Genomic DNA, 110,607 nt, shown 5'->3' on the forward strand with positions numbered 1-110,607 from the left:
CTTGCCAAACTCGAATTCGGCACAAAGGCGATCGCGTTGCAGACGAATGATGACGGCTGGGTCCGGATTCGGCATGTGGGCAGCGGGATTGAGGGCTTCATGGCCAAGACGTTCCTGCGCATCAACCCACCCGGATAATGCCCGATTGAGGTCTTTACCCATATGCCATAACTTGCCCAAAATTCTCTTGGGGCAGTCTTGTGGCACAAAAATCCATCCTGATAACCGGATGTTCGTCCGGCATAGGCTATGACGCGGCCCATACATTGGCCAAACGGGGGTGGCGCGTCTTTGCCACCTGCCGGTCACAGAACGATTGCGACCGCTTGATCGCCGAAGGCCTGGAAAGCTTTCCCCTTGATTATGCTAATGAATCCAGCATTCAGGTTGCCCTTTCCAACGTCCTCTCCCGCACAGGTGGCACGCTCGATGCCCTGTATAACAACGGCGCGTTCGGAATTCCGGGCGCCGTCGAGGATCTGCCGCGCGCCGCCCTGCGCTCTATCTTCGAGACAAACCTGTTCGGGTATCACGATCTGACATGCCGGGTGATCCCTGTCATGCGTGCGCAGGGCCATGGGCGGATCATCAACTGCTCGTCCGTTCTGGGCCTTGCTGCGCTGAAATGGCGCGGGGCCTACAATTCAACCAAATTTGCGATGGAAGGGCTGACCGACACCCTGCGGATCGAAATGCGCGACACCGATATAAAAATCATCCTGATCGAGCCCGGCCCGGTCACCAGCAAGATCCGCGTCAATTCGATTCCGCATTTCGAAAAATGGATCGACTGGCAAGGCTCTGCCCGCGCCACGCAATACGACGCGCTGAAAACGCGGCTTTACGCGTCCAGCGGCCCGGACACGTTCGAATTGCCCGCCTCTGCGGTCAGCGCGAAACTGGTGCACGCGCTGGAAAGCGCCAAACCCCGTCCGCGCTATTATGTCACGACCCCCACCTATGTTATGGGGTTCTTACGCCGTATTCTGTCGACCCGCGCGCTGGACTGGATAATCGCGAAAGCATGACCTTGGGGTTCGCCTTTTCCCTTGCCACCGCTAAGTCGCCCCGAAACAACAAAGGACAGACTTATGTTAAAAGATCCGCTTTTTATTCTCGTCGCCGTTTCGGTGCTGGTTGTGGTGGGCATACTGATGTTCGGTATCGGCACCTTCGCCAAGGGAGGAGAGTTCAACAAGAAGCACGCGAACAAGATCATGCGCTACCGAATCGCCGCTCAGGCTGTCGCCGTGATTGTGATTCTTTTGTTCGTTTTCGTCCGCCGCATGGGGAATTGAGATGGTTGTTCTGAACAAGATCTACACAAAAACCGGCGACGACGGGGAAACCGCGCTGGGTAACGGTGCCCGTGTCGCAAAGCATTCTATCCGCGTTAACGCCTATGGCACGGTGGACGAGGCAAATGCCACCGTCGGCCTTGCCCGCCAGCATTCCACCGGTGAAATGGACGCCCTGCTGGCAATGATTCAAAACGACCTGTTCGATCTTGGCGCGGATCTGTGCCGCCCCGACATGGAAAAAGACGTGACATCCGACTATCCGCCTTTGCGCATGGCCGACGCACAAGTCACGCGCCTGGAACGTGAAATCGACGTGATGAACGCCGTTCTGGAGCCCCTGCGGTCCTTCATTTTGCCCGGCGGGTCCGCCCTTGCCGCTCATCTTCACCTGTGCCGAACGGTATCACGGCGCGCGGAACGCCTCACGGTAGAGCTTGCCACACTGGAATCGATCAACCCCGCTGCGGTCAAATACCTGAACCGTCTGTCTGACTGGTTCTTTGTCGCGGGGCGCATCGCCAACAATGACGGCAAGGACGACGTGTTGTGGGTGCCCGGTAAAAACCGCTAATCACCGAAAAATAAAGAAACGCGGCGTCCATGAACCGCATCTTGTCGATTTTGCCCTGTTTTCCCGCGCGGCCATTGGGTAATAAAATTGCGAGAGCTTGGACGGGGCTGCATGTCCGCCCCATGATTTAAGGGAGTTACACGCCGATGAAGGTGCTCGTACCAGTCAAACGCGTGATCGACTATAACGTGAAAGTTCGTGTCAAAGCGGATGGCAGCGGCGTCGATCTTGCGAATGTCAAAATGTCGATGAACCCGTTTGACGAAATTGCCGTCGAACAGGCAATCCGGCTGAAAGAGGCCGGTCAGGTCGATGAAATCATCGCGGTTTCCATTGGCGTGAAGCAATCGCAAGAAACCCTGCGCACGGCATTGGCCATGGGTGCCGACCGCGCGATCCTGATCATCGCCTCGGAAGATGTGCACAATGACATCGAACCGCTGGCCGTGGCCAAATTGTTGAAGGCTGTCGTCGATGAAGAGCAGCCAGGCCTGATCCTGTGCGGCAAGCAAGCGATCGACAATGACATGAACGCAACCGGCCAGATGTTGGCTGCGCTTCTGGGGTGGTCGCAGGCAACATTCGCGTCCAAGCTGGACATCGCAGGTGACACCGCCACCGTCACACGCGAAGTGGACGGCGGCCTTCAGACGATTTCGGTCAAAATGCCGGCAGTCGTCACAGTCGATCTTCGCCTGAACGAGCCGCGCTATGCCTCTTTGCCGAACATCATGAAGGCCAAGAAAAAGCAGTTAGACGAGAAAACCGCAGCCGACTATGGCGTCGACGTCACGCCGCGCCTTGTCGTCCAAAAAACCGTAGAACCAAGCACACGCAAGGCCGGTATAAAGGTTGGTTCGGTGGACGAACTGGTTTCGAAACTTAAAGAAGTGGGGGCAATCTGATGGCTGTTCTTCTCCTTGCAGAAGTCGCGAACGGGCAGCTTGCCACGGACGCGGTTGCAAAAACCCTGACCGCGCTGGCGCCACTGGGCGAAATCCATGTGCTCGTTGCCGGGCAGGGCGGCGATGCCGCAGCCGCCGAAGCCGCCACGTTGTCGGGCGTCGGCAAAGTGCTCTTTGCGGGCGACCACGGGTTTTGCCATACCTTGGCCGAGCCGGTCGCCGATCTGATCGTGTCACTGGCCGGGAACTATGCCCAAATCGCGGCCCCTTCGACGTCGGATGCCAAGAATGTTCTGCCCCGGGTCGCTGCACTCCTTGACGTGATGATGATTTCTGACGTCACCGCAGTCATCGACGCCGAGACGTTCGAGCGCCCGATCTATGCCGGAAATGCGATCCAGACAGTGAAATCGTCCGACAGCGTCAAGGTCATGACGATCCGCACCGCCGGGTTCGACGCGGCTGCGGCTGGCAATGCCGCACCGGTCGAAACCATCGGAAACAGCGCAAGCAGTGGCCTGTCCGAATGGGTCGAAGACAAGGTTGCCGCCTCTGATCGCCCCGAGCTGACCTCTGCCGGTGTCGTTGTCTCCGGTGGTCGCGGTGTCGGGTCCGAGGCGGATTTTGCCTTGATCGAAACGCTGGCCGACAAACTGGGTGCGGCGGTCGGCGCGTCCCGCGCGGCCGTCGACAGCGGCTATGCACCGAACGACTGGCAGGTCGGGCAAACCGGCAAGGTCGTCGCGCCGGACCTTTACATCGCTGTCGGGATTTCCGGCGCGATCCAGCATTTGGCCGGAATGAAAGATTCGAAGGTCATCGTCGCGATCAACAAAGACGAAGAAGCGCCGATCTTTCAGGTTGCCGACTTCGGATTGGTCGCTGATCTGTTCACTGCAGTGCCGGAGTTGATCGAAAAGCTGTAAGCCAGTCAACTGCACGGCAAAAGGCCCGCCCTGAACCGGCGGGCCTTTTGTATTTCAAGTCATTTCCGCCAGGACATCGGCCAAGGCCCACGCCACTTCTTCATGTGCGCCGACACCGAGCATTTCTTTCGCAATGGGCCCCTCCATCGAAGAATAGACCATACCACTGCTTCCCATCATCAGCGCCGCGTCCGAAGGAACGACCTCTACCACTCTGGTGACCAAAGGGCGGATTCTCTCGATCATTTGCCGGTCAACGAAAAGCGGATCGCAGCCCAGTTGCCGAACCTTATCGTAATCATCCGGCGTATGACCGGCCATCCACAATAGCACCGTTTTGCCCTCGATCTTACCCAGAAGCGCGGACATGCGCGCATACCACGCGTCTTTCAGCTCTTCCCGCAGAATTTCGAACTTTTCCGGAGATTGATGATAAAGCGTGCCCAGCAGATGTCGCGTAAAATTGAAATCGGTAAAATCCACATCGCGAAAGATTGATTTCATCAAACTGGACGCGCGCAGGAACCTGTCGTTCCGGCGCGGATGCACGGCATAGAACCGGTTCGACATATTCTGCACACCCATAACCTGAACAATGGTCACATGCGCACCCGAGCATGCGCCAAGAACAGTCGGGTCCTGAATGAACACATCCGCGCCCGCATTCATGCATCCAAAATTCACCGTCGTAATCCCGCTCAGTTCCTCTACCCGTTGCGGATAGGGGGATCTTATGAACTTGCCATAGGTTTCCGTCCCGCCAAGAGCCGCAATATACCGCCCCTCCAACCCCCGACGAGGTCCGCGAAACGTCAGTCTCGACTTGCCATACCGGCACGGATAGTAATCAAGCGCGTTTGCGCCAAGGTTTTCATAGGCCATTTTTCCCACCACGTTTTCGACTCACCCTTGGTCAATCTGCCGTGCTTGGGTTTCCAATCTGCTAAAGGGAAAAGTTTAGTCAATCTTTGTTCGGGCTTCGCCCTTGCGCCGTGCGGGGGACCGCCGATAAGGTTGCGGCGAACAGGCAAGGGGCATCGGTATGGAAATCAAATCAGTCGGGATCGTCGGCGCGGGCCAAATGGGCAACGGAATCGCCCATGTATTCGCATTGGCCGGTTTTGACGTGTTGATGACCGACATTTCGCAGGACAGTCTGGATAGTGCCGTGGCGCTTATTCAGCGCAACCTTGATCGTCAGGTACAGCGCGAAAAAATCAGCGCCGAAGATGTTGCCAAGACAATGGCGCGCATCAAGACGACGTTGAAACTGGCGGATCTGGGGCAAAGCGATCTGGTGATCGAAGCCGCGACAGAGCGTGAAACCGTCAAGACCGCCATCTTCGAGGACCTTCTACCGCACCTGAAACCTTCGACGATATTGACATCGAACACGTCGTCTATCTCGATCACGCGTCTGGCGTCGCGCACGGACCGGCCCGAGAAATTCATGGGGTTTCACTTTATGAACCCCGTCCCGATCATGCAGTTGGTGGAACTGATCCGCGGTATCGCAACCAACGAAGAGACATTCAACGCCTGTCTGGCCGTCGTTGAAAAGCTGGGCAAGACCTCTGCCTCGGCCGAGGATTTTCCCGGGTTCATCGTGAACCGCATCCTGATGCCCATGATCAACGAGGCGATCTATACCCTTTACGAAGGCGTAGGATCGGTGAAATCCATCGACACATCCCTGAAACTTGGTGCCAACCACCCGATGGGGCCGCTTGAATTGGCCGATTTCATTGGTCTGGACACATGTCTTTCGATCATGAACGTGCTGCACGACGGGCTGGCCGACACCAAATACCGGCCCTGCCCCCTGCTGACGAAATATGTTGAGGCGGGCTGGCTGGGACGGAAAACGGACCGGGGTTTCTATGATTACCGTGGACCCGAGCCTGTCCCGACGCGCTAGGGTTTCATCGCCAAAGTCAGGTCACGCAGCCACGCCATAAAACCACGCGGATTGCTGGACCATTCGGTTGTTTCGCTTGGAAAGATAGGCGGACCGATCACCGGGAACTGCGGCTTGTTAAGCGAATAAACCACCTCGTGCAGCAACAAACCCTGCCGAACAGTAGGCGAAACCTGCGCAGCAATCTGGTACATCCTTGAGTTCTGGCCCGGAAAGAAGATTGGGACCACAGCCGCGCCACTGCGTTGGATCATCTTGGCGGTAAACGGGTTCCATTCGGCCTCGACAGCCTCGCCAAACAGGGTTTTCGCGCTGGCGACGGACCCCGACGGGAACAGCACAACCAGCCCCCCTGCCTTCAGGTGCTCCATCGCGGTTTTCCGCATCGCAAGGTTCTGCTCCAGCGCATTGTCTTCGTGCGGGAACGCCACGGGCAGCATGAACTGCTTTATTTCATCCACGCCCGTCAAAAGATTGCGCGTCAGGATTTTATAGTCTTCCCGGACACAGCCAATCAGATTGGCCAGCACAATGCCATCCACCAGACCGTGCGGATGGTTCGCGACAACCACTACCGGGCCCGTTGCGGGAATAAGGCTGGTTTGCGATGCGGGAGTCATCACCTTGATCCCCATCACATCCAACGCCTGTGTCCAGAACGCCTGGCCGCTGCTGACCCCGGCTTGCTCAAATTTCCGGATCAGGCGGAGCAGGGTGATTTTACCCGTCATCCACTCCAGTGCGCGAATGGCGATAATCTTTTTCGGGTCGGTAAACGTGGTGGAATACGACAGCCTGCGCTTGTCATAGGGTACATAGGCCGGATCGGTCATGCTCGTATCCTGAAACCTGTCATCCACAATGATATTCCGAATTTTGTGCCGGCTGCGCGACTAAAAAGCTTCGCCAAAGCGGTCTGCGACCAAAGCTTCAAGCGCATCTGCCAGTTTCTCGGCATCTGCGCCGCTGGTCTCGACATCGATAGAGGTTCCCTTGGATGCTGCCAACATCAAAAGCCCCATGATGCTGTCGCCCGAGGCAGTTAACCCGTCCTTGAACACATTCGCGCGCGCGTCATGCGCTTCGACAACCTCGACCAGTTTGGCCGACGCCCGGGCATGAAGCCCCTTTTCATTCACGATCCGAAAGCTTCGCTTTATCTGGTTCATACGCTTGTTTACTCGTTTCTCAGTCGAAGCTGTCGATGTATTTTCGCCCTGCATCCAGGGCAGATCTTACCGCGTCAGGGACAGGTTTCGTGCGGCTTTTTGCAAGCTTGATCAGCATCGGCAGATTCGCGCCATACAGGATTTTCCGGTTGTCAGGACTACAGGCGCGCAGGGACAAATTCGACGGTGATCCGCCGAACATATCCGTTACCACAACAACGCCATCCCCCTCATCCACAAGATCGGCCGCATCGCAGATTTCGGCCTGCTTCACATCCCGGTCATGATTATCTTCTATGGCGATCGCAATAATACCTGATTGCTTGCCGACAACATGTTCGACAGCAGCCAAATACTCTTTGGCTAGTCCCCCATGCGCGACGATCACGATACCGATCACGCGGTTCACCCTGACTTTTTCTGGGGCGGCACAACTGCGGCCCTACGTTCCAATTCCCGATGGCGAATAGACACCGGCCATTCAGCCTTCGCAAGCGCAATAGCGATTTTTTCCGCAACGGCAACAGACCTGTGTTGCCCACCGGTGCAGCCGAAGCCAATCGACAGATGCGACTTTCCTTCCTCCATATAGGCAGGAAGAAGAAGCAATACCAGATCCAGTATCTTGTCGAAGAAGGGCGCAAACCGTTCGTCGCCTTCAACATATTCAGCCACATCAACGCTTCGGCCATCGGCCTGACGCAGGTTTTCCTGCCAATAGGGATTTTTCAGAAACCGGCAGTCAAACACCATATCGATTCCGCGTGGAACACCGCGCTTGTAAGAAAAGGAATGCACCGACAGCGCAAGTTTATGTGTGCCCTCTGGCGCGAACCAACGCTCTACCTCGGCCCGCAGGTCATGTGGCGACAAGTCGGATGTGTCGATAAGAACATCTGCGCGGGTCCGTATCGGAACAAGCAGATCGAATTCCCTTGCAATACCTTGGTCCGGGCTTTCGCCGGGGGCCATCGGATGGCGGCGGCGCGTTTCCGAAAAACGGCGCAGCAGGACATCGGCAGTCGCATCCAGATACAGCAACTGCGCTGTCACACCCGGCGACGCGGTAAACCGGTCGATCGCTTCGATCAGGCCCGCAACACTGAAATCGCGATTGCGAACGTCCAGCCCCAAGGCCAAAGGCCGACCGATCGGCGGGCCATCAAGAAGACGTGGCAAAAGCGTGAGTGGCAGATTGTCGATCGCCTCGAAACCGATATCCTCAAGCACGTTGATCGCTGTCGACCGCCCCGCACCGGAAGGCCCCGTCACAAGCACGACGCGCCGCTCGTCATCCGGTGAAAAGGCTGGCCAATCATACCCGGTCATACACAACGCCCCCCGCGCAGAAATTGCAAAACCGCCGCGGAAAATGCTGCGTTCTCGGCCTTGTATAATAGGGGTATACGGTGGGTCAGGATCGTGATCTCTCTCTCGGGTGGCAATCGGGCCTCTTCAGTCTGGTCCATATCAACAACCAACACAACAGGACATGCCGGGGCGGGTTTGACCGCAAGAATGCCGATGCCCCGCGCTTCGATCTTTCCGCGCAAGGCGGTCGGCGCAGTGGCGAAGACGACACCCTCCCGGTCCGTCACGATGGTGCGGTCGTCAGACACCAAATCCGCGCCATAGGCCAGCAACTGCAAAGCCAGAGAGGATTTTCCGCTTCCTGCTGCGCCGAGAATCAAAAGCCCCTGCCCCGCGAAGCAAACAGTTGTCGCATGTAGCGTCCGGGGGCCGTTGTCAGTGCCATCTTCGGGCGATGCGGCGTGGTCTGATCTATGTGTCATCCGGCCCGCAGCACAAAGTCGTCACACGGGCAAGCCGACGACAAACCGCGCGCCCAGCGGTTCCGACGAAATGTCGGCGTCGGTCGGGCGAATATTTTCGGCCCAGATCACACCGCCATGCGCCTCGACGATCTGCTTGGAAATTGCAAGCCCAAGACCGGAGTTGTTGCCGAATTGCCCTGCTGGCCGCTCGGAATAGAACCGGTTGAAAATCTTGTTCAACGCCTGATCGGGAATCCCCGGCCCAGTGTCCTCGACCACCACCAGCACCCGGTTTTCACGCTTGCGGGCCCATACCCGTATCGCGTCACCATCTTCGCAAAATGAAATCGCATTTGTGATCAGGTTTACGAAAACCTGCGCCAAACGCGCCTCAAGGCCCTGAATGACAATCGGTTCTGTCGGCAGGTCGGATATGAAATCCACGCCCTTTCGCGCCGCTTCCTCGGTCAGATACTGGTTGAGGTTGGACAGCATTTTCAACAGGTTGAAGCTTTCCTCATCCTCTTTAACCAATTCGCTATCCAGCCGGGATGCGTTGGAAATGTCAGACACAAGCCGGTCCAGCCTGCGAACGTCGTGATCGATCACTTCCAGCAACTTCATCCGCTGCTCGTCTTTTTTGGCAATCCGCAATGTTCCGACCGCAGACCGAAGCGACGCCAGCGGGTTCTTGATTTCATGCGCGACATCGGCGGCAAACTGTTCGTTGGAATCTATGCGCTCGTATAGCGCTGTGACCATTCCACGCAGGGCGCCAGACAGGCGGCCGATCTCGTCAGGGCGCGCCGTCAGGTCGGGAATGCGGATCCGCGCCGGGCTCATCTTGCGGGCATTCTTGTCACGGCCAAGCTCTGCTGCCGCCGCCAGATCCGATAGAGGATTCGCTATTGTGCTGGCCAGAACAAGGCTTAGGCCGATCGACACCAAAATCGCGATTACGAACATCTGCAAAACCTGTTCCCGCTCGCTGCGCACCAGATCGTCGATTTCGCCAGCGGCGGTCGTTACTGCAAGAATGCCGACAGGCGTCGCGTTCTGCAGGATCGGAGTGGCGACCCAGAAACTCGTATTCCCTGCGGAATCCTTGACCGTCCGAATCTGCGTTTCCCCACCCAGTGCGCCCGGCACCAGCCCGCGCGCCTGATCCTCGGCGATCACGTTCGGCGTTGAAGGCTCTTTCTTGGCCATGATGCTGGAAATGCCTTCCCAGACCGCGTTCAGAAAGTCTGTAATAACAGTGCTGCGCGCGTCACCCTCTAGTCCGGTCTGACTGTGCGCGGCACGGGGCGCCCCGATTGTCGTGCCAATCAACGCCTGTGACGGGTCAAAAACCAACACCTCGACGCCCTGGGGCAAACGCAACCCGGACAAGGCAACCGCGACATCCAGACCGTCAGATGTTGCCAGATTGACCGGTGCGCCGGATGGCAACTGCGCCTCGAACACGTTTGCGATAAGCTCTGCCTCGGCCACAAGTGCTCTCTCGCGCTGGACGACAAGGCTGTCACGAAAAGGGTTCATATACAGAACCCCCGCCACAAGAACGATCAGGGCCAGCAGATTGAACGTGATGATCTTGCGGGCAAGGGGCGACCGGTTCAACGAGATAAACCCACGCCGCTGGCGGCGCGCGCGCATTTCGGTCCCCCCCTCAATAGAGGGCGCAACCCAGTCCTCGCCCAGAACGACGTTTGCATTCCTGCCGGACCGGACATTCCGCCCCCCTATGTTCGAGGCCAGAGACATTATTCTTCGTTATACCTGTAACCGATGCCATACAGGGTTTCGATCGCCGAGAACTCGTCATCGACCGACCGCATCTTTTTGCGAAGTCGCTTGATGTGGCTGTCGATCGTGCGGTCATCGACGTAAACCTGATCGTCATAGGCCACATCCATCAACTGATCGCGGCTTTTGACGAAACCGGGGCGCGTGGCCAATGCCTGAAGCAACAGGAACTCTGTGACGGTCAACGATACATCGCGACCTTTCCACACAACGGCGTGGCGCAGCGGGTCCATGCTCAGCTCGCCACGGACCATGACCTTGCTGTCTTCGACATCGCCCGCATCATCGGCGGCAATCACTTCCTGACGACGTAGCAGCGCACGAATACGCTCAACCAGAAGACGTTGGGAAAACGGCTTTTTCACATAGTCGTCGGCCCCCATTCGCAGGCCCAGAACCTCGTCGATCTCATCATCTTTCGATGTCAGGAAAATAATCGGCATGCTGGTTTTCTGGCGCAACCGCTGCAACAGGTCCATGCCGTCCATACGCGGCATCTTTATGTCAAGCACGGCCATATCCGGCAGGCGCTTATTGAAAGCGTCCAGCGCCGACTGTCCGTCATTGAATGTCTCCACCTCGAAACCTTCGGCCTCGAGCGTCATAGCAACCGATGTCAGGATGTTCCTGTCATCGTCCACGAGTGCGATCCTAGACATGGATATAATCCTCAAACTGCTCTGTTTTCTATTTTTTTCTCATATTCCTGTTTCCCAACCATGGAATCAATACCTAAGTGCGAATCGCCATGCTCACGCTCGATATCTGCGCCTAAAAAAGGTAACTAATGGCTAATTTGCCTCACTTGCGCGTTTTGGTTGCGCTAACGTGCATTTGATTGCGCTAACTGTGCCAAACCGTCCTATGATTTTTATAATTGCTCATGGTAGGGAAACCTATCGGCCCGCCCTGGACCGATCCGGCGCGGGCAATTCTGCGTTCCGGCGATTAAACGATCAATCAGCTGCAAATGCAGCGCCAGGAGCCAAGCAATGACTATCGGACGCGTAAACCCAGAAAACCGACTTGAAAATCAGGGAATTACGGGGCTTGGCAGCGTCTATTACAACCTGATCGAACCCGCCCTTATACGAGAGGCCCTGGTGCGCGGCGAAGGCACCCTTGGCAAAGGCGGCGCTCTTTTGGTGACAACAGGAAAGTTCACCGGACGCTCTCCCAAAGACAAACACGTTGTGAAGACCCCTTCGGTCGAAGACAGCATCTGGTGGGAAAACAATGCCGCCATGTCTCCAGAAGGGTTCGACGCGCTTTATGCCGACATGCTGGAGCACATGAAGGGGCGCGATTATTTTGTGCAGGATCTGATCGGCGGCGCCGATCCCGCCCTTGCGATCGACGTTCGCATGGTGACCGAGCTGGCCTGGCACGGCCTGTTCATTCGCCACATGCTGCGGCGTCCGTCGCGCGAGGCGCTTGACCGGTTCATGCCTGATTTTACCGTCATCAATTGCCCGACGTTCAAGGCCGATCCAGCCAAACACAACTGCCGGTCCGAAACCGTCATCGCCATGAACTTCGACAAGAAACTTATCCTGATCGGCGGCACCGAATACGCAGGCGAGAACAAGAAGTGCATCTTCACCTTGCTCAACTACCTGCTGCCCGAAAAGGGCGTGATGCCGATGCACTGCTCTGCCAACCACGCCACCGGCAACCCCGTCGACACCGCAGTGTTCTTTGGCCTGTCGGGAACCGGGAAAACAACGCTGTCCGCAGATCCATCGCGCACGCTGATCGGCGATGACGAACACGGCTGGTCCGACCGCGGCACCTTCAACTTCGAGGGAGGCTGCTACGCCAAGACGATCAATCTTTCGGCAGAAGCAGAGCCCGAAATCTACGCCACGACATCCAAATTCGGCACCGTGATCGAAAATATGGTTTTCGACCCCGAGACCTTCGATCTGGATTTCGACGATGACAGCCTGACCGCGAATATGCGCTGCGCCTATCCACTCGAGTATATCTCGAACGCGTCCGAGACCGCATTGGGCGGCCACCCGAAAAACATCGTCATGCTTACCTGTGATGCGTTCGGCGTGCTGCCTCCGATCAGCCGCCTGTCGCCAGCGCAAGCGATGTATCACTTCCTGTCCGGCTTCACTTCCAAGGTTGCCGGAACAGAGCGCGGCGTGACAGAGCCAGAGCCGACCTTCTCGACCTGCTTCGGCGCCCCCTTCATGCCCCGTCGCCCCGAGGTCTATGGCAACCTGCTGCGCGAGAAGATCGCAAAGCATGGCGCGACCTGCTGGCTGGTGAACACCGGCTGGACCGGTGGTGCCTATGGCACGGGCAGCCGGATGCCGATCCGTGCAACCCGCGCCTTGCTCAGCGCGGCCCTTGACGGGTCGCTTGGGGATGTCGAATTCCGCAAAGATCCGAACTTCGGCTTTGACGTGCCTATCGCGGTCGAGGGCGTTGCCGATGTCCTGCTTGACCCTCGCCGCACCTGGGCCGACGCCACGGCCTATGATTCGCAGGCAAAGAAACTGGTGAACATGTTTGCGACAAACTTCGCGCAATATGTTCCCTTCATCGATGACGACGTAAAAGCAGCCGCGATCGGCTAAGTCCGGCGGCAAAGGACCAAATACAAAGCGCCCCCGTCAAAAGGGGCGCTTTTTTCGGCCATTACCCCATCAGCCCTTTGCGCATCAGGTTCAGCCCCGCCACAACCAGCACAGCCAGCGTCGCCTTGCGGAATTTCACCTGATCCAACTGTCCCTGCACCCGAAACCCGATCGCGACGCCAATCAGCGATGGCACCACCATGGCAAGGCTCAGCGGGGTGCTTTGCGCATTCAGAACGCCCGACTGAAGATGCGCCAACAACAGCACCACGGCACCCGCGCCATAGATGACGCCCTGCACACGCATCTGTTCCTGTTTTGGCGTGTTCAATGCCGTCAGATAAGCCACGGTTGGCGGCCCCCAAACCCCTGACATACCGCCAATAAATCCGGCAAACGCCGCGATCAACGTCTCTGCCCGCACCTTATGTTCCGACCTGAAGTGAAGCTGCCACCCCGCCAGTTGCAGCACCGCAAACAGCGTCACCGGCCCGCCCAGAATCAAATAAAGCGACCACTGCGGAAGCGAGGACACAAGCTGCGCGCTCATCATGATAAAGATCAGGACGATGCCTGTATAACGCCAGTACTTCAGCGTCGACAAAACAGCGGCCCGCGCCCCGTCGCGCAGGGCCTGCCAGACATTTGCCAGCACCGTCGGGATGATCAGCGCCGCAAGCGCGGTCTCTGTCGGCAAGAAGGAACTGAGCCCCGAAATCATGATCATCGGCATCGCAAAACCAACTGCGCCTTTCACAAACCCGGCAAGAACGGTCACAAAAATAGCCAGAACCAGCGCGTCCGGTGAAACAATGTCGAATAGAGCCTGCAAAACTTGCCTCCTTGGCGATCCGGCCCTAGCTATACTGTAACGATCGGAAAGGTGCAGGCTCAATCGCACGAGTTCTTTTTGTTCAAAATTTGCTCTTTTTACGTATTTTAATTGCGCTGCAACTGCGAAGGTCTTATTTGTCGCTGCAACTGCAAAAAGGAGTCGCCCGATGCCCCATGATGGACAGGATATGCCGTTGACTGACAGCAACCCCTCGGTTCTGCCCAACCTTCTTTTCCTGACAAAAGCGGCAGTTTTCCCTGCCGAAACCCTGTTCGAGCAAGGGCGAGAGGCATTGCGCGACATGGTCACCGAGGACGGCCGCATCTCGGGGGCGCTGCTGGAACAACACCAGTTTGCTGCACATGCATTGTCCTGGTTGGCCACCTACACGGAATCCCTGCGTCAGATGCAGCTTTGGGCAGAGCGTCTGTCTGCGGATGGCAAATTCGGCGAGATGGAGCACCTGATCCTGCAAATCGCGTTTGGCGAGTATCTGGCCCAGATCCATGGCGGCATTCCAATGTCGCAGGGCGAGGTTGCCCGCCTGACCGATCTTGGCCTGACCGCCCCCACCCTGAACGCGGAAACCGCCCTGCTGATTGCCCGCGGCAACACGCCCCCGGTTCGCACCCGCCTTGTTGAACTGATGCAGGACGGCACCGCCAATGCGACTTTTGGCGCGACGGGTCTAGAGGACGAACTGGAAATGATCCGCGACCAGTTCCGCCGCTATGCCACTGAACGCGTGCTGCCAGACGCCCACGGCTGGCATCTGCGCGACGAGCTGATCCCGATGGACATTATCGACGAACTTGCGGAAATGGGCGTCTTCGGCCTGACCATCCCAGAGGAATACGGCGGTCTTGGCATGTCCAAGGCGACGATGGTCGTGGTGTCAGAGGAACTGTCGCGCGGCTATATCGGCGTCGGATCACTGGGCACGCGCAGCGAAATCGCCGCCGAGTTGATCCTGTGCGGCGGCACCGAAGCGCAAAAGCAGCACTGGCTGCCCAAACTTGCCAGTGCAGAAATCCTGCCGACGGCTGTGTTCACCGAACCCAACACCGGGTCCGACCTTGGCGCCCTGCGCACCCGCGCCGTCAAGGATGGCGAAACCTACACCGTCACCGGCAACAAAACCTGGATCACCCACGCGGCCCGCACCCATGTCATGACATTGATGGCCCGCACCGACCCGAACACCACAGACTACAAAGGTCTGTCGATGTTCCTGGCCGAAAAGACCCCCGGCACAGACGAGGCCCCGTTTCCGACCGAAGGCATGACCGGCGGAGAGATCGAAGTGCTGGGTTATCGCGGCATGAAGGAATACGAACTTGCCTTTGATGGCTTCAAGGTCAAGGCAGAGAACCTGCTGGGCGGGGTCGAGGGGCAGGGCTTTAAACAGCTGATGCAAACCTTCGAATCCGCGCGCATCCAGACCGCAGCCCGCGCAATCGGTGTGGCGCAATCGGCGCTGGATGTGTCGATGAAATACGCCATCGACCGCAAGCAGTTCGGCAAATCCCTGATCAACTTCCCCCGCGTCTCGGGAAAGCTGGCGATGATGGCGGTGGAAATCATGATCGCACGTCAGTTGACCTATTTCTCGGCGGCGGAAAAGGACAATGACCGCCGCTGCGACCTGGAGGCCGGAATGGCCAAACTGTTGGGCGCGCGCGTGGCCTGGGCTGCGGCGGACAACGGGTTGCAAATTCATGGTGGCAACGGTTTTGCGCTCGAATACACGATCAGCCGCATTTTGTGCGACGCGCGCATCCTGAACATATTCGAAGGGGCCGCAGAAATTCAGGCTCAGGTCATCGCAAGGCGTCTGCTCGACTGACGGTTATTCCGCCGGAACATTTGAAAACTCGCGCCCGTGCGACGGGCGCGAGACACCCAGCCGCGGATGCAATCGCCCGGCAATCGCCCAAGCCGCAAACAGGCCGACGCCGCAGGCCGCAAACACTCCCGCAACCGGCACCACAAGCAGCACCAGCCACGCCACGCCGGGCGTCAAAATCCCCGATACGTCGCGAAAACTGGAATAGACCGCCGACATCTCTGTCCGTTCCGACGGTTTGACCGCCATCAAAAACGGCAAGCCGCCACAGACATCCAGCAAGACCAGAAACACCGACCCGGACATCATCAACGCCACCGTCAGCCACGGCAAAGGGGCGGCCACGGATGCCGCGATGAAACATCCGCTGCACAGAACAAAGGCGCCCCGCACCGCCACCCGCAACGACGAGCGCTGTACATAACGCAACATGACGGGCGACAGATACAGCAGCGCGTTAGAGCAAGACAGGGCAACACCGGCCACCTTGTCGCCCAGACCGGACTCGATGCAAAAGATCGGCAGATACACAACATAGACCCACCAGCCACAGGACCGCACCACCGCGAACACCCATCCGACAATCAGCCGCGGTTGCCGAAAAAACCGCCCGAGGTAGGCCAGCGGGCGCGTCGTCTGCCCGCTGGCGCGGCTGATCTGTTTGCCATTCCCCAGCCGCAAGATCCAGAACGTCAGCAACAGCATCGCAGCAAAGCAAGCCGCGACAATGAACGGCGCTGGTGCCCACCAGTTCATCAGCCAAACGCCGCACACTGGCCCAAGCGCCCACGATGTGGCGCTGTAAACCATTGTCATGCTCTGACAGCGCCCCAGATCCGCGCGACTGATATAATCAAGCACATACGCATTCAGGCAGATAAAAATCGTCACGGTCCCGAGCGCGTTGAACATCAACGCGAAGGCAATCATCTTGGCCGGGCCGAAGATGGCAATGGACAATCCCAGAAGATACATCCCCGTGCCCACCGTATACATCCAGCGACGCGGAATAAACCGGGTCAGCGGCGGCACCATCAGGCCGCAAATCAACGAGACGATACCGACGGCAAAATAGATCAAAGAGACCGCCGCCGCATCGTCGAACGCGCGGTAAACGGTCAGCGGCATGACCGAAATCATGATGCCGCGCACACCCGCCTCCAGCCCCGCCAACAAGGCAAAGGACGACACCCGCGGAACGGGCGCGTGCTGTAGATGGATCGGGGTGTAACGGGTTGCCATGTCGGAACGCTTTCCTTGGGTGCCTCATGTATCGGCCCGGTGTTCTGGCCGGGTCTAAATCAAAGGCGACAAAATAGCGTCGCGGATGCGGATATGGTCTTGGGGCCGGTTCAGAACGGGCGCGACAGCGCCTCAATCAACCGCTGACGGGCGGCAGGCAAAGGTTTGTTCCCCAGTTCCGCCGCCAACCAGCGCTCCATGAAAAACCCAGTTGTCCTCAATCCCTCGCGAACTTCAGACGCCGCAGCAGGGCCCTGCCCCAATAGGCACAAGGGCAACGGCAGCAGCTTTGCAGCCCAGTCACCCGCAGCCCCGGCACTGACCGCGCGCCCCGATTTCGGCGAAACATAGGCCAGATCGTCACGCGACCCGGTCACCGCACAGCGCGTCAGATCAAGGCCGAATCCCATATCTTCGAGCAATGCCAGTTCCCACCGCAAATAGGCCAGGGGCCAGTCTTCGGTGTGGCCCAACATATCCAGCAAGGCCATGGACCTGAGATAAAGCGCCGGGTGTGCCTCGCGCTCTGGCAGCACAAAGGCCAATAACGCGCAGATCGCGTTCAGACCCGAAAGGGTCAGCCTGTCCTGCATGACATAGGCCGCACGGCTACGAAGCGGTTCAACGGTGAAGGTGCCGATGTGGTCATCCAGACGTGCGCGCCAGGTCAAATCCAACTGCGCACCCGGCTGAAGGACAGGCGCAAGCTTGCGGCTGGTGCCACCCCGCACGATGCCCGCATGCCGCCCATGGCACTCGGTAAAGACTTCGATGATCGCCGAAGTCTCGCCATGCCGTCGAACGGCCAACAATGCACCCTGATCGCGCCATTCCATGAATAAAGCCTAAAACGCTTTCCAAAACGGGCGCAAGGTCAAAGCATCGGGGCGGGGCCTGCTATCTTTTCCGCAGGAGTATTCCGGCATGGGTTGATAAAATCTTTGGGTAAAGATTTTGGCCTTCGGCGAGGATATTTAGAGAACCAAGAACCCAGATCAGTCAGAAAGACCACCTTCGCCAAGCAGGTGGCGCCCCATCCGGTCTTCGACCTCGATGATCCAGAGATCTGGATCGAACCCGCGCTGACGTAAAAGCGAGGCATCGACATCCGCCTCGGGTCCTTCAGTCAGTACGACCCACTGGCGCGCGCCTGTCATAAGATCAAAGGACCGTTGATAGGCCTTTGCCCGCCCGTCCAGCGTGTTCAGCTTTACCAGGACAGCACCGGCCGTGGCGTCGCCCTTTGCCACCACAAATGCCGGAATATCCAGCTGTCGCAGGCGGGTCAGATAGGCGTGAACCCAGAAATCGGCGGTCAGCCGCGTCATATGTTCCCGTCTTTGAAGTTCAGCCCGATCTCTGTATACCGCTCGGATTCTTCCAGCCAGTTCGGACGCACCTTGACCTGAAGGAACAAATGAACCCGGTGGCCGGTGAACTCTTCCAGTTCCATCCGGGCGGCGGTGCTGATCGCCTTGATGGTCTCGCCCTTGTTGCCCAGAACGATACCCTTGTGACCGTCGCGCATCACATAGATCACCTGATCGATGCGCGCGGACCCGTCTTCCTTGTTCTCCCAGTTTTCGGTTTCCACCGTCAACTCGTAGGGCAGTTCCTGATGCAGGCGCAGGGTCAGCTTTTCACGGGTCATTTCTGCGGCGATCATCCGCATCGGCAGATCGGAAATCTCGTCCTCGGGGTAAAGATACGGACCCTCTGGCATCCGCGCCGCCAGCCATTTCTTCAGGGTATCCACGCCGTGGCCGCGCTCTGCCGAGATCAGGAAGGTATCTTCGAAATCATAGGCCTCGTTCAGCTTTTGCGTCAGGGCCAACAGATGCTCTGCCTTCACGCGATCGATCTTGTTGATCGCCAGCGCCACGGTTTGCCCGCCATTCACACGCTCTTTCATGCCCTCCAGAATCTTCTCGACCCCTTCGGTCACACCGCGATGCGCCTCGACCATCAGAACAACAATATCGGCATCCGCAGCGCCACCCCATGCGGCGGCCACCATCGAGCGGTCCAACCGGCGGCGCGGACGAAAGATGCCCGGCGTGTCGACGAACACGATCTGCGCCCGGTCCTCCATTGCGACGCCACGAATGCGGGCGCGCGTGGTTTGCACCTTATGCGTGACGATCGACACTTTTGCGCCGACCATGCGGTTCAACAAAGTCGATTTCCCTGCATTCGGCTCGCCGATCAGGGCAACAAAGCCCGCGCGTGTGCCCGTTTTTGTGTCAGTCATTCTGCCCCTCCAGTCGGGTCAGCAGCGCCTTTGCGGCGGCCTGTTCGGCCTGCCGTTTGGACGCGGCTACGGCTTGCTCGGATGATCCGTCCACAAGCTGTACTTCGATTGTGAACACCGGCGCATGATCCGGGCCGGTGCGTTTCAGTTCTTTATAGACAGGCGTTGTCTGCCCGCGTCCCTGCGCCCATTCCTGAAGCGCGGTTTTCGCATCACGGGCGTCAGTTTCCACCTCGGAAATCCGCGTACCCCAAAGACGTCGCACAACGGCCCGCGCGACGGAAAACCCGCCATCAAGATAGACCGCCGCAATCACCGCTTCCATCGCATCCGCAAGCAGGGCCTCTTTCCGGCGCCCCCCCGACATCATCTCGGACCGGCCCAGCTTCAGCACCGTTCCCAGCTCTATTTCGCGGGCAACATCGGCGCAGGCCTCCTTTCGGACCAGGGCGTTGAACCGTGGCGCAAGCAGCCCCTCGGGGGCGTTTTTATCCGCCTCCAGCAGGGCCTCGGACATCACCAGACCCAAAACACGGTCGCCCAGAAATTCCAGCCGCTGATTGTCAGGCCGCGTGGCCGACGAGATAGAGGCATGCGTCACCGCGCACAACAGCAGCTCCGGGTCCTTGAACCCGTGACCAATGCGGCGCTCGAACGCCTTCAGATCCGCAGACAGCTTCACTCGACCGCCTTGAAAAAACGATCGGACCGCCAGGTCCAGAAGAACAACATCGACGTGCCGGCAGAGGAAAACATGATACGGTCCGCGCGACCGACAAGGTTCTCGAACGGCACCATACCCACGCCGCTTGCGGTTTGTGGATAGCGGCTGTCGGTCGAGTTGTCGCGGTTGTCGCCCATAAAGAAATAATGTCCGGCAGGCACGGTATAGACCTGCGTGTTATCACTGCCCTGGGTGCGGATATTCAGGATATTATGGCTGGTTCCGTTTGGCAAAGTTTCGGTATAGCGCGACTTGGTGCAGATGCCGCCAAGGCCGACGCTGCCGTTTTCGCACTGCGGCGTGCTGCCTTCGGGGCCTTGCTTGCCGAACACCTCGTCGAATGTCCCGGCGGGCTCTACCTTGACGGCCTGACCGTTGATCTGAAGCACGCCGTCGATCACCTGCACCTTGTCACCCGGAAGGCCGATCAGACGCTTGATGAAGTCAGAGCCGTTCACCGGATGGCGGAACACCACAACATCGCCGCGCTCCGGCTCGCTTCCCAAAATCCGGCCCGAAAACGGACAGATCGAGAACGGACAGGAATACCGTGAATAGCCGTAAGCCATCTTGTTCACAAACAGGAAGTCACCGATCAGCAAGGTGTCCTTCATCGACCCCGATGGAATCCAGAACGGCTGAAAGAACAATGTGCGGAACACACCTGCAATCAACAGGGCGTAAACCACCGTTTTGATGGTTTCCATGATACCGTCTTGGTTTTCGGCTTTGCTGGCCATGCGCATTGTCCTTGAAATATGTCATGCGCTACATGGGCGGGTGCGGCGGGGGAGTCAAGTTTAGGTCGCACTCAACTGCGATCCTGTGCCGATCACTTCGGAGTGGGGCGCGCCTCGATCACCACGAATGCCTGCGCCCAGGGGTGATCGTCCGTCAGGGTGACGTGGATGATTGCCTCGTGCCCGTCCGGGGTCATCTGCGCCAACCTCTCGGCGGCCCAGCCCGTCACCTTCATCGTTGGCTGGCCCGTCGTCAAATTGCCGACCGCCATATCCTTCCACGAAATACCCATTCGCAACCCGGTGCCAAGCGCCTTAGAGCATGCCTCTTTCGCCGCCCACCGCTTGGCGTAGGTGCCCGCAACGTCCTTGCGGCTGGCGGCTTTTCGTTGCTCGGTGTCGGTAAAGACGCGGTTGCGAAACCGGTCCCCGAACCGCTCAAGGGTCGCGGCGATCCGCTCGATGTTGGCAAGGTCTGTGCCGATGCCAAGGATCATCTCAGGCCCGCGCCTCGTCCATCAGCCGGCGCATCTCGGCTATCGCTGGCTGTAGCCCGCGAAAAATCGCCTCGCCGATCAGGAAATGCCCGATATTCAGCTCCATCACCTCTGGAAGGGCGGCGATGGGCGCCACTGTGTCATAGGTCAGCCCGTGGCCCGCATGCACTTCGAGGCCAAGCGACTGCGCAAACGCCGACATCTCGCGCAGGCGCGCGAGTTCCGCGTCGCGGGCGTCGAAATGCCCCTCTGCATGGGCATCGCAATAGGCGCCGGTGTGCAATTCGATCACTTCGGCACCGATCCGGTGCGCCGCCTCGATCTGGCGCGGGTCGGCGGCAATAAAGATCGACACGCGGCATCCCGCCTCGCGCAAGGGCGCGATAAACCCGGCAAGCCGGTTTTCCTCGCGGGCGACCTCCAGACCACCCTCTGTTGTGCGCTCTTCGCGCTTTTCGGGAACAAGGCACACGGCATGCGGTTTGTGACGCAGCGCGATCTTCTGCATCTCTGCGGTCGCGGCCATCTCGAAGTTCAGTGGAACGGTCAGCACGTCCATCAGCCCGTCGATATCGGCATCGCTGATATGGCGCCGGTCTTCGCGCAGATGGGCGGTAATGCCATCGGCGCCAGCGCTTTCTGCCAGCTTTGCGGCACGCAGCGGATCAGGATATGCACCGCCGCGCGCATTGCGCACCGTCGCCACATGGTCGATGTTCACTCCCAAACGCAGTTTGCCCGATGGCGTCATTCCGTCGCTCCTGAAATATTCCGGCACAGGCGCTATGCGTCGCCCGCGCTATCCGCTTTTTTACTCGCCTTTTTGCGCAACTCGGCCAGCTTGGCCTTGATGCGCCCCTTGCGCCGCTTCTGATAGACCCGAATGATAGGCACGCTCAGGTAATAGGCAATAAGCGCCGTGATTATTCCCGGTATGACCCCGCCGACCAGATAGGGCAGAAATACCTCGTGATAGAACCGCGAAAGGTTTTCCCAATCAGCGACACGATCGGTGAAAATCGCCAGAAAGTTGTTTTTCAGGTCTTCGCCAGCGTCCAGAAACTTGCCACCAAGCGACCTATGAGACCCCTCGTCGAATGTGCTGCCCAGCAGAAAATGCCCGACCTTCAGCGACACGATACCGATCGGAACATAGGTCAGCGGGTTGCCAAAAAACGTCGCCAGAAGTGCGGCCAGAATATTGCCGCGCATGACCTTCGCCAAAAAAATGGCAATAAAGAAATGCAGCCCGTAGAACGGTGTGAAGGTGGTAAAAACACCGGCAAATATTCCGCGGGCTATGGTTTCCGGGGTATCGGGCAAACGGCGGATACGGTGCATCACATAACTGAATGCACGCTTCCACCCCCCCCGCGGATAAAGCGCATCCGACAGGCTGCCAAGCAAAGATCTTTTTGTACGCCTCTTGAACACCCGCCCGCCGTTTTCCCTTCTGCCCCTAACTGGGCCTGCGCGTCAGATCCCGATGCCGCGCAATCGCGGCGACATCACTATCCGCCTCCAGCGCGGTCATCACCATATGCAAATGTTCAACATCACGCAGGTCAACTTCAACCAGCAGACGGTAAAAATCCGGTTTCCTGTCCCTGAACGTCAGGTCCGAGATATTGGCCTTTTGCTCGCCTATCAATGTGCAAATACGCCCCAACACGCCCGCGTCATTCCGGATCGTCAGTTCCAGCGTGACGCTGTGAACGGCCAGATGGCGACCGCTATGCCAATGCAGATCAACCCAGCGTCCGGTCTGTTCCTCGAATTCCTCAAGGGCGGGGCAGTCGATCGCATGGATGACAACGCCCTTCCCGCGATAGGTGATCCCAACGATACGTTCGCCCGGAACGGGTTGGCAGCAGGACGCCCGCTGCGGCGTCTGGTCCGGCGACAGGCCGACAACCGCGCGGTTTGCGTCAATCTCGTCGCCCGTGGACATGGTCAACTCGGGGTAAAGCACCTTCACAACCTCGCGCGCCGTCAGTTCGGCACTACCAAGCCGCGCCAAAAGGTCACCGGCCCCACCCAACCCCAAACGCGTCGCAGCCGTCGACAGCGCCTTGTCCGTCGCCTTCTTGCTGATGTGTTCGAAGGCCACACGGGCCAATTCGCGACCCAGCTTGATAAACCGCTCGCGGTCCTCTTCGCGCAGCGATTTTCGAATCGCCGACTTTGCTTTGCCCGTCACCGCAATATCGATCCAGGTCGCTTGCGGGCGCTGGCCCTCTGCCGTCATGATCTCAACTGACTGGCCATTCTTCACCCGCGTCCACAAAGGCACGCGCATCCCGTCCACCTTGGCGCCGACGCAACTGTCGCCAATCCGTGTGTGAATTGCATAGGCAAAGTCCAGCGGCGTGGCCCCCCGGGGCAATGCGACCACTTCGCCCTTGGGGGTAAAGCAGAACACCTGATCCGAATACATCTCCAGCTTGACCGCTTCCATGAACTCGTCATGGTCTTCGGACTGCTCGAACCGCTCTGTCAGGCCCGCGATCCATTTTGCAGGGTCGACGGCAAAGGGGTTCTGGACCCGGACGCCATCGCGGTAGGACCAATGCGCGGCAACGCCCGCCTCTGCCACTTCGTGCATTTGGCGGGTGCGGATCTGCACCTCGACGCGCTTGCCGTCGCGGCCCGAAACCGTGGTATGGATAGACCGATAGCCGTTGGATTTGGGCTGGCTGATATAGTCCTTGAACCGCCCCGGAACCGCGCGCCACCGCTGATGGATCGCCCCAAGTATGCGGTAGCAATCCTGCTCCGACTCGCACACGATCCTGAAACCATAGATGTCTGACAGACGGGAAAAGCCCATCTGCTTTTCCTCCATCTTGCGCCAGATCGAATAGGGTTTCTTCGCGCGGCCAAACACCTCGGCCTCGATCCCTTGCTTGTCCAGTTCGGTGCGCACGTCGTTGGTGATCTTGTTGATCACGTCGCCGGTTTCCCGCTGCAACGTAATGAACCGGCGGATGATCGACCCGCGCGCCTCGGAATTCAGCACGCGAAAGGAAAGGTCCTCTAGTTCTTCGCGCATCCACTGCATACCCATGCGACCCGCGAGGGGGGCAAAGATATCCATCGTCTCGCGCGCCTTCTGCACCTGTTTTTCATGCCGCATCGACTTGATCGTGCGCATGTTGTGCAATCGGTCTGCCAGCTTCACCAGAATAACCCGCATGTCCTTGGACATCGCCATGAACAGCTTGCGGAAATTTTCGGCCTGCTTTGTCTCGGACGACGACAGCTGAAGATTGGTCAGCTTGGTCACGCCATCGACCAGCTCTGCGATCTCGGTGCCGAACAGGCGCTCGACCTCGGTATAGGTCGATTTCGTGTCCTCGATGGTGTCATGCAGCAACGCCGTAATGATCGTGGCGTCGTCCAGATGCTGTTCGGTCAGGATTGCGGCAACCGCCACGGGGTGGGTGAAATACTCTTCGCCCGAATGCCGGAATTGCCCGACATGCATCCGGCGGCCATATTCAAAGGCCGTCCGGATCAGGTCTGCATTGCTGCGCGGATTATACGTATGGACCAGCTCGATCAGGTCTTCGACGTCGATCATTCGGCCCTTGTCCCGCTCGGGTCATTGCTGACCGTGTTATTTCTGCTCCTGGGCTTCCATAAGCGCCCGGAGAAGTTTTTCTTCTGACATATCGTCGTCGGCGGGCCGATCGGATTCCGCACCCATAAGCAGGGCCATGGAATCATCTTCCGGCAGGTCAACCTCGATCTGGGTCTGGTGGCTTTCGATCATCCGCTCTCGCAGATCATCGGCAAGCTGGGTTTCGTCTGCAATCTCGCGCAGCGAGACAACAGGGTTCTTGTCGTTGTCGCGGTCGACCGTCACGGCCGAGCCTGCCGTAATCTCGCGGGCACGATGTGCCGCAAGCATTACCAGCTCAAAGCGGTTCGGGACTTTATCAACGCAATCTTCAACCGTCACGCGGGCCATAGGGCTCTCCAATCCGGATAGGGAGGTGTGGAAGCGCCTATTTAGGGCCTCGAGTCCTTATTGACAAGGCCAGAATCCCACAGCCTTGCGCAGATCAAAGCGGAACAACTTCGGCAATGTCCTCTGCCGGAAGTGCCGCAGCCAGTTGCGCAACCGTGCGGTTCAACACAGGATGAACCCAATCCGGCGCGACATCAAGGAACGGCACAAGCACAAAGGCACGCTCGTGCAGGCGCGGATGCGGTAGAATCAATTGATCCGGCGCGTCGGTTTTCTGAATCTCAAGCGCCAGATTTTGCCACATCTGGTAGGTTGCGAGGTCAGGCAACACAGCATCGTCATAGGCAAGCAGATCCAGATCCAGTGTCCGCATCCCCCAGCGCTGCACACGTTCACGCCCGAATGCCGCCTCGACCCGGTGCAGATGCGCCAAAACCTCCTGCGGGCTCATGCTTGTGCGGAAACCCGCCACCGCATTTACATAATCTGGTCCGGCACCTTTCGGAAAACACGGATTTCGATAGTATTTGCTTGTTGATACAAGAAAAAACGAATCAGTTTGCATTTGCTCCAGTGCGGCGGCTATCGTCTTTTCGGGTCCACCGACGTCAGAAGTTGTGTTACCACCCATCGCGACCCATACTTTTGGAAAGGTGACTTGGCCTTTTGAACAGGTTAACTTTTCCTTGCCGTCCTGCAACATAGCGGTACGCTCACACTCCTCTACCCGGTCTCGTCATTTTTTTCATGCCGCCCACTCCGGATCATGTTTGACAAGACTGACTTTTTGAAAGGATTTTTAATGTTTTACAAGGACGAACGGCTTGCGCTGTTCATTGATGGCTCCAACCTTTACGCTTCCGCAAAGGCGCTTGGGTTTGACATCGACTATAAACGCCTGCGGTCGGAATTCATGCGTCGTGGCAAGTTGCTGCGGGCGTTCTACTATACCGCTTTGCTGGAAAACGACGAATACTCTCCGATCCGCCCTTTGGTTGACTGGCTGCACTACAACGGTTTTTCCATGGTAACCAAGCCCGCCAAAGAATACACCGACAGCCAGGGCCGCCGTAAGGTCAAAGGCAATATGGACATCGAGCTGACAGTGGACGCCATGGAACTGGCGCCGCATGTCGATCACGTTGTTCTGTTTTCGGGCGATGGGGATTTCCGCCCGCTGGTCGAAAGCCTGCAACGTCAGGGTGTTCGCGTTTCGGTCGTGTCGACCATTCGCAGCCAACCCCCGATGATTGCGGACGAACTGCGTCGCCAATGCGACAACTTCATCGAACTGGACGAACTGAAAGACGTCATCGGCCGCCCTCCGCGTGAACCACGCGAGGATGACACGTCAAGCAACGCTGATTGATCTGACGACCAAGGGCTCCGGTTTCGGGGCCCTTTTGGTAACGGGCATGCCGCCGCCAGTGAAAATCTCCGCCCACTGCACTATGTCATGGACCATACGCCGCGACCCGCGTTAAACCCTTGGCACAAACCACAGTGGATGCCCCGTGACAAAACCTGCCCTTACCCTCTACCTCGCCGCGCCCCGCGGTTTTTGCGCCGGCGTCGACCGCGCGATCAAGATCGTCGAAATGGCGATCGTGAAATGGGGGGCACCCGTCTATGTCCGCCACGAGATCGTGCACAACAAGTTCGTCGTCGACGGCCTGCGCGAAAAAGGCGCGGTCTTTGTCGAGGAGCTGGACGACTGCCCGCTGGACCGGCCGGTGATCTTTTCCGCCCACGGCGTACCAAAGGCGGTTCCGGCAGAGGCCGCGCGGCGCGAGATGATTTACGTCGATGCCACCTGCCCCCTTGTCAGCAAGGTCCACATAGAGGCAGAGCGGCACCACCAGAACGGCCTGCAAATGGTGATGATCGGCCATCAGGGCCACCCTGAAACCGTCGGCACCATGGGCCAGTTGCCCAAGGGAGAGGTTTTGTTGGTGGAAACCGCCGCCGATGTCGCCCGTCTGGCCCCCCGCGACCCCGATCGCCTTGCCTTCATCACCCAGACAACCCTGTCCGTCGATGATACCGCCGAGGTGGTCGCGGCCTTGCAGGACCGGTTCCCCAATATCGTCGGCCCGCACAAGGAAGACATCTGTTACGCCACCACAAACCGGCAAGAAGCGGTCAAGGCGATGGCCGCCAAGACCCCCGCCATGCTGGTGATCGGCGCGCCGAATTCGTCCAACTCGAAACGTCTGGTAGAGGTCGGCACCCGCGCGGGCTGCACCTATTCGCAACTGGTGCAACGCGCCCATGACATCGACTGGCGTGCGCTTGACGGCATAACGTCAATCGGCATCACGGCAGGGGCCTCTGCCCCCGATGTGCTGATCACCGAGGTGGTAGACGCCTTCCGCGCCCGTTATGACGTAACCGTTGAACACGTGGAAACCGCCGTCGAGAACGTCGAGTTCAAGGTGCCGCGCGTCCTGCGCGACCCTGCATGACGCGCATCCCTTTATCGTTGCATGGTGACCCTTGATGCCTGACCTTTACGCCTACACAGACGGTGCCTGCTCTGGCAATCCCGGCCCCGGCGGCTGGGGTGCGCTGCTGATCGCCAAAGACGGTGACAAGGTCGTCAAAACCCGCGAGCTTTCTGGCGGCGAGCCCGACACCACCAACAACCGGATGGAACTGCTGGCCGCGATCAACGCGCTGGAGGCGCTGGAACGCCCCAGCACCCTGACCGTCATCACCGACAGCGCCTATGTCAAAGGTGGCATCACCCAGTGGCTGTTCGGTTGGAAGAAAAACGGCTGGAAAACCGCCTCGCGGGCCCCTGTCAAAAACGAGGATCTCTGGCGCAGACTGGACGAGGCGCAGAAACGCCATCAGGTGACGTGGACATGGGTCAAGGGGCACGCGGGGCACCCCGAAAACGAAAAGGCGGATGAGCTGGCCCGCGCTGGCATGGCCCCCTTCAAGCCAAAGCCGTCGCGGGCCAACGGCGCATGACGCCGGTCTACGTCCTTGACCTTGTGTCGGTTTTTGTCTTTGCCCTGTCTGGTGCATTGGTCGCCAGCCGGTCGCAGCTTGATCTTGTCGGCTTTATCTTTGTCGCCTGCCTGACCGCCGTGGGCGGCGGCACCGTGCGCGACGTGATCCTGAACCGCGACACCGTGTTCTGGGTCGCCCAGCCAGAAGTGATCCTAACCGCCTCGGTCGCCGCAGTTCTGGTGTTTTTCACCGCGCATCTGCTTGAATCCCGTTATCGCACGCTTTTATGGCTGGATGCCTTCGCGCTGGCCGTTGCGGTTCCCGCCGGCGTCGGCGTCGCGCTTGGCATGGGGCAACCCTGGGCGATTGTCGTGATCATGGGGATGGCGACGGGATGCTTCGGCGGGCTGTTGCGGGACGTTGTCTGCAACGAGGTGCCCCTGGTCCTGAAACAGGGCGAGCTGTATCTGACCGCCGCCTTCGCCGGTGCGCTGGCGGCCCTTGCCGCGCTTTATATCATGCATGACACTGTGACCGCCCTGCTGGTCTGCGCTGGCGTGACCTTTGCCCTGCGCGCCGGAAGCCTGATGTTCGGGTGGAGCCTGCCGGTTTACAAGGGCCGCCCGCCCCGCGCCTAACGCTTTTTCACATAGGTCCGATACAGCCAGATCAACAACATTGCCCCCAGAACCGCACCGACAAAACCACCCAGCCAACCTGTCAGAACCATCAGAACACGCAGGATCAGCCCGCCGATCAAGGCACCGAAAATGCCGATAGCCATTGTGGTGATGACATCCGTTTCCAGCTTCATCAGGCGCGTGGCGATGAAACCGGCGGCCGTTCCTATGATGATCAGCAATAGAACCGGCATGGCATCCTCCTGGCGTTTCACCCTTCAACATAAGCGCCAAGGCGCAAACTACTAGGTCAGTCGCGTGCCTTTCGGCAGGTCGAACCCGCGCAGGAATTCGGACTGTTCCATCGGGCGTTTGCCTTCGCGCTGCGCCAGCGTCACCTCGACCGCGCCCTGACCGCAGGCAATCACCAGCCCGCCCAAAACTTCGCCCGCCGCACCTTCGCCGTCGCACGGGCGGCTTGCCAGCAGCTTTAGCCGCTCTCCGCCCGCCATGCACCATGCCCCCGGAAAGGGCGAGAGACCGCGAATAAGCCGGTCAACCTCGACCGCCGGTCGGGTCCAGTCGACGCGCGCCTCGGCCTTGTCGATCTTATGGGCATAGGTCACGCCGTCTTGCGACTGTGGCTCTGGCGTCAACTCGTCCAGCCGCGCCAACGCCTGAACGATCAGATCCGCGCCCAGCGCCGACAGCCTGTCGTGCAACTGCGCGGTCGTTTCTTCCCGACCGATGTCGACAGCCTGGCGCAGCAGAACCGGCCCTGTGTCCAACCCTGCCTCCATCTGCATGATGCAGACGCCGGTTTGCAAATCCCCCGCCATAATCGCCCGGTGAATGGGCGCGGCACCACGCCAGCGGGGCAAAAGGCTGGCATGGATATTCAGGCATCCGCGCTTCGGCGCGTCCAGAACCGCCTGCGGCAGGATCAGACCATAAGCCACCACAACGGCGATATCCGCGCCCAACGCAGCAAATTCCGCCTGCGCTGCGGGTGTTTTCAGACTGACAGGATAACGCACCGGCAATCCCAGCGCTTCGGCGCGGGCCTGCACCGGACCGGGCCGATCCTTTTTGCCACGGCCCGCAGGACGGGGGGGCTGGCAATACACCGCACAAACCTCGTGACCGGCATCGACCAGCGCATCCAGAACCGGCACCGAAAACTCCGGCGTGCCCATGAAAACAACCCGCATCAGCGCAGCTTCCTTGCTTTGCGCAGGAACATGTCGCGCCGCGTTTTGGACAGGTTGTCGAAATACATCCGGCCGTTCAAATGGTCGATCTGGTGCTGGACGCTGGTCGCCCAAAGTCCGACAAAATCCCGGTCCTCGACCTCGCCCGTCTCGTTCAGAAACCGCACCGTCACCGCCCGAGGACGAGAGATGACAGCAGAGAAACCGGGCAAATTCGGGCTTGCCTCGTCATGCTCTCTCATCACAGCGCTGGCATGCAGAACCTCGGGGTTTGCCATTTTAACCGCCTGCCCGCGTTTATCGGAGCAATCCACAACCGCCAGACGCTGCATCACCCCGATCTGCACCGCCGCCAGCCCGACGCCCGGCATCGCATCCATCGTCTCGATCATATCGGCCCAGATCGCACGGATATCGTCGGTCACCGCATCCACAGGGGCGGCCACGGTTTTCAGCCGCTTGTCGGGGTATGACACAAAGGGACGGATCATTCCGGCACCGGATAATCTATGCACAGACGCCCGTCCAGATGGTCAAGCTCGTGCTGCACGCAGGCGGCAGGAAAGCCGTCGAACCACTGTTTTTGCATTGTCCCATCCAGATCATACCAGCGCAACGTCACTTCTGCCGGACGCTCTACCATGACCTTGCGACCGGGGATCGACAGACAGCCTTCCTCGAAGGTTTTCAACGCACCGGACCGGCCGACAATCTCGGGGTTCACAAATACCATCGGGTTCGGCGCGCCGTCTTTCCAATCGGTGTCCATCACGAAAACCCGGCGGCGCACACCGATCTGCGGCGCGGCAAGACCGCGCCCCGGCGCATCATACATCGTATCCAGCATGTCGCCCGCCAAACTGCGCAGATCGGCGCTGAACACCAGAACGGGCGCGCAGACCTCGCGCAGAACAGGGTCCGGCAGGGAAAGGATCGGCCAGATCAAGTGCGCGCCATTTCGCGCTTCAGCTTTACCATTTTACGGGTAATCATCTGGCGGCGCAGCGGCTTGAGGTAATCAATGAACAGCTTGCCGTTCAGGTGGTCGATTTCATGCTGCACACATGTCGCCCAAAGTTCTTCAAAGGTCTCTTCCTGCGCCCCGCCATCGAGGTCCATCCAGCGCACGGTGACAACGGCGGGCCGCTCTACCTCGCCGTATTGTTCGGGGATCGACAGGCACCCTTCATCATAGATGCTTGTCTCGTCCGAACTCCACACCACTTCGGGGTTCAGCAACACCATCGGGCGCGGGGCCTCGCCCTCTTTCTTGACGCAATCCATGACGATCACGCGGTTCATCACGCCGATTTGAGGCGCCGCCAACCCGATACCGGGCGCGTCATACATGGTGTCCAGCATATCGGCGGCCTGCAGACGCACCTCGTCTGTGACCTGTATAACAGTGTCAGCGCGCTTTTTCAGCCGCGGGTCGGGATGGATCAGGATCGGTCTAACGCTCATGCCATCCGATTTAGGCGATGATTCACTTTGGTGCAATCACCCTTGCACCCAAAATCTGGTCGGCTAGCTTGGGCACAAATCACGGAGATTGAACTTATGACGCTGGATACCGCTGTGACACCGTCGATATTCGACACCATCATCGACCGCAAAGGCACCCATAGTTCCAAATGGGACACCATGGAAAAGAACTATGGCGTCTCGCCGGTGGACGGCATTGCCATGTGGGTCGCAGATATGGATTTCCGCCCGCCGCAATGCGTGCAGGATGCGGTGCAGGCTATGGTCGATCACGGGGTCTATGGATACTTCGGTGACTATGGCGACTATAACGCCGCAATCCAGTGGTGGATGAAGAACCGCCATGGCTGGCACATCGACCCCGCCTGGATCTTTACAACCCATGGCCTGGTCAATGGGACGTCCATGTGTGTCGAAACCTTCACCGCACCGGGTGACGGGGTCGTGCTGTTCACCCCCGTCTACCATGCCTTTGCCCGCGTGATTAAGGCCGCAGGGCGCGAGGTGGTGGAATGCCCACTGGCGCAGAACGACGGGCGCTATGAAATGGATTTCGACGCCTATGATGCGCGGATGACGGGGCGCGAAAAACTGGTGATCCTGTGTTCGCCACACAACCCCGGCGGGCGCGTCTGGTCAAAGGCCGAACTGCAAGGCGTCGCCGATTTCTGCAAACGGCACGACCTTGTTCTGGTGTCGGACGAAATCCATCATGACCTTGTGATGCCGGGCCACAAACACACGACGATGGCGCTGGTTGATCCTTCGATCACGGACCGCCTTGTGGTGATGACCGCCACCACAAAGACCTTTAATATCGCGGGCGGCCACACCGGCAATGTCATCATCCAAGACCCCGATCTGCGCGCACCCTTTGCGGTCAAAATGGCCGCCTTCGGGATTTCCGCCAACTCCTTCGGTCTGATCATGGCCACCGCGGCCTATTCCCCCGAAGGCGCGGAATGGGTAGACGAACTGGTGATGTATCTTGACGGCAACCGCCGGATCTTTGACGAGGGCATCAATGTCATCCCCGGCCTTGCGTCGATGGACCTGGAATCGACCTATCTGGCATGGGTCGATTTCGAAGGCACAGGCATGTCGCCGGACGAGTATCTTCGCCGGGTAGAGCAGGACGCAAAGATCGCAGTGAACCATGGGCCCACGTTCGGCAAAGGCGGCGAGACCTACTTGCGGTTCAATATCGCCTGCGCCCGTTCCGTTGTTGTCGATGCGGTAGAGCGGATGCAAAAGGCCTTTGGCGACCTTCAGTAGGTCATGCTGAAATATCTGGCCCGCCTGTTCAGCCTACTGTCGCTTCTGGCGATTACGGCAATGGCGGGCCTTGTCCTTTACAACCGTCACGCCCCGCCTGTTACCCCGTTGGTCCGTCTGACAGACCCGATCGACCGGATCGTCGTCGAGAAATCCGCCCGCCGGATGACGCTTTATCGCGGGCAGGATGCGGTGCGCATCTATGATGTCGCCCTTGGGTTCACGCCTGAAGGCGACAAGACCCGTCAGGGCGACGGCAAAACGCCAGAAGGCCGGTTCGCCGTCAACCGCCGCAACGGGGCAAGCCGCTATCACCTGTCGCTGGGCATCAACTATCCCGAAGCGGCCGATATTGCCCGCGCCCGTGCGGGTGGCTTCGATCCCGGCGGCGACATCTTCTTTCACGGCCAGCCGAACGGTTTTCCCGCGTCGATGACCCTGCGGCGCGATTGGACGGCGGGATGCATCGCCTTGTCCAACGCCGAAATAGAAGAGCTTTGGCGCGTCACCCCGATCGGCACGCCGGTCGAGATCAGGCCCTAGCCTGACCCCCTATTCTGCCGAAACCCGCGCCACCCGCCCGCCCGACAGCGGCACGATCCAGACCTCGTCCATCGGATACGCGCTTTCATTCTTGGCGCGCAGCCTACGGATCACCTCTATCTGGAATTCGATCCACCCCATGCGGTGAACGGTTCCCGCGATCTGCTCGATCTTTGCGTTCAGGTCGCGCAGTTTCCAGAACGGCACCGCCGGAAATGTATGATGCGCCGTATGGTATGGCATCTGCCAGCACAGCCAGCGCATCACCGCATTTGTGCGGGTAGATCGGGTATTCTCCAGAATATCCGCCTCGTGGCTCAACCCCAGATGCTCGATGGTGTTCTGCAACTGATGGACAGGTTTCGTCAGAACCATCGGGATGATCCAGAAGGTCAGCGCGGCCCATGACCCGGTGAGGACCGACACCAAGACAATCGCGCCGTATCCCGCCAGATGCCAACGGCTTTCGCGGATGATCCTGGTCTCTTCGCCCGGCTTGATGAACGGTTCCAGAATGATGCCGCGCGCGCGCCGAACCACGCCAAACACCCGGTTGCGCCAATAGGTGACGCCGAACAGCCACAGCAGATAGCTGGCCAGCGTATAAGGCTCTCGCACCAGTTCGCCGTCCCGTTCCCAATCCTGCGTGTATTGATGATGCGCGAAATGCATGACCTGATCGCAGTCGCGCGGAAAGATCATGATGAACCCGATGATCCGCCCGAAAACCTCGTTCGGCTTTCGGGTTCTGAACACGGTCGCGTGGCTGAGTTCATGCTGCGCCGCGTAAAGAAAGTTTACCAGAACCCCCAGCACAAATCCCGTCAGCAGCACCATCCAGGTGCCCGTCACATACCAATGTGCACCTGCGGCAATGGCAATCGCCCCCAGGTGACTGCCCATCTGCAATCCGCCGCGAAGATCGGGCCGCGCGGTCAGAACCCGCAATTCGTCCGGCGTCAAAAGTCTGCGTCTGGAAAAATGTGCTTCCATGTCCAGCCCCTTGTTCAGGTTCATCAAAAGGCTAACCCGACCGGGCAATCCCGCAAAACGGAACCCGTCATGCCCTTCGCCAAAACCCCGGCCCTTAGTGCCCGATCAGTGCGACCGGCGCATTCTCATCACGGAAAAAATCAACCGGCGCGGAATCGACTGCGGCGGTTCTGCGCTTGAACTCATAGCTCATCTCGCCTGCCTCCTCGGACGAGGCGACAATCAGGCACTGGTACACATGGCGCGCGGAATCGTAGATATCCACCAGACCGCGCAAATGTGGCGCATCACTTGAATCCAGCGCGAACCCCGTCGCCCACATGCGGCGCACCGGATAAATCTCGTCTCCGACATGGACACGCAGCCGCGCCTTACGGTTCAGGTCAATCTTGCGGGCCTGTTCCAGCCCCTCTCGCACCTCTTTAGGTAGAAAATCTGTCATGCTCGCAGCCTCCCCACTGCACCAACAGGATGGACTACCATTCATTTCCGTCAAGTTAAGGTTTTGAAACAGAACGAAATATACCCTTGAAACCCTTATTTTTCTACCACTTTGGGCCGCAGCACATGGGGTTTTGCAGGATCATACAGCGCGCTATCCTTGAAATCATGGCCCTCGGCAAGCGCCGGACCAACAAGAATCAGCGCCGTGCGCGTGATCTTTTCCGCCCGGACCTTTGCGTGGATGTCTGCCAAAGTCCCCCGCAGAAACATCTGGTCGGGCCAGCCAACGCGGTAGGCCACAACCACAGGGCAGTCTGCCCCGTAATGCGGTGTCAGCACACGCTCGATCTCGCGCAGGTTGCGGATACCAAGGTGAATGGCAAGCGTCGCGCGGGTGCGGGCAAAGTTTTCCAGCGTTTCATGTTCCGGCATAGACGTCGATTTCATCGAGACCCGCGTCAGCACGATCGACTGGGCGATCTCTGGAATGGTCAGCTCCTGCCCCAGCGCCGCCGCGGCAGCCGCATAGGCGGGCACGCCCGGAATGATCTGATAGTCGATCCCGTCTGCCTTCAGGCGCCGGATCTGCTCTGCGATCGCGCCATACAAAGATGGATCACCCGAATGAACCCGCGCCACGTTCTGTCCCAGCTTATGCGCCGCCAGAATTTCGGCATGGGTGTCGTCCAGCGTCATGGACGCCGTATCCATCACGCGGGCGCCCTGTGGCGCGTTTGCGACCACCTCGGCTGGCACCAACGATCCGGCGTATAAACACACAGGGCATTCGCCGATCACGCGCTGCGCCTTGACGGTCACCAGTTCGGGGTCGCCGGGGCCTGCGCCGATAAAGAAAACCGTCATGCCAGATCTCCATCAATCTTTCGCGCATATCCGCGCGGCGTATACATGCGCGGGCCTTCGCCCAACTGCGCCAGTCTGGAGTTCGAGGAACCAACAAGAACCACCGTCAGCATGTCCACCTCGTCCACCTCCAGCTCTGATAACTTGCGATAGCGGATGTGCTCCTCTGGTCGCCCAAGACTGGAGGCCAGCATCACAGGTGTATCCGCCGGGCGATGCTGCAACAGGATCTCGCGTGCTTCCGCCAGAAGCGTGCGGCGACGCAGGGACACGGGGTTATAAAAGGCGATGACAAAATCACCCTGCGCGGCGGCGTTCAGGCGCTTGATGATATCCTCGCGCGGGGTCAACAGATCGCTAAGCGAGATGGCGCAGAAATCATGCCCCAAAGGTGCGCCAGCCCGCGCCGCCGCCCCTTGCAAGGCCGACACACCGGGCGAGCAGACCACGTCGACACGTCGCGCCGCGTCTGACACCCCCAGTTGTTCGGCGCTGCGGTCCAGCAATTCGAACACCAGCGCGCCCATGGCGTAAATCCCTGCGTCGCCGGAACAGATCAACGCAACATTCCTGCCCTTGCCCGCCTGTTCCAACGCATAGCGGCAGCGATCTTCCTCGCCGCCCAGCGGAAAATCGGAACGCGCCTTGCCAGAGGCCAACGGCCCGAGCAGATCAATGTAAAGACCGTACCCAACCAGTTCCTCGGCCTCGGCGATCAACCGGCTTGCCTCTGGTGTGCGCCACGCGGCCTGACCGGGGCCAATGCCAATCACGGACAGCCGCCCGCGCGACCGGCCCGCATGATCGGTGATCGGGTCCGGGGCCCGCGCAATGGCGCAGGTCGTGTTGGCGGTTTTGGCCTTGGGCACGACCAGCGTTGCGGCCTTGCCCGCCGCCGCCAGCGCCGCCCCTTCGGACACACCATGGCACCCGACCTCTGCAAAAACCACATCCGACGGATTGGCAAGGCGTCCGGCCTCGGTCTCCAGCTCTGCCGCCGTGAACAGCCGCAAGGGCACGCCAAGTCGGCGCGCGACCTCGTTCATCGCAGGCTCGTCGCCTTTCAGGTCAATCGAATTGACCGACGCAATCGCGCCCCCGCCAATGCCCGCCTGTGCCAAAGTGGTTTGCACCAGCGACCACAGTTCCTCTGGATCGGCGTTCCGCGCACACCCAACCCCAAGCGCAAAACGCTGCGGGTGATAGACAAGGCAGGTTTCGGACCCGGCCAAAGGCGCTTCGGTCACGTTCAACTCCACCGCACCGGCATCGTCAGACGCCAGATCAAAGATCGCCTCACCACGCACCTTGGCCCTGGCCCCGCCCAACAGCGCGGCCATCACAGCCTTGGCGTCCAGCGGATTGGCCAGCCGGTATCCCACAGGCGGCTCGTCCAGTGCGACGCCCATCGCCACATCGCCCGCCGTCGTCACAGCGGCCTTGCCGCCCAGGGTTTCGGCAATCTGCCGGGCCAGACGGTTCGCGCCGCGATGCCCCCCCAGCAGCGGCACAATAACGGACCCGTCGTCGCTGACGGCAACAACCGGCGGCTCTGCCCGCTTGTCCGACAGGATCGGGGCGACGGCACGGATCAGGATGCCCGCCGCGCAGACGCCGATCACCGGTGTGCCGCTTGCAAACAGCGTGCGCGTATACTCCAGCGCGTCGGGGAAGAACGCGTCGGCCTGATCCACGCGCCCGTCACGGCCATGCACCTCGGCACCCAGCAATTTCGCCACGCGGTGGGCCACGGCCTCGCCCGAGCGGGACAGGCATAATACAACGGGTTTTACAGCCACGGATCGGCCCCTTTTGTCACAAGTATCATTGAAAAATACGGGGCCTTTGCGGGCGCATCCGCCAGTGGCAGGCGCACCTCGTTCGGCAAGGTCGCCCGTTCGATATAGGCGGCGTGTTGCGTCAGGTTCAGGTCGTCCAGAACGCTGCGGATTTTCGCAAGATGGCGCCCGACTTTCATGATCACGATGCTGTCGGCGCCTTTGATGCGGTCGCGCAGCGCGTCTTCGGCCAGGGGGCCGGGGATCACCGTCAGCACCTCGTTGCGCGCCGCCAACGGCATGCCCTGCGCCGCCGCACAGGCGGTCATGGATGTCACGCCGGGCACGACCTCGACCTTGAACCGGTCAGACAGCCGCGCAAACAGATACATAAAAGAGCCGTAAAAAAACGGGTCTCCCTCACACAGGCACACAACATCGCGCCCCGCGTCCAGTTCCAATGCGATCTTGGCCGCGCCGATATCATAGGCCGCCTGCGCAGGCGCGCGGGCCACGGTCATCGGCACCTCCATGACAATCTCGTGGGCATCCGCAGGGATAAACGCCGCCGCGATAGACCGCGCAAAACTGTCGCCGCCGGCAAGGGACGGATAGGCGATCACCTTGGCCCGCGTGATCAGCCGGTGTGCTTTCAGCGTCAACAGATCCGGGTCGCCCGGACCCAGACCGACGCCATACAATGTGCCCTTCATCGCTTTACAAGGCTCCATTGCGTGACCGGCATCAGGGGGCGCCATCCGGTCAGCGGCCCGACAGGTTCGGCACGGTTGACCTGAAGCTTCACAAGCTGCCCGCCGTGGGTTTTGTACAGCTCCAACAGCACCGCCTCGCTTTCCAGCGTCACCGCATTGGCCACCAACCGGCCAAGCGGGCGCAATGCGGACCATGCGGCGGCAAACGTCTCGTGGCTTAGCCCGCCGCCGATAAAGATTGCATCGGGCGCGGGCAAGCCTTGCAGTGCTGCGGGCACAGTGCCGTCAATCAATTCCAGCTTGGGCGCGCCCAACGCCATCGCATTGGCGGCGGCCATCAGGCGGCGGTCGGCGCGGGGTTCGATCCCGATCGCGCGGGCATATCGCGCCGCGCGCATCCATTCGACCGCGACAGAGCCGCAGCCGCATCCGATATCCCACAACAATGCCCCCCGCATCGGCATCAGCTTGGCAAGCGTCGCCGCGCGGACCTCTTGCTTGGTCATTGTGCCGTCATGCTGGAACAAATCGTCGGACAATCCCGGCACGCGCGGCAGCAGCGCCGCATCGGGTGCCGCCACGCATTCCACGGCCAAGGTATTGAAGGCCGGCACAACGTGATCCCATGTCGCAGCTACGCCGTCGAACCGCGCCTCGTCCTTGCCACCCATCGCCGCCAGAACCGTCATCCGGCTTTGCCCGAACCCGCGCTGCGTCAAAAACTGGGCTATTTGCGCTGGTGTTTCCGCACCCGTCGTCAAAATAAGCAAGTTTTGATCGGGTTGGATAAAGGCGATCATCTGCTCGACCGGACGACCATGCACAGTCAGCGTCTCGACATCGGGCAGCGACCATCCCATGCGGGCAGCAGCCAGTTGAAACGCCGAAAGCTGTGGATGAAACACGATATCGTCGGCGGGCATCGCCCGACCGATCCGCGCACCGACCGAAAACCAAAGCGGGTCACCGGTGGCCAGCACAACAACCCGCTTGCCCTTAAGTCCCTTCAGCGTCTCGACCAGCGCATCAAAGGGGGACGGCCAGGCGATACGCTCTGCCGTCAGATTGTCCGACAGCCTGTGGTGCCTGTCACCGCCGACGATTACCTCTGCCGCCTCGACAACGGCGCGGGTTGCGGGCGTCAGCCCGTCCATCCCGTCTTCGCCGATGCCAACGATATGAAGCCATGCGGTCATTGGGTGATCTCCGGTAGGCCAGCGGCAAGCGCGTTCACCGCAGCAGAGGCAATCGCCGACCCGCCCCGACGCCCGCGAAGGGCAACAAAATTACAGCCGCGCGGGTTGGCGACCAACTCTGCCTTGCTTTCGGCGGCCCCGACGAACCCCACAGGAAAGCCAAGGATGATCGCGGGCCGGGGCGCACCCGCGTCGATCAGTTCCAGCAAATGAAACAGCGCGGTGGGGGCGTTGCCGATGGCCACAACGGCCCCCTCCAGCTTCTCCGCCCATAGTTCGACCGCGGCCGCCGACCGGGTGTTGCCGATGGCCTTGGCACGGTCCGGCACGCTTGCGTCGTTCAGCGTCACGATCACCTCGTTGCCCGCTGGTAAATAGCGGCGGATGATCCCTGCGCCGACCATTTCGCAATCGCACAGAACCGGCGCGCCGGACAGCAAGGCCGCATGCCCCGCCGCATAGGCATCGGGCGAATAGGCCAGACGGTCGGCCACCTCGACCATGCCGCAGGCATGGATCAAACGGATCGCGACAGACTGCATCCCCGCATCGAAACGGTCCAGATTTGCCTCTGCCCGCACCGTTGCGAAACTGGCCGCGTAGATTGCCGCCGGATCACGCTCATAGGGGCGCATCAGGATTTCTTGCTGCGTGCGCTTTCCGGTCCATGCGGATGCTTGGCGTGCGGATAGACGGCGTGAACATGGTCATGGGAATGCCCGTGGTCATGGTCGTGGCTGTGGCTGTGGTCGTGGCTGTGGTCGTGGTGATCATGTGAATGCCCATTGTGATGTTCGTGACCGTGATCGTGCTCATGGTGATGATGCTCTGCCACCTCCAGCCGACACTCCCCCGTGCAGAAGGTGTCGCACAGCACACAATCCGCCACGTTGGAGCCCGGCGCATTGGCTCCCTGCCCTTCGACATGGTGATGATGGCTTTCCTGAACCGCGCCGACCTCTGCCTCGAACCCCAACACTTGCGTCCGGTATTTGCACATCGCGCAGTTGGGTGGCGGAATCTCTCCGACCTGTTCGGTGATCCGTTCGGCAAAGGTTGCAAGCACCTGATCGTGGTCGTTCAGATACCCGGCCTTCACGAATTGCAACTCGGGATGCTGTGCGGCCACCTTGTCGGTAAATCCATAGATCCGGTCGATCAGGATGCCGGTGAACAGGAAGTAGGGGAACACGACAATGCGTTTGTATCCCAGCCTGCTCACATGCTCCAGGCACGGTTCGACCAGGGGAAAGGTCACGCCGGAATATCCGACCTCGCACCAGCCAAACCCCATGCCTTCCTGAATCATCCGCGCAATCTTGGACACATTGCCATTGGCATCGGGATCGGATGCGCCGCGCCCGATGACCACAAGGCAGATCTCTTCGTTCGGGATATGGCCCATTTCGGCATTGGCGCGGTCCAGCGCCTCTTGCACGCGGGCGCCGGCGGCTGCGATCATCTTTGGGTCAACGCCCAGCTCGCGGCCATAGCTGACCTCGATCCCATGCTTGGCGGCATAGGTATTCAGCACGGTGGGAATGTCGTTCTTGGCGTGCATCGCGGCGAACAGCATACCGGGCACGGCAAGGATCTTGTCACAACCCTGCGCACGCAGCTTGTCCAGACCATCGCGGATCACGGGGTTGGCAAATTCCAGATACCCGTATTCGCAGGGCCAATCGGGCGGCAGAAAGGCGGGCAGCTTTTCCGCAAGAACCGAAAATTCGTCCACAGCCGCCTGGCTGCGGGACCCATGTCCGCAAATCATCACACCAATTTTGGTCACTTATGCCTCCTGCGGCTTGTCATCTGCGGCGGACGTATCGCCCTCGGCCTCGGCCTCGGCCTCTTCGCGTCTGCGCTTGCCTTTCAGGGTCTGCCAAAGGGCAATTCCGGCGGCGGCACCAATCGCGACACCGGCGATCCAATGGTTATGGCCGGCCACCTCGGCGATATGACCGGTGTGCGCATGGGCGGAGCCCGCCAGCATCAGCGCGATCATGGAAATCAGGGTTTTCATCGTCTACGTCCTTTCATCCGTCCCGAAGGCGCAAGAGGGAAAGGCACGCATCCTTTGACGACGCTGCACGTGATCCCCGTTTTGGGTCGATCGTGTGCAACCACCTCTTCGGCCCTTCGGGGCTTCGTCTGCTGTCGGTATAGGCACCCCGCCCAAAGCGTGCAAACGGATTCGCGGCGGACCAGCGGTTGATTGCGACCCCTGCTTGATCCCGCCCGACTGTGCATAAATGTCAAGCACCCTGCGCGCCCATCGGGGTTTTATGCAAGGTTGCACAGGCTTAGGTCTTCACTAACCGAAAAAGGAGGCACGTATGGGCCAGTTGATAAACGGCGTCTGGGATGACGCATGGTACGACACGAAATCATCGGGTGGTAAATTCGTCCGATCGACCGCTGCGTTTCGGAACTGGGTTACCAAAGACGGAAGCGCGGGCCCAAGCGGCGAAGGCGGATTTGCGGCGCAAAGCGGACGCTATCACCTTTATGTGTCCTATGCCTGCCCCTGGGCCCATCGCACCCTGATCTTTCGCGCCCTGAAGGGGTTGACCGATCACATCACCGTATCCGTCGTGCACCCCGACATGCTTGGCGATGGCTGGACCTTCGATGACAGCTATGCGGGCGCAACCGGCGACACACTTTACGGTCTGCCCTTCGCCCGCGACATCTACATCAAGGCAAAGCCGGACGTATCCGGTCGGGTAACCGTTCCGATCCTCTGGGACAAACAGCGCGAGACGATCGTTTCCAACGAATCTGCCGAAATCATCCGCATGTTCAATTCGGCCTTCGACGAGTTGACCGGCAACACCGACGATTATTGGCCCGAAGATCTGCGCGACGCAATCGAGCCGGTCAACAGCCGCATCTACAGCACGGTCAACAACGGCGTCTACAAGGCGGGATTCGCCACAACGCAAGGGGCCTATGACGAAGCGGTCATCGCCCTTTTCGACAGTCTGGACTGGCTGGAACAGCGTCTTTCAACGCGCCGCTACCTATTGGGCGACAGGATAACAGAGGCGGACTGGCGGTTGTTCACAACCCTTGCAAGGTTCGATTCCGTCTATCATCTGCATTTCAAATGCAACCGCCGCCGGATCATAGACTACCCGAACCTTTGGGCCTACACGCGCGAACTATTTCAATGGCAAGGCGTCGCAGAGACAGTCAACCTTGACCATATCGTGCGCCACTATCACTACAGCCACGATACGATCAATCCGAACAGGATTATCCCGATCAACCCGATTCTGGATTGGGATGCACCGCACAATCGCGGTTAACCATGGGTACCATAATGCTCGACCATCGCCGCCAGATCCTCTGGCGGCGTTCGCGTCGGCAGATAGGCGCAGGCGTTGCTGATGTGCTGAAAGATCGACCCGTCGGAAAAGAATGTCGTGTTGGTCACAAAGATCACCTTGGCCAGCGGACAGCGATAGGCGGCAAAATCGGCCACCGCAAAGGCGCTGCCGCCCTCGATCACCAGATCAAGAATGATGATGTCGACCTCGGCGCTGGCCAAAGCGTCAATCGCTTCGTCCTCTTGCGTGACAAGGGTAACCTGCGACCCGCCTCTTTCCAAATGGCGTTTCCACAGCCACCCCAATGCAGGGTCGCTTTCCGCAATTAAAACTCGCATTTGACTCTCCGCATGTCAGAACTTTCAGACCGACACACCGTTCCCGCCGTTTTTGTCGTCGTTTTTTGTCGCCGTATTTTCAGTAACACTACCTAACAAGGTGTTAACAAATCCCTAACCCGTCTTCATATTTTCCGGCTCTGTTGCCTTTCTCGCCAGAATCCGCTTGATACGGTCCGAAAGCACGAGGGCACCCATGACCACCTGGATCACAATCTGCGACACCTGCAAGCGCGAGGGCTGGGAAACGACCGGCATGCAGCAGACCGACGGCGAGGCGCTGGCCGCCCTGATCGAGGCGCGCGCAGGCGATACCGTCAAAACCCGCCGCGTGTCTTGCCTGATGGGGTGCACACGCGGCTGCAACGTGGCAGTGCAGGCGCAGGGCAAGCTGAACTATACCCTTGGCGATTTCACCCCCGACGCAGACACCGCTCAGGCCATTGTCGACTATGCCGCCCTGCATGCGCAAAGCGAAACAGGTCAGGTGCCCTACCGCACATGGCCGCAAGGGGTGAAGGGGCATTTTGTCACCCGCCACCCGCCGCTGCCGACCGACGAATGATATCCCTATCGCGCGATCATGGCGGCGGGCTTGATGCCGCCGTTACCCGGTTCGGCGGCAGCCGCGACCGTTGGACAGATCTGTCCACCGGCATCAACCCGGTGCCCTATCCGGTGCCGGACCTGCCCGCCGACTCATGGACCGCCCTGCCCGATAAAGGCGCTATGGCCGCGCTGGAACAGGCCGCGCGCGCCTTCTGGACCATTCCCGACGGGGCCGCCGTTCTTGCCATGGCCGGTGCCTCCGGCCCGATCGCGCTGATCCCGCGCCTTGCCCCGGCAGGCACCGTCGACATTCCGGGGCCAACCTATAACGAACACGCCGCCGCATTCGTCGCGGCCGGGTGGCAGGTGGGTTCCGCGCGCGCCTCTGCCCGCGTCGCGGTCCATCCGAACAACCCCGATGGCCGCCTCTGGACAGCCGCGATGCTGCCCGATGACGCCCTGACTATCATCGACGAAAGTTTTTGCGACGTGGCGCCGCAGGCCAGCCTGATCCACCTTTCGACCCGCCCGAATACCCTCGTGCTGAAAAGCTTCGGCAAGTTCTGGGGGCTGGCGGGCCTGCGCCTTGGCTTCGTGATTGGCGACCCGATCCTGATCCGGCATCTACACGATATGGTCGGGCCCTGGCCCGTGTCGGGCCCTGCCCTGACAATCGGCACCGCCGCACTGCGCGACACAGATTGGGCCAGTGCGGCGCGCGACAGGCTGAAAACCGACAGCCGCCGCCTTGATGACCTGATGCAGTCCAAAGGGGCCACGCCCTTGGGTGGAACCACCCTGTTCCGCCTCTACGACACACCCGACGCCAAAGCAGTGCAGACGCAACTTGCCACATCGCACCTCTGGTCGCGCATTTTTCCCTATTCGAGCACATGGGTGCGTCTTGGCCTGCCCGCCCCCGACCAATGGTCGAAACTGGAAAATGCCCTGTGACGCTTCTGCAAATCCTGCTTCTGGCACTGATCCTTGATGCCCTTCTGGGAGAGCCTGACTGGCTTTGGTCACGCCTGCCGCACCCCGCCGTCCTGATGGGCCGACTGATCGGCTGGACCGACCGCACCCTGAACACTGGGTCGCACAAAAAGCTGAAGGGGGCGCTGACGATGGCCACCCTTGTCATCGGCGCATGGTCGCTCGGAACGCTCATTACCATGTTGCCCGGCGCAGGGCTGATTGAGGCGGTTCTTGCCGCAATCCTTTTCGCCCAGAAAAGCCTGTGCCAGCATGTCGCGGCCGTGGCCGACGCCCTGCGCCTGTCCCTTCCCTCGGGGCGCACTGCGGTTGCGCGGATCGTCGGGCGGGATGTGGCCGTGATGGACGAGACCGGCGTCGCCCGCGCCGCCATCGAAAGCGCCGCCGAGAATTTCTCGGACGGCCTTGTCGCGCCGGTCTTCTGGTTCCTGCTGCTGGGTCTTCCGGGGCTTCTGGTCTACAAAATCACCAACACAGCCGACAGCATGATCGGCTACCTCACCCCCCGCCACCGTGACTTTGGCTGGGCCGCCGCCCGATTTGACGACCTTCTCAACTGGGTGCCCGCCCGCCTGACAGCGGGGTTGTTCGCACTGGTCCATGGCCGGTTCGACGCAGCCCCCCTGATCCGCCGGGATGCGCCGCTTCACCGCTCTCCCAATGCGGGCTGGCCCGAGGCCGCAATGGCCATCATCCTGAACCTGGCCCTCGCCGGTCCGCGCAGCTACGAGGGCAGGCTGCAAACCTTCGCCTTCGTCCACCCCGAAGGCCGCCACACTGCAGGGCCCGACGATATCGACGCCGCGGTCCGCACGCTCTGGCGCAGTTGGGCCGCCATCGTTGCGGCACTCGTCATCACAATGCTGTTCTGACCCTTTGCCGGTGGGCCGCAGGCTGTTACGCTCGCGGTAGTTTTTACAAAGGGGTTTCCATGCGCATCGGTTTTGCCACTGCTGTTTTTCTTGCCACAACCACCATCGCAGACGCCAAATGCGGCGGAGATTTCGCGGGCTTTCTGGGCGGCATCAAACAAGAGGCCGTCGCAAAAGGCTATCCTGCCGCGACTGTAGACAGGTTTCTTTCAGCCGCGCGGCAAGACCCCAAGGTACTGAAAGCCGACCGGTCGCAGGGCGTGTTCAAGAAAACCTTCAACGATTTCGCCAAATCCGTGATCAGCCAGAACCGGATGTCCAACGGCCAGAAGAATGCGCAGAAATACGCATCGACCTTTAAACGCGCCCAAGCCGAATACGGCGTCCCGCGCGGGGTTTTGTTGGCCTTCTGGGCGCTGGAAACGGATTACGGCGCGGTTCAGGGCGATTTCAATACTCTCAACTCGCTCCTAACCCTCAGCCATGATTGCCGCCGCCCCGACCTGTTCCGCCCGCAGGTCTTTGCGGCACTCGAACTCTACCAGCGCGGCGATTTCGACCCCGCGACGTCTAAGGGGGCCTGGGCCGGAGAGATCGGCATGGTCCAGATGCTTCCCGAGGATATCATTCGCAACGGGCAGGATGGTGACGGTGACGGCCACATCAACCTGAAAACCTCCGCGCCGGATTCCCTGATGACAGGCGCCAAAATGCTGCATGGCCTCGGCTGGCGTGCGGGCGAACCCTGGCTGCAAGAAGTCGCGGTGCCCTCAAATCTGGATTGGGCCGAAACGGGCCTCGATTCGACCAAATCCGTGGCGGAATGGACGAAGCTCGGCGTAAAACCGCGCGGCGGCGCGTTGGGAAATCCCGGCCTCAAGGCTTCGATCCTGTTGCCGATGGGGCGCAAGGGGCCTGCCTTCCTCGCCTACCCCAATTTCAAAGTCTATTTCGAATGGAACCAAAGCTTCGTCTATGTGACCACCGCCGCCTATTTCGCCACGCGCCTTGAAGGGGCACCCGCCTTTACCCTTGGACAGCCAGATCCGGCCCTGTCCGACGGAAATATGAAGTCGCTTCAGCAAAAGCTGGCCAAGCGTGGTCACGACGTCGGAAAAATCGACGGCATTCTGGGCGAAAAAACCCGCGAGGCCGTCCAGAAAGAACAAACGCGCCTTGGCCTTCCGGCAGATGCCTGGCCAACGACAGCCTTGTTGAACGCGCTCTAGGTTTCTTACGTCTAAAATATCCCCGCCGGAGGCGAAAAACTTTTAACAAAAGTATTGCCTTCGGCGAGAGTATTTTGACCGAGAAGATGCGGATCACGCGACCAGTGCCGCAGCCTTTTTCAGGTCGACAGAAACCAGTTGGCTGACCCCTTGCTCTGCCATCGTCACCCCGAACAACCGGTCCATCCGCGCCATCGTCACCGCATGGTGGGTGATGATCAGGAACCGTGTGTTGGTCTGGCGCGTCATCTCGTCCAGCAGGTCGCAGAACCGCGTAACATTGGCGTCGTCCAGGGGCGCATCCACCTCGTCCAGCACGCAGATCGGCGCGGGGTTGGCAAGGAACACGCCAAAGATAAGCGCCAATGCAGTCAGCGTTTGTTCGCCACCCGACAGCAGCGACAGGGTGCTTAGTTTTTTGCCCGGTGGCTGGCACATGATTTCCAGACCAGCCTCCAGCGGATCATCGGATTCCACCAGAACCAGCTTGGCGTCCCCGCCGCCGAAAAGATGGGTGAACAGAAGGGTAAAGTTCGCGTTGACCTGCTCAAAGGCCGTCAGCAAACGCTCGCGGCCTTCGCGGTTCAGACTGGCAATGCCCGACCGCAGCGCTTTGATCGCCTCTTCCAGATCGGTTTTTTCCGTGACCAGAGTGTCATGCTCTTGCTGCACGTCCCTGGCGTCTTCCTCGGCCCGCAGGTTCACGGCCCCCAAGGCGTCGCGCTGCCGCTTCAGCCGGTTTACATCGGCATCTATGATCTCGGCTTCCGGCATGTTGTCAGGGTCGCAGTCAAGCGTCTCCAACAGCTTTTCCGGCGTCGTCTCCTGGGCCTCGGCGATCCGCTCCTCGGCATAGGTCACGGTTTCCCTTGCGGCATCGGCGCGCGCTTCTGCCCGCGCACGCGCCTCGCGGGCCTCGCTGGCGGCGCGTTCTGCATCCCGTTCCGTCTGTTCCGCATCCCGCAGGGCGGTTTCCGCCTCGACCAGCTTGTCTGCCGATGCACGGCGGCGCGTCTCTGCCACGTCGATCGCATCGGCCAGCTCTTCGCGCTTCGCCGCAATCTCCTCGGGTGCGGCGCTTGCGTCTTTCAGCTCTTCCTCGGATGCGATCTTGCGCTCCTGCAACTCTGCGATCCGCTTTTCTGCGGTCTCCAGTCGGTGCCGCCAGCCGCTGATTTCCTTGGTCACTTCCTGGCTGCGCTTCAGGCGGGCCTCGCCCTCGCGGCGGATTTCATCGTGGGCGGACCGCTTGGCAAGCATCGTCATGCGTGACGCCTCGACCGTCATCTTGACGTCCTCGACCAGCGCCCGCGCGGTCGCAAGGTCGTCCAGTCCGGCCAGCCCTGCTTCGGCCTCCCTCAGGGTTCGGCGGGCGATCATCGCCTCTTCCTCATAGCGTTTCACCGCCAGCCCCAGCGATTCAAGCTTGCCACCCGCGATGCTTTTGTCGGCTTCGGCGCGCGACAGAGCGCGGCTGGCATCGGCCTGCATCCGGTCGGCCTCGCGGCGGGCAGTACGGGCATCCTGATCGGCGCGGCTCAGGTCCGCCAGTCGCGCCGTCAGATGCTCGTGCGCCTGTCGCGCACCGTCGGCCTTGGCGGCAGCCTCTTCCAGATCCCGCTTCAGCTCGACCAGACGGTTCAACTGCTGCAACCGCAGCGCGGCGGCGCTTGGCGCATCTTCGCCACCGGCGCGGAAGCCGTCCCAGCGCCACAAATCACCCTCGAGACTGGCCAGCCGCTGCCCCGGTTCAAGGCTGGCCTGCAAGCGCGCGCCATCGGCACGGTCCACCAGCCCCACCTGTCCCATGCGCCGCGCCAGAACCTCTGGCACGCTCACGAAATTCGTCAGGGCAAGAACGCCCTCGGGCAGCCCCTGTGTCGTCGCGTATCCAGGCAACAGCGCCCAACCGGATGCGCCATCACTGGCAATCGACGGCGCCTTCAGGTCGTCCGACAACGCGGCACCCAACGCCTTTTCATATCCCGGCTGGACCCGCACATCGTCCAGAACCTGCCCGCCTTCGGCCGTATCGCGCTGCACCAGCCTGGCCAGCGCATTGACCTCGGCCCGCAGGGCGTTCGCCTCGCCTTCCGCCTCGGACCGCCGGGCGCGCACATCCGCCTCGCGGGCCTGGCCTTCGGCACGGGCCACTTCCGCCTCGTGCAGGGCGATCTCGGACGCCTCTGCCGCGTCGATCGCCGCGGCCTGCGCATCTTCCGCGATGATGAAATCCTCAGACGCTTTTTCAAGCGCGGCGGCGGCCTCCGCGGCGCTGGCACGGGCGCGTTCGGCATCGGCCTCGTTCCGCTCCATCGTCTTGCGACTGTCATCCAGCAGGCGTTGCGCGGATTGGTGACGCGCGGACAGACGCGCCACATCCTCGGTCATCTCTGCCATGGTGTCTTCGCGGTCCTGCAACACGCTTGCCGCCTCGCGGGACGCATCCGACGCCGCCTCCAGCTTGTCGGCATGACCTTCGCTGGCCTTGGCAAGCTGGCCCTGTTCCCACTCCAACCGGCTGATGGTTTCGCCCGCATCGCGGTTCAGGCCCGCCTCGCGCTCCATGTCGTGGACCAGTTGGCTGATCCGCGATTCAAGCGTCTGGATCATCTGAAGCGCGCGTGCTTCCTGATCCTTCAGCGTATCGCGCTGCACCTGCAACCGCTGCAGAACCGCCGCTGCAATCGCCTCTTCCTCGCGCAGGGGCGGCAGGGCGCCATCGCGCAGAATGCGGTCTTTGCCTGCGGCGCGCGCGGCAAGTTCCGCCTGACCGGCCAGCTTTGTCTTGTCCAGCAGATCGGTCGAGGTCAGCAACCGCGCCTCGTCCGCCTCGCGCCAGCGACGATACAGCAACATCCCTTCGGCGCGGCGCAACTCTGTCCCGATCTCGCGGTATCGCGCCGCTTGCCGCGCCTGTCGCGCCAGTTGCGCCAATTGGTTCGCCAACGCCTCGATCACATCATCGACGCGGGACAGATTGGTTTCCGCGCCTTTCAGCTTCAGCTCTGCCTCGTGTCGCCGCTGATACAGGCCGGAAATGCCCGCCGCCTCTTCCAGAATGCGCCGCCGCGCCTTTGGTTTTGCGTTGATCAGTTCCGAAATCTGCCCCTGCCGCACCAGCGCGGGCGAATGTGCCCCCGTAGAGGCATCTGCGAACAGCATCTGCACATCGCGGGCCCGCAGGTCTTTCGCGTTCGCCTTGTAGGCGGACCCCGCGTCGCGGGTGATCCGGCGGACAATCTCAAGTTGGTCGGCATCATTGAATCCCGACGGCGCAAGCCGGTCGGAATTGTCGATGGTGATGACCACCTCGGCGAAATTCCGCGCCGGCCGCGTTGCCGCACCGGCAAAGATCACGTCCTCCATGCCGCCGCCGCGCATGGCAGAGGCACGATTCTCGCCCATGACCCAGCGCAGGGCCTCCAGCAGATTGGACTTGCCACAGCCGTTCGGCCCGACAACGCCGGTCAGCCCGTCGGCGATCAACAGATCGGTCGGGTCGACAAAGCTTTTGAAGCCATTCAGGCGAAGTCTCGAAAACCGCAAAGAGCGTAACCGTCCATGATTCCCAGTGGTCACAAATCTTTTGCGCAGGATGCGCCCCTGTCAACCGCCAACCCCCGCATATGCCCCGAACCCGCCACTTATCCACAAAATATTGGGCCTGACTGCAATGCGCCGGAACACTCCGCCGCAAACGCCGCCTTTGCGGTCGGAATCGGCCTTGACCCGTGCCCCCGTATCGCGGCACAAGTTAGGGGTATGGTTCCCCGCACGGGCGCAAAGCGTCTGGGGATCAATTGGGAATGTGGAGCCGGAGACCCAAACAGGGGCCGAAAGCCACAGCCGCCCCCGCGACTGTAAGCGGCGAGCGCGCGTCAACCAGCCACTGGGCATCTGCCCGGGAAGGCGACGCAGCGTGACGACCCGCGAGCCAGGAGACCAGCCATACATCATTTTGACCGATCCGTCGGGTGTGACGGACTATGGAGTAGATTAAGATGACAACGATGAACACAGCCGCCGTTCGTGGCACATCTGACATCCTGCCGATTGCCGGAGCAATCGTCGCGGGCCTGTTCCTGCTGTTCTTCGCAGGTTTCGCGCATGCCAATTCCGTGCACAACGCAGCCCACGACCAGCGCCACTCGATGGCCTTTCCCTGCCACTAACCCATGACCCGTCATGTGTTTACCAGCGCGTTGTTCGCTGGATTGGCCGCAGGCGTGCTTGCGGCCATGCTTCAATTCGTCTTCGTGATTCCGTTCATTCTTGAAGGTGAGCTTTATGAAACCGGGGCGCGCATCCACTTTGCCGTGGACGGCAGCACCCAAAGCGCGGCAGGAGCCCCCGCACTTGGCTTTGACCTGAACCGACACGGGCTGACGGTTGCTATGAACCTGATCGCCTATTCGGGGTTCGGCCTGCTGATGGTTGCAGGCTTTGCCCTTGCCGAACGGTTCGGCCACAAAGTGACCACACGTCAGGGACTTCTTTGGGGGCTGGCGGGCTTCATCGCCGTGCAACTTGCGCCCGCCGCAGGGTTGCCGCCGGAACTTCCCGGAACCATCGGCGCCGAGATCTTGCCCCGCCAGATGTGGTGGACCTCGACCGTCGCGGCAACGATCGGCGGGCTGGCAGTTCTGGCCTATGGGCGCGGGCCACTGTTGATCGCTTGCGGGGTGGCACTCCTGCTTGTGCCGCATCTGATCGGTGCGCCGCATCTCGACACCTACTTCGGCGTCGCCCCGCCCGAACTCGCGGCGCATTTCGTCGCCCGCAGCCTTGGTGTCGGCGCCGCCAGCTGGGCCCTGCTGGGTGTTATCGCCGCTTATTTCTGGTCACGCCCCGTCGTCGCCTGATCCGTCCGAAAAGGAACCCCCCCAATGTCGCAGAAAATACCCGCCACGGTCGTCACCGGCTTTCTTGGTGCTGGCAAAACGACACTTATCCGCCACATGCTGCAAAACGCCCAAGGCAAACGCATCGCGCTGATCATCAACGAATTCGGTGATCTTGGCGTCGATGGTGATATCCTGAAGGGGTGTGGCGTCGAAACCTGCACCGACGACGACATCATGGAACTGTCGAATGGCTGCATTTGCTGCACCGTCGCCGACGATTTCATCCCGACGATGCAAAAGCTGCTGGACCGGCCCAACCGCCCCGATCACATCGTGATCGAGACAAGCGGTCTGGCCCTGCCGCAACCCCTTGTCCGCGCCTTCAACTGGCCGGAAATCTCGACCCGTGTCACGGTCGATGGCGTGATTACCGTTGTCGACGGCAAGGCGGTCACCGAAGGCCGGTTCGCCCATAACGTCGCCGCCGTCGATGCCCAACGCGCGCTTGACGAAAACCTCGACCATGAAACGCCCCTGTCGGAACTCTTTGACGACCAGATCGCCTGCGCCGACATGATCGTCGTCAACAAATCCGACCTGCTGACCACAGCCGAGGTCGAAACCCTGATCGCGCAGCTCAAATCCGACAGCCGCAGCGGCGTTCAGGTGGTCAAGGCCGCGCATGGCGCTTTGCCGATCGACGTTCTGCTGGGTCAGGGCATCGGGGCCGAAACCGATCTGGACGCCCGCCACGAGGTGCATCATCACCATCACCATGACGACCACGAGGATGACGATCACGACGACCATCACCACCACGATCACGGCCATGACGAATTCGAATCCTTCGTCGTCACCCGCACCGAAATCGCCGATCCTGCCGCCTTTGCCCGACAGGTTGCCGATGTGATCCGCGCCCATGACATCCTGCGCCTCAAGGGCTTCGCCGCTGTCGCGGGCAAACCCATGCGCCTGACGCTTCAGGCCGTCGGCCCAAGGGTCGATACCTATTTCGACCGCCCCATTGCCGCAGACGAAGCCCGCGAAACCCGCCTTGTGGTGATCGGTGAAACCGGCCTTGACCGCGCCGCAATCACAGCGGCCCTCTGCGCGTGACGCTCGCGGTCCACATCGGCGATCCAAGGTCGGCAGGGGGCACAGCCCTGCTGACCGCCAGCCGCGCCTACATGGAGGCGCGCTATCCCCCCGAGCACATGTTCGCCCTGTCGATCGACGCGCTCTGCGCCCCCTCGATCACCTTTTTCATCGCGACGCTTGATGACAGGGCGGCGGGCTGCGTCGCATTAAAGGCGCAAGACGGCTACGGCGAGGTCAAATCAATGTTCGTATCCGATGCCGCACGCGGCGCAGGCGTCGGCGCCGCCCTGATGGACGCACTGATGGCGCAGGCAAAGGCATTGGCCCTGCCCGTTCTGAAACTGGAAACCGGAGACGATCTTGACCCGGCACACCGGCTGTATCAGCGGCACGGCTTCGCGTTCTGCGGACCGTTCGGCGACTATGTCGAAGGTCCGCATTCGCTGTTCATGGAAAAGCGCCTGTGATCAGGCGGCTTTCCTCACGCCTTGCCAGCCTCTTCGGCCTTGCGCTTGGCGGTTGCCGCCATACGGGCCAGCAGCTCTGCCTTCGATGCCGCTTTGCCAGAGGTGACATTGGTGCCGCCGGGCATGTTCTTTTCTTCCCAATGCGGCGCGTTCTTGCTGCCCCGTTGGGTCTTGATCTTGGAATAGTCCATGGCGCATCTCCTGTTTTGATCAGCGTTCCCCGCTCCCGTGCCGCAATGCGGGCCATCTTGCAAGTGAAAGTCGCGATCTGATGCACCTTCTTGCCGCAACACCGGGGTCGATCGACGACGGAAACGCGCCGTTCGATCTGGGGCAAACCCCCGCCGACGTGGTTTTCATCTCGGCCGCCGACACCGAACTGGCGGCCCTGTCAGAGGCGCGGTCGGAAATGTCCGGCGCCCCCGGCCTGCGCCTCGCCAACCTGACCCACCTGACACATCCGATGTCGGTGGACCTGCATCTGGAACACTGCGCCACCAAATCGCGCCTTGTCATCGCGCGGGTTCTGGGTGGCGCGGGCTACTGGAAATACGGGCTGGAGCAATACGCCGCCCATCTTCATGCCGCCGGCGTCCCCTTTGCCGCCCTGCCCGGCGACGACAAACCCGATGACGACCTGCGCCGCCTCTCTACCGTCGCAGATGCCGATTATGACGCGCTGTGGGCCTATATGGTCGAAGGCGGCCCCCGGAACGCCGCCGGTTTCCTTGGCTATACCCGTGCCATGCTGGATGGCACGCAAAAGCCCGCCGCCGCCAGCCCGCTGCTGCGCGCAGGGGTCTACTGGCCGGGCGCGGGCCTGTCCGGTCTGTCCACCGCACAGGCGGAATGGACTGCGGGCCAGCCCGTCGTGCCGCTGATCTTTTACCGCGCTCTGGTGCAGGGCGCGGGCCTGAACCCGATCAACCGCCTGACCAAATCGCTGTTGCGCGCGGGCCTGAACCCGCTGCCGGTCTTCGTCGCCTCGCTCAAAGACCCGGTGTCGGTCGCAACGCTCGACCACCTGTTTCGCGCCGCCGCCCCTGCGGTCATCCTGAACTGCACCAGCTTTGCCGTCGGCAGTCCGCATGCGGGCGACGACAGCCCCGCCAACCCGCTGACCATGCCCTCCGCCAACGCCGCGCCCGTGTTCCAGGTCATCCTTGCGGGCTCATCGGAATCCGCGTGGAACGAAGGCCTCTCCGGCCTCTCGGCCCGCGACATCGCAATGAACGTCGCCCTGCCAGAGGTCGATGGCCGCATCCTCTCTCGCGCCGTCAGCTTCAAAGACGAGGCTTATTTCGACGAGGCCACCGAATGCCCCATCGCCGCCTACCGCGCGCGGGGCGACCGGATCGATTTCGTCACGCAGTTGACCGCCAACTGGGCCAGCCTGCGCCAGACCCAAGCGGCGGACCGTAAGGTCGCGCTGATCCTCGCGAACTACCCGAACAAGGATGGCCGCCTTGCCAATGGCGTCGGCCTCGACACCCCCGCCGCCACGGTGCATGTGCTGCACCTGCTGGCGCAAAACGGCTACACCGTCGCCAACCCGCCCGCCGACAGCGATGCGCTGATGGCGCAGGTCATGGCGGGACCCACCAACTGGCTGACCGACCGCGCAATGCGCGAGGGCGGCGAACGCCTTGCCCTTGCCGACTATCTGGCCAGCTACAGCGCCCTGCCCTACGCCACCCGCCAACGGATCGAAGACCGCTGGGGCAGGCCCGAAACCGATCCCTTCTTTGTTCCTGAAATATCCGCGCCGCAGGCAGGCCCCGACGGGGCCTTCGCTCTGTCCATCCTGTCCTTCGGCAATGTGGTCGTCGGCCTGCAACCTGCCCGCGGCTATAACATCGACCCGACCGAAACCTACCATTCGCCGGACCTCGTTCCACCCCACAACTACCTCGCCTTCTACTTCTGGCTGCGCCACCGGTTCCACGCCAACGCCATCGTCCACATGGGCAAGCACGGCAACCTGGAATGGCTGCCGGGAAAAGCGCTGGCGCTGTCCGAAACCTGCCTGCCAGAGGCGGTCTTTGGCCCCACACCCCATATCTACCCCTTCATCGTCAACGATCCCGGCGAAGGCACGCAGGCCAAGCGCCGGGCGCAGGCCGTCATCATCGACCACCTGACGCCACCGCTGACCCGCGCCGAAACCTACGGCCCCCTGCGCGACCTCGAGGCGCTGGTGGATGAATATTACGAGGCCGCAGGCATCGACCCCCGCCGCATCACACATCTGCGCCGCGAAATCCTGTCCCTGACCGCCGCCACCGGCCTTGGCTCCGATGCTGGTCTGACCGGCGACGAGGACAGCGATCTGGCCAGGCTCGACGCCTATCTCTGCGAGTTGAAAGAGGCGCAAATCCGCGACGGCCTGCATATCTTCGGCCAGTCCCCGACCGACCGGCTGGAACGCGATCTGGTGCAGGCCCTTGTCCGCGTCCCGCGTGGCGATGGCAAAGGCGCCGATGCCTCGCTGATGCGTGCGATCTCTGCCGATCTTGCGCTTGGTTTCGACCCGCTGGATGCCGCGATGGCCACCCCATGGACCGGCCCGCGCCCCGACGCGCTGGCGCAGATCACCGGTGACACATGGCGCAGCACCGGCGACACCGTGGAACGGCTGGAACTGCTCGGCTCTGCCCTGATCGACGGCGCGCCCGCCGTTGGCCCCGCCTCTGCCGCCGTGCTTGACCATATCATAACCCATGTCCGCCCGACCGTTGCCGCCTGTGGCCCCGCCGAGGGCGCGGGCCTGCTGACGGCCCTGAACGGACAGTTCGTCGCCCCCGCCCCATCGGGTGCGCCCACGCGCGGGCGCATGGATGTGCTGCCAACGGGCCGCAACTTTTTCAGCGTCGACAGCCGCGCGGTGCCGACCCCCACCGCTTGGGCGCTGGGGTGGAAATCCGCGAACCTGTTAATCGAGACACATCTGCAAACCCACGGCGACTGGCCGCGCACCATGCTGCTGACCGCCTGGGGCACCGCCAACATGCGCACCGGCGGCGACGACATCGCGCAATGTCTGGCGCTGATGGGGGTCAAGCCGCAATGGGACAGCGCGAACCGCCGCGTCACCGGCTTCGAGGTGCTGCCGCAGGGCGTGCTGGGCCGCCCCCGCGTCGATGTCACCCTGCGTGTCTCGGGGTTCTTCCGCGACGCCTTTCCCCAGTTGATCACCCTTGTCGACAGTGCCGCCCGCGCGGTCATGGCGCTGGACGAGCCGGCAGACCTGAACCCCGCCGCCGCCCGCGCAAAGTCCGAAGGCTCTACCGCCCGCGTCTTCGGCTCCAAGCCCGGAGCCTATGGCGCTGGCCTTCAGGCTATGATCGACGAAAAACTATGGGGCGAAAAGGCCGACCTTGGCCGCGCCTATATCGAATGGGGCAGCTACGCCTACGGCGCGCAGGACGAGGGCCGACAGGACAAACAGGCATTCCAGACCCGCCTGTCCCAAACCGAAGCCATCGTGCAAAATCAGGACAACCGCGAACACGACCTTCTGGACAGCGACGATTACTACCAGTTCGAAGGCGGTGCCGCCGCAGCTGTCAGCACGCTTCAGGGGCGCGACCGCCCGATCTATCACAACGACCACTCGCGCCCCGAACGTCCCGTCATCCGCACTCTGGAAGACGAGATCGGCCGCGTCGTGCGCAGCCGCGTCGTGAACCCCAAATGGATCGACGGCGTCAAGCGCCACGGCTACAAGGGCGCCTTCGAGATCGCCGCAACGGTCGACTATCTCTTTGCCTTTGCAGCCACCACGGGCGCAGTCAAAACCCACCACTTCGATCTGGTCTATGACGCCTTTCTGGATGACGATGAAACCCGCGACTTCATCGAAACCCACAACGCCCCCGCCCTGCGCGAAATCGCACAGCGCCTGTCAGAGGCGATAGAACGCGGCATGTGGTCTCCGCGGTCAAACTCTGCCCGCGCCCGCCTAGAGAGGCTGATCTGACGCGGGCTCATGGACACGGGCCCGCGCGGTCTGGCAGTCCAGCTTGGCGTGCATCAGCGCCTGATCCCCGCGCATCGAATTTTCGATCACGCGGCACCCGCTTGCCTGTTCCATCGCGATCCTGAACCTTGGGAACAGTCTGCCGATGGTGGGCGCATATTCCACATTCGTGCGGATCGCCTCTACCCCGTCGCCCTTGACCCGGACGCTGAAAACGCTTTTTTCGACAACCACTTGCCGCCCCTCTATTCCCATAAAGGCGGGGCTCGGGCTATCACAGCCCGTCAGAAGACCAAGCAAGGCCAGAAACAACGGTCGCATCAAAATACTCCCTCATACCCCCCTCGATCCTCGCAAACGCCGGTTAACAAAACCTTTCATTCGCCCACGCCGCGCCGTTCTTTTCGTTGGTGCAACGCGATCCCGCCCCTATAGTCAAAGACACCCGATGAAAGGCACCGCATCCGTGATCCTGCACCTGACCACCATCCTGATTTTCCAGCTGATCGGCGAAACACTGGCCCGCAGCTTTGGCCTGATTATTCCCGGACCAGTCCTTGGCATGGCCCTGTTGCTGGCGTTTTTCATCGCCGTGCCCCGCGCGGCTGCGTCGATCCAGCCAACGGCGCAGGGTCTCTTGTCGCATCTCTCGCTGCTGTTCGTTCCCGCCGGCGTCGGCATCGTCGGCCACCTGGACAGGCTCGGCACCGATGGCCCCGCGATCCTGCTGGCGCTTGCGGTCAGCACCGCGCTGGCAATCGCCGTGGGCGCACTGGTGTTCTCGGGCCTCAGCAAACTGATGGGGGCCTCCGAATGAGCGACCTGACCCGCATCTGGACCTACCTTGCCCAAGAGCCCCTGCTCTGGCTGACGGCGACCCTTATCGCCTACAGCCTTGGCGATGCCGCGTTCCGGGCCTCTGGCAAACGGCCCTATGTCAATCCCGTGCTGATCGCCGTGACCCTTCTTGCGTTGGTGCTTTGGACCACCGCCACGCCCTATCAAACCTATTTCGAAGGGGCGCAGTTCGTCCACTTCATGCTTGGCCCCGCAACCGTCGCCCTTGCCGCGCCCCTTTACGGCAACCTGTCCAAGATCCGCCGCTCTGCTGTCCCGATGCTTTGCGCGCTTCTCGCGGGCTCGACCACCGCCATCCTCAGCGCCCTTGGCGTCGCCTATGCTCTGGGCATCCGTGGCGAGGTTCTGCTCTCGATCGCGCCAAAATCCGTCACCGCCCCCGTCGCGCTGGGTATTTCCGACTCGATCGGCGGCTCGCCAACCCTGACCGCCGTTCTTGTCATCCTGACCGGCGTCATGGGGGCCGTCATGGCCACCCCTCTGCTGAACCTGCTGGGTATCACCGACTGGCGCGCGCGGGGCTTTGCCGTTGGCGTCGCCTCCCATGGCATCGGCACCGCGCGGGCGTTTCAGGTGAACGAGACGGCAGGCGCCTTCGCCGGTATCGGCATGGGGCTGAATGCCTTGCTGACCGCCATACTCGCCCCCTTGATCGTCCGCCTGTTTCTGTGACACCCTGCCGGACCCCACCAGCATCACGATGCGCAAACCCGTAAAGAGGCCCGAATGACCGAAGAGACCCCGCAAGACCTTGAACGCCACGCGATGAAAATGGCCAAGAAAAAGGCCGCCCGCGATAAAATCATGGCGACCAAGACCGACAAGAAGGGCCTGATCATCGTCCATACCGGCAAGGGCAAGGGGAAATCCTCTGCCGCCTTCGGGATGATTTTCCGCTGCATCGCGCATGATATGCAATGCGCCGTCGTCCAGTTCATCAAAGGCGGGATGAGCACGGGCGAGCGTGACCTGATCCTTGCCAAATTCACCGACACCTGCGCCTTTCACACCATGGGCGAAGGGTTCACCTGGGAAACTCAGGACAAATCCCGCGACACCGAAATGGCGCAGGCCGCCTGGGAAAAAGCCAAGGAACTGATCCGCGACCCCGCCAACACAATGGTCCTGCTGGACGAAATCAACATCGCGATCCGCTACGACTATGTCGACATAAAGGACGTGGTGGAATTTCTTGCGACCGAAAAACCCGACCTGACCCATGTCGTGCTGACGGGGCGCAATGCACATGACGACCTGATCGAAATCGCCGATCTGGTCACTGAAATGGAACTGGTCAAGCACCCGTTCCGCGCGGGGATCAAAGCCCAGATCGGCGTCGAGTTCTAAATTCGGCCCGACAGAATCCGAGTATTTGAACCGAGAAGAATGACACCGTTCTTCTTGGTTCAAATATCCGCCGCCCGCAGGGCAATACGCAGGGAAACCCCCAGAGTTTCGGCGCGGGCCCTTGGGCGCGACCTGACCAATTATAGTGGTGCGCATGGCGGTGCCACGGCCACCCGCCCGAAGCTCATCATCCCCGTGCCTTTTCGCCCATCGCGCGGGTTTCTGACACGGTCATGCCGGTCGACAGAACCTCGGGGTCCAGCTTCACCTCGATAACAGCAGGCACACCTGCGGCCATGGCCCGCTCGAACGCGCCCTCAAACTGCGCGCTGGTCAGCACGGTTTCGCCGTGACCGCCATAGGCCCGCGCCAATGCGGCAAAATCGGGGTTGACCAGATCGGTGCCCGACACCCGCCCCGGATAGGTCTTTTCCTGATGCATGCGGATCGTCCCGTAGCGGCCGTTGTTCACCACGATCACCACCACATTCGCCCCGTGCTGAACCGCTGTCGAAAACTCGTTGCAGGTCATCTGGAAACAGCCGTCACCGGCAAAGCAGATGACCGGTTGGTCGGGGTGTTCCAGCTTGGCCGAGATCGCGGCGGGAAATCCGTATCCCATGCTGCCAGATGTCGGCGCCACCTGTTCGCCATACCCCTTGAAGGTGAAATAACGATGCACAAAGGCGGCGTAATTGCCCGCGCCATTGGTGATGATCGCGCCGTCATCCAGGCGGTTCGACAGCCAGCGCACGATTTCCTCCATCTTCACATCACCCGGCGTTTCCTTGGGCAGTCCCCAGGCTTCGTAATCCGCGCGGGCGGCTTCGGTCCAGCCGGACCATGCGGCATCCCCGCGCGACGGATCATCCGCCAGATGCGCCAGCAATTCGGGGGCCTTCACTGCGATCCCCAGATCCGGTCGGAACACCCGCCCCAATTCGTCGGGGTCAGGATGCACATGCACGATGCGCGCGCCGGGTCGCGCCGGATCAAGCAACTCGTAGCCTCCGGTCGCGATATCGCCCAGACGCGATCCCAGCACCAGCAGAAGGTCGGCGTCCTGCAACCGCTGTGCCAGCTTCGGGTTCATCCCGACCCCAAGGTCACCCGCGTAATTCGGATGCCGGTTGTCCATGAAATCCTGTCGCCGGAATGTAGCGGCGACCGGCAGGTTATGCGCCTGCGCGAACCGTTCCAGATCACGCGCCGCATCCGTCGACCAGCCAGAGCCGCCAACCACCACCAGTGGCCGCCTTGCGGTCTCCAGCATCGACCGAACCGCCCCCAGTTGCGCCTCGCTGACCGCCCCGACCGATGCCGCGACCGCAGGCAGGTCCGGCACGTCGCACATCGCGCTCAGCATATCCTCTGGCAGGGCCAGAACCACCGGGCCGGGCCGCCCCGACATCGCCACATGGAACGCACGGCTGATGTATTCCGGCAGGCGGTCGGTCTGGTCCACCTCAGCCGCCCATTTGGCCATCGTTCCGAACACGGCACGGTAATCCATTTCCTGAAACGCCTCGCGATCACGATGACCGCGCGCGATCTGCCCCACGAAAACAACCATCGGGGTCGAATCCTGCTTTGCCACATGGATACCGGCCGCCGCGTTAGTGGCCCCCGGCCCCCGCGTCACGAACAAGACGCCCGGCTTTCCGGTCAGCTTGCCGTAAGCCTCGGCCATCATGGCGGCACCGCCTTCCTGACGGCACACGACATTCTGGATACCGCTTTCATACAGCCCGTCCAGAGCCGCCAAAAAGCTTTCTCCGGGCACGGAAAAGACGCGTTTCACGCCCTGAATGGCCAATTGATCCGCCAGAATTTTACCGCCGTGCCGCATCATCGCTTTATCCTATCGTGGTCTGTTATGCCTTGGCGTACCCTGCGGCAACGACCGCCCGCGGGCAAGTCAGCATTGCGATTTTCTGTCAGCGCGCTAGGTGATGCAAGGTCGTTCTGAAAGGTGCTTGTCTATGCAATATCCCGCTCTCCTCGGTCTCTCCGGATCGCTGCGCAAAGCCTCCACAAACCGCAAGCTGGTCCGCGAGGCCGCCCGCCTGTTTGGCGCGTGCGGTTTTACCGAGGCAGACCTGCGCTTGCCCCTTTACGACGGTGACCTTGAAACCGAACAGGGCATCCCGCCAGAGGTGCAGCGCCTTGCCGACCAGATCAAATCGGCGGATGCTGTCGTGATCTCGGGGCCGGAATACAACAAGTCGATCTCGGGCGTTCTGAAAAACGCGCTGGATTGGGTCAGCCGGACCGAAGGCAGCCCATGGGCGGCCAAACCCGTGGCAATCATGTCCGCCACGGCGGGCCGCGCCGGGGGCGAGCGCACACAATTCGCGCTGCGGCTTTGCATGATGCCCTTCAACACCCGCCTGATCCAGCAACCAGAAGTCCTGGTGGCGGCAAGTTCCAGCGCCTTTGACGAAAACGACCACCTGAAAGACGATCGTTACATCAAGGCCATGACCAGCCTCATGGATGCGCTCAAGGCCGAAATCGCGCGCTAGTTCAGATAGGGTTGGACACTTCGATCAGGTTGCCATCGGGATCGCGCAGATAGATCGACAGGATCGGCCCGCTGGCGCCGGTCCGGCGCACCGGCCCCTCCTCGACCGGAACGCCCTGCGCCACAAGATGCGCCTGCCAGTCCGCCAAAGGCACTTCGCTTAGAAAGCACAGGTCGGCAGACCCCGCCACAGGTCGGGTCGCCTTGGGATCGAATTCACCGCCCACGGGATGCAGGTTGATCTTTTGCATGCCAAAGGCCAGCGCGTGCCGCGTGCTGCCGTCCGCGGGGTGGAACACCTGCGCCCCCATCCCCAGAACGTCGCGATAGAACGCCACCGTGGCGTCAATATCCGCCACCGTCAGCACAAGATGATCCAGCGATGCCAGCTTTGGTGTCATTTCCGCTTTTCCCTATTGCCGCGCCGGATTACGGTTCCCACCATGCACAAAGATATCGGCAAAATGCAAACCCTGACCGACGCGATGGACCCTGCACGGGCCGCCGCGCTGCACATCACACTGGACCGCGCCGGTGACCCGCCCACAGCGGGCGACCCCCTGCCCGCGTTCTGGCACCAGATCTATTTCTGGGATGCGCAGCGCCCCGCAGACCTCGGGCGCGACGGCCACCCAGGAACCGGCGGCTTCATCCCCGACCTGGGCCTGCCCCGCCGCATGTGGGCGGGCGGGCGGCTGGACTTTCACGCGCCGCTGGTCACCGGAACGCCCGCGACCAAGACAACGGTGATCGAAGATGTGCAGCACAAAAACGGGCGCACCGGCCCGTTGGGTTTTGTCACCCTGCGCCACGATATCCGCCAGAACGGCGCGCTCTGCGTGACCGAACATCACGACCTCGTCTACCGCCAGGACCCCGCCCCGCAGGCCCCCAAACCCGCAGCCCCAATCGCCCGCACCGATGAAACCGCATCCGAAACCGCCGCGTTCTCGTCCACACTCCTGTTCCGCTACTCGGCGCTCACCTTCAACGGGCACCGCATCCACTACGACCTCGATTATTGCCGCGACGTCGAAGGCTACAGCGGCCTCGTGGTGCATGGCCCCCTCCTTGCCCAACGCCTGATGGCACTGGCCGAGGCGCATCTGGGAACCCTGCAAACCTTCAGCTTTCGCGCCACCGCCCCCCTCCTGCATATCGAGACGGCGACCTTCTGCTGGAACGACGGCGTGCTTTGGGTGCGCGGGCCCGATGGGCGGCAATGCATGACGGCCACCGCAACCTGACTGCCCTTTGCCATTCTTCTCGGCCCAAATACTCCCGCGCGGAGCGCGTACCGAGCCTAAAGGCTCGCTTCGACGCGAAAATCATCGGGGATCGTATCCCGCCCTTCCAGCACCAGATCCGCCATCACATGCGCCACCTTGGGCGCCATCCCGAACCCGATCTTGAACCCGCCGTTGGCGATGAACTGTCCCGCGCGCCCGGGATAGGCCCCCAGCATCGGCGCCCGCGACTTTGCACGCGGGCGCACGCCAGCCCAACGTTCCAGCACCTCTGCCCCCGCCAGCACCGGAAAGGCGGCAATCGCCCGCGCCAGAACATCGTCCAACTGGGCGTCAACCGTGCCCGGTGCGTCGAACTCGCGCTCGCTGGTCGATCCGACGGCAACCGTGCCATCCGCATGGGGAATGATGTGCAACCCGTCCGCGAACAGTTGCGGCAGATCGCGCGCATCGTGACGCAGCAGCACCGCCTGCCCCTTGACGCCGCTGCCCACGATCCGGCCAAGTTCTGCCGACAGGTCCAGCATCCCGCGATAGCCCGCAGCCCAGACCACAGCCCCCTCGTCCGGCGCCTGCGTCACAATCTCGCCGCCCAGCGCCACAACCGCCACCGCAAGCGACGCACAGGCCCCCCGTGGGTGCATCCGGCCGCTCAGCGTGTCATGCACAATCCAACCCGACGGGCTGGCAGGGGCCCATGCGCCAAAGGCATCCGCAGGCAGCACGTTCCAGACCGCACGCCCCTGCCACAGGGCGGCAGCGCCCAAAGCACGCGCCTGCGCCAATGCCAGCGCCCGTTCATCCGCAACCGGCTGCAACCGCCCCAATCGGCCATAGCCGGACGACAGACCCGACACTGCGTCAACACCCTGCCAGAACTCCTCTGCCATCATCAGGCTCTGAAACTGGAACTCTTTCTTTTCGTTCCAGTTTTCCGGCGTATGCGGTGCCAATGCGCCGACGATCCCGCCGCTTGACCCTGCGCCGACCCCATAGGGGTCAACAACGCGCACCCGCGCTCCCCGCACCGCACAGACATAGGCAATCGACAGGCCGAAAATCCCCGCCCCCCGAACCGTCACATCAGCCGTTGCCAAAGCCACACCTCTCTTCCATTGTCGCGCCTAACCAACCCCCGTTCTAGGGCATGACATGACCACAGGCCAGCGCGCAGAGATCGACTGGCGGGACGGCACCTTGCCCGTCTCGACCCGTTTCGACGACCCTTACTTCTCGGCCCACAACGGGCTTGAGGAAACGCGCCACGTGTTTCTGGCGGGCAATGGCCTGCCCGACAGGTTCCGCGCGGGATTTCACATTGCAGAACTGGGCTTTGGCACCGGATTGAACCTGTTCACCGCCCTCATCGCGTGGCGGCAGGCGGGGCACACCACCCCCCTGCACTTCACCAGCTTCGAGGCCTATCCGATGGACGCCGCCGATATGGACCGCGCCCTTTTGTCCTTCCCCGAGGCCCATGCAGTCGCCGCCCCCTTTCTTGCCGCATGGGCAAGGGGCGAAACAACCGTCACCACCCCCGACCTGCACGCGCAGATCATCATCGGCGACGCCCGCCGGACCCTGCGGGACTGGAAAGGCGCCGCCGACGCGTGGTTTCTTGACGGGTTTTCCCCTGCCAAGAACCCCGAACTCTGGGACGGCGCGCTGATGTCTCAGGTCGCGGAGCATACCGCCCCCCACGGCACATTCGCCACCTATACCGCTGCGGGCTTTGTGCGCCGCGCCTTGCAGGATGCGGGCTTTGCCGTCACCCGAGAGGCCGGATACGGTCGTAAAAGACATATGTCTCTCGGCAGGTTGGACCATTGAAATGACCCTTCAAAACACGCGCCTCGGCATCCTGTTGATGATCGCGACAACCTTTATCTTTGCCGTGCAGGACGGTATCTCGCGCCATCTCGGGGGCGAATACAACCTGCTGATGATCGTGATGATCCGCTACTGGTTCTTTGCCGCCTTCGTCATCACCATTGCCAGCCGCAAGGCCGGTGGCCTTCGCGCCGCAGTGACCAGCAAACATCCGGTGCTGCAAATCACGCGCGGGCTGCTTCTGGCACTGGAGGTTTGCGTGATGGTCTGGGCCTATGTCAAACTTGGCCTGATCGAAACCCACGCGGTTTTCACCTGCTACCCCTTGCTGGTCGCCGCCCTGTCAGGGCCTGTTCTGGGCGAGAAAGTCGGCTGGCGCCGCTGGACCGCCATCGCCATCGGTTTTGCAGGAATGATGATCATCCTGCAACCGGGGGCCAAGGTGTTCTCGCCGCTGGCGCTGGTGCCCTTTGCCGCCGCCTTCATGTTTGCGTTCTATGCGCTTCTGACCCGCTATGTGTCTCGTCAGGACAGCGCCGCGACCAGCTTTTTCTGGACAGGTATGTCGGGTGCGGTCGCATTGACTGCGGCCGGTCTGTGGTTCTGGGAACCCATAAGCCCCACCGACTGGGTCTGGATGGGCGCGCTGTGCCTGACCGCCGTTCTGGGGCACTGGTTGTTGATCCGCTGCTACGAGATGGCAGAGGCAAGCGCTGTGCAGCCCTTCGCCTATTTGCAACTTGTCTTTGTCTCGGCGATCGGCCTGACCGTCTTCGGCGAGACGCTGGACCTGAATGTGGCAATCGGGTCGGTCATCGTCGTCTGCGCGGGCCTGTTCACCCTCTGGCGGGCAAGGGTGGCCGCCAGCTAACGCGCCTTCAGCAGATCGGTCAGCCCCACCGGCCCCGCAACCCCCGACAATCTTGCGCGGTAGATCGGGATCGATTCCAGCACACGCATCACATAGTTTCGCGTCTCAGTGTATTGGATCGCCTCGATCCAGTCCACGGCATCCACCCCGGATGTGCGCGGGTCGCCCTGCTCGTTGATCCAGCGCTTCGGGCGGCTTGGCCCCGCATTATACGCCGCCGCGACCAGCACATAGGCATAGCCGAAATCACCCACCAGCTTGGCCAGATAGGCGCTTCCCAGCTTTGCATTGTAGTCCGGATCGCTCAGCAACCGATCCAGCGAAAAATCGACGCCGATCTCTCCGGCAACCTGCGCCGCGGTCTTGGGCATGATCTGCATCAACCCCCGCGCCCCGACGCCGCTGACGACCTTCGGGTTGAACTCGCTTTCACGCCGCGCGATCGACAGCGCCAGTTCTTTGGGCACCGGCAATTCCTGCCGGGCCAGATCGGTCACGGGGAAATACGCACGCGGCAGCACAACCCCCTGCGACGCCGCCTGCTTTGCGATCATCAGCGCCATATGCGGCTCGTTCAGCGAAAACGCCACCTCTGACAATTGCCCCAACTCCACCGGCCCCAGCGTCTCCGCCAGATGCACCAGAAACCGCTCTGCCAGATCCAGTTCTCCGGCGCGGTACAGCAGCATCGCCGCCTTGAACACCGAAGATCCGGTGAACGCTGCGCCGCTCCAGTCGGGGTAGGTCTCGGTGCCGGTCAGGGCCGGGTCCAACGGCAATCCCGCTTCCTCGGCCGCCAACAGCCCGTAGAAACTGCTCTGGTATTCCGCGCCAAAGGCATAGGCGGCCCGCGCCTGCTCTGTCTCGCCCAGCGCGGCATGGGCGCGCCCCTCCCAATAGGCGGCGCGGCCAAGGCTGATCGGCGATGACACCGCCACCCGCAACTTCCGGAAATGGCTCAGCGCGGTTTTGGGGTCTTGCAACTGGCGCAGGGCAATATACCCCGCCAGCCATTCCAGATCGGCATAGTCATTGCCCTCGGTCAGGAAATGCCGCGCCGCCAGACGGTAGGCGGTCTTGCCGTCCCCCTGCCGCATCGCAACACGCGCCAGAACCGCCCGCCAGCTGGCCCAGCGCGCCGGATCGCCCAGCGCCTCGGCACTCGTGCTCCGCTCCAATGCCAACACGATGGCACTGTCGTTCAGGCCCTTCTTCGCCCGCCACAAAAACCGCTCATAGGCCAGACCCGCATCGGATTTCAGCGCATCGGGCACCGCCGCCACCAGAATATCAACGCCTGGCGCATCGGCCCGCAGCCCCATCCGCGCCTTCGCCAGCGTCTGCCATTCGTCAGACACCCGCGGCAACATGCCCACCGCCCTTGCGCTTAACCCGCGCCACAGCAGCATATCCATCCGCGCCTGATCCTGCGCTGCAATCGTCGGGGCGTGACGCGCCACAAACGCGGCACTCTCGTCGTCCGTCAGGGGCAGGCCGCGCCACGCATTCGCGATCGCCGTTGCAGAGTTCCGAGGATTTCCCGCCGCCAGCAACGCCTCGGCCAGCCGCAATGCCCCCGCGCCGGTCTCGGGCTTGCCCACCCCGAAATAGGCGCGCACCTGATCGGGCGCCGCCCCCTCGGGGATCCGCGCCTCGCCCTTTTCGCGCAACAACGGCAGGCCGGGCCAATCGCCACGCCGCGCCAGAAACCGCTGATACTCGGCAAAACTGCCCTGTGACGCCCGCAATCTGTGCCACTGGATGATGTCTTCCGCCAGATCGCCCCCGCGGCGCGCCTGCGTGATCGCACCGTCCCAATCGCCCGTGCGCATGGTCTGCATCGCACCCCGCAACGCCGCCACACCCTCCTTGTCCTGCGCAACGGCAGGGGAAAGACCACATAGGACAAAGCTTAACATAAGGCAGAAACGCCGCATCATTTCAAAAATTCCGGAAAATTGGCCTGTTTTAGATCACACTACCCGTTCGCCCCTCGACATCAACTCACAAACTTGGCAACCGCTGCAATGGCGGCTAGGGTCCGCCGAAATCTCCACAGGGCGACTCAGCCCGAACAGCGAAAAGGATGCGCACCATGATCAAAGGGTCAAACGTTGCCCTGGTAACACCGTTGAAAGACGGCAAACTGGATCTTGATGCGCTGAAAAAGCTGGTCGAGTGGCACATCGCCGAAGGCACCCACGGAATCGTCCCCGTCGGCACCACCGGCGAAAGCCCGACGATGAGCCACGCAGAGCACGAACAGGTCGTCGAAGAGGTGGTCAAGGCCGTCGCGGGCCGCGTGCCGGTGGTTGCCGGTGCCGGATCAAACAACACGCTCGAAGGCATCCGCCTGATCCAGCACGCCGAAAAGGTCGGGGCCGATGCGGCGCTGGTCGTCACGCCCTACTACAACAAACCGACGCAGGCGGGCCTGATCGCGCATTTCACAGCCGTGCATGACTGCTGCACCCTGCCGATCATCATCTACAACATCCCGGGCCGGTCGGTTGTCGACATGTCGCCCGCGACGATGGGCGAACTGGCAAGGCTGCCGCGCATCATCGGCGTCAAGGATTCCACCGGCGACATCAGCCGTGTCTCCAAGCAGCGGATGACCTGCGGCGCCGATTTCGTCCAGCTGTCCGGCGAGGACGCCACCGCACTGGGCTTCAACGCCCATGGCGGCGTCGGCGCGATCTCGGTTACCGCAAACGTCGCCCCCCGGCTCTGCGCCGAATTCCAGACCGCAACGCTGGCGGGGGATTACGCCAAGGCGCTTGAGTATCAGGATAAACTGATGCCCCTGCATGACGCGATCTTCCTCGAGCCGGGCGTCGCCGGTGCGAAATACGCGCTCTCGCGGCTTGGCCTCTGCTCGGAAGAGGTCCGCCTGCCCCTCGTCGGTCTGACCGATGGCGTCAAAGCAAAAATCGAAGACGCCATGCGCTTTGCAGGGCTGATCAACTAATCCCTCTTCGCGCAAAAGAAAAAGAAAGAGAGTATTTTTTCCGAGAAGAGCCCCTTATATCTTCTTGGGAGAAATATCCTCGCGCGAAGCGCATCCACCCGAGGCCCGTCAGGGCCGAGATAAAAAGCGTCGCGCGGAACGCGCGTCCGCAACCCCGCGCCTCAGACGCCGCGATGCTTTTTCTTTTCCTCGACCTGTCCGATGCGGACATGGCGCATGACCTCGACCAGAACGACGGTCAAAAGCCCCATGTTCAGCAACCCGTTGGCGGCCGCCATACCCGCCAGCAGGCGCCACTCCTGCGGCAACAGAATGTCTCCGAATCCCAGTGTCGTGAAGGCCACCAGCGAAAAATAAACGGACGCCTCCATCGTCACAAACACCCCCAGAAACCAGAACGCAAAGGCCCATATCCACACGCCGATGGTCACCAGCCCCAGAATCCAGACCGCAGCAAGACATAAAACCAGCATCAGCTTGGGCCGGTGCGGTTCCCGGTTCAGCCAGGGACGCATATGGCCCATCAGATATTCAACCAGCCAGAAGCTGGTGCCGGCGATAATAATGCTGATCATCATCAGCAGGGTTCCAAGGGCAATCTGGATCAACATGCGGCGGGGCTTTCGTCAAACGGCAGGGTCAAGGATTAACGGCAGCTGCGGACTTTGTCTGCATGGTATGTGCATGCAAACTGTGTGTTTTGTGCATCGCCCGCAGCGCCCGTCTGGACTTCGCAGTCGCGCTCACCTATCTGACACGTATCATGGCCCAAGGTAAATCAGACCCCAATTACAAGATCATCGCCGAGAACCGGCGGGCGCGTTATGATTACGCGATCGAAGATGATGTTGAATGCGGCATCATGCTGCACGGGTCCGAGGTGAAATCCATGCGCCTTGGCGGATCGAACATCGCTGAAAGCTATGCCTCGGTCGAGGATGGTGAGTTGTGGCTGATCAACAGCTATGTCGCCCCCTATATTCAGGCCAAGACCTTCGGCCACGAAGAACGCCGCCGCCGCAAGCTGCTGGTCAGCCGCAAGGAACTTGCCCGCATGTGGCAGGCGATCGGGCGAGAGGGCATGACCCTTGTGCCGCTGGTCATGTATTTCAATCACAAGGGTCTTGTGAAATTGAAGATCGGTATCGCCAAGGGCAAAAAGAACGTCGACAAGCGCGAGACAGAGCAAAAGCGCGACTGGCAGCGTCAGAAGGCACGACTTCTGCGTCACAACTCCTGATTTTCCCCCTGAAATAAGATTGATCGATTCTCTTTTATAGGCGAGGCTTTTTGCAACCTACGCCTATGGGGTCGGGTGTCGGCATTTTTATATAATGATTTGGCCCTTCAGGAGGGATTTTAATGGAACAGCTTCTTATCGGTCTGGTGTCTGGCGCGGTCGGGGGGAACGTCGCGGGCGGCATTCTCAAGAACCTCAACCTTGGCCTTCTCGGGAATAGTATCGCAGGCCTCGTCGGTGGCGGTCTCGGCTCTCAGCTGATCGGCATGATGGGCGCGGGCGGCGCCATGGCGGACGCTGGCGGCGGCATGGATATGGCATCCATCATCAGTCAGGTCGCTGCGGGTGGCGTTGGCGGCGGCGTGATTATGGCGATCGTTGGTGTCGTCAAGAACATGATGGCCAAGTAATTCAGGCCCGGGCACCCGTTCGCGGGTGCCCGACCCTTGCAAGCGGCGGCCCCTCTCGCTAGGCATTTGCGTAGCTTTTGAAGGGGGAACACCATGTCCGGCACCGATCCGAAAACGCTCGTCTCGACCGATTGGCTGGCGCAGCATATCCATGATCCTGATCTGCGGATCATCGACGCGTCCTTTTACCTTCCCGATATGAACCGCGACGCCAGGGCCGAATACAGCGCGGGTCACATCCCCGGCGCCCGGTTTTTCGATATCGACGAGATTTCAGATCATCGCTCTGAACTGCCGCACATGGCCCCCCCGACCGAGAAATTCATGTCACGGATGCGGGCGATGGGCATTGGCGACGGGCATCAGGTTGTTGTCTATGACGGGGCCGGCCTGTTTTCCGCCGCCCGCGTCTGGTGGCTGTTTCGCCTGATGGGCAAGATGGACATCGCCGTTCTGGACGGCGGCTTTCCCAAGTGGCAGGCCGAGGGCCGCGCGATCGAGGATATGCCGCCGATGGTCCGCGACCGCCACATGACCGTGTCGCGCCAGAACCAGATGGTCAAGGATGTGACACAGGTTGCTGCCGCATCAAAGCTGCGCGACTACGAGATCATCGACGCGCGGTCGCCCGCACGGTTCCGAGGGGAAGAGCCCGAACCGCGCAAGGGCCTGCGCGCGGGCCATATTCCGAACTCCAGAAACGTTCACTACAAGACCTTGCTGAATGACGACGGCACCCTGAAATCTGCGGCGCAGATCCGGGCCGTGTTCGAGGCGGCAGGTGTCGATCTGTCAAAGCCCGCGATCACGACATGCGGGTCGGGCGTCACTGCCGCGATCCTGTCCCTTGGGCTGGAACGGATCGGCAAGACGAATCACGCGCTCTATGATGGATCATGGGCGGAATGGGGCATGTTCCCCGATCTTAAAGTCGCAAAAGGGTAGTCCGCGATGCTTTCCAATTTGAAACTGCAACCACAAGACAAGATCCTGCAACTGATCCAGATGTTCCGCGAGGATCCGCGCGATACAAAGATCGACCTTGGCGTGGGTGTCTACAAGGACGCGAACGGCCTGACCCCTGTGATGCGGGCCATAAAATCGGCAGAGCAGCAGTTGTGGCAGTCCGAGACGACAAAGTCCTATACCGGCCTTGCAGGCGAACCCGCCTATCAGGACGCGATGATAGGTCTGGTCCTTGGGGCTGCCGTTCCGCGCAACCGGATCGCCGCTGCCGCCAGCGTGGGGGGCACGGGCGCCATCCGTCAGGCGCTGGAACTGGTGCGGATGGCGTCCCCCGATGCCACCATCTGGATCTCGAACCCGACATGGCCGAACCACCCGTCGATTATCAAATATCTCGGGATGAAGATGGCCGAATACCGCTATTTCGACGCGGACAGCGGCGCGGTCGATTTCGACGGCATGTGCGAGGATCTGGCACAGGCCAAGGCGGGCGATGTGATCCTGTTGCACGGTTGTTGCCACAATCCGACCGGCGCAAACCTGAACATGACCCAATGGTCAGAGGTCGTGCGAATCCTGCAAGCCACGGGCGCCACGCCGTTCATCGACATCGCCTATCAGGGTTTTGGCGACGGGCTGGAGGAAGACGCCGCCGCGACGCGGCTTGTGGCCTCTTCCGTCCCCGAATGCCTGATCGCGGCAAGCTGTTCCAAGAACTTCGGGATTTACCGTGAACGGACCGGCATCCTGATGGCGATAGGCGAAACCGCCGCCAGCCAGCCTGTGACGCAGGCCAACCTTGCATTCCTCAACCGCCAGAATTTCTCCTTTCCGCCCGATCACGGGGCGCGGCTGGTCACGATGATCCTGACCGACGACACCCTGCGAACCGAATGGCAGACAGAGCTGGAGCAGGTCCGCCTTGGCATGCTGTCCCTGCGGACGCAGCTGGCCGATGCGCTGCGCGTGGCCTCGGGCTCTGACCGGTTCGGCTTTCTGGCGCAGCATCGCGGCATGTTCTCGCGGCTTGGCACCACGCCCGAGATGGTTGAAAAGCTACGGGCAGAGCACGGGATTTATATGGTAAGCGACAGCCGCATGAACATTGCGGGCCTGAATGCACGGACCATTCCGATTCTGGCCAAGGCCATCATCGACTGCGGCATCTAGGCGTTTCGCAGCAGGAACCGGAACACAGAAAAACCGGCGGGAGCATTTCCCGCCGGTTTTTTTGCAGGTAAGGGTTTGAGCCTTAGTTGTGATAGGCGGATTCGCCGTGCGAGCTGAGGTCGAGACCCTGACGCTCTGCTTCCTCGGGAACACGCAGACCGATCAGCATGTCGACCAGCTTGTACAGGATCAGCGACACCACACCACACCACACGATCGTGATTGCGACAGCTTCGATCTGAATCCAGGTCTGACCCGCGATCGAGTAATCGTCGCCACCCGTGCCGCCCAGTCCGGGTGCCGTGAAGATACCCGTGCCAACCGCACCGATGATGCCGCCGATGCCGTGCACACCAAAGACGTCAAGGCTGTCGTCATAGCCGAACCTGATCTTCACCGATGCGACGAAGAAATAGCAGGCCCCCGAGGCAATCGCACCCAGCGCGATTGCGCCGATCGGACCGACGGACCCTGCGGCAGGTGTTACTGCAACCAGACCGGCAACCATGCCCGACGCTGCACCCAGCATAGAGGCTTTACCGCGGATCAGGCCCTCGATCAGCGACCATGCCAGAATGGCACCGGCGGTGGCTGTGAAGGTGTTGATCATGGCAAGCGCTGCGCCGCCCGATGCTTCGAGGTTGGAACCGGCGTTGAAACCGAACCAGCCGACCCACAGGATAGATGCACCGACCATAGTCAGTGTCATCGAGTGGGGCGCCATCATGTCTTTGCCCAGACCGACGCGCTTGCCGACAAGGATCGAACCGATCAGCGCCGCGATACCTGCGTTGATGTGAACAACAGTGCCGCCGGCAAAGTCGAGCGCGCCCATGTTGAAGATCAGGCCGGACGCATCCCATACCATGTGGGCAATCGGGAAGTAGGCGAAGGTGACCCAAAGCGCGACAAACAACAAAACAGCCGAGAATTTCATCCGCTCTGCAAAAGCGCCGATGATCAGGGCGGGTGTGATTGCGGCAAAGGTCATCTGGAACGCGATGAACACATATTCCGGGATCATCACGCCTTCGGTAAAGGTCGCGGCCATGCTGTCCATATTGACACCGGCAAGGAACAGCTTGCCAAATCCGCCCCAGTAGGGGCTTGTGCCGCCACCGAAGGCCATCGAGTAACCAAAGACCACCCAGATCACCATGACCATCGCCGTAATCAGCGTGGTCTGCATCAGAACGGACAACATGTTTTTCGTCCGCACAAGGCCACCGTAGAACAGGGCAAGGCCCGGCAGGATCATGAACAGCACCAGAATGGTGGACAGCATCATGAACGCGACATCGCCTTTGTCCATCGTCTCGGTAACGACAGTCGTGTCCTGTGCCAGGACCATGGCGGGCAGCAACACCATCGGCGCGGCATATCCCAGTATTTTCTTCAAGTTCGACATGGTTTCAATTTCCCTTCAAAGGCCAGGTCACAAAGCGTCGTCGTTCGTTTCGCCGGTGCGCACACGCACAGCGCTTTGAACGTCCAGCACAAATATCTTGCCGTCGCCGATCTTGTCGGTCTTGGCGGTGGTTTGGATGGTCTCGACGACCTGATCGGCCATCGCAGAGGAGACAACGATCTCCAGTTTTACTTTTGGCACAAAGTTCACCGCGTATTCCGCGCCACGGTAGATTTCCGTGTGACCCGACTGAGAGCCGAAACCTTTGATCTCTGTTACCATCATGCCCCGCACGCCAATGGCGGTCAGCGCCTCGCGGACCTCCTCCAGCTTGAACGGCTTGATTGCTGCTATGATGAGTTTCACGTCGTACCCCTTCCGTTTTCCAGACACCCGCTTCAGGGCACCCCTGCAAGACTAGTGGCGCGGTCTTGGGCATCGCTCAAGCAAGGAGCGGGGTAAAAACAGGCGGATTCATATGTAAGTTGCACAATTTTTGCACAAATTGCATTAAGTGATTAAAAAATAGGCCGTGTGAAAAAGGGAATCGGCCTTCGCTTGCATCTCTACATTTCCGCGCGGGCAGGATATTGTGCCACAAAAGACGACAATCCTTTGAGCATCGAGTTAGGCACGACATGAGCGGAACAGGTAAAAAACGCACACCACTGGTTGCTGATCGCCGGTATTCCGCCAAGGCAGCGCAGCCCAAAAAGGCCGCCCCCACCAAGACCGCAGCCAGAAAGACCGCCACCCGGCGCAAGCCCGGGCGCAAGATGAACCCCGTTGCGGGCTTTTTTGTCGGGATCATTCGTTGGGTGCTACGTCTTGTCTGGCGGATTGGCTGGCGCGTCGGGGCAGTTGTGTCTTTGATACTGGCCGCGGGTGTCTTTTACTTCTACTCAACCCTGCCGCCCGTGACATCGCTGCTCGACGCGCGAACGCGTGGCTCCGTCACGCTTCTGGACAAGGACGGTGCCGTTTTCGCATGGCGCGGTGACCAGTTTGGCGGCCAGATCAGCGCGACAACGGTCTCGCCCTATCTGAAGAACGCCGTCGTCGCGACCGAGGACAAGCGATTCTACCAGCATATCGGCGTCAGCCCGCGCGGCATCCTTGGCGCGATCCGCATCAACCTGAGAGAGGGGCGCGGCCCGTTGTCGGGCAACGGCGGCTCGACCATCACGCAGCAAACCGCAAAGCTATTGTGCATCGGGGTCGATTTTGACCCGAAGGCCGGGATAACAGAGGCAAAATTCGAATCCGACTGCCGCGAGGGGTCACTTTGGCGCAAGATCAAAGAGGTCACCTATGCGTTGGCGATGGAGGTCAAATATACGAAGAACGACATCCTGACCATCTATCTGAACCGCGCCTATCTGGGGGCCGGCGCACGCGGGTTCGAGGCCGCGTCGCAGCGATATTTCGGAAAGTCCGCAGCGAATGTTGCCCCGCAAGAGGCCGCTATGCTGGCAGGCCTTCTGGTCGCGCCGTCCTATTTCGCGCCCACCCGCAGTCTTGAACGTGCACGGGGCCGCGCCGAGGTCATTCTGGGGCTGATGCAGGATCAGGGCTATCTGACCAAGGCCGAAGCCGCCGCAGCCAAGGAAAACCCGGCGCAACTATCCGCTGCGGCAGAAGCCCGCGCAGGGGGGTATTTCGCGGATTGGGTGATGGAAAGCGGCCCGTCTTTCCTGACACGCGAAACCACCGAGGACGTGATCATCCGCACCACGTTGGATCAGCGCATCCAGAAGGCGGCGGAAACCGCGCTGGATGATATTTTTGACACCAAGGTCAAAGACGGATCAAAAGCGCAGGCCGCGATCGTCATCATGTCGTCCGATGGCGCGGTGCGCGCCATGGTCGGCGGACGCAAAAGTCAGGTCTCGGGGGCGTTCAACCGTGCGACGCAGGCGTTGCGCCAGACCGGATCGGCGTTCAAGCCCTTCGTCTACGCGACCGCGCTTGAACTGGGATACAACTACAATGACATCATCCTCGATGGTCCCTTAACGCTTCAGGTTCCGGGGTCGGGCAGCTATTCCCCCAAGAACTATGGCAACAAATACTATGGCCGCGTCACCCTGACCGAGGCTTTGCAGGAATCGATGAACACCGCTGCCGTCCGCGTGGCGACGGGTGTCGGGCTGGACAAGGTGCGCCGCATCGCGTCTGATTTTGGCATAAAAAGCGACCTTGCCGCCGGACCCGCCCTTGCCTTGGGGTCATCGGAATCGACCCTGATAGAGATGACAGGCGCCTACGCGGGCATCCTGAACGGCGGCAGCAGCGTCAGCCCCTACGGGCTGGTCGAACTGCGGCTTCAGGGGGAAAAGACCACATTGATGGGGCAGGATGGCGGGCTTGGAGAGCGCGTGATTTCTGCCGAGGCAGCGCAACAGCTGATCTACATGATGGCGCAGGTTGTCGAAAAAGGCACGGGCCAACGCGCCCGGTTGCCTGATCGGCAGGCCGCCGGCAAAACCGGCACGACACAGGCCGCGCGGGATGCCTGGTTCATCGGTTTCACCGCCGATTACGTCGCGGGCGTCTGGATGGGCTACGACGACAACCGCCCCCTGTCAGGCGTGACGGGCGGAGGCTTGCCCGCTGAGATCTGGCGCGAAACGATGGTGCGTGTGAACGAGGGCGTTCCGCCAAGCGCCTTGCCTATGATCACCCCAGCGCCCGCAGCCGCCATGCCCCAACCGCAGCAACAAGCCAACGACCCCAATGGCAACAGGCAGGATACCGGCGCCGAAAAGGTGCTGCTGGATGTGCTTCGGTCGATACTGGGGGGCGGAAACTGACGATCAGGGTGCGGGCGTAAAATCGTTGGCAACGGCATCAGCCACCAATTCCGCTTCTGTGCAGCGGTTATAGCGGAAGGCATAGCCGTTCCAGACCATGATAAGCCCACCATCGGGGGCCGACATAAGCAGGGCGCGGGCGGTCCAGCCATCGTTCTCGACGTCGCATTCCATGTCATACAGAAACGCGTTCATATCCCGCACATTGACGGGGTTGGACATGGTGCAGGATGCGTTAACCCCGTAAAATACCCCGTCCGCTATTTTCAACGCGCCGCCGTCTTCGCCCACGCGCAGACAATCCCCGACGGCAGTTTGCTTGTAGACACCGTCAAACTGGTCCGCCGCCGCCGCAGCAGTGCACTGCGCAAATTGCAGGGTCGCCACTATGATGGCAACGGTGCGCAACCGCGCCGCTAGCCCGCTCTTTTCAGATCGGCGACCATCGCATCAAAGTCACCGTTTCTGCGGTCAAGCATCGCGCCAATTTCGGTTCTTTCCGTCAGAAGCATGTTGATCCCCTCGATGAACAGGTTGAAAAACAGGTTTCGGCCCGACTGGTCTGACACCAGAAAGGTCACATCAAACGGTGCTTCGCCCTTGAGGTATGCGGTCGTTCTGACTTCGTAAAAGCTTTTGACCTTCTTGGCTTCGTTCACTTCGATCCTGCCGCCGATAAACTCGCGGAAACGCTTGCCGTATTTGCGGGAAATATACCCTTGGAATGCCTGTGTGAACGCACGCATCTGCGCGGCACTTGCGGATCGCGCATCGGCCCCCAGCGCGTAACGCGCAATCGTGGGTACATCGCTGTATTTCACAAACAGACGCTCGAAATCGGCGATCATCTGGCTTTCGCTTTGGCCGGAACTGATGACACGGTTGATTTCGTCCACAACGGAACTGATAAGCGCGCGCGCCTCGGCCGTGTTCAATGCGAAGGCTGGAAAGGGCGATGCCACAACAGCGACGGCGGCAGCGGCACTGCCCAGAACGGCACGACGGGTCAGGTTATTGCGCATAGGGGTCCTCGTACGGGTCAACATAATCATCGGCGACAGCACTGCCCAATTCGAACCGGCGGCTTTGCAGATACAGAATACGCGCCTGAGCATAACCATCAGCACTATCATAGAATATAGAGTCGACCGTGCCGGCGAAACGATAGCGATCACCAAGACGTGATCCGACCTTTGCAGCAGGAAGGATCCGGGACTCCGGGGGTGACAGGGCGTAGCTTAACGGGTTGGTGAACAGGTCCACGACCGATCCAACGGCATCCCGCGTTGTGGACGGGCCCAACAGGGGAATAACCAGATAGGCCCCCTCTTTCGCCCCCCAGACGTGCAATGTCTGACCGAAATCGGCACGCTCCTTGGGAAGGCCCATCTCGGTTGCGGGGTCAAGCAAACCAGCAAAGCCGAACAGTGTATTCACCGCAAATCGCAGGACATTCGTGCTTGCCCCTTTGACATCGCCTTGCAGCACGTTGTTCACAAAGTCGGCAGGCACACCAAAATGCGACGACAGGTTGCTGACGCCGCTGCGCGCCGGTTCCGGAACGATTGCCCCGTAGGCCTGCGATGTTGGCCGTATGATCACCCTGTCAACTTCTACCAATGTCTTGAAACGGGCGCGGTTGGCCGCCTCGTAGGGATCATTGATGCCGGTCGCCAGTTGTCGCTCAGCGCATGCCGCAAGCGACAAAAGACAGATTACAGCCCCACAGCGGAATACCGTCATTGATTTGAAAAATTTGAAGGCTAACAATGGAATACTCTACTTCTAATTCGTAGGTTTCATAAGGTAACGTGCATATCATATATCCCTCGTAGCTGGAATGGGAAACCATCCGCACAGCGGTTCGACGGAAAAGTGACACGGCGGTTTTCGGGGCAATTCTAGAAACAAGGAATTTAGACGTGATGCGGCAGACGAATCAGGATGTCGGCCTTGCCGAGCTAAGAGCCATTCGAAAAGAAAGCAGGGGCCTGTATTGGACTGTCGCCGTTTTCAGCTTTTTCGTGAACCTGCTGATGCTGACCGGGCCGCTTTACATGCTTCAGGTCTATGACCGCGTTCTGGGAAGCCGTTCGGTGGAAACCCTTATGGCGCTGTCGATCCTTGTTGCGTTTTTATATGGCATGATGGGCATTCTGGATTTCACGCGCGCCCGCATCTTGGCCCGTATCGGTGCGCGGTTCCAGTCGCGGCTGGATCAGCGCGTCTTTGCCGCCGTGCTTAACCGATCAGCAATATCCCAATCCGGAACGGTTCCCAACGCGCTGCGCGACCTTGAATCTGTGCAGCGGCTTTTGTCCTCGCCAGTTCTGACGGCGCTATTCGACATTCCCTGGACCCCGTTTTTCCTGTTCGGCATCCTGATATTCCACCCGTGGATGGGCATTTTGGCCATTCTGGGCGGTGTGCTTTTGATTACCATCACCATATTGAACCAATGGGCGACAAAGCAGCCTATGCAAAATGCCAATCAATCGCTTGTCACCGCCGAGCTTCTGTCAGAGCAGCTGCGGTCAGAGGCAGAAATGGTTCACAGTCTGGGCATGCGCGGTGCCGCGTTCGAGCGTTGGAACAGGGTGCGCGCGCATTCTCTGGACCAGTCGATTCTGTCCAGTGACAGGACGGGTATGTTCACGGCCACGTCTAAAACCCTGCGGTTGTTCCTGCAATCCGCCATGCTTGGCCTCGGGGCATATCTGGTCCTGAAGGGAGAGTTGACGGCGGGCGCCATGATCGCCTCGTCGATCCTGCTGGGGCGTGCCCTGGCGCCGATCGAGCTTGCCATCGGGCAATGGGCCGTCGTGCAGCGCGCCTCAAAGGGCTGGGCCTCGCTGTCAGAGCTTTTGTCGGTCACTCCAAAAGACGGGCCGCGCACCAAACTTCCCGTGCCCAAGGCGCGGCTTGAGGTGCATCAGGCAACAATCATCCCCCCCGGCGACAAACAGGCAGCGTTGCGCATGGTGTCCTTCTCGCTCCAGCCGGGACAGGCCATGGGCGTGATCGGGGCAAGCGGCGCGGGCAAGTCCACCCTTGCGCGTGCCCTGACAGGGGTCTGGCGCCCGGCGGGGGGCACGATCCGGCTGGATGGTGCGACGCTTGACCAATACGACCCCGACGTTCTGGGTAGCTATATCGGGTATCTGCCGCAACGGGTGCAGCTTTTCGACGGCACGATCAAGGAAAACATCGCCCGCCTGCAAAGCAACCCGGACGATGCCGCAGTCGTGAAGGCCGCCAAAAAGGCCGCCGCCCACGAGATGATCCTGAAACTGCCCGATGGCTATGACACGCGCGTTTCGGTTGCCGGCGGGCGCCTGTCCGGCGGGCAGGTCCAGCGCATCGGGCTGGCCCGCGCGATGTATGGCGACCCCGTCATTCTGGTGCTGGACGAGCCCAACTCGAACCTCGACAACGAGGGATCAATGGCACTGAACGCCGCGATAAAAGACATGAAAGCCGAAGGGAAATCCGTCATGATCATGGCCCACCGCCCTTCGGCCATTCAGGAATGCGACACGCTGCTTGTCCTTGACGGTGGCCTGCGCAAGGCCTTTGGCCCCAAGGACGACGTGTTGCGCGAAATGGTACAGAACCATTCCGAAATCCTGCAAAAAACCGGCCCCGGAGGCGTATCATGAAAAGCCCCGTGAAACCCTGGTCCGTGCGCGGCCCCGTAGCGGCCGGCCTTTTGACCCTTCTGGTTCTGGTCGGCGGATTTGGCACATGGTCGGTGATGACCAACATTTCGGGCGCGATTATCGCGGGCGGCCAGATAGAGGTCGAACAGAACCGCCAGATCGTTCAGCATCCCGATGGCGGTGTGGTCGCGGCCATTCTGGTCAGTGAAGGCGATACAGTGAAAGAGGGCGACCTGCTGCTGCAACTCGACTCGACGCAGCTCAAGTCCGAATTGTCGGTGGTCGAGGGAGAGCTGTTCGAGGTGCGCGCCCGCCGTGGGTTGCTGGAGGCAGAGCGCGACGGCGCGTCAGAAATCACCTTTGACCCGCTTTTGCTGGACCGTGCGCAAACGAACCCCGAGGTGAAATCGCAAATGCTGGGGCAGGTAAGCCTGTTCAACGCAAGGCTTGAATCCGAGAACCGCGAGATCGACCAGCTTGGCAAGCGGCGCAGCCAGATTGCCAATCAGATCGAGGGCATTGTGGCGCAGGAACAGGCGCTTGAAACCCAGGTTGCCCTGATCGACCAGGAACTGGGCAACCAGCAAGAGCTGCTGGACAAAGGGCTGGCGCAGGTGACCCGCGTGCTGACCTTGCAGCGCGAACAGGCCCGCCTTCTGGGCACTGTGGGCGAGTTGACCGCGTCCAAGGCCGAGGCAGAGGGCCGCATAACCGAGATCGACATCGAGATCCTGAAGCTAGGCAGCAAAAAGCGCGAAGATGCCATCACCCGGCTGCGCGATATCGAATTCCGCGAACTGGAACTGGCGGAAAAGCGGCGCAACCTGCTGGAGCGCCTGTCCCGTCTCGACATCCGTGCGCCCGTGTCAGGCATCGTCTACGACATGAAGGTCTTTGCGCTGCGGTCCGTCATACGCCCTGCGGACCCCGTGCTTTACCTTGTGCCGCAGGACCGTGCCTTGGTGATCGCCGCCCGCATCCCGCCGATTCACATCGACAAGACCTTTGTCGGGCAAGAGGTCATCCTGCGCTTTTCCGCCTTTGATGCCCGCACCACACCAGAGCTGACAGGAAGGGTCACGCAGATTTCAGCGGATGCGTTTATCGACGACCGGACGCAGGCCGCATTCTACCGCGCGACAATCGTTCTTCTGGACGGCGAGGTGGAAAAGCTGCCCGGTGATCTGGGCCTGATCCCCGGCATGCCCGTCGAGGCGTTCATCAAGACCGCCGACCGGACGCCGATCGCCTTTCTTCTGAAACCACTGACCGACTATTTTGCAAAGGCGTTCCGCTAAACCGGACTTTCCGGTTTCGCGCGGCGCGCATCCCCGTTAGCGTTCCGTGAATTCCAATTGTGAAAGGACACGATATGTCTGAAACGTTCGAAACCCGTCTGGCCGATCTTGGCGTCACGCTGCCAAACGCTCCGGCACCTGCGGCCAATTATGTGCCCTATGTGCAGGTCGGGGATATTGTCCATGTCTCGGGCCAGATCTCGAACGGGCCCGACGGATTCATCATCGGGCGCCTTGGCGATACGATGGATGCAGCCCAGGGTGCCGCCGCCGCCAAACACTGCGCGATCAGCCTGTTGGCGCAGGTCAAAGCCGCGTGCGGTGGTGATCTGGATCGGCTGGTGCGGGTAATAAAGCTGACCGGATTCGTGAACTCGACCGCCGATTTCACCGATCAGCCCAAGGTGATCAACGGCGCGTCGGATTTCATGGTGGACGCATTGGGTGACGCGGGCCGGCACGCGCGCTCTGCCGTCAGTGCGGCGTCCTTGCCGTTCGGGGTCGCCGTCGAAATCGAAGGCATCTTTCAAATAAAATGACCCCGCTTCCCGCTGCGTTTCTGACAACACCCATCGCCCACCGCGCCTATCATGATCGCGCGGCGGGTCGGCCCGAAAATTCGCGCGGCGCCATCCGTGCCGCAATCGAGGCCGGCTATGGCATAGAGATCGACGTGCAGCTGTCCGCCGACGGACAGGCGATGGTGTTCCATGACTATGACCTTGGACGCCTGACCGGACAGTCCGGCGCGGTTCGGATGCGCAGCGCGGCAGAGCTGTCCGCGATCCGGCTGAAAGATGCCCCCGACGGCATCCCGACCCTGCCAGAGGTTCTGACGATCATTGGCGGCAAAGTGCCCCTGTTGATCGAGATAAAGGATCAGGACGGCGCGATGGGCCCGGACGTTGGCCCGCTGGAAAAGGCAACCGCCGACGCCTTGCAGAACTATCACGGCCCGGTCGCGGTCATGTCGTTCAATCCCCATGCGGTGGCCGCGTTTCATGCCGCCGCCCCGGACATCCCCGTCGGCCTGACCACCAGCGCCTTTGACGCTGCGGATTGGGCACCGGTGCCTGCGCATGTCTGCAACCGGCTGCGCGACATTCCCGATTACGACCGCACCCATGCCGGTTTCATTAGCCACGAAGCCCGCGATCTGAACCGCCCGCGCGTGGCGCAACTGAAAATGCAGGGCGCTGCGATCTTGTGTTGGACCATCAAAAGCCGGAAGTCCGAGGAGGAGGCCCGCAAGATTGCCGACAACGTGACCTTCGAGGGATATCCAGCCGCCATTCCCCCTGCTTGACCCCGCAGCGTCCAGCACCACCTATTAGGCAAAGGCGGATGGAACAGATGAGCAGCCGACAGATTGAAATCACCGTGCATACCTCGGTGTCCGAGGTGCCCGCAGCCCAGTGGGATGCCTGCGCGTGCCCCGAGGTGGCGGATGGCGGTCGCCCCTATGACCCCTTCACCACCCACCGGTTCCTGAAAGCGCTGGAGGACAGCCATTCCGTTGGCGCGGGCACCGGCTGGACCCCCCGCATTCTTGCCGCACATCTGGATGATCAACTGATCGCCGTTGCGCCGCTTTATTCCAAATCCCACAGTCAGGGCGAGTATATATTCGACCACAACTGGGCCAATGCGTTCGAGCGGGCGGGGGGGCGATACTATCCGAAACTGCAACTGGCCGTGCCCTTTACCCCCGCCACAGGTCGCCGTCTGCTGACGCGAACGGGTTTCGAGACCATAGGTCAAGCGGCGCTTGTGCAGGGGGCGGTGCAGCTGGCCTCTGAACATGGGCTGTCATCGCTGCATATCACCTTTTGCACAGAGACCGAGGCGCAGGCAGGGGCAGCCATGGGGTTGATGCCGCGGACCAGCCAGCAGTTCCATTGGGAGAACAACAACTACCGCGATTTCGACGCGTTCCTTGACACAATGTCATCGCGCAAGCGCAAGAATATCCGGCGGGAACGGGCGCAGGCCAATGACTTTGGCGGCAGCATCCACACCCTGACCGGCGACCAGATCCAGCCGGAACACTGGGATGCCTTCTGGGTTTTCTATCAGGACACCGGATCGCGTAAATGGGGCACCCCCTACCTGACCCGGGCGTTCTTTGATCAGGCCCAAGAACATCTGCGCGACGATATTCTTCTGGTCATGGCAGAACGGGACGGAAAATGGGTCGCCGGTGCGCTGAATTTCATCGGGCGCGATGTGCTTTACGGTCGCTACTGGGGGTGCGTTCAGGACCACCCCTGCCTGCACTTCGAACTGTGCTACTATCGCGCCATTGAATTTGCCATCGACCACGGCCTGAAGCGCGTCGAGGCGGGCGCACAGGGCGAACACAAACTGGCACGCGGCTATTTGCCGGTCACGACCCACTCGCTGCACTGGGTCGCCGACCAGGGATTTGCCGAGGCCATCGCACAATATCTGCGGGCCGAACGCGCCGCTGTGGACCAAGAGATCGAAATCCTGACGTCCTACGGGCCGTTCAAACGCCAACCACCGGAGGACGAATGACCGACAAATTAAGCGCGGAAGCCCGCAATACAGACCTGCCCCCCCTGTTTCAGACCGGCTGGGCCATGGTCGAAGGCCGTGATGCCATCCGGAAAACATTCATATTCCCGAACTTCGTAGAGGCGTTCGGGTTCATGACGCGATCCGCCCTTTGGGCAGAAAAACTGAACCACCACCCCGAATGGTCGAATGTCTACAAAACAGTCGTCGTGACATTGGCCACACATGACGTAGACGGGCTATCGGCCCTTGACGTCAAACTCGCCCGGAAAATGAACCAACTCGATGGACAATAGATGCAGGATGTACTGACAACGGAAATATGGAACGGGAAAACCCTGGGCGATCTTCTGACGCTGGAGTTTCTTGCGGCGACATTCGGCAACGTGCTGACAGCGATCACCATTCTGGTGGCCGGCCTTGTCGTGGCGGGCTGGCTGCGGCGGCGCGTGGAACGGATCGGCGCATCGCATGCGCGTCTGGACGACACATTGTTCGACTTTCTGGGCAACATTGTCTGGTATGCGGTAATCGGCTTTGCGCTGCTGTTTGTGTTGAACACGTTCGGCATCCAGACGACCTCTTTCGTCGCCGTGATCGGTGCGGCGGGTCTGGCCATTGGTCTGGCGCTGCAAGGCACCCTGTCGAATGTCGCGGCGGGCGTGATGATCATCATGTTCCGCCCGATCAGGATCGGTGATTTTGTCGACATCAACAGCCAGATGGGCACGGTAAAGCATATCTCGCTGAACTATACCGAACTGGCCTCGATCGGGAACGTGCAGATCATCGTTCCGAATTCCGCCGTTTGGGGAAACACCATCACCAACTATTCCGCCTATCCGGTGCGCCGCGCCGAATGGACGTTCGGGGTGGGGTATGGCGCGAACCTGAAGCAGGCCGAAGACGTGGTCCGCACAACCATCATGGGCGATCCCCGGTCCAAGACAGACCCCGCACCGTTCATTCAGGTGAACAACCTTGGCGATTTTTCGGTGGATTTTCTGGTGCGCGTCTGGTGCGACAGCGCAGATTATTTTGCCTATCAGGCCGATATGAAACGGCAGGTCAAAGAGGCGCTGGATGCGGCGGGGGTCGATATTCCCTTTCCGACGCGCCGCATCCTTCAGGCGGCAGAGTAACAATCCGAATAGGAAAGGGCGCCGACATGGGCGCCCTTTTACGTCAGATTTCCTGCAGCAATGCCTCTCCGGTGGACACCGCGCAAACGCCGGGTTCATCAAGTTGCAGCGTTGTAACCACGCCATCCTCGACCAGCGCGACATACCGTCTGGACCGGTCATAAAACCCGACATGCGGCGCCGAGTAGTTCATGCCGACCGCTTTTGTAAAGCTGCTGTCTGCATCCGCCAGCAGCGTGATCCCTGCGGCCGTCGCCCCCGTAGTTTCACCCCAAAGCCGCATGATGTGGACATCATTGACCGAAATGCAGATGATCTCATCCACGCCCTTCGCGTCGAACTGTGCTTTTGTCCGGATAAAACTGGGCATATGGGCGGAATCGCAGGTTGGCGTGAACGCGCCCGGCAAGGCAAAGATCACAACTTTGCGGCCTGCCAGCTTTTCACCCAGTGCCACAGTTTCAGGGCCGTCCGGCCCCATCTGGATCAGGTTGGAATCAGGCAGGCGCTGGCCAACTGAAATAGACATATCGTTTCCTTTTCAAATCGGGCCGGTTCGCGCAGCCGAAGGCAATGAACGAGCCCTGTTTCCAGAGCCCGCCCACATTCAGATCGCCGCCAGCAACTGCTCGCCGGTGGACACATCGCACACGCCGGGTTCGTCTACGTTCACCGCCGTGACGACGCCGTTCTCGATCACAGCCGCATAGCGGTTCGACCGATCCACCAGACCGATGGGTTTCGCGGTGAATTCCATACCAAGCGCCTTGGTAAAGGAGGCATCGGCGTCGCCCAGCAAGGTAATGCCAGCCGCGGTCGCGCCTGTCGCCTCGCCCCATGCCTTCAGCACGAACGGGTCGTTGACGGCAATGCAGATGATTTCTTCAACGCCCTTGGCCTTGAACTGCTCTGCCGTGCGGATAAAGCTGGGGATGTGGATCGTGCTGCAAGGGCCGGTAAACGCGCCGGGAAGGCCGAAAACAACCACTTTGCGGCCAGCCAGCTTGTCGCTCAACTTTACGATTTCGGGGCCGTTTTCGCCCATCACGCTCATGTCTGCGTCTGGAAGTGTATCACCAATTGAAATTGTCATTACGATCCCCTGTTTGATTGCCTTTACCTTATCGGCCCATATAGTGTTCGGGTCTAGGTGCGACCAGTATTGAAAGCAAAGATATGTCCCACATCGTCGTTATCGGGGCCGGTCAGGCCGGTTCTTCGCTGGTCACAAAGCTGCGCACATTGGGGTTTGATGGCGACATCACCCTGATCGGGGCCGAATCTGCCCCCCCCTATCAGCGCCCGCCCCTGTCAAAGAAATATCTGCTGGGAGAGATGGAACTGGAGCGGCTGTATCTGCGCCCCGAACAGTTTTACGCCGACCAGAACATCACCTTGCGCCTTGATGCGCCCGTGACGGCGATTGATCCCGCAGCAAAGACCGTGACGATCGGGGCGGACGTCATTCCCTACGATCAGCTTGCGCTGACAACGGGTTCCGACCCGCGCCGCCTGCCCGCCAGCATCGGTGGCGCGCTTGACGGCGTGTTCACCGTGCGCACCCTGGCCGATGTCGATGCCATGGCGCCTGCGTGCAAACCCGGTGCGCGTGCGCTGATCGTGGGCGGCGGCTATATCGGGCTGGAGGCGGCAGCGGTGGCCACCCGTATGGGCGTCCGCGTGACGCTTGTGGAAATGGCCGACCGCATCCTGCAACGTGTCGCGGCCCCCGAAACCTCGGACTATTTCCGGGCGCTGCACCTGTCCCATGGCGTCGATATCCGCGAGGGCGTGGGCCTTGACCGCCTGTTGGGCGACGGCCATGTCAGTGGCGCGCGCCTGACCGACGGAACAGAGATTGCAGCCGATTTCGTCATCGTTGGCGTTGGCGTCACACCGTCAAGCGCCCTGGCAGAGGCGGCTGGCCTGACAATGGAAAACGGCATCCGGGTTGACGGGCACGGGCGCACCTCGGACCCGGCGATCTGGTCGGCAGGCGATTGTGCATCCTTCCCCTACAAGGGCACCCGCATCCGCCTTGAAAGCGTCCAGAACGCGATTGATCAGGCCGAAAACGTCGCCGAAAACATGCTGGGGGCCAACAAGGATTACATGCCGCATCCTTGGTTCTGGTCTGATCAATACGATGTGAAACTGCAAATCGCGGGCCTGAACACCGGCTATGACCGCACCGTGCTGCGCCAAGGCGAAAAGGAAGGTGCGCAATCGGTCTGGTATTATTACGGCGACACGCTGCTTGCCGTCGATGCCATGAACGACCCGCGCAACTACATGATCGGCAAACGCATGATCGAGGCGGGCAAGTCGCCCCCGGCCAGTGCAATAGCAGACCCTGCGACCGACATGATGGCGCTGATGAAAGCATGAGGATCATTGCCGGTCAGCATCGTGGCCTGACGCTGGCCAGCGTAGGAAAGGGAGACGCCGGTGCGCATTTGCGCCCGACATCGGACCGCGTGCGCGAAAGCCTGTTCAGCGTGCTGCAGGGCGGCGCATACGGCGACCCTATCACGGACGCGCGTGTGCTGGACCTGTTCGCGGGCACCGGTGCGCTGGGGCTGGAGGCCCTGTCGCGCGGGGCCGCTTGCGCCACCTTCGTGGATGACGGGCGCGTGGCGGGGGGGCTGATCCGCGACAATATCGCACTGACCAAACGGCAGGCCGATACAAAGCTGATCAAGCGGGACGCGACCAGACTGCCATTGAACGACGACGCCCCCTATGACCTCGTCTTTCTTGACCCGCCCTATGGCAAATCCCTTGGCCAACAGGCGCTTGTCGCCGCCCTGCAAGGCACCTGGATCGCCCCCGACGCGCTTGTCATCTGGGAAGAAAGCAGCCCGCAAATCGCCCCGGCCCCGTTCGACTTGCACGATCAAAGGCGCTATGGCGACACCCACATAACGATCATTAGCCTGCGCCCATGATCACTTTGTTCTAAAAATACTCACTTGCAACGCCCGACCCCCTAATCCCACGTCGGGTGGAATTTTCCGGCAGGCGACAGCGTGAAAATCTCGCAGCCTGTCGCGGTGACCCCGACCGAATGCTCGAACTGCGCCGACAGCGACTTGTCGCGTGTCACGGCGGTCCAGTCGTCTGCCAGCACCTTGGTTTCGGGGCGCCCCAGATTTACCATCGGTTCGATGGTAAAGAACATACCTTCCTCCAGCACAGGCCCGGAACCCGCGCGCCCGTAGTGCAAGACGTTGGGCGGCGCATGGAACACGCGTCCCAGACCATGACCACAGAAATCGCGCACCACAGACATTCGCTCTGCTTCGACATAGCTTTGGATTGCGTTGCCGATATCGCCAAAGGTATTGCCCGGCTTTACCGCCTCGATACCTTTGAACAGGGCGTCATGCGTGATCTGGATCAGGCGCTCCGTCTTGCGGCTCAGTTTTCCGGCGACATACATCCGGCTGGTATCGCCGAACCAGCCATCGACGATCACGGTGACGTCGATGTTCAGGATGTCGCCATCCTTCAGCACCTTGCCCGCCGGGATACCATGGCACACCACATGGTTCACACTGATGCAACTGGCGTGCTTGTACCCTTTGTAGCCGATGGTGGCAGACACGGCGCCTGCATCCTCGACCGCCTTGGTGATCCAGTCGTCCAGCGTCTCTGTGGTGGTGCCGGGTTGCACCAAAGGGGCGACGCCGTCCAGAATTTCGGCGGCAAGTTTCCCCGCCGCGCGCATTCCGGCGAAATCCGCCTCTTCGTATATCCGGATGCCGTCTTTGGTCAAACGGCCGCGATTGCGTTCATCCAAGGGTTTGTCTCCAACTGTCTCGGTTAGGGCCTAGATAATCAATTTGATGCAAAGTTGCCAGAGGGGGGGCCGGATTGCGGTTTTTCATCCACCGGCAAGGCCAGACCAAGTGTGACACCCAGCGGGTCTATCTTTGTATCATAACAAATCATCTGCACCCCGGCACGCCGCGCCGCATCATATGCGCGCGCATAGGCCGGGTCCAGGTCGGCGGCTATTTTCAACCGCCCGCAATCCGTGCGCTGCACAAGATACAGCATCACGGCGCGATGCCCTGCGGCCACCATCGCCGACAAATCCGCCAGATGCCTGGCCCCGCGCAGCGTCACGCTATCGGGAAACTCGGCAAGGTCGCCCTGCCTGCACAGCGTTACACTTTTCACCTCGACATAGGCATCGGGCAATCCGTCTTGCGACAGCAGAAAATCGACCCGGCTGTTCTGCCCGTATCCGACCTCTGGCCTTACGCGGCGATACCGGGACAGCTCTGCCACCTGCCCGGCCTCCAGCGCCGCCTTGACCGCGCGGTTGGGAACGGCGGTATCGACGCAGGTGAAATGCCCGGTCTCGTGTTCGACCAACCGCCAGCCGAATTTAAGCTTTTTCTTCGGGTCGTCGTTCGGCTCCAGCCAGACGCGCATCCCTTCGTCCTTCAGCCCTGACATCGCGCCGGGGTTAGGGCAATGCGCGGTCACCTCGCGCCCGTCATCCAGCCGGATATCGGCCAGAAACCGTTTATAGCGCCGGATCAGCCGTCCGGAAACAAGAGGGGTTTGAAACCGCATAACCGCGCCCTATACCAACAAGGACATCTCAACAAGGAACAGACAATGGCCAACCCAACCGCAGCGATGCTTGTGATCGGTGACGAGATCCTGTCGGGCCGCACCCGCGACGCCAACATGCACCATCTGGCGAATGAGCTGACCAAGATCGGCATCACCCTGTCAGAGGTCCGCATCGTGTCCGACGATGCGCCCGCGATCATTGCCGCCGTTAAAGCGCTGTCAACGTCGTTCGACACTGTGTTTACCTCTGGCGGCATCGGCCCCACGCATGACGACATCACCGCCGATTGCATCGCTGCGGCCTTTGGCCTGCACATCGACGTCCGCGAGGATGCGCGCGCGCTTCTGGCGGCCCATTACAAACGTGCGGGAACGGAACTGAACGAGGCCCGCCTGCGCATGGCCCGCATTCCGGACACCGCGACGCTGATCGACAACCCCGTCTCCACCGCCCCCGGTTTCACTGTGCAAAACGTGCATGTGATGGCAGGGGTTCCATCGGTGTTTCAGGCGATGGTGGCCAGTGTCCTGCCCACGCTTGTCGGCGGTGCGCCCCTGCTGTCCCAGACCCTGCGGATCAATCGCGGCGAGGGCGATATCGCAGGCCCGTTGGGCAAGCTGGCGGCGGAACATCCCGATCTTGCGATCGGGTCGTACCCGTTCCAGAAAGACGGCGCCTATGGGTCCAACATCGTGATCCGTGGCACAGATGGCACGGCCATTGACGCCGCCATCCTGAAACTGGCCGCCCTGTTCCCGGAGACCTGAATGACCCCGCCCACCGTCAAGGAACTTTACGCCATAACAGAGGCCACATGGCCCCCTGCCACGGCAACCGCTCACGGCGTCTGGACCATTCGCGACGGGCAAGGCGGGGGCAAGCGTGTGTCTGCGGCAACGGCGAACGGCCCCGTCACCTTTGACGACATCCGCACCGCCGAGGCCCTGATGGAGGATCTGGACCAGCACCGCCTGTTCATGATCCATGAGGGCGAGGACGTTCTGGACCAGCAACTGTCCGCGATGGGCTATCAGATCATCGACCCTGTGGTGCAATATGTCTGCCCGCTGGAAACGCTGGCACAGATCGACCCGCCGCGCCTGTCCGGCTTTGCCATCTGGCCACCGCTGAAAATCATGGAAGAGCTTTGGGCAGACGGCGGGATCGGCCCTGCGCGGCTTGATGTCATGCGCCGCGTGCAGGGCCCCAAAACCGCCATTCTGGGCCGCGTCAACGACCGTGCGGCGGGCGTTGCCTTTGTCGCAATCCACAATGAGACGGCAATGTTGCACGCGATAGAGGTCGCGGCATCGCAGCGTCGGCAAAAGGTCGCCGTCAATATGATGGGGACGGCGGCCAAGTGGGCGCAAGATCATGGGGCAAAACGGTTTTCTCTGGTGACAACGGTCCAGAACGTCGGCTCTAACGCGCTCTATACTTCCCTTGGGATGCGGACTGTGGGACACTACCACTATCGTATCAAATAACGCCAAATGGCGAGAGCAGTGTGAAACAAGACGAAACCAGCCCGACCGCACTCGACCTTCCGATGGTCGATCCGTTGCCTTCTGCGACGCAAAAATACTTTGCCGTCTGTCAGGAAAAGCTGGGCATGGTGCCGAATGTCCTGACATCCTATGCCTTCGACATCGCCAAGCTGGACGCCTTCACCGGCATGTACAACGAACTGATGCTGGCCCCCGGCGGGCTGTCCAAGCTTGAACGGGAAATGATCGCCGTTGTCGTTTCGTCAATCAACAAATGCTTCTATTGCCTTGTCGCGCACGGGGCTGCGGTGCGGCAATTGTCGGATGACCCGATCCTGGGAGAGATGTTGGTGATGAATTACCGTGTTGCCCCGCTGGACAAACGCCAACGCGCAATGCTGGACTTTGCCGCGCTGATGACAGAAGGCAGCGCACGGATAGAGGAACAGCACCGCCAAACGTTGCGGGATGCGGGATTTACCGACCGCGACATCTTTGACATCGCCAATGTCGCGGGCTTTTTCAACATGACCAACCGCGTTGCTTCGGCGATCGGCATGCGCCCGAACAACGATTACCACGCGCAAAGCCGATGACCGCACGCGCCGCCATTCTTGCCGGTGCCTTTGCGCTTTGCCCACAGACCACGCATGCCATAACGCTGGATTTTCCGGCCACCGCCAATATCTCGTCCGAGATAACAGAACCGCTGGGCAGTTACCGCGTGCCAACCGGGCCCTATGCCAACGGGGAAGTTTCGGGGATCACCGCCGAGGGCGAAATCCTGCGTCAGGCATGGCGCGTCGGGGCGGGTGGCCTGACGACCCTGCAAATCCTTTCTCCCCTGCGCGATCAACTGGCACAGGCAGGCTACGAAGCTCTGTTCGAATGCAGCACGGACGACTGCGGCGGGTTCGATTTTCGCTATGACACCGATGTTCTGCCGGAACCCGCGATGCACGTCGATCTGGGTGATTTCCGATTTCTCTCTGCGCGGCGGAACGCGGGTGAAACGCCCGAATATGTCAGCCTGATGGTCAGCCGATCAAGGGGGGCGGGGTATGTGCAGGTCGTTCACATCAATGGGGAAACCGCAGGAACCGCAATTGTCACCACATCGACAAAAGGCCCTGTCGCGGGCCCTGCCGCCACGATTGCACCGGTCGGGCCTATGCCCGAAACACTGGAACGCACGGGGGGGTATATTCTGGACGATCTGACGTTCGAGACGGGGTCATCCTCTCTTGGGCAGGGGAGTTTTTCCTCGCTCGCCGCACTTGCCGACTATCTAAGGTCCAATCCGGCGCGCACTGTGGCCCTGGTCGGGCACACCGATGCCGAAGGCCCCCTGAGCGGCAATATCGCCCTGTCAAAGAAACGCGCCGCGTCGGTCGTTGAACGGCTTGTATCGGTCCATGACGTGTCCCGAACTCAACTGGGTGCTGAAGGTGTCGGGTTTCTTGCGCCCCGCGCCAGCAATCTTGATGACATCGGGCGCGCGCAAAACAGAAGGGTCGAAGTGATACTCACCTCGACCCGTTAGTCCCGGTCGGGCCTACCAGATATCCGGGCCTTTGTCGGAGAAGCTGCCAACAAGAAAATCTATGAACGCCCGCACTTTTGGCTGGGTAAACCGGCCCGGCGGATAGACGGCGTAGATACCCTGCGTTTCTTGCGGAAGATCTGGAATTGCCTCTTCCACCTGACCGGACTTCATCGCGTCCGCATACAAAAAGCTGGGCAGATAGGCGATTCCCAGACCTGAGATCGCGGCATTCAACAGCGATTGACCATCATTGACCGTCAACCAGCCCGCCGTTCTGACCTGACGTTTCTCGCCAGAAGGTGCGGTCAGTTTCCAGACGTTTCCGCTGGACTGGTTCGAGTAATGCAAAAGCTTGTGATCGTTCAGATCGTCGATCTTTTCGGGCCGTCCGAATTTATTGAAATAGTCGGGGGATGCGATCATCCGTTTTGTCGTGTCGGTCAATTTGCGGGCCCGCAGGGTGCTGTCTTCCAGCTCTCCAATGCGGACAGCCATATCAAAGCCTTCGGAAATCAGTTCGACATAGCGGTTGTTCAGAACCATGTTGACGGTGATGTCGGGATATTCCGCCAAAAAGTTGCCAAGAACGGGGGAAAGATGGTTCACCCCAAAATCTGTCGCGACAGAAATGCGCAGCAGCCCCGATGGCGCGGATTGCATTGAGGTCACAAGCGAGTCCGCCTCGCCGGCGTCGTTCAGCACACGGCGGGCACGATCATAGTAGGCTAGACCTATTTCTGTCGGACTGACGCGGCGCGTTGTCCGGTTCAGCAACCGTGCACCAAGGCGCGCCTCGAGCGACGAGACGTGTTTGGACACGGCTGATTTAGAAATGCCCATCTTCTTGGCGGCATCTGTGAAACCACCCTGATCCACGACCGTGGCGAAGGCTTCCATTTCTGTTAGTCGATCCATTGTGCTACCTTGCATACCCGCTAATCCATCAAGGTATCACGCTCAATTCTGGCAGGAATGCGGTGAAGGGCAGACAATACTGGGGTTTTATGCGGATCGTTAATGTCAGGGAAACAACCACGCCAATCCCCGAAGGCGCATTTACAGCCCCGCAGCCAGCCGCGTTCCCTGATCAATCGCGCGTTTTGCATCCAGTTCGGCCGCGACATCGGCACCGCCGATCACATGGCAATTGCGCCCCTGCGCGATCAGGTCATCGGCCAGCGCCCGCATAGGCAACTGCCCCGCACACAGCACGATTGTATCCGCCTCTATCACGGTCGGGTTTTCCCGCGTGGGGCCGAATGACACATGCAGCCCCTGCGCGTCGATACGCTCGTAGTTGACGCCGGTCAGCATCTTCACGTCTTTCATCTGAAGCGATGCGCGATGGATCCAACCGGTCGTCTTACCCAGCCGTTTGCCTATCTTCTCGGCTTTGCGCTGCAACAGCGTCACCTGACGAACGGGCGCATCGGGATGTGGCCCTTCGGGGGAAAGGCCACCGCGATTGACCTCCGGATCAGTAACGCCCCATTCTTCCATCCAGGCAGTCAGGTCTTCTGTCGGGCTGTCACCCGTCACCAGAAACTCTGCCACATCGAACCCGATACCACCGGCACCGACAACAGCCACCCGTCGGCCCACGGGGGCCTTGCCCCGCAGCACATCAATATAGCTAAGGACGTTCGGCCCGTCCTGCCCCTCGATGCCCGGATCGCGCGGCATGACACCCGTTGCAATGACCACTTCGTCGAACCCGTCAAGATCGTCGGCCATCACCGTATGGCCAAGTCTCACGGTCACGCCGGACCTTGCGATCATCGTGCGATACCAGTCCACCAGACCAAAGAACTCTTCCTTGCCCGGCACCTGCTTGGCCATATTCAACTGGCCGCCCAGTTCATCCGCCTTGTCGAACAGGGTGACGTGATGCCCCCGTTCCACCGCAGCCAGCGCCGTGGACAGGCCCGCCGGACCCGCGCCGACGATGGCAACGGTTTTTACAACGGCAGCGGGCAGGATCACCAGTTCCGTTTCATGGCACGCGCGCGGGTTCACAAGGCAGGATGAAATCTTGCCGCTGAATGTGTGGTCCAGACAGGCCTGATTGCAGCCGATACAGGGGGCAATTTCCGCCGCTCTGCCCGTGGCCGCCTTGGTCACAAAATCCGGGTCCGCCAGAAACGGTCGCGCCATTGACACCATATCGGCGCAGCCCTCTGCCAGAACCGCCTCGCCCACGTCGGGGGTATTGATCCGGTTAGAGGTGATGACCGGGATGGACACCTCGCCCATCAGCTTTTTCGTCACCCAGGTAAAGGCCCGTCGCGGCACCGAAGTGGCAATCGTCGGAATACGCGCCTCGTGCCAGCCGATGCCGGTGTTGATGATCGTGGCACCGGCCTTTTCAACCTCTTTCGCCAGCAGAACAACCTCGTCCCAGGTCGAGCCACCCGGAACAAGATCAATCATCGACAGACGGTAGATCAGGATAAAATCGGCGCCGACAGCCGCCCGCACCCGGCGCACCACCTCCAGTGGTAGGCGCATCCGGTTTTGATAGGAGCCGCCCCAACGATCTGTGCGCTTGTTCGTGTGGGTCACAAGGAACTGGTTCAGAAAATATCCCTCGGACCCCATCACCTCGACACCGTCGTATCCGGCGGCCCTGGCCCGTTGCGCGGCGGTCGCGATATCCGCGATCTGCTTTTCGATGCCATCCTCGTCCAGCGCTGTGGGCGGAAACGGTGAAATCGGCGACTTCACCGCAGAGGCCGACACACATTGAGGCCCGTAGGCATAGCGCCCCGCGTGCAGGATCTGCATCGCGATCTTGCCACCCGCGGCATGAACGCGGTCGGTCACAATGCGGTGGTTTGCAATGTCCTGATCGGTGAACAACCCCGCCGCCCCCGGAAAAACGCCGCCCTCGCGATTTGGCGCCATGCCCCCCGTCACCATCAGCGCAACGCCCCCGCGGGCACGGGCCGCATAGAATTCGGCAACCCTGTTCCAGTCTTTGGTTTCTTCAAGCCCGGTGTGCATCGACCCCATCAAGACCCGGTTTTTCAACGTGGTGAACCCAAGATCGAGCGGGGCAAGAAGATGTGGATAGGCTGTCATGAAAAGTCCTCCGTTGCGGTGAAGATGCGTAAACGGGGCACTCTTGTCACGTGCAACGCGGCGTCACTGCGGACTTAGCCAAGTGTCTCAAGACAATGACGGCGAAAGGCCCGTTTCAACATATCAAGCTCGGCACGCAGCAGATCCACCTCGGACCGGATATCGTCCTCCAGCGGTTTTCCCGTCAGGATCGCAAAGGTGTCCAGAGTGTCACCGGTGCTTCGGTCAGAAATCACGATGGTCTGGATGCCATCGGTCAGCAGATCTGCAGGGATTGGAATCTGCACCATCCATTCATGCGCCCGTTCCCCCGAGGGCGTGACGGTGATGTTCTCCAGTTCCTGCTCCAGATGGACGACGGACAGGTCGGGCTGATAGGCGTCGCCGCGACGGGCAGTCAGCACCCCCTCCCAGACACCGGCCTGGATACGCGTCTTGGTCAGCACAAGATCAACCATGATTGCCCCCTTCAAAGTTCGGCCCGCGGGCGACGGCTTAGCGTCACATCGCGCAGGGTTATCTGGTTCATTTCCGGACCTTCAAAGATCAGATCTATCCACATCCGTTCCACCCGCTTTTCGTTCAGCTTGGTATAGGCAAGGTCGAACTCGACCATCACGTTCTGTTCGTGCAGCGGCAGTTCACGCACAATTTGATCGGTGTTGGGGCCGTGTTTGATGTTCAGCCGTGCAAAGATCTCGATCGGCTTTTCCAGCTCGCAGACCGTTTCCATGCGGATCAGATGATTGCGCTTCAGCCCCTCGACAGCCGATTCCGGCAGGTCAATCACCAGCGACAAAAAGCTGCCGTCGAACCGGAACACATCCATCCGCAACCCAAAGGGTGCCAGATCCTGTTCGCGGGTATTGCGCACCTGACGGCATGTCAGTTCAGAGATCGCGCAATCGTGGAACACGGTTGCCTCTTCGCCCAGCGGCGACTTGCTTTCTATTCCCGAAATACCGGTCGTGGTCAGGGGGCCGCGCCAGATTTCAGGCCGATAGGCCCAGTCCGCATTCAACGGTCTTTGGATGGCATTCGAGCCGATCAAGGGCAGCTGGAGACGGGCATCGGCAATATGGATGACCAGGGCAAGATGACGCTGAATCTGCTTTGCGCGCGATCTCATAACGCGCAAACGGTCCAGCCCGACCTCTGGCGCAAGGTTTGTGGCCTTGCTCCACCGACGCAGGACGCGCTTGTGAAAGAGACGGTCGAAAATCTTGTTCAGCTTCATAGACATAAATCACTCATAAACCACGGGCCGGACAACGCACCAATAAAAGCATGCAAAACGCCGCGAAATCATTAATGCGACAGTCCCGGCGCGACATTGCGGGTCACACCCCCGTCGACCTTTGCGTTAAGCGCCCTGATCCGTGCAACGAACCTGTCCAGTATCTGACGCGCCGTGTCCGATGAAATCGGGCGATCCTTCAGGCCCATGACGGACGCGGACACAATGCGTCCCTTCACATTGAATATGGCCCGCCAGTATTCCTCGTCCGCACGCTGTGCTATGGCCGCGCTGGTATCGCGCGCATGCACGTAAAACACATCGCCCTGCCCCGCCGCGTCCAGCACCTTGACCGTCGCCGGATCGCCGGTACGGCTAAGGGCTGCGCGGCCTTGTTCGGACTGAAAGAACGTGCCGAGCGTCGCAAAGGAGTCGGCAACCGAAACCCCGCCACCGGCGCCAGACACAGACGCCATCAACAAGGCCGGTGCGGCAGGACGTTGCAACGTTGCCGAACCCGCGATCGCCGCACAACTGCCCAAAAGCACAAACGAGCCTGTGCTGCTGTCCGTGGTCGAACGCCTGTCAACGCAGAACCCGGCAGGGCCACCTATGGTGACGCCAGCCGACGACACGGTCACCTGGGTGGTCGTTTGGGTGCCAGTGCCCACGTCGCATGCCGCAAGCATCCCGAGCACGGCGCCGAAAGCCACCATGCGCAGGACGCCCCGCATATCAGAGATCCATGTAGACATGACGCTCGACTTTGGCGCCGGGATGGGTCACGGCCCCCAAACGGGTCGGGCCGACCAACTGCGCATATTTCCACAGCGCACCAGAGGCATAGAGCGTCTCGCGCGGGCCTTTCCAATCCGCCTTGCGGGCGGTCAGTTCTTCGTCGGTCAGCGCGACCGACAGTTCGCCGGTCAGCGCGTTCAACGTGATCATATCGCCGTCTTTCAGCAGGGCGATCGGGCCACCATGCGCCGCCTCGGGCCCAACGTGGCCAACGCAGAACCCGCGAGTGGCACCAGAGAAACGGCCATCGGTGATCAGCGCCACCTTCTTGCCCATGCCCTGACCGGACAAAGCAGCCGTGGTTGCCAGCATCTCGCGCATGCCGGGGCCGCCTGCGGGGCCTTCGTTGCGGATCACCAGAACCTCGCCCTCTTTGTAGTTCCGCTTTTGCACCGCATCGAACGCATCTTCTTCGCATTCGAACACACGGGCCGGGCCAGTGAACACTTGCTGTTCCTCGGACATGCCCGCGACCTTTACGATCGCGCCGTCGGGGGCCAGATTGCCCATCAGGCCGACAACGCCGCCGGTCTTACTGATCGGGTTGGTGACCGCATGGATCACCTTGCCGTCCGCTTCGCGGGTGATCAGGTCAAGCTCTTCGCCCATGCTGCGACCGGTCGCGGTTATGCAGTCCTCGTGCATCAGGCCGGCCTTGCGCAGTTCTTTCAGCACCACAGGCACACCGCCCGCCTCGTATAGATCCTTGGCAACATAGGCACCGCCCGGCTTCAGATCGACGAAATACGGGGTGTCGCGGAAAATCTCGCAGACGTCCTGCAGGTTGAAGTCGATCCCGGCCTCATGCGCGATGGCGGGCAGGTGCAGACCGGCATTGGTCGAACCACCGGTGCAGGCCACAACACGCGCGGCGTTTTGCAGGGATTTCAGGGTAACAATGTCCCGGGCGCGGATGTTCCGCTCCAGCAGGTGCATGACCGCATCACCAGAGGCGACAGCGTAGTGGTCGCGCGATTCGTAAGGCGCAGGCGCCCCCGAGGAATTGGGCAGCGCAAGACCGATCGCTTCGGAGACGCAGGCCATGGTGTTCGCCGTGAACTGACCGCCGCACGCCCCGGCAGAGGGGCAGGCCACGCGTTCCAGAATCGCCAGTTGCTCGTCCGACATATTACCGGCCTGATGCTCTCCCACGGCCTCGAACACGTCCTGAACCGTGACATCCTTGCCGTTCAACCGACCGGGCAGGATCGAGCCACCGTAAATAAACACCGACGGCACGTTCAACCGCACCATCGCCATCATCATGCCGGGCAGCGACTTGTCACAGCCGGCAAGGCCCACAATCGCGTCATAGCAGTGGCCGCGCATCGTCAGCTCGACGCTATCGGCAATCGCCTCGCGGCTGGCGAGGGAAGAGCGCATGCCCTCGTGACCCATCGCGATGCCGTCGGTTACGGTGATTGTGGTGAATTCGCGCGGTGTGCCGCCGCCGCCCTTGACGCCAAGTTTGACCGCCTGCGCCTGACGGTTCAGCGAAATGTTGCAGGGCGCGGCCTCGTTCCAGCAGGTCGCCACACCGACGAATGGCTGGTGGATTTCCAGATCATCCAGCCCCATCGCGTAATAATAGGAACGGTGCGGCGCGCGCGACGGTCCTTCTGTAACGTGGCGGCTGGGCATTTTGGACTTATCGAAGGTTCTGGACATGAGGCTCTCCCGTTTCGCAATTGCGTTTTGAATAGGCCAGTGCGGCCCCATGCACAAGCCAGATTGCCCCCATGCGCCTTGCAGGTTAGCGTCGCGCCAAACAAAAGACCGAGGCAAGCGATGACCACCCCATACTTCAAGCGGTTCATAGAGCCTGCTCAGGCCTTTCCGCAGGTCTGGCGGCTTTTGCTTGGTGTCGTGGTCATGGCGGCTGTCTATATTCTGGCGCTGGGGGTTTTGATCGGCGCGGTCTGGCTGGTGGTCGGGACCGGGGATCTGGCCTATTGGCTGCGGCAGATGAACGAGACGAATTCCCCGACCGGAACGCTGTTGGTTCTGGCGTCGTTCATCGGGATGGCGGCAGCCCCGATCGTGGCCGCGCGGATCATGCAAAAGCGCGGTGCGGCCACCTTGTTCGGGAACGGCCCGCGTGTTGTGCGCGACTTTGTGGCGACGGCCCTGATTGTCGCCCTTTTGCTGCTGGTGTCGCTGGCCCTTTGGTCGATCCGGTATGATGCCATTCCGAACCTTGCCCCCACGACATGGTTGATGCTCCTGCCGCTCACGCTGCTGGGTCTTTTGATCCAGACGGGCGCAGAAGAACTGGTCTTTCGCGGATACCTGCAACAGCAACTCGGCGCGCGTTTCTCGTCGCCTTTGGTCTGGATGGTTCTGCCCAGCGTCCTGTTCGGCCTTGTCCACTACGACCCGTCAAGCACGGGCGGCAACGTGTGGATCGTCGTTGCATCCGCGACACTGTTCGGACTGGTCGCCGCCGACCTGACCGCACGCACGGGCAGTCTGGGCGCGGCCTGGGGCTTTCATTTTGCGAACAACGTTCTTGCGGTCCTTTTTGTGGCGCTTGACGACAGCATCACGGGATTGTCGTTATATTTGACCCCCTATTCCGCAGACGACACCGGATCTTTGCCCTATCTTGTCCTTGTCGACATGGTATTTCTGCTTTTGGCATGGGGGTTATGCCGCCGTGTCTTGCGCCGCTGATTGCAATTCTTTCGACATCGGCTTATCTGGAAGACTGACATCAGCCCAAGGGAACGCGGACCGCGATGAACTGGATTACCAACTACGTCCGACCGACGATCAACTCGCTTTTTTCGCGCCGCGAAGTGCCGGAAAATCTGTGGACCAAATGCACTGAATGCGGAACCATGCTGTTCCACAGAGAATTGTCGGACAACCTTTTTGTATGCACAAGCTGCGATCATCACATGGGGATCACCCCGCGTGACCGGTTTGCAAGCCTTTTCGATGGCGGTATCTTTTCAGAGATAAAAGTGCCGGCGCCCACTGCCGACCCGCTGCATTTCCGCGACCAGAAGAAATATGTGGACCGGCTGAAGGCCGCCCAGAAAGCCACCGGAGAACACGAGGCCATGCTGGCCGCCGAGGGCGAGATGGGCCGCACGCCGATCGTTGCCGTCGCGCAGGATTTTACCTTCATGGGCGGCTCCATGAGCATGTATGTCGGCAACGCCATCATCGCCGCCGCTGAAACGGCTGTGAAGAAAAAGCGCCCGCTGGTGCTGTTCTCGGCTGCGGGCGGAGCGCGTATGCAAGAGGGTATTCTGGGCCTGATGCAAATGCCGCGCACGACAATTGCGGTCGAAATGCTCAAAGAGGCCGGCCTGCCCTACATCGTCGTGCTGACCCACCCGACAACCGGCGGCGTGACCGCCAGCTATGCGATGCTGGGCGACGTCCAGATCGCGGAGCCCAACGCGCTGATCGGTTTCGCGGGTGCGCGCGTGATCGAACAGACCATTCGCGAAAAGCTGCCCGAGGGGTTCCAGCGGGCCGAATACCTGCTGGATCACGGCATGCTTGACCGCGTGACCCACCGCAAGTTCATGCGCGAAGAACTGATCACCATCATCCGGATGCTGATGGGTCTACCGCAGGTAATTACCGCCGATCTTCCAAAACCGGCAGAGACACCGGCGATCGAGGCCTTGGTCGCGCCAAAGCCTGACGCGCCCAAGGCCCCCGACGCAAAGTGAGCGGCACATCGTCGGACATCATCCTTGAGCGGATGATGTCGCTTCACCCGAAAATTATCGACCTGACCCTGGACAGGGTCTGGCGTCTTCTGGCGGCGCTTGGCCATCCCGAACGCACCCTGCCGCCGGTGATCCATATTGCGGGCACCAATGGCAAAGGATCGACGCAGGCCATGCTGCGCGCCGGTCTGGAATCTGCGGGCAAGACAACCCACGCCTATACCTCGCCGCATCTGGCGCGTTTCCACGAGCGGATCCGGCTGGCGGGAGAGTTGATTACCGACGCCTATCTGACCGAGGTTCTTGACGAATGCGAGCGCGCCAACGGGGGCATCGGCATCACCTATTTCGAAATCACGACCGTTGCCGCCCTTCTGGCCTTTGCCCGCACCCCCGCCGATTACACCCTGCTCGAGGTCGGTCTTGGCGGGCGGCTTGACGCGACCAACGTTGTGGAAAAACCGGCGCTGACGATCATCACGCCCGTTTCGCTGGATCACCAAAGCTATCTTGGCGACACCCTTGCCCAGATCGCCGGCGAAAAGGCCGGAATCATAAAGCGTGGCGTGCCCTGCGTCGTCGGCCCGCAATCGGACGAAGGGCTGGAGGTGATCGAGGCCCGTGCCAACCGCCTTGGCGCGCCCTTGATGGTTTACAGCCAGCATTGGCACGTCTGGGAAGAACGCGGGCGTCTGGTCTATCAGGACGAAACCGGCCTGCTGGACCTGCCGCTGCCAAATCTGATCGGCGCACATCAGGTGCAGAACGCGGGCGGCGTAATTGCCGCGCTGCGCACGCTTGGCTTTGACAATGACACCTGCGAGGCCGCGATCACCCGCGCGCAATGGCCCGCCCGTATGCAACGGCTAAAGCACGGCCCGCTGGTCGATGCCGCTGGACCCGCCGAACTTTGGCTGGACGGTGGGCACAACCCTGCGGCGGGCGATGCCATTGCCGAAACCCTGACCCGCCTGCCAAACCTCCCGACCTATATGATCTGCGGCATGCTGAACACCAAGGACATCGGCGGATACCTTGCGCCACTGGCGGCCCACACGGCGCATCTTTACGGGGTTTCCATCCCGAAAGAGGTCAACACCTTGTCCGCCGAAGATACGGTCGCGGCCGCCCTGAAGGCAGGGATGGCCGCCACCCCCGCCGACACCGTGCTGTCCGCAATCCACAGCATCACAAAAGCCGACCCCGCAGCCCGCATCCTGATTTGCGGATCGCTGTATCTTGCAGGCCGTGTCTTGCAGCAAAATGGTTAACCGAAGATCCGGTAATAGGCCCAATCGGGCAAGAACTGGCTGAGGCGGAAAAGCCACGAGAATGCGGTCGGAAAACTGCGCTTGAACTGGTCGGTGTTCATGTGTTCGAACACCTCTTTCGCGGCCTGTTCAGGGTCCATGATGAACGGCATGTCAAACGCGTTCAGGTCGGTCAGGCGTGTTTTGATGAATCCGGGGTTCACCAGTTGCACATCAATATCGGTGTGCCGCAGGTCGGCATACATGGATTCCGCCAAGGCCATCACCGCAGCCTTGCTGGGACCATAGCCGATCGCGCCGGGCAACCCGCGAAAGCCTGACAGGCTTCCGGTCAGCACGATATGGCCGGTGCCTTGTGCCAGAAACCCCGGCATAACGGCCCCCATTACCCGAACGGCCCCGGTGAAATTGATGTCGCACATCAGTTCTGCTTTATCAGCGTCCCATTCATCTGCCTTCATCGGCCAATAGACACCGGCGAGAAACACCACTCCGTCGATCCTGCCAACCGCCTTGGCTGCCTTTCGCACCGACGCCGCATCGCTGACATCAACGGGCACGAATGATGCGCGGCCGGGCAGGTCTGCCACCAGTTCCGTCAGGCGATCCGCATTGCGGGCGCTGACGATCACTTCGATACCCGCGCGGCTCATCACCTCGGCAAGGGAACGACCAAGCCCCTCGCTTGCCCCGACCAACCAGTATCGCTTGCCGTTCCAGTCTCTCATGGCTTCTTCCTCATGGTCGCGACCAGCTCTGCCACCTTGATCCCGTATTTCCGGAACTGGCTGCGGTTTATAATAGCGCCATTTTCCACAAGATACATCCAGTCAGTCGCATCCAGCACATGGCCGCCGGAATCTTCAGGCAATCTGATCCTGTAGGTCAGCTGCAACCCCGCGCCGGTCTGCCTGCCGGTTCCTGTGCCGATCACATCCGGCGCTTCGGCCTCGACGCGCCCATCCGGCCACACCTTCAGCGTCCATCGACGGCTTTGCGTGGCGCCGCTGTCATAGCGGAACTCCTCGGTCATCAGGCCCGTGTCACCGTCCCATTCCACATTCATATCCGCCACGAACCGGGACGAAACGCGCCCCGTTGGCCCGTATATCAACCCTTCGCACAAAAGCGGCCCGTTCAGATGTTTGCGCACATCGAACACCGGCCCCGAACCTGCGTAATCCTCTGGCGTCTGGGCGACAAAGGTCCAGTTCCGCTGCCATACTATGAACAGGCCCAAGGACAGCAGGATTCCAAGGCCGACAAAAAGCAGGCTGCTCATTGCTCAACTCTCCTTCAATTCGGTGGTCGCCAAAAGTGCGACGGCGACAAGTTTCAGCGCACAGGGCACGGCGGCATAAAGGATCGTCAGCATGGTCAGCGCGGCGGCGGAATTAGCGCCGCCCGTCTTGAATCCGCTGACATCCAGAAGCGGCAAAAGCAGGACCGCCGCGAAGGCCAGCGTGAATTTCGACACGAATGACCAAAGACCGAATGCCTGCCCCGCATGAGGAGCAATCACCGCCAGCCTCGTTGCGAAAATGGCAGGCAGCAGGGTCATATCCGCCCCCAGCGCCGCGCCTGATGCCACGCAGATCAGCGCGAACAGCAGGGTGTCGCCCGCGCCGAGTGTAGCGGCGAAACCGAAGGCAATGATCGACAGGACCATCCCCGCCAACAGCGCGGGCCTTGGTCCGAACAAGTCCGCCGCGCGGCCCCAGACCGGCGCAGAGACCGCTGCGGCCAGAAAGAACAGAAGGAGCAATGGCCCCTCCCACCCGATCGCGGACAGACGACTTTCGACAAAGAACAGGAACAGGGTCGATGTCACCGCAACCGGCGCCCCGTTGACCAGCGCGATCAGCAACAAGCGACGGGCGATGCCGTCGGCCAAGACCTGACGAAAGCCCCCCGGCCGCGCCACCCCTGAGGTCGCCCACTCTCGGCGCATCGCGTAGACAGAGATCAGGGCAAGCCCCGCGAACCCCGCCGCAAACAATGTGAACGGCGCCGCATCCAGCCCCACCAGAACGGTCGGCGCAACAGCCGCCGCGCAGACACCCAGCAGGGCACCGGTCTCTCGCCATGTTGCAAGGCGCAGATGGCCCCGGGGCCCAAGTGTCGCCGCCTTTTGCACGCCCTGGGCATAGAAGTTTATCGTCAGAAAGCTGAACGACGTGAACAATCCGGTCAGCGTGATCGCGAACCACAGCAAGGGTGCAACCGGCGGGTCAACCGCGAACAATCCGATCATGGAAATCCCCAGAACCACGCCCGAAACCGCAACAGCAATGGCCCGGACAGAGCGCAGCCTCTCACTTAGCCAGCCCAATGCGGGGTCTTGCACAAAGTCGAACATCCGCAACGCAAACAACACCCCGCCAAGCGCCGAAAGGCTGACGCCGTATTCGTCCAGATAAAACTTGGGTGCGTGGATGTAGATCGGCAATCCCGCCGAGGCCAGCATCGCCGCAAACAAAGCATAGCCTGACAGATTATCGCGCGGGTTCACCGCGTCGCCTCGTCCGTCGGGGGTGCAGGTCGCGGGCGATAGGCGGCCCCCTTCCACCGCAATTTCAACGCCTGCCAATAAATCAGGCCCAGCACACGGCGGGCCCCGAAGGGGCGTCGCAGACAGGCCCGCAGGATCGCGGCATTGGTCAAGGGCCTGCGCTTGCCCGTCAGCGTCGCAAGCAGGCTGCCGCTGTCAGAGGTATAGTCGATCCAGATCCCGATCCGGGTTTGCGTGATATCAAAGCGGAAGACATATCCGCCCTCGACTGGTTGAAATGGCGAAACGTGGAAAACCTTGGTTGCGGTGACGGTATCGTCACGGGTCAGAACCCCGAGGTCATCGCGATGGCACAGATAAGAATGGCGGTCACCGAAGGTATTGCCGACCTCGGCGATCACAACGCGCAAGGCTCCCGCCGCGTCGTGGCACAGCCAAAAGCTGACCGGGTTGAACACATACCCCAGAACACGGGGCTGCGCCAAAAGATCCAACCGCCCCGGCGTTACACCGGACAAGCCGTGCGCCGCCAGCACATCGCGCGCCCAGGGCGCACCGCGACCCTGTTTGGGCGCGCCGCCATGATCGGTATCGTGCAGGGATGTTAGATTTCCACGGTTACGGGCAAACAGCCAGGGTGTGCGCAACGGCGCCTCGGCATCCAGCAGAACGTAGTCGACCGAGTAGCGGAACGTGTTCCCGATCGCACCCTTGCGCCCGTGAAACGTCTGCCCCGCAATATGATCGACAGTCGCGGTCATGCAGCGACCGCCGTTTCCTCGTTGCGCGACATGGCCTCGACCACGTCGATCGCGCTGGACAAGCCGTCTTCGTGGAACCCGTTTTTCATCCAGGCACCGCAGAACCAGGTGTTATTGGTGCCGTTCATCGCGCGGACCTTTTCCTGCGCCTGCACGGCCCCCAGATCATAGATGGGGTGGCGGAAGGTCACCTGATCATAGATCAGGTCTTCGCGGATCGTGCGGGTAGAGTTCAGCGTCACGAACAAACGGTCGTCTTGCGGGATCGGTTGCAGGGAATTCATCCAATAGGTCAGGTCGATCCGGTCCGATGTCTTGTCCATGTCCTCGCAATAGACCCACGACGACCAGCATGCGCGGCGACGGGGCATAACGGTCGTGTCGGCATGCAGGACCGCATCGTTCGGCTGGTAGCGGACAGCGCCAAGTGCGGCGCGCTCTGCCTGCGATGCATCGGACAACAGCGCCAGGCTGTCATCGGAATGGGTTGCCATGACCACCTCGTCGAATGCCTCCCACTCGGCACCTTTGGCCTTCACCTCGACCCCGTCGATGGTGCGGCGCACTCCGTCGATGGCGGCGCCAAGGCGGATATCGACGCCTTGACCGGACATAGCAGCCCCAAGGCGCTGGACATATTGAACCGACCCGCCCTTAACCGTATGCCATTGGTGCTGGCCCGTGACGCCAAGCAAGGCGTGGTTCTTGAAGAACTCGATCAGCGCCTTGGCTGGAAAGTTCATGATGTTTTCCGTCGGCGTTGACCAGATCGCACCGGACAGCGGCAGAATATAGTAATCGCGAAACCATTTCCCTGTGCCCAGCCTGTCCAGAAACTGGCCGATCGTCAGGTCGGGGTCATTCGCGACCTCTATCGCTTTGGCGTTGAACCGCACAACATCTCGCATCATGCCCAGAAAACGGGGGTTCACGATATTGCGTTTTTGCGCAAATACAGCACTAAGGCTGGCCAGCCCATATTCGACACGCCCGCCATTCAAGGACGCGCCGAAGCTCATGTTGCTTTTGACAACAGGCACATCCAGTTTTGCAAACAGCTTTGCCATATTCGGGTAATTTGCGTAGTTGAACACGATAAAGCCGGTGTCTACAGGCTGATCACCGCGCTTTCCCGCCAAAACGGTTCTGGCATGGCCGCCCAATCTTTTTTCCGACTCGAACAACACAACCTGATGCCGCTGCGCCAGCATATGGGCCGCACCCATTCCGGAAATCCCCGCGCCAATAACCGCAATCCGTTTTGGCACGGACATTCCTGTCTCAAATGGCATTCACTCGTCTCCTTACCGAAACCCCTTCGGCGTATGTGACTGTTACGCATGGGCTGCGTAAGCGGATCAATAAGAAATGTCGGCACCGATGTGATCCAAACCCCGGTTTGCGGCGTAACAAATACATGTTGGACATTTTGGACTACTCGCAGGAACTGGATGCAACTTCCATCGCTTCGCTTTACAGTCGAAGCGACATTCAAGATATGTCGCGCAGCCAGAACCGGAGCCGGGCAATTGCCAGCATGAGCAGAGACCAGTGGATTGACCAGATTGACCGGATTCGAAGTCATAGGGACCAAGCAGCCTTTGCAGAGCTGTTTCGCCACTTCGCCCCAAGGGTGAAGTCGTTTTTGATGAGGTCGGGGGCAAATGAAGCCCTTGCCGAAGAATGCGCACAGGACGTCATGGCGACGCTTTGGCGCAAGTCGCATCTGTTCGACCCCACACGGGCGAGCGTATCGACATGGATCTATACGATTGCCCGGAACCGCAAGATCGACGCCCTGCGAAAGCAGCGGCGACCCGAGCCAGAGGAGCTGACATGGGGGCCGGAATCGGAACCGGATCAGGCAGACGTTCTTGCGCTGCAACAAGAGACCGCAAAACTGGAACAGGCCCTTGGCCAGCTTCCGCAGAAACAAAGGGAACTGATCGAACGCGCCTATTTCGGCGATCTGTCGCATAGCGAGATCGCTTCGGAAACAGGGTTGCCCTTGGGCACGATCAAATCCCGCATAAGGCTGGCGCTTGAACGGCTGCGCCACACGATGAAGTGAGCATGATGACGAAGATCAAACACCACCTGACCGAACCATTGCTGATGGCCTACTCGACCGGCACCCTGCCCGAGGCGTTCAGCCTTGTGATCGCGACGCATATCTCGATGTGCGACGACTGCCGTGCGCAGTTGGAGGGGTTCGAAGCGGTTGGCGGGGCTGTGCTCGAAGATCTGGACACATCCGAAATGTCATCGGGAAGCCTTGAGGCGACGCTGGATCTGATCAAGGCGTCGGATGAGGTGGAACAGCCTGTCCCGGTTCTGAAATCCGGCACCCCGTTGATTTTTCCGGCGCCTTTGCTTGGGTATGTCGGCGGCGACCCCGCAAGTATTAAATGGCGGTCCATCGGAATGGGCGTGCGGCAGGCGATTTTGCCGACGTCAAAAGAGGCGACCGTGCGATTGCTGCACATTCCTGCGGGCGTCGCGGTGCCCGATCATGGCCACCGCGGAATGGAATTGACACTGGTCCTGCAGGGCGCATTCAAGGACGCAACCGACAGGTTCGGTCGCGGCGACATAGAGGTCGCAAACGAGGATTTGAACCATACGCCTGTGGCCGAACCGGGTCAGGACTGCATCTGTCTGGCGGCAACGGATGCGCCGCTGAAGTTCAGGGGTCTGATCCCGAAAATAGCGCAGCAGTTTCTGCGGATCTAACGCTCTCGCACGGGCAAGGGAACCACGCCGGAAACGTCCACCTCGGGTGTGACATCTTCGAAATCGAAGTTATCCAAACGGGCCGCACGTTTTCCCGCGCGCTCTGCTGCGGTGTTGATCTGTTCCAGATCATTCCGCGCCTGACCGAAATGTGTGTTCAGCTTGTCCACCCGTTCAACCACCAGTTCCACATCGCGGTGCAGCATCTTCAGCGTTGCGCGGATGGCCCCCGCCTGTTCGCGCATCCTTGCATCCTTCAGGATCGCCCGCATCGTATGCAATGTTGCCATGCAGGTGGTCGGCGACACGATCCAGACATGGGCGTCAAAGCCATCGCGCACCACTTCGGGGAAATTGGCGTGCAATTCCGCATAGACCGCCTCGGAGGGCAGGAACATCAAGGCACCGTCGGCGGTTTCCCCTTCGATGATGTATCTCTCTGATATAGCCCTGATGTGCGACCGCACAGCCATGCGCAACTGGCGCGCGGCCATCTCCAGATCGGGTTTGGTCTCGGCCCGGCGCAGCGCCTCGTAGGCTTCCAGCGGGAACTTGCTGTCGATCACAATCGGGCCGGGCGGGTTTGGCAGGTGGATCAGGCAATCGGCACGCTTGCCGTTCGATAGCGTGGCCTGAAGCGTGAAACCGTCCTTGGGAAGCGCCTTGCCGACGATGTCATTCAACTGGATCTCGCCAAAGGCGCCGCGCGTCTGCTTGTTCGACAGGATATCCTGCAACGACAGAACATTGCCTGACAGCTTTTCGATATTCGCCTGTGCCTTGTCGATGGTCAGCAGCCGTTGCTGCAACTCGCCCAGTGAATTCGCGGTTTTCTGGGCAGAGCCATGCAGGCTTTCTCCCATCCGCAACTGAACCTCTTGCAGACGCTTTTCCATCAGCGTCATCATCTGCGCCTGTGCGGCCGATTGCGTCTGCGACACATGCTGCAACCCACCGGACAGATGCACCTGCCCGTCGTTCAATTGCTGCACGCGGTGCCCCAACTGCCCGATCTGATAGGCAAGCGGTTCGGTCAGCCGCGCCGCACGCCCGGCCGCGCGAACCACCATGACCAGCAGGGTCAGGATCAGGACCAGCACAAACGCCCCTGCCAGACCGGCCAGAACCAACGGGTCGTCGAACCTGAATACGGTCTCTCCAATCTGGATCATGTGCGTCCGAACAGCCGTTCGATATCGGCCAGCTTCAGCTCGACATAGGTGGGGCGGCCATGGTTGCACTGGCCCGAATGCGGCGTCGCCTCCATCTCGCGCAACAGCGCGTTCATCTCTTCGGCGCGCATCCAGCGGCCTGAACGGATAGAACCATGACAGGCCATGCGGCTTAGCACCGCCTCTATCCGTGCCTGAACGGTCTGGGTGTCGCCCAGATCAGCCAGCTCGTCCAGAATGTCGTGGATCATGCCCTTGGCATCGACATTTCCCAGAATGGCAGGCGTTTCACGCACGGCGACCGCACCGCCCCCGAAGGGTTCGATCACCAGCCCCAGTTGCGCCAGATCATCGGCCATCTCCAGCAACCGCTCTGCATCGCCCGATGACAGCTCGATAATCTCGGGGATCAGCAAGGCCTGCGCGGCAATGCCCTTTTCCGCCATCTGGCGTTTCAGCTTTTCATAGACCAGCCGTTCATGCGCGGCGTGTTGATCAACGATCACCATGCCGTCCCTGGTTTGCGCGATGATATAGTTTTCATGAACCTGCGCACGGGCCGCGCCAAGCGGGTGATCGA

Annotated in this window: 122 protein-coding genes and 1 riboswitch (2 of these 123 only partly in view); of the genes, 56 read left to right on the plus strand and 66 right to left on the minus strand. The window is 60.8% G+C overall.

Annotated elements, in window-relative coordinates:
- From ACEN2R_RS02085 to ACEN2R_RS02110, 6 genes are all read left to right on the plus strand, one after another.
- On the plus strand, positions 1 to 138 hold the 3' portion of the coding sequence (locus ACEN2R_RS02085) for an SH3 domain-containing protein (protein WP_442038711.1). The gene continues 333 nt to the left of window position 1, outside the view; only the last 138 of its 471 coding nucleotides appear in the window; its start codon lies beyond the left edge, outside the window; the stop codon is at positions 136 to 138.
- Positions 139 to 200: 62 nt separating this feature from the next.
- Positions 201 to 1,028 (plus strand): SDR family NAD(P)-dependent oxidoreductase, encoded by an 828-nt coding sequence (locus ACEN2R_RS02090; protein WP_442038713.1) that lies wholly within the window; start codon positions 201 to 203, stop codon positions 1,026 to 1,028.
- Between the two features lie 63 nt (positions 1,029 to 1,091).
- Positions 1,092 to 1,298, plus strand: a complete 207-nt coding sequence (locus tag ACEN2R_RS02095; RefSeq protein WP_442038715.1) for a twin transmembrane helix small protein — start codon at positions 1,092 to 1,094, stop codon at positions 1,296 to 1,298.
- 1 nt (position 1,299) lies between these two features.
- On the plus strand, positions 1,300 to 1,872 hold the full coding sequence (locus ACEN2R_RS02100; RefSeq protein WP_442038717.1) for a cob(I)yrinic acid a,c-diamide adenosyltransferase: 573 nt from the start codon (positions 1,300 to 1,302) through the stop codon (positions 1,870 to 1,872).
- A 146-nt stretch (positions 1,873 to 2,018) separates the two neighbouring features.
- Positions 2,019 to 2,777 carry an electron transfer flavoprotein subunit beta/FixA family protein gene (locus tag ACEN2R_RS02105; RefSeq protein ID WP_442038719.1) on the plus strand — a complete coding sequence of 253 codons (759 nt, stop codon included), beginning with the start codon at positions 2,019 to 2,021 and terminating at the stop codon, positions 2,775 to 2,777.
- Positions 2,777 to 3,703, plus strand: coding sequence for an FAD-binding protein (locus tag ACEN2R_RS02110; RefSeq protein ID WP_442038721.1), 927 nt, complete (start codon positions 2,777 to 2,779; stop codon positions 3,701 to 3,703). Before ACEN2R_RS02105 ends, ACEN2R_RS02110 begins: the two co-directional genes overlap by 1 nt.
- A 54-nt stretch (positions 3,704 to 3,757) precedes the next feature.
- Here the strand turns inward: ACEN2R_RS02110 and ACEN2R_RS02115 are convergent, their stop codons facing one another.
- Entirely contained in the window at positions 3,758 to 4,585 is an 828-nt protein-coding gene (locus tag ACEN2R_RS02115) for a DUF6473 family protein (protein ID WP_442038723.1), read from the minus strand.
- Between the two features lie 160 nt (positions 4,586 to 4,745).
- Between ACEN2R_RS02115 and ACEN2R_RS02120 the strand changes: the two genes are divergently transcribed.
- Complete coding sequence (locus ACEN2R_RS02120) at positions 4,746 to 5,621, plus strand: 3-hydroxybutyryl-CoA dehydrogenase (protein ID WP_442038725.1); 876 nt, start codon at positions 4,746 to 4,748, stop codon at positions 5,619 to 5,621.
- On the opposite strand, the gene ACEN2R_RS02125 is transcribed toward ACEN2R_RS02120, so the two are convergent.
- Genes ACEN2R_RS02125 through ACEN2R_RS02155 form a run of 7 tightly spaced genes read right to left on the minus strand, consistent with a single transcriptional unit; the run spans position 5,618 to position 11,033 of the window.
- Complete coding sequence (locus ACEN2R_RS02125) at positions 5,618 to 6,454, minus strand: lysophospholipid acyltransferase family protein (RefSeq protein ID WP_442038727.1); 837 nt, start codon at positions 6,452 to 6,454, stop codon at positions 5,618 to 5,620. The two genes, ACEN2R_RS02120 and ACEN2R_RS02125, sit on opposite strands and share 4 nt — an antisense overlap.
- Positions 6,455 to 6,514: 60 nt before the next feature.
- A complete protein-coding gene (locus tag ACEN2R_RS02130) occupies positions 6,515 to 6,790 on the minus strand; it encodes an HPr family phosphocarrier protein (RefSeq protein WP_442038729.1) in 276 nt (91 codons plus the stop codon).
- 19 nt (positions 6,791 to 6,809) lie between these two features.
- A complete protein-coding gene (locus ACEN2R_RS02135) occupies positions 6,810 to 7,190 on the minus strand; it encodes a PTS sugar transporter subunit IIA (RefSeq protein WP_442038731.1) in 381 nt (126 codons plus the stop codon).
- 5 nt (positions 7,191 to 7,195) lie between these two features.
- The gene (gene rapZ / locus ACEN2R_RS02140; RefSeq protein WP_442038733.1) at positions 7,196 to 8,119 is read right to left on the minus strand and encodes an RNase adapter RapZ; all 924 of its coding nucleotides are present in this window, start codon (positions 8,117 to 8,119) and stop codon (positions 7,196 to 7,198) included.
- Positions 8,116 to 8,583, minus strand: a complete 468-nt coding sequence (locus tag ACEN2R_RS02145; protein ID WP_442038735.1) for an HPr kinase/phosphorylase — start codon at positions 8,581 to 8,583, stop codon at positions 8,116 to 8,118. Before ACEN2R_RS02145 ends, rapZ begins: the two co-directional genes overlap by 4 nt.
- Before the next feature lie 21 nt (positions 8,584 to 8,604).
- Positions 8,605 to 10,332, minus strand: a complete 1,728-nt coding sequence (locus ACEN2R_RS02150; protein WP_442038737.1) for a sensor N-terminal transmembrane domain-containing protein — start codon at positions 10,330 to 10,332, stop codon at positions 8,605 to 8,607.
- Complete coding sequence (locus tag ACEN2R_RS02155; RefSeq protein ID WP_442038739.1) at positions 10,332 to 11,033, minus strand: response regulator transcription factor; 702 nt, start codon at positions 11,031 to 11,033, stop codon at positions 10,332 to 10,334. Before ACEN2R_RS02155 ends, ACEN2R_RS02150 begins: the two co-directional genes overlap by 1 nt.
- 333 nt (positions 11,034 to 11,366) lie before the next feature.
- Between ACEN2R_RS02155 and ACEN2R_RS02160 the strand changes: the two genes are divergently transcribed.
- Complete coding sequence (locus tag ACEN2R_RS02160) at positions 11,367 to 12,965, plus strand: phosphoenolpyruvate carboxykinase (RefSeq protein ID WP_442038741.1); 1,599 nt, start codon at positions 11,367 to 11,369, stop codon at positions 12,963 to 12,965.
- Positions 12,966 to 13,026: 61 nt separating this feature from the next.
- Here ACEN2R_RS02160 and ACEN2R_RS02165 read toward each other — a convergent pair whose 3' ends face one another.
- Positions 13,027 to 13,797: a sulfite exporter TauE/SafE family protein gene (locus ACEN2R_RS02165; RefSeq protein ID WP_442038743.1), complete on the minus strand. Its 771-nt coding sequence runs from the start codon at positions 13,795 to 13,797 to the stop codon at positions 13,027 to 13,029.
- Positions 13,798 to 13,966: 169 nt separating this feature from the next.
- Between ACEN2R_RS02165 and ACEN2R_RS02170 the strand changes: the two genes are divergently transcribed.
- On the plus strand, positions 13,967 to 15,646 hold the full coding sequence (locus ACEN2R_RS02170; protein ID WP_442038745.1) for an acyl-CoA dehydrogenase family protein: 1,680 nt from the start codon (positions 13,967 to 13,969) through the stop codon (positions 15,644 to 15,646).
- A 3-nt stretch (positions 15,647 to 15,649) separates the two neighbouring features.
- Here ACEN2R_RS02170 and ACEN2R_RS02175 read toward each other — a convergent pair whose 3' ends face one another.
- The 12 genes from ACEN2R_RS02175 to folK all read right to left on the minus strand — a co-directional run bounded on the left by ACEN2R_RS02175 (position 15,650) and on the right by folK (position 25,776).
- On the minus strand, positions 15,650 to 16,888 hold the full coding sequence (locus tag ACEN2R_RS02175; RefSeq protein ID WP_442038747.1) for an MFS transporter: 1,239 nt from the start codon (positions 16,886 to 16,888) through the stop codon (positions 15,650 to 15,652).
- Between the two features lie 110 nt (positions 16,889 to 16,998).
- Positions 16,999 to 17,724, minus strand: coding sequence for a DNA repair protein RecO (gene recO, locus ACEN2R_RS02180; RefSeq protein WP_442038749.1), 726 nt, complete (start codon positions 17,722 to 17,724; stop codon positions 16,999 to 17,001).
- Between the two features lie 159 nt (positions 17,725 to 17,883).
- Positions 17,884 to 18,216 (minus strand): DUF1491 family protein, encoded by a 333-nt coding sequence (locus ACEN2R_RS02185; RefSeq protein WP_442038751.1) that lies wholly within the window; start codon positions 18,214 to 18,216, stop codon positions 17,884 to 17,886.
- Positions 18,213 to 19,139 (minus strand): GTPase Era, encoded by a 927-nt coding sequence (gene era / locus ACEN2R_RS02190; RefSeq protein WP_442038753.1) that lies wholly within the window; start codon positions 19,137 to 19,139, stop codon positions 18,213 to 18,215. Before era ends, ACEN2R_RS02185 begins: the two co-directional genes overlap by 4 nt.
- Positions 19,132 to 19,821 carry a ribonuclease III gene (gene rnc / locus ACEN2R_RS02195; protein ID WP_442038755.1) on the minus strand — a complete coding sequence of 230 codons (690 nt, stop codon included), beginning with the start codon at positions 19,819 to 19,821 and terminating at the stop codon, positions 19,132 to 19,134. The genes era and rnc overlap by 8 nt, the downstream gene beginning before the upstream one ends.
- A complete protein-coding gene (gene lepB / locus ACEN2R_RS02200) occupies positions 19,818 to 20,603 on the minus strand; it encodes a signal peptidase I (RefSeq protein WP_442038757.1) in 786 nt (261 codons plus the stop codon). Before lepB ends, rnc begins: the two co-directional genes overlap by 4 nt.
- A gap of 92 nt (positions 20,604 to 20,695) precedes the next feature.
- Positions 20,696 to 21,100 carry a holo-ACP synthase gene (gene acpS / locus ACEN2R_RS02205; RefSeq protein ID WP_442038759.1) on the minus strand — a complete coding sequence of 135 codons (405 nt, stop codon included), beginning with the start codon at positions 21,098 to 21,100 and terminating at the stop codon, positions 20,696 to 20,698.
- Between the two features lies 1 nt (position 21,101).
- On the minus strand, positions 21,102 to 21,851 hold the full coding sequence (locus tag ACEN2R_RS02210) for a pyridoxine 5'-phosphate synthase (RefSeq protein ID WP_442038761.1): 750 nt from the start codon (positions 21,849 to 21,851) through the stop codon (positions 21,102 to 21,104).
- 32 nt (positions 21,852 to 21,883) lie between these two features.
- On the minus strand, positions 21,884 to 22,534 hold the full coding sequence (locus ACEN2R_RS02215; protein WP_442038763.1) for a DUF2062 domain-containing protein: 651 nt from the start codon (positions 22,532 to 22,534) through the stop codon (positions 21,884 to 21,886).
- A gap of 25 nt (positions 22,535 to 22,559) precedes the next feature.
- Positions 22,560 to 24,683, minus strand: coding sequence for a RelA/SpoT family protein (locus ACEN2R_RS02220; RefSeq protein WP_442038765.1), 2,124 nt, complete (start codon positions 24,681 to 24,683; stop codon positions 22,560 to 22,562).
- 36 nt (positions 24,684 to 24,719) lie between these two features.
- Positions 24,720 to 25,073: a DNA-directed RNA polymerase subunit omega gene (rpoZ, locus tag ACEN2R_RS02225; protein ID WP_442038767.1), complete on the minus strand. Its 354-nt coding sequence runs from the start codon at positions 25,071 to 25,073 to the stop codon at positions 24,720 to 24,722.
- A gap of 94 nt (positions 25,074 to 25,167) precedes the next feature.
- A complete protein-coding gene (folK, locus tag ACEN2R_RS02230; RefSeq protein ID WP_442038769.1) occupies positions 25,168 to 25,776 on the minus strand; it encodes a 2-amino-4-hydroxy-6-hydroxymethyldihydropteridine diphosphokinase in 609 nt (202 codons plus the stop codon).
- A gap of 99 nt (positions 25,777 to 25,875) precedes the next feature.
- Between folK and ACEN2R_RS02235 the strand changes: the two genes are divergently transcribed.
- From ACEN2R_RS02235 to ACEN2R_RS02250, 4 genes are all read left to right on the plus strand, one after another.
- A complete protein-coding gene (locus ACEN2R_RS02235; protein WP_442038771.1) occupies positions 25,876 to 26,442 on the plus strand; it encodes a LabA-like NYN domain-containing protein in 567 nt (188 codons plus the stop codon).
- A gap of 145 nt (positions 26,443 to 26,587) precedes the next feature.
- Entirely contained in the window at positions 26,588 to 27,538 is a 951-nt protein-coding gene (gene ispH / locus ACEN2R_RS02240) for a 4-hydroxy-3-methylbut-2-enyl diphosphate reductase (protein WP_442038773.1), read from the plus strand.
- Positions 27,539 to 27,572: 34 nt separating this feature from the next.
- Positions 27,573 to 28,049, plus strand: a complete 477-nt coding sequence (gene rnhA, locus ACEN2R_RS02245; protein ID WP_442038775.1) for a ribonuclease HI — start codon at positions 27,573 to 27,575, stop codon at positions 28,047 to 28,049.
- The gene (locus ACEN2R_RS02250) at positions 28,046 to 28,669 is read left to right on the plus strand and encodes a trimeric intracellular cation channel family protein (RefSeq protein WP_442038777.1); all 624 of its coding nucleotides are present in this window, start codon (positions 28,046 to 28,048) and stop codon (positions 28,667 to 28,669) included. The genes rnhA and ACEN2R_RS02250 overlap by 4 nt, the downstream gene beginning before the upstream one ends.
- Here ACEN2R_RS02250 and ACEN2R_RS02255 read toward each other — a convergent pair.
- Genes ACEN2R_RS02255 through def (ACEN2R_RS02275) form a run of 5 tightly spaced genes read right to left on the minus strand, consistent with a single transcriptional unit; the run spans position 28,666 to position 31,326 of the window.
- On the minus strand, positions 28,666 to 28,905 hold the full coding sequence (locus tag ACEN2R_RS02255; protein WP_442038779.1) for a GlsB/YeaQ/YmgE family stress response membrane protein: 240 nt from the start codon (positions 28,903 to 28,905) through the stop codon (positions 28,666 to 28,668). The two genes, ACEN2R_RS02250 and ACEN2R_RS02255, sit on opposite strands and share 4 nt — an antisense overlap.
- A gap of 51 nt (positions 28,906 to 28,956) precedes the next feature.
- Positions 28,957 to 29,862 (minus strand): methionyl-tRNA formyltransferase, encoded by a 906-nt coding sequence (gene fmt / locus ACEN2R_RS02260; protein ID WP_442038781.1) that lies wholly within the window; start codon positions 29,860 to 29,862, stop codon positions 28,957 to 28,959.
- On the minus strand, positions 29,862 to 30,353 hold the full coding sequence (def, locus tag ACEN2R_RS02265; protein ID WP_442038783.1) for a peptide deformylase: 492 nt from the start codon (positions 30,351 to 30,353) through the stop codon (positions 29,862 to 29,864). The genes fmt and def (ACEN2R_RS02265) overlap by 1 nt, the downstream gene beginning before the upstream one ends.
- Complete coding sequence (def, locus tag ACEN2R_RS02270; RefSeq protein WP_442038785.1) at positions 30,350 to 30,808, minus strand: peptide deformylase; 459 nt, start codon at positions 30,806 to 30,808, stop codon at positions 30,350 to 30,352. The genes def (ACEN2R_RS02265) and def (ACEN2R_RS02270) overlap by 4 nt, the downstream gene beginning before the upstream one ends.
- Positions 30,805 to 31,326, minus strand: coding sequence for a peptide deformylase (gene def / locus ACEN2R_RS02275; RefSeq protein ID WP_442038787.1), 522 nt, complete (start codon positions 31,324 to 31,326; stop codon positions 30,805 to 30,807). The genes def (ACEN2R_RS02270) and def (ACEN2R_RS02275) overlap by 4 nt, the downstream gene beginning before the upstream one ends.
- A 96-nt stretch (positions 31,327 to 31,422) precedes the next feature.
- Here def (ACEN2R_RS02275) and ACEN2R_RS02280 point away from each other — a divergent pair, with 96 nt between their 5' ends.
- Together ACEN2R_RS02280 and ACEN2R_RS02285 are read left to right on the plus strand one after the other, a co-directional pair.
- Positions 31,423 to 32,622: a MalY/PatB family protein gene (locus ACEN2R_RS02280; protein ID WP_442038789.1), complete on the plus strand. Its 1,200-nt coding sequence runs from the start codon at positions 31,423 to 31,425 to the stop codon at positions 32,620 to 32,622.
- Positions 32,623 to 32,625: 3 nt separating this feature from the next.
- A complete protein-coding gene (locus ACEN2R_RS02285; RefSeq protein ID WP_442038791.1) occupies positions 32,626 to 33,165 on the plus strand; it encodes a L,D-transpeptidase family protein in 540 nt (179 codons plus the stop codon).
- A 9-nt stretch (positions 33,166 to 33,174) separates the two neighbouring features.
- Here ACEN2R_RS02285 and ACEN2R_RS02290 read toward each other — a convergent pair whose 3' ends face one another.
- The 9 genes from ACEN2R_RS02290 to ACEN2R_RS02330 all read right to left on the minus strand — a co-directional run bounded on the left by ACEN2R_RS02290 (position 33,175) and on the right by ACEN2R_RS02330 (position 41,176).
- Positions 33,175 to 34,158: a fatty acid desaturase gene (locus tag ACEN2R_RS02290; RefSeq protein ID WP_442038793.1), complete on the minus strand. Its 984-nt coding sequence runs from the start codon at positions 34,156 to 34,158 to the stop codon at positions 33,175 to 33,177.
- A gap of 94 nt (positions 34,159 to 34,252) precedes the next feature.
- Positions 34,253 to 34,600, minus strand: a complete 348-nt coding sequence (locus ACEN2R_RS02295; protein ID WP_442038795.1) for a hypothetical protein — start codon at positions 34,598 to 34,600, stop codon at positions 34,253 to 34,255.
- A gap of 95 nt (positions 34,601 to 34,695) precedes the next feature.
- Positions 34,696 to 35,466 carry a precorrin-4 C(11)-methyltransferase gene (cobM, locus tag ACEN2R_RS02300; RefSeq protein ID WP_442038797.1) on the minus strand — a complete coding sequence of 257 codons (771 nt, stop codon included), beginning with the start codon at positions 35,464 to 35,466 and terminating at the stop codon, positions 34,696 to 34,698.
- Positions 35,463 to 37,265, minus strand: coding sequence for a precorrin-3B C(17)-methyltransferase (gene cobJ, locus ACEN2R_RS02305; protein ID WP_442038799.1), 1,803 nt, complete (start codon positions 37,263 to 37,265; stop codon positions 35,463 to 35,465). The genes cobM and cobJ overlap by 4 nt, the downstream gene beginning before the upstream one ends.
- Entirely contained in the window at positions 37,256 to 37,957 is a 702-nt protein-coding gene (gene cobI / locus ACEN2R_RS02310) for a precorrin-2 C(20)-methyltransferase (protein ID WP_442038801.1), read from the minus strand. The genes cobJ and cobI overlap by 10 nt, the downstream gene beginning before the upstream one ends.
- Positions 37,954 to 39,153, minus strand: coding sequence for a precorrin-6y C5,15-methyltransferase (decarboxylating) subunit CbiE (cbiE, locus tag ACEN2R_RS02315; protein ID WP_442038803.1), 1,200 nt, complete (start codon positions 39,151 to 39,153; stop codon positions 37,954 to 37,956). The genes cobI and cbiE overlap by 4 nt, the downstream gene beginning before the upstream one ends.
- A complete protein-coding gene (locus ACEN2R_RS02320; RefSeq protein ID WP_442038805.1) occupies positions 39,150 to 39,788 on the minus strand; it encodes a precorrin-8X methylmutase in 639 nt (212 codons plus the stop codon). The genes cbiE and ACEN2R_RS02320 overlap by 4 nt, the downstream gene beginning before the upstream one ends.
- Positions 39,788 to 40,924 carry a sirohydrochlorin chelatase gene (locus ACEN2R_RS02325; RefSeq protein WP_442039465.1) on the minus strand — a complete coding sequence of 379 codons (1,137 nt, stop codon included), beginning with the start codon at positions 40,922 to 40,924 and terminating at the stop codon, positions 39,788 to 39,790. The genes ACEN2R_RS02320 and ACEN2R_RS02325 overlap by 1 nt, the downstream gene beginning before the upstream one ends.
- Positions 40,925 to 40,942: 18 nt before the next feature.
- Positions 40,943 to 41,176, minus strand: a complete 234-nt coding sequence (locus ACEN2R_RS02330) for a DUF6732 family protein (protein WP_442038807.1) — start codon at positions 41,174 to 41,176, stop codon at positions 40,943 to 40,945.
- 313 nt (positions 41,177 to 41,489) lie between these two features.
- On the opposite strand from ACEN2R_RS02330, the gene ACEN2R_RS02335 reads away from it, so the two are divergent.
- Positions 41,490 to 42,464, plus strand: a complete 975-nt coding sequence (locus ACEN2R_RS02335) for a glutathione S-transferase family protein (protein ID WP_442038809.1) — start codon at positions 41,490 to 41,492, stop codon at positions 42,462 to 42,464.
- Here ACEN2R_RS02335 and ACEN2R_RS02340 read toward each other — a convergent pair.
- Positions 42,461 to 42,823: a hypothetical protein gene (locus ACEN2R_RS02340; protein WP_442038811.1), complete on the minus strand. Its 363-nt coding sequence runs from the start codon at positions 42,821 to 42,823 to the stop codon at positions 42,461 to 42,463. The two genes, ACEN2R_RS02335 and ACEN2R_RS02340, sit on opposite strands and share 4 nt — an antisense overlap.
- A 196-nt stretch (positions 42,824 to 43,019) precedes the next feature.
- On the opposite strand from ACEN2R_RS02340, the gene ACEN2R_RS02345 reads away from it, so the two are divergent.
- Genes ACEN2R_RS02345 through ACEN2R_RS02360 form a run of 4 tightly spaced genes read left to right on the plus strand, consistent with a single transcriptional unit; the run spans position 43,020 to position 46,466 of the window.
- A complete protein-coding gene (locus tag ACEN2R_RS02345) occupies positions 43,020 to 43,388 on the plus strand; it encodes a DUF1636 family protein (protein WP_442038813.1) in 369 nt (122 codons plus the stop codon).
- Positions 43,385 to 44,326: a threonine-phosphate decarboxylase gene (locus ACEN2R_RS02350; protein ID WP_442038815.1), complete on the plus strand. Its 942-nt coding sequence runs from the start codon at positions 43,385 to 43,387 to the stop codon at positions 44,324 to 44,326. Before ACEN2R_RS02345 ends, ACEN2R_RS02350 begins: the two co-directional genes overlap by 4 nt.
- Entirely contained in the window at positions 44,323 to 45,237 is a 915-nt protein-coding gene (gene cbiB / locus ACEN2R_RS02355; RefSeq protein WP_442038817.1) for an adenosylcobinamide-phosphate synthase CbiB, read from the plus strand. Before ACEN2R_RS02350 ends, cbiB begins: the two co-directional genes overlap by 4 nt.
- 59 nt (positions 45,238 to 45,296) lie before the next feature.
- Positions 45,297 to 46,466: a lytic murein transglycosylase gene (locus tag ACEN2R_RS02360; protein ID WP_442038819.1), complete on the plus strand. Its 1,170-nt coding sequence runs from the start codon at positions 45,297 to 45,299 to the stop codon at positions 46,464 to 46,466.
- A gap of 93 nt (positions 46,467 to 46,559) precedes the next feature.
- Here ACEN2R_RS02360 and smc read toward each other — a convergent pair whose 3' ends face one another.
- On the minus strand, positions 46,560 to 50,015 hold the full coding sequence (smc, locus tag ACEN2R_RS02365; protein ID WP_442038821.1) for a chromosome segregation protein SMC: 3,456 nt from the start codon (positions 50,013 to 50,015) through the stop codon (positions 46,560 to 46,562).
- Between the two features lie 200 nt (positions 50,016 to 50,215).
- Positions 50,216 to 50,434: riboswitch (cobalamin riboswitch) on the plus strand.
- Positions 50,435 to 50,470: 36 nt separating this feature from the next.
- Between smc and ACEN2R_RS02370 the strand changes: the two genes are divergently transcribed.
- The 4 genes from ACEN2R_RS02370 to ACEN2R_RS02385 are packed head-to-tail and all read left to right on the plus strand — an operon-like array spanning position 50,471 to position 52,878.
- Entirely contained in the window at positions 50,471 to 50,641 is a 171-nt protein-coding gene (locus tag ACEN2R_RS02370) for a CbtB domain-containing protein (protein ID WP_442038823.1), read from the plus strand.
- 3 nt (positions 50,642 to 50,644) lie between these two features.
- Positions 50,645 to 51,331, plus strand: coding sequence for a CbtA family protein (locus ACEN2R_RS02375; protein WP_442038825.1), 687 nt, complete (start codon positions 50,645 to 50,647; stop codon positions 51,329 to 51,331).
- 24 nt (positions 51,332 to 51,355) lie between these two features.
- Positions 51,356 to 52,429: a cobalamin biosynthesis protein CobW gene (cobW, locus tag ACEN2R_RS02380; protein ID WP_442038827.1), complete on the plus strand. Its 1,074-nt coding sequence runs from the start codon at positions 51,356 to 51,358 to the stop codon at positions 52,427 to 52,429.
- The gene (locus tag ACEN2R_RS02385; protein ID WP_442038829.1) at positions 52,426 to 52,878 is read left to right on the plus strand and encodes a GNAT family N-acetyltransferase; all 453 of its coding nucleotides are present in this window, start codon (positions 52,426 to 52,428) and stop codon (positions 52,876 to 52,878) included. Before cobW ends, ACEN2R_RS02385 begins: the two co-directional genes overlap by 4 nt.
- Before the next feature lie 14 nt (positions 52,879 to 52,892).
- Here the strand turns inward: ACEN2R_RS02385 and ACEN2R_RS02390 are convergent, their stop codons facing one another.
- Entirely contained in the window at positions 52,893 to 53,069 is a 177-nt protein-coding gene (locus ACEN2R_RS02390) for a hypothetical protein (RefSeq protein WP_442038831.1), read from the minus strand.
- 80 nt (positions 53,070 to 53,149) lie between these two features.
- Between ACEN2R_RS02390 and cobN the strand changes: the two genes are divergently transcribed.
- The gene (cobN, locus tag ACEN2R_RS02395) at positions 53,150 to 56,857 is read left to right on the plus strand and encodes a cobaltochelatase subunit CobN (RefSeq protein ID WP_442038833.1); all 3,708 of its coding nucleotides are present in this window, start codon (positions 53,150 to 53,152) and stop codon (positions 56,855 to 56,857) included.
- Here cobN and ACEN2R_RS02400 read toward each other — a convergent pair.
- The gene (locus tag ACEN2R_RS02400; protein WP_442038835.1) at positions 56,840 to 57,178 is read right to left on the minus strand and encodes a hypothetical protein; all 339 of its coding nucleotides are present in this window, start codon (positions 57,176 to 57,178) and stop codon (positions 56,840 to 56,842) included. The genes cobN and ACEN2R_RS02400 overlap by 18 nt on opposite strands.
- 127 nt (positions 57,179 to 57,305) lie before the next feature.
- On the opposite strand from ACEN2R_RS02400, the gene ACEN2R_RS02405 reads away from it, so the two are divergent.
- From ACEN2R_RS02405 to cobO, 3 genes are read left to right on the plus strand one after another with little or no spacing between them, the layout of a single operon-like run.
- Positions 57,306 to 57,674 (plus strand): CidA/LrgA family protein, encoded by a 369-nt coding sequence (locus ACEN2R_RS02405; RefSeq protein WP_442038837.1) that lies wholly within the window; start codon positions 57,306 to 57,308, stop codon positions 57,672 to 57,674.
- A complete protein-coding gene (locus ACEN2R_RS02410) occupies positions 57,671 to 58,387 on the plus strand; it encodes an LrgB family protein (RefSeq protein ID WP_442038839.1) in 717 nt (238 codons plus the stop codon). The genes ACEN2R_RS02405 and ACEN2R_RS02410 overlap by 4 nt, the downstream gene beginning before the upstream one ends.
- A gap of 54 nt (positions 58,388 to 58,441) precedes the next feature.
- Positions 58,442 to 59,062, plus strand: a complete 621-nt coding sequence (gene cobO / locus ACEN2R_RS02415) for a cob(I)yrinic acid a,c-diamide adenosyltransferase (RefSeq protein WP_442038841.1) — start codon at positions 58,442 to 58,444, stop codon at positions 59,060 to 59,062.
- A gap of 187 nt (positions 59,063 to 59,249) precedes the next feature.
- Here cobO and ACEN2R_RS02420 read toward each other — a convergent pair whose 3' ends face one another.
- Positions 59,250 to 60,911, minus strand: a complete 1,662-nt coding sequence (locus ACEN2R_RS02420; protein ID WP_442039467.1) for a thiamine pyrophosphate-binding protein — start codon at positions 60,909 to 60,911, stop codon at positions 59,250 to 59,252.
- 133 nt (positions 60,912 to 61,044) lie between these two features.
- Between ACEN2R_RS02420 and ACEN2R_RS02425 the strand changes: the two genes are divergently transcribed.
- A complete protein-coding gene (locus ACEN2R_RS02425) occupies positions 61,045 to 61,587 on the plus strand; it encodes an NADPH-dependent FMN reductase (RefSeq protein ID WP_442038843.1) in 543 nt (180 codons plus the stop codon).
- Between the two features lies 1 nt (position 61,588).
- Here ACEN2R_RS02425 and ACEN2R_RS02430 read toward each other — a convergent pair whose 3' ends face one another.
- Positions 61,589 to 61,987, minus strand: coding sequence for a VOC family protein (locus ACEN2R_RS02430; protein WP_442038845.1), 399 nt, complete (start codon positions 61,985 to 61,987; stop codon positions 61,589 to 61,591).
- Between the two features lie 42 nt (positions 61,988 to 62,029).
- Here ACEN2R_RS02430 and ACEN2R_RS02435 point away from each other — a divergent pair, with 42 nt between their 5' ends.
- Positions 62,030 to 62,833, plus strand: a complete 804-nt coding sequence (locus ACEN2R_RS02435) for an FAS1-like dehydratase domain-containing protein (protein WP_442038847.1) — start codon at positions 62,030 to 62,032, stop codon at positions 62,831 to 62,833.
- A gap of 56 nt (positions 62,834 to 62,889) precedes the next feature.
- Here the strand turns inward: ACEN2R_RS02435 and ACEN2R_RS02440 are convergent, their stop codons facing one another.
- Positions 62,890 to 63,930, minus strand: a complete 1,041-nt coding sequence (locus tag ACEN2R_RS02440) for an NAD(P)/FAD-dependent oxidoreductase (RefSeq protein WP_442039469.1) — start codon at positions 63,928 to 63,930, stop codon at positions 62,890 to 62,892.
- A gap of 55 nt (positions 63,931 to 63,985) precedes the next feature.
- Here ACEN2R_RS02440 and mnmD point away from each other — a divergent pair, with 55 nt between their 5' ends.
- Together mnmD and ACEN2R_RS02450 are read left to right on the plus strand one after the other, a co-directional pair.
- Complete coding sequence (mnmD, locus tag ACEN2R_RS02445) at positions 63,986 to 64,663, plus strand: tRNA (5-methylaminomethyl-2-thiouridine)(34)-methyltransferase MnmD (RefSeq protein WP_442038849.1); 678 nt, start codon at positions 63,986 to 63,988, stop codon at positions 64,661 to 64,663.
- Between the two features lies 1 nt (position 64,664).
- Positions 64,665 to 65,534: a DMT family transporter gene (locus ACEN2R_RS02450; RefSeq protein ID WP_442038851.1), complete on the plus strand. Its 870-nt coding sequence runs from the start codon at positions 64,665 to 64,667 to the stop codon at positions 65,532 to 65,534.
- Here the strand turns inward: ACEN2R_RS02450 and ACEN2R_RS02455 are convergent.
- Positions 65,531 to 67,474: a transglycosylase SLT domain-containing protein gene (locus ACEN2R_RS02455; protein ID WP_442038853.1), complete on the minus strand. Its 1,944-nt coding sequence runs from the start codon at positions 67,472 to 67,474 to the stop codon at positions 65,531 to 65,533. The two genes, ACEN2R_RS02450 and ACEN2R_RS02455, sit on opposite strands and share 4 nt — an antisense overlap.
- A 155-nt stretch (positions 67,475 to 67,629) precedes the next feature.
- Here ACEN2R_RS02455 and dapA point away from each other — a divergent pair, with 155 nt between their 5' ends.
- Complete coding sequence (dapA, locus tag ACEN2R_RS02460) at positions 67,630 to 68,505, plus strand: 4-hydroxy-tetrahydrodipicolinate synthase (RefSeq protein ID WP_442038855.1); 876 nt, start codon at positions 67,630 to 67,632, stop codon at positions 68,503 to 68,505.
- Positions 68,506 to 68,666: 161 nt separating this feature from the next.
- Here dapA and ACEN2R_RS02465 read toward each other — a convergent pair whose 3' ends face one another.
- Positions 68,667 to 69,116: an ion channel gene (locus tag ACEN2R_RS02465; RefSeq protein ID WP_442038857.1), complete on the minus strand. Its 450-nt coding sequence runs from the start codon at positions 69,114 to 69,116 to the stop codon at positions 68,667 to 68,669.
- Positions 69,117 to 69,268: 152 nt separating this feature from the next.
- On the opposite strand from ACEN2R_RS02465, the gene smpB reads away from it, so the two are divergent.
- From smpB to ACEN2R_RS02485, 4 genes are all read left to right on the plus strand, one after another.
- Entirely contained in the window at positions 69,269 to 69,745 is a 477-nt protein-coding gene (gene smpB / locus ACEN2R_RS02470) for an SsrA-binding protein SmpB (protein WP_442038859.1), read from the plus strand.
- A 122-nt stretch (positions 69,746 to 69,867) separates the two neighbouring features.
- Positions 69,868 to 70,155, plus strand: coding sequence for a hypothetical protein (locus ACEN2R_RS02475; RefSeq protein WP_442038861.1), 288 nt, complete (start codon positions 69,868 to 69,870; stop codon positions 70,153 to 70,155).
- Between the two features lie 93 nt (positions 70,156 to 70,248).
- The gene (sseA, locus tag ACEN2R_RS02480; protein WP_442038863.1) at positions 70,249 to 71,100 is read left to right on the plus strand and encodes a 3-mercaptopyruvate sulfurtransferase; all 852 of its coding nucleotides are present in this window, start codon (positions 70,249 to 70,251) and stop codon (positions 71,098 to 71,100) included.
- A gap of 6 nt (positions 71,101 to 71,106) precedes the next feature.
- Complete coding sequence (locus tag ACEN2R_RS02485; protein ID WP_442038865.1) at positions 71,107 to 72,291, plus strand: amino acid aminotransferase; 1,185 nt, start codon at positions 71,107 to 71,109, stop codon at positions 72,289 to 72,291.
- A gap of 82 nt (positions 72,292 to 72,373) precedes the next feature.
- On the opposite strand, the gene ACEN2R_RS02490 is transcribed toward ACEN2R_RS02485, so the two are convergent.
- A complete protein-coding gene (locus ACEN2R_RS02490) occupies positions 72,374 to 73,660 on the minus strand; it encodes an ammonium transporter (RefSeq protein ID WP_442039471.1) in 1,287 nt (428 codons plus the stop codon).
- Between the two features lie 66 nt (positions 73,661 to 73,726).
- On the minus strand, positions 73,727 to 74,065 hold the full coding sequence (locus tag ACEN2R_RS02495; protein WP_442038867.1) for a P-II family nitrogen regulator: 339 nt from the start codon (positions 74,063 to 74,065) through the stop codon (positions 73,727 to 73,729).
- A gap of 272 nt (positions 74,066 to 74,337) precedes the next feature.
- On the opposite strand from ACEN2R_RS02495, the gene ACEN2R_RS02500 reads away from it, so the two are divergent.
- On the plus strand, positions 74,338 to 76,512 hold the full coding sequence (locus ACEN2R_RS02500) for a transglycosylase domain-containing protein (RefSeq protein ID WP_442038869.1): 2,175 nt from the start codon (positions 74,338 to 74,340) through the stop codon (positions 76,510 to 76,512).
- Between the two features lie 3 nt (positions 76,513 to 76,515).
- Here the strand turns inward: ACEN2R_RS02500 and ACEN2R_RS02505 are convergent, their stop codons facing one another.
- Genes ACEN2R_RS02505 through ACEN2R_RS02515 form a run of 3 tightly spaced genes read right to left on the minus strand, consistent with a single transcriptional unit; the run spans position 76,516 to position 78,255 of the window.
- Complete coding sequence (locus tag ACEN2R_RS02505; RefSeq protein ID WP_442038871.1) at positions 76,516 to 76,920, minus strand: hypothetical protein; 405 nt, start codon at positions 76,918 to 76,920, stop codon at positions 76,516 to 76,518.
- An 8-nt stretch (positions 76,921 to 76,928) separates the two neighbouring features.
- A complete protein-coding gene (locus tag ACEN2R_RS02510; RefSeq protein WP_442038873.1) occupies positions 76,929 to 77,534 on the minus strand; it encodes an MlaC/ttg2D family ABC transporter substrate-binding protein in 606 nt (201 codons plus the stop codon).
- The gene (locus tag ACEN2R_RS02515) at positions 77,524 to 78,255 is read right to left on the minus strand and encodes an MlaA family lipoprotein (protein WP_442038875.1); all 732 of its coding nucleotides are present in this window, start codon (positions 78,253 to 78,255) and stop codon (positions 77,524 to 77,526) included. Before ACEN2R_RS02515 ends, ACEN2R_RS02510 begins: the two co-directional genes overlap by 11 nt.
- Before the next feature lie 182 nt (positions 78,256 to 78,437).
- Here ACEN2R_RS02515 and ACEN2R_RS02520 point away from each other — a divergent pair, with 182 nt between their 5' ends.
- From ACEN2R_RS02520 to ACEN2R_RS02550, 7 genes are all read left to right on the plus strand, one after another.
- The gene (locus ACEN2R_RS02520) at positions 78,438 to 80,171 is read left to right on the plus strand and encodes a type I secretion system permease/ATPase (protein WP_442038877.1); all 1,734 of its coding nucleotides are present in this window, start codon (positions 78,438 to 78,440) and stop codon (positions 80,169 to 80,171) included.
- Positions 80,168 to 81,469: an HlyD family type I secretion periplasmic adaptor subunit gene (locus ACEN2R_RS02525; protein ID WP_442038879.1), complete on the plus strand. Its 1,302-nt coding sequence runs from the start codon at positions 80,168 to 80,170 to the stop codon at positions 81,467 to 81,469. The genes ACEN2R_RS02520 and ACEN2R_RS02525 overlap by 4 nt, the downstream gene beginning before the upstream one ends.
- A 74-nt stretch (positions 81,470 to 81,543) precedes the next feature.
- The gene (locus ACEN2R_RS02530) at positions 81,544 to 82,008 is read left to right on the plus strand and encodes a RidA family protein (protein WP_442038881.1); all 465 of its coding nucleotides are present in this window, start codon (positions 81,544 to 81,546) and stop codon (positions 82,006 to 82,008) included.
- Positions 82,005 to 82,775, plus strand: coding sequence for a glycerophosphodiester phosphodiesterase family protein (locus tag ACEN2R_RS02535; protein WP_442038883.1), 771 nt, complete (start codon positions 82,005 to 82,007; stop codon positions 82,773 to 82,775). The genes ACEN2R_RS02530 and ACEN2R_RS02535 overlap by 4 nt, the downstream gene beginning before the upstream one ends.
- A 47-nt stretch (positions 82,776 to 82,822) precedes the next feature.
- A complete protein-coding gene (locus ACEN2R_RS02540; protein WP_442038885.1) occupies positions 82,823 to 84,007 on the plus strand; it encodes a GNAT family N-acetyltransferase in 1,185 nt (394 codons plus the stop codon).
- Positions 84,004 to 84,303 carry a 4a-hydroxytetrahydrobiopterin dehydratase gene (locus ACEN2R_RS02545; protein WP_442038887.1) on the plus strand — a complete coding sequence of 100 codons (300 nt, stop codon included), beginning with the start codon at positions 84,004 to 84,006 and terminating at the stop codon, positions 84,301 to 84,303. The genes ACEN2R_RS02540 and ACEN2R_RS02545 overlap by 4 nt, the downstream gene beginning before the upstream one ends.
- A complete protein-coding gene (locus ACEN2R_RS02550; RefSeq protein WP_442038889.1) occupies positions 84,304 to 85,149 on the plus strand; it encodes a mechanosensitive ion channel family protein in 846 nt (281 codons plus the stop codon).
- Positions 85,150 to 85,192: 43 nt separating this feature from the next.
- On the opposite strand, the gene ACEN2R_RS02555 is transcribed toward ACEN2R_RS02550, so the two are convergent.
- The gene (locus ACEN2R_RS02555) at positions 85,193 to 85,678 is read right to left on the minus strand and encodes a peroxiredoxin (RefSeq protein ID WP_442038891.1); all 486 of its coding nucleotides are present in this window, start codon (positions 85,676 to 85,678) and stop codon (positions 85,193 to 85,195) included.
- 78 nt (positions 85,679 to 85,756) lie between these two features.
- The gene (locus ACEN2R_RS02560; protein WP_442038893.1) at positions 85,757 to 86,242 is read right to left on the minus strand and encodes a peroxiredoxin; all 486 of its coding nucleotides are present in this window, start codon (positions 86,240 to 86,242) and stop codon (positions 85,757 to 85,759) included.
- Positions 86,243 to 86,325: 83 nt separating this feature from the next.
- On the opposite strand from ACEN2R_RS02560, the gene ACEN2R_RS02565 reads away from it, so the two are divergent.
- Together ACEN2R_RS02565 and rsmD are read left to right on the plus strand one after the other, a co-directional pair.
- Positions 86,326 to 87,537, plus strand: coding sequence for an NAD(P)/FAD-dependent oxidoreductase (locus ACEN2R_RS02565; protein WP_442038895.1), 1,212 nt, complete (start codon positions 86,326 to 86,328; stop codon positions 87,535 to 87,537).
- A complete protein-coding gene (gene rsmD / locus ACEN2R_RS02570; protein WP_442038897.1) occupies positions 87,534 to 88,097 on the plus strand; it encodes a 16S rRNA (guanine(966)-N(2))-methyltransferase RsmD in 564 nt (187 codons plus the stop codon). Before ACEN2R_RS02565 ends, rsmD begins: the two co-directional genes overlap by 4 nt.
- 41 nt (positions 88,098 to 88,138) lie before the next feature.
- Here rsmD and map read toward each other — a convergent pair whose 3' ends face one another.
- On the minus strand, positions 88,139 to 88,951 hold the full coding sequence (gene map, locus ACEN2R_RS02575; RefSeq protein ID WP_442038899.1) for a type I methionyl aminopeptidase: 813 nt from the start codon (positions 88,949 to 88,951) through the stop codon (positions 88,139 to 88,141).
- Positions 88,952 to 88,989: 38 nt separating this feature from the next.
- Positions 88,990 to 89,736, minus strand: coding sequence for a DNA/RNA nuclease SfsA (gene sfsA, locus ACEN2R_RS02580; protein ID WP_442038901.1), 747 nt, complete (start codon positions 89,734 to 89,736; stop codon positions 88,990 to 88,992).
- Between the two features lie 45 nt (positions 89,737 to 89,781).
- On the opposite strand from sfsA, the gene ACEN2R_RS02585 reads away from it, so the two are divergent.
- The 4 genes from ACEN2R_RS02585 to ACEN2R_RS02600 are packed head-to-tail and all read left to right on the plus strand — an operon-like array spanning position 89,782 to position 92,770.
- Entirely contained in the window at positions 89,782 to 90,507 is a 726-nt protein-coding gene (locus ACEN2R_RS02585) for a competence/damage-inducible protein A (RefSeq protein WP_442038903.1), read from the plus strand.
- Entirely contained in the window at positions 90,508 to 91,227 is a 720-nt protein-coding gene (locus tag ACEN2R_RS02590; RefSeq protein ID WP_442038905.1) for a GNAT family N-acetyltransferase, read from the plus strand. It begins immediately after the preceding gene.
- Between the two features lie 20 nt (positions 91,228 to 91,247).
- Positions 91,248 to 91,823 carry a peroxidase-related enzyme gene (locus ACEN2R_RS02595; protein WP_442038907.1) on the plus strand — a complete coding sequence of 192 codons (576 nt, stop codon included), beginning with the start codon at positions 91,248 to 91,250 and terminating at the stop codon, positions 91,821 to 91,823.
- Positions 91,820 to 92,770 (plus strand): OmpA family protein, encoded by a 951-nt coding sequence (locus ACEN2R_RS02600; protein WP_442038909.1) that lies wholly within the window; start codon positions 91,820 to 91,822, stop codon positions 92,768 to 92,770. The genes ACEN2R_RS02595 and ACEN2R_RS02600 overlap by 4 nt, the downstream gene beginning before the upstream one ends.
- Before the next feature lie 12 nt (positions 92,771 to 92,782).
- Here the strand turns inward: ACEN2R_RS02600 and ACEN2R_RS02605 are convergent, their stop codons facing one another.
- The 6 genes from ACEN2R_RS02605 to ilvD all read right to left on the minus strand — a co-directional run bounded on the left by ACEN2R_RS02605 (position 92,783) and on the right by ilvD (position 99,557).
- Positions 92,783 to 93,688 (minus strand): LysR family transcriptional regulator, encoded by a 906-nt coding sequence (locus ACEN2R_RS02605; RefSeq protein WP_442038911.1) that lies wholly within the window; start codon positions 93,686 to 93,688, stop codon positions 92,783 to 92,785.
- 141 nt (positions 93,689 to 93,829) lie between these two features.
- Positions 93,830 to 95,854 carry an FAD-dependent oxidoreductase gene (locus ACEN2R_RS02610; protein WP_442038913.1) on the minus strand — a complete coding sequence of 675 codons (2,025 nt, stop codon included), beginning with the start codon at positions 95,852 to 95,854 and terminating at the stop codon, positions 93,830 to 93,832.
- Between the two features lie 74 nt (positions 95,855 to 95,928).
- On the minus strand, positions 95,929 to 96,312 hold the full coding sequence (locus ACEN2R_RS02615; protein WP_442038915.1) for a hypothetical protein: 384 nt from the start codon (positions 96,310 to 96,312) through the stop codon (positions 95,929 to 95,931).
- A gap of 11 nt (positions 96,313 to 96,323) precedes the next feature.
- Positions 96,324 to 97,097 carry a DUF6478 family protein gene (locus ACEN2R_RS02620; protein WP_442038917.1) on the minus strand — a complete coding sequence of 258 codons (774 nt, stop codon included), beginning with the start codon at positions 97,095 to 97,097 and terminating at the stop codon, positions 96,324 to 96,326.
- 65 nt (positions 97,098 to 97,162) lie between these two features.
- Positions 97,163 to 97,825, minus strand: a complete 663-nt coding sequence (locus ACEN2R_RS02625; protein ID WP_442038919.1) for a hypothetical protein — start codon at positions 97,823 to 97,825, stop codon at positions 97,163 to 97,165.
- Position 97,826: 1 nt separating this feature from the next.
- Positions 97,827 to 99,557: a dihydroxy-acid dehydratase gene (ilvD, locus tag ACEN2R_RS02630; RefSeq protein WP_442038921.1), complete on the minus strand. Its 1,731-nt coding sequence runs from the start codon at positions 99,555 to 99,557 to the stop codon at positions 97,827 to 97,829.
- 120 nt (positions 99,558 to 99,677) lie between these two features.
- Here ilvD and ACEN2R_RS02635 point away from each other — a divergent pair, with 120 nt between their 5' ends.
- From ACEN2R_RS02635 to ACEN2R_RS02645, 3 genes are all read left to right on the plus strand, one after another.
- Complete coding sequence (locus tag ACEN2R_RS02635) at positions 99,678 to 100,562, plus strand: CPBP family intramembrane glutamic endopeptidase (protein WP_442038923.1); 885 nt, start codon at positions 99,678 to 99,680, stop codon at positions 100,560 to 100,562.
- A gap of 65 nt (positions 100,563 to 100,627) precedes the next feature.
- A complete protein-coding gene (gene accD, locus ACEN2R_RS02640; protein ID WP_442038925.1) occupies positions 100,628 to 101,578 on the plus strand; it encodes an acetyl-CoA carboxylase, carboxyltransferase subunit beta in 951 nt (316 codons plus the stop codon).
- A gap of 32 nt (positions 101,579 to 101,610) precedes the next feature.
- Complete coding sequence (locus ACEN2R_RS02645; protein ID WP_442039473.1) at positions 101,611 to 102,849, plus strand: bifunctional folylpolyglutamate synthase/dihydrofolate synthase; 1,239 nt, start codon at positions 101,611 to 101,613, stop codon at positions 102,847 to 102,849.
- Here ACEN2R_RS02645 and ACEN2R_RS02650 read toward each other — a convergent pair.
- The 5 genes from ACEN2R_RS02650 to ACEN2R_RS02670 are packed head-to-tail and all read right to left on the minus strand — an operon-like array spanning position 102,846 to position 107,414.
- The gene (locus ACEN2R_RS02650; RefSeq protein WP_442038927.1) at positions 102,846 to 103,577 is read right to left on the minus strand and encodes an SDR family NAD(P)-dependent oxidoreductase; all 732 of its coding nucleotides are present in this window, start codon (positions 103,575 to 103,577) and stop codon (positions 102,846 to 102,848) included. The genes ACEN2R_RS02645 and ACEN2R_RS02650 overlap by 4 nt on opposite strands.
- The gene (locus tag ACEN2R_RS02655; RefSeq protein WP_442038929.1) at positions 103,574 to 104,131 is read right to left on the minus strand and encodes a DUF3833 family protein; all 558 of its coding nucleotides are present in this window, start codon (positions 104,129 to 104,131) and stop codon (positions 103,574 to 103,576) included. The genes ACEN2R_RS02650 and ACEN2R_RS02655 overlap by 4 nt, the downstream gene beginning before the upstream one ends.
- Positions 104,132 to 104,134: 3 nt before the next feature.
- A complete protein-coding gene (locus ACEN2R_RS02660; protein ID WP_442039475.1) occupies positions 104,135 to 105,361 on the minus strand; it encodes an MFS transporter in 1,227 nt (408 codons plus the stop codon).
- On the minus strand, positions 105,358 to 106,122 hold the full coding sequence (locus ACEN2R_RS02665) for a DUF1365 domain-containing protein (RefSeq protein ID WP_442038931.1): 765 nt from the start codon (positions 106,120 to 106,122) through the stop codon (positions 105,358 to 105,360). The genes ACEN2R_RS02660 and ACEN2R_RS02665 overlap by 4 nt, the downstream gene beginning before the upstream one ends.
- Positions 106,119 to 107,414: an NAD(P)/FAD-dependent oxidoreductase gene (locus ACEN2R_RS02670; RefSeq protein WP_442038933.1), complete on the minus strand. Its 1,296-nt coding sequence runs from the start codon at positions 107,412 to 107,414 to the stop codon at positions 106,119 to 106,121. Before ACEN2R_RS02670 ends, ACEN2R_RS02665 begins: the two co-directional genes overlap by 4 nt.
- Before the next feature lie 245 nt (positions 107,415 to 107,659).
- Here ACEN2R_RS02670 and ACEN2R_RS02675 point away from each other — a divergent pair, with 245 nt between their 5' ends.
- Complete coding sequence (locus ACEN2R_RS02675) at positions 107,660 to 108,193, plus strand: sigma-70 family RNA polymerase sigma factor (RefSeq protein ID WP_442038935.1); 534 nt, start codon at positions 107,660 to 107,662, stop codon at positions 108,191 to 108,193.
- A gap of 5 nt (positions 108,194 to 108,198) precedes the next feature.
- Positions 108,199 to 108,855, plus strand: a complete 657-nt coding sequence (locus ACEN2R_RS02680) for a ChrR family anti-sigma-E factor (RefSeq protein WP_442039477.1) — start codon at positions 108,199 to 108,201, stop codon at positions 108,853 to 108,855.
- On the opposite strand, the gene ACEN2R_RS02685 is transcribed toward ACEN2R_RS02680, so the two are convergent.
- Positions 108,852 to 110,027 (minus strand): DNA recombination protein RmuC, encoded by a 1,176-nt coding sequence (locus ACEN2R_RS02685; RefSeq protein ID WP_442038937.1) that lies wholly within the window; start codon positions 110,025 to 110,027, stop codon positions 108,852 to 108,854. The two genes, ACEN2R_RS02680 and ACEN2R_RS02685, sit on opposite strands and share 4 nt — an antisense overlap.
- Positions 110,024 to 110,607 carry the 3' portion of a DNA mismatch repair endonuclease MutL gene (gene mutL / locus ACEN2R_RS02690; protein ID WP_442038939.1) on the minus strand. Its footprint extends 1,243 nt past the window's final position, so 584 of the gene's 1,827 nt are visible here — the last part of the coding sequence; its start codon lies off the right edge, out of view — the gene reads right to left on this strand; the stop codon is at positions 110,024 to 110,026. The genes ACEN2R_RS02685 and mutL overlap by 4 nt, the downstream gene beginning before the upstream one ends.

It is taken from the genome of Pseudogemmobacter sp. W21_MBD1_M6 (assembly GCF_052119585.1).
In the GTDB taxonomy this organism is placed as follows: domain Bacteria; phylum Pseudomonadota; class Alphaproteobacteria; order Rhodobacterales; family Rhodobacteraceae; genus JBGQOJ01.

Coding starts and splice junctions, on each gene's coding strand:
- ACEN2R_RS02095 (WP_442038715.1), top strand. CDS start 1,092: ATGTTAAAAGATCCGCTTTTTATTCTCGTCGCCGTTTCGGTGCTGGTT.
- ACEN2R_RS02100 (WP_442038717.1), top strand. CDS start 1,300: ATGGTTGTTCTGAACAAGATCTACACAAAAACCGGCGACGACGGGGAA.
- ACEN2R_RS02105 (WP_442038719.1), top strand. CDS start 2,019: ATGAAGGTGCTCGTACCAGTCAAACGCGTGATCGACTATAACGTGAAA.
- ACEN2R_RS02110 (WP_442038721.1), top strand. CDS start 2,777: ATGGCTGTTCTTCTCCTTGCAGAAGTCGCGAACGGGCAGCTTGCCACG.
- ACEN2R_RS02115 (WP_442038723.1), bottom strand. CDS start 4,585: ATGGCCTATGAAAACCTTGGCGCAAACGCGCTTGATTACTATCCGTGC.
- ACEN2R_RS02120 (WP_442038725.1), top strand. CDS start 4,746: ATGGAAATCAAATCAGTCGGGATCGTCGGCGCGGGCCAAATGGGCAAC.
- ACEN2R_RS02125 (WP_442038727.1), bottom strand. CDS start 6,454: ATGACCGATCCGGCCTATGTACCCTATGACAAGCGCAGGCTGTCGTAT.
- ACEN2R_RS02130 (WP_442038729.1), bottom strand. CDS start 6,790: ATGAACCAGATAAAGCGAAGCTTTCGGATCGTGAATGAAAAGGGGCTT.
- rapZ (WP_442038733.1), bottom strand. CDS start 8,119: ATGACCGGGTATGATTGGCCAGCCTTTTCACCGGATGACGAGCGGCGC.
- ACEN2R_RS02145 (WP_442038735.1), bottom strand. CDS start 8,583: ATGACACATAGATCAGACCACGCCGCATCGCCCGAAGATGGCACTGAC.
- ACEN2R_RS02150 (WP_442038737.1), bottom strand. CDS start 10,332: ATGTCTCTGGCCTCGAACATAGGGGGGCGGAATGTCCGGTCCGGCAGG.
- ACEN2R_RS02155 (WP_442038739.1), bottom strand. CDS start 11,033: ATGTCTAGGATCGCACTCGTGGACGATGACAGGAACATCCTGACATCG.
- ACEN2R_RS02160 (WP_442038741.1), top strand. CDS start 11,367: ATGACTATCGGACGCGTAAACCCAGAAAACCGACTTGAAAATCAGGGA.
- ACEN2R_RS02170 (WP_442038745.1), top strand. CDS start 13,967: ATGCCCCATGATGGACAGGATATGCCGTTGACTGACAGCAACCCCTCG.
- ACEN2R_RS02175 (WP_442038747.1), bottom strand. CDS start 16,888: ATGGCAACCCGTTACACCCCGATCCATCTACAGCACGCGCCCGTTCCG.
- recO (WP_442038749.1), bottom strand. CDS start 17,724: ATGGAATGGCGCGATCAGGGTGCATTGTTGGCCGTTCGACGGCATGGC.
- ACEN2R_RS02185 (WP_442038751.1), bottom strand. CDS start 18,216: ATGACGCGGCTGACCGCCGATTTCTGGGTTCACGCCTATCTGACCCGC.
- era (WP_442038753.1), bottom strand. CDS start 19,139: ATGACTGACACAAAAACGGGCACACGCGCGGGCTTTGTTGCCCTGATC.
- lepB (WP_442038757.1), bottom strand. CDS start 20,603: ATGGCCAGCAAAGCCGAAAACCAAGACGGTATCATGGAAACCATCAAA.
- acpS (WP_442038759.1), bottom strand. CDS start 21,100: ATGATCCTTGGCATCGGCACAGACCTTGCCAACATCGAGCGGATCGCC.
- ACEN2R_RS02210 (WP_442038761.1), bottom strand. CDS start 21,851: ATGACGCCATCGGGCAAACTGCGTTTGGGAGTGAACATCGACCATGTG.
- ACEN2R_RS02220 (WP_442038765.1), bottom strand. CDS start 24,683: ATGATCGACGTCGAAGACCTGATCGAGCTGGTCCATACGTATAATCCG.
- rpoZ (WP_442038767.1), bottom strand. CDS start 25,073: ATGGCCCGCGTGACGGTTGAAGATTGCGTTGATAAAGTCCCGAACCGC.
- folK (WP_442038769.1), bottom strand. CDS start 25,776: ATGTTGCAGGACGGCAAGGAAAAGTTAACCTGTTCAAAAGGCCAAGTC.
- ACEN2R_RS02235 (WP_442038771.1), top strand. CDS start 25,876: ATGTTTTACAAGGACGAACGGCTTGCGCTGTTCATTGATGGCTCCAAC.
- rnhA (WP_442038775.1), top strand. CDS start 27,573: ATGCCTGACCTTTACGCCTACACAGACGGTGCCTGCTCTGGCAATCCC.
- ACEN2R_RS02250 (WP_442038777.1), top strand. CDS start 28,046: ATGACGCCGGTCTACGTCCTTGACCTTGTGTCGGTTTTTGTCTTTGCC.
- ACEN2R_RS02255 (WP_442038779.1), bottom strand. CDS start 28,905: ATGCCGGTTCTATTGCTGATCATCATAGGAACGGCCGCCGGTTTCATC.
- fmt (WP_442038781.1), bottom strand. CDS start 29,862: ATGCGGGTTGTTTTCATGGGCACGCCGGAGTTTTCGGTGCCGGTTCTG.
- def (WP_442038783.1), bottom strand. CDS start 30,353: ATGATCCGTCCCTTTGTGTCATACCCCGACAAGCGGCTGAAAACCGTG.
- def (WP_442038787.1), bottom strand. CDS start 31,326: ATGAGCGTTAGACCGATCCTGATCCATCCCGACCCGCGGCTGAAAAAG.
- ACEN2R_RS02280 (WP_442038789.1), top strand. CDS start 31,423: ATGACGCTGGATACCGCTGTGACACCGTCGATATTCGACACCATCATC.
- ACEN2R_RS02285 (WP_442038791.1), top strand. CDS start 32,626: ATGCTGAAATATCTGGCCCGCCTGTTCAGCCTACTGTCGCTTCTGGCG.
- ACEN2R_RS02290 (WP_442038793.1), bottom strand. CDS start 34,158: ATGGAAGCACATTTTTCCAGACGCAGACTTTTGACGCCGGACGAATTG.
- ACEN2R_RS02295 (WP_442038795.1), bottom strand. CDS start 34,600: ATGACAGATTTTCTACCTAAAGAGGTGCGAGAGGGGCTGGAACAGGCC.
- cobM (WP_442038797.1), bottom strand. CDS start 35,466: ATGACGGTTTTCTTTATCGGCGCAGGCCCCGGCGACCCCGAACTGGTG.
- cobI (WP_442038801.1), bottom strand. CDS start 37,957: ATGAAGGGCACATTGTATGGCGTCGGTCTGGGTCCGGGCGACCCGGAT.
- cbiE (WP_442038803.1), bottom strand. CDS start 39,153: ATGACCGCATGGCTTCATATCGTTGGCATCGGCGAAGACGGGATGGAC.
- ACEN2R_RS02320 (WP_442038805.1), bottom strand. CDS start 39,788: ATGCGCCCCTATGAGCGTGATCCGGCGGCAATCTACGCGGCCAGTTTC.
- ACEN2R_RS02325 (WP_442039465.1), bottom strand. CDS start 40,924: ATGATTTGCGGACATGGGTCCCGCAGCCAGGCGGCTGTGGACGAATTT.
- ACEN2R_RS02330 (WP_442038807.1), bottom strand. CDS start 41,176: ATGAAAACCCTGATTTCCATGATCGCGCTGATGCTGGCGGGCTCCGCC.
- ACEN2R_RS02335 (WP_442038809.1), top strand. CDS start 41,490: ATGGGCCAGTTGATAAACGGCGTCTGGGATGACGCATGGTACGACACG.
- ACEN2R_RS02340 (WP_442038811.1), bottom strand. CDS start 42,823: ATGCGAGTTTTAATTGCGGAAAGCGACCCTGCATTGGGGTGGCTGTGG.
- ACEN2R_RS02345 (WP_442038813.1), top strand. CDS start 43,020: ATGACCACCTGGATCACAATCTGCGACACCTGCAAGCGCGAGGGCTGG.
- ACEN2R_RS02350 (WP_442038815.1), top strand. CDS start 43,385: ATGATATCCCTATCGCGCGATCATGGCGGCGGGCTTGATGCCGCCGTT.
- ACEN2R_RS02360 (WP_442038819.1), top strand. CDS start 45,297: ATGCGCATCGGTTTTGCCACTGCTGTTTTTCTTGCCACAACCACCATC.
- ACEN2R_RS02370 (WP_442038823.1), top strand. CDS start 50,471: ATGACAACGATGAACACAGCCGCCGTTCGTGGCACATCTGACATCCTG.
- ACEN2R_RS02375 (WP_442038825.1), top strand. CDS start 50,645: ATGACCCGTCATGTGTTTACCAGCGCGTTGTTCGCTGGATTGGCCGCA.
- cobW (WP_442038827.1), top strand. CDS start 51,356: ATGTCGCAGAAAATACCCGCCACGGTCGTCACCGGCTTTCTTGGTGCT.
- ACEN2R_RS02390 (WP_442038831.1), bottom strand. CDS start 53,069: ATGGACTATTCCAAGATCAAGACCCAACGGGGCAGCAAGAACGCGCCG.
- cobN (WP_442038833.1), top strand. CDS start 53,150: ATGCACCTTCTTGCCGCAACACCGGGGTCGATCGACGACGGAAACGCG.
- ACEN2R_RS02400 (WP_442038835.1), bottom strand. CDS start 57,178: ATGCGACCGTTGTTTCTGGCCTTGCTTGGTCTTCTGACGGGCTGTGAT.
- ACEN2R_RS02405 (WP_442038837.1), top strand. CDS start 57,306: ATGAAAGGCACCGCATCCGTGATCCTGCACCTGACCACCATCCTGATT.
- ACEN2R_RS02410 (WP_442038839.1), top strand. CDS start 57,671: ATGAGCGACCTGACCCGCATCTGGACCTACCTTGCCCAAGAGCCCCTG.
- cobO (WP_442038841.1), top strand. CDS start 58,442: ATGACCGAAGAGACCCCGCAAGACCTTGAACGCCACGCGATGAAAATG.
- ACEN2R_RS02420 (WP_442039467.1), bottom strand. CDS start 60,911: ATGCGGCACGGCGGTAAAATTCTGGCGGATCAATTGGCCATTCAGGGC.
- ACEN2R_RS02425 (WP_442038843.1), top strand. CDS start 61,045: ATGCAATATCCCGCTCTCCTCGGTCTCTCCGGATCGCTGCGCAAAGCC.
- ACEN2R_RS02430 (WP_442038845.1), bottom strand. CDS start 61,987: ATGACACCAAAGCTGGCATCGCTGGATCATCTTGTGCTGACGGTGGCG.
- ACEN2R_RS02435 (WP_442038847.1), top strand. CDS start 62,030: ATGCACAAAGATATCGGCAAAATGCAAACCCTGACCGACGCGATGGAC.
- mnmD (WP_442038849.1), top strand. CDS start 63,986: ATGACCACAGGCCAGCGCGCAGAGATCGACTGGCGGGACGGCACCTTG.
- ACEN2R_RS02450 (WP_442038851.1), top strand. CDS start 64,665: ATGACCCTTCAAAACACGCGCCTCGGCATCCTGTTGATGATCGCGACA.
- ACEN2R_RS02455 (WP_442038853.1), bottom strand. CDS start 67,474: ATGATGCGGCGTTTCTGCCTTATGTTAAGCTTTGTCCTATGTGGTCTT.
- dapA (WP_442038855.1), top strand. CDS start 67,630: ATGATCAAAGGGTCAAACGTTGCCCTGGTAACACCGTTGAAAGACGGC.
- ACEN2R_RS02465 (WP_442038857.1), bottom strand. CDS start 69,116: ATGTTGATCCAGATTGCCCTTGGAACCCTGCTGATGATGATCAGCATT.
- smpB (WP_442038859.1), top strand. CDS start 69,269: ATGGCCCAAGGTAAATCAGACCCCAATTACAAGATCATCGCCGAGAAC.
- ACEN2R_RS02475 (WP_442038861.1), top strand. CDS start 69,868: ATGGAACAGCTTCTTATCGGTCTGGTGTCTGGCGCGGTCGGGGGGAAC.
- sseA (WP_442038863.1), top strand. CDS start 70,249: ATGTCCGGCACCGATCCGAAAACGCTCGTCTCGACCGATTGGCTGGCG.
- ACEN2R_RS02485 (WP_442038865.1), top strand. CDS start 71,107: ATGCTTTCCAATTTGAAACTGCAACCACAAGACAAGATCCTGCAACTG.
- ACEN2R_RS02490 (WP_442039471.1), bottom strand. CDS start 73,660: ATGGTGTTGCTGCCCGCCATGGTCCTGGCACAGGACACGACTGTCGTT.
- ACEN2R_RS02500 (WP_442038869.1), top strand. CDS start 74,338: ATGAGCGGAACAGGTAAAAAACGCACACCACTGGTTGCTGATCGCCGG.
- ACEN2R_RS02510 (WP_442038873.1), bottom strand. CDS start 77,534: ATGCGCAATAACCTGACCCGTCGTGCCGTTCTGGGCAGTGCCGCTGCC.
- ACEN2R_RS02515 (WP_442038875.1), bottom strand. CDS start 78,255: ATGACGGTATTCCGCTGTGGGGCTGTAATCTGTCTTTTGTCGCTTGCG.
- ACEN2R_RS02520 (WP_442038877.1), top strand. CDS start 78,438: ATGCGGCAGACGAATCAGGATGTCGGCCTTGCCGAGCTAAGAGCCATT.
- ACEN2R_RS02525 (WP_442038879.1), top strand. CDS start 80,168: ATGAAAAGCCCCGTGAAACCCTGGTCCGTGCGCGGCCCCGTAGCGGCC.
- ACEN2R_RS02530 (WP_442038881.1), top strand. CDS start 81,544: ATGTCTGAAACGTTCGAAACCCGTCTGGCCGATCTTGGCGTCACGCTG.
- ACEN2R_RS02535 (WP_442038883.1), top strand. CDS start 82,005: ATGACCCCGCTTCCCGCTGCGTTTCTGACAACACCCATCGCCCACCGC.
- ACEN2R_RS02540 (WP_442038885.1), top strand. CDS start 82,823: ATGAGCAGCCGACAGATTGAAATCACCGTGCATACCTCGGTGTCCGAG.
- ACEN2R_RS02545 (WP_442038887.1), top strand. CDS start 84,004: ATGACCGACAAATTAAGCGCGGAAGCCCGCAATACAGACCTGCCCCCC.
- ACEN2R_RS02550 (WP_442038889.1), top strand. CDS start 84,304: ATGCAGGATGTACTGACAACGGAAATATGGAACGGGAAAACCCTGGGC.
- ACEN2R_RS02555 (WP_442038891.1), bottom strand. CDS start 85,678: ATGTCTATTTCAGTTGGCCAGCGCCTGCCTGATTCCAACCTGATCCAG.
- ACEN2R_RS02560 (WP_442038893.1), bottom strand. CDS start 86,242: ATGACAATTTCAATTGGTGATACACTTCCAGACGCAGACATGAGCGTG.
- ACEN2R_RS02565 (WP_442038895.1), top strand. CDS start 86,326: ATGTCCCACATCGTCGTTATCGGGGCCGGTCAGGCCGGTTCTTCGCTG.
- rsmD (WP_442038897.1), top strand. CDS start 87,534: ATGAGGATCATTGCCGGTCAGCATCGTGGCCTGACGCTGGCCAGCGTA.
- sfsA (WP_442038901.1), bottom strand. CDS start 89,736: ATGCGGTTTCAAACCCCTCTTGTTTCCGGACGGCTGATCCGGCGCTAT.
- ACEN2R_RS02585 (WP_442038903.1), top strand. CDS start 89,782: ATGGCCAACCCAACCGCAGCGATGCTTGTGATCGGTGACGAGATCCTG.
- ACEN2R_RS02590 (WP_442038905.1), top strand. CDS start 90,508: ATGACCCCGCCCACCGTCAAGGAACTTTACGCCATAACAGAGGCCACA.
- ACEN2R_RS02600 (WP_442038909.1), top strand. CDS start 91,820: ATGACCGCACGCGCCGCCATTCTTGCCGGTGCCTTTGCGCTTTGCCCA.
- ACEN2R_RS02605 (WP_442038911.1), bottom strand. CDS start 93,688: ATGGATCGACTAACAGAAATGGAAGCCTTCGCCACGGTCGTGGATCAG.
- ACEN2R_RS02610 (WP_442038913.1), bottom strand. CDS start 95,854: ATGACAGCCTATCCACATCTTCTTGCCCCGCTCGATCTTGGGTTCACC.
- ACEN2R_RS02615 (WP_442038915.1), bottom strand. CDS start 96,312: ATGGTTGATCTTGTGCTGACCAAGACGCGTATCCAGGCCGGTGTCTGG.
- ACEN2R_RS02620 (WP_442038917.1), bottom strand. CDS start 97,097: ATGTCTATGAAGCTGAACAAGATTTTCGACCGTCTCTTTCACAAGCGC.
- ACEN2R_RS02625 (WP_442038919.1), bottom strand. CDS start 97,825: ATGCGGGGCGTCCTGCGCATGGTGGCTTTCGGCGCCGTGCTCGGGATG.
- ilvD (WP_442038921.1), bottom strand. CDS start 99,557: ATGTCCAGAACCTTCGATAAGTCCAAAATGCCCAGCCGCCACGTTACA.
- ACEN2R_RS02635 (WP_442038923.1), top strand. CDS start 99,678: ATGACCACCCCATACTTCAAGCGGTTCATAGAGCCTGCTCAGGCCTTT.
- accD (WP_442038925.1), top strand. CDS start 100,628: ATGAACTGGATTACCAACTACGTCCGACCGACGATCAACTCGCTTTTT.
- ACEN2R_RS02645 (WP_442039473.1), top strand. CDS start 101,611: ATGATGTCGCTTCACCCGAAAATTATCGACCTGACCCTGGACAGGGTC.
- ACEN2R_RS02650 (WP_442038927.1), bottom strand. CDS start 103,577: ATGAGAGACTGGAACGGCAAGCGATACTGGTTGGTCGGGGCAAGCGAG.
- ACEN2R_RS02655 (WP_442038929.1), bottom strand. CDS start 104,131: ATGAGCAGCCTGCTTTTTGTCGGCCTTGGAATCCTGCTGTCCTTGGGC.
- ACEN2R_RS02665 (WP_442038931.1), bottom strand. CDS start 106,122: ATGACCGCGACTGTCGATCATATTGCGGGGCAGACGTTTCACGGGCGC.
- ACEN2R_RS02670 (WP_442038933.1), bottom strand. CDS start 107,414: ATGCCATTTGAGACAGGAATGTCCGTGCCAAAACGGATTGCGGTTATT.
- ACEN2R_RS02675 (WP_442038935.1), top strand. CDS start 107,660: ATGAGCAGAGACCAGTGGATTGACCAGATTGACCGGATTCGAAGTCAT.
- ACEN2R_RS02680 (WP_442039477.1), top strand. CDS start 108,199: ATGACGAAGATCAAACACCACCTGACCGAACCATTGCTGATGGCCTAC.
- ACEN2R_RS02685 (WP_442038937.1), bottom strand. CDS start 110,027: ATGATCCAGATTGGAGAGACCGTATTCAGGTTCGACGACCCGTTGGTT.